Origin of the sequence: Citrobacter sp. MNAZ 1397 (genome assembly GCF_023613995.1) — a bacterium.
GTDB lineage: Bacteria > Pseudomonadota > Gammaproteobacteria > Enterobacterales > Enterobacteriaceae > Phytobacter > Phytobacter ursingii.
Genome location: NZ_JAKIVH010000001.1, coordinates 1,841,544 through 1,956,548, shown reverse-complemented (window position 1 = coordinate 1,956,548; position 115,005 = coordinate 1,841,544). Strand labels below are relative to the sequence as shown.

Below are 115,005 nucleotides of genomic sequence, written 5' to 3'. Positions count from 1 at the left end.
CTGGCGTGTGTGGTTTATAGGATGTCGAATGCCTGGCATGCGCTTATCGCAGCCATTTGTCTGATTCTGCTTCCGGCGTACGTATATACCTTCGGTTTTGCTGCCCATCCTTTTTCGCATTATTCTACTAACTTCTTTGGAATACTGGTTTTTGCGCTGGCCTTCTTCAATATCAAGAAAAAATCGCTGCCTTTAACCTGGCTAACGACGTTTATTGCACTTTTTGCCTCTATCTCCGACCCGTGGTTTTTGGCGACGTATTTTCTGCCGTTACTGCTGACCTGTGGCTATTTTAGCTGGCGGCAGATTCTACCGAGGAAGTTCACTATCATCCTGGGTATCAGTTTTATTATCAGCATGTCCCACATGCTGCAAAGACTGATGGGCCTACCGATTCAACGCTTTAAACTGATGCCAGTGGCGCAATGGCCGGATAATGCCGCATGGGTCGTTCAACTTTTAGGGAAGAGCCTGAACCTCTTTTTTGTTCATACCCCGCTTGCTTATATCGCCTCTTTTGTTATCTGGATGGCCCTGTTTCTGTACGCCGTTATTATTTGTTTAAGGAAAGGTACAGAGGCGGTTTTTGTGTCACTGTTCAGCTTCTTTACCGCCTCTGCCATTATTTCATCATTCATTATCAGCTACGATTTTCCCGCTGATATCAGTGCTCGCTTTTTCGTCGGCGCGGTCTGTTTTGCTATTGTGATGGTCGTTCTGGCCTTTTCCTGCACGAAAAAGGTCGCCATTGCACTGGTATTCCCGCTCTATATTGCCTCTTCGCTCTATTCCTATCAGGTAAATACAACGCCGTTGTACGATCAGGAAAAACAAACCTACGACTACATCGCTTTCCTGAAAAAGAATAATCTCACTTTCGGCTATGGGGATTACTGGAAATTATCTAACAATGTTAACTGGCTTTCGTTTGGTGAAATCCATATTTCCCCGGTGATGTTTGATAAAGTTGATTTCCATATTCAGTTCGATAGTACACGCTCCCAGACGCTGAGATCGTGGTTAACGGATGCCTATGTGCAAACCTCGCCTGAGCGCCAGTTTGTGGCGATCCCGGCAGTTGAGACGGAAACTGCGCCCCATCCGCGGCTGGAAGCGGTGAGGGCACAGCTGGGCAAACCTGACGAAACGCTGCTCTTTGCTGATATGACGATTTTCGTTTATCACCACCGGATACCGTTACGTTAAGCCAAAGCACTTAGCATCCCTTTCTGAGGCTTTCCTGTAGTTACCAGTTTTTGCACTTAATCTTTTGATTATGAAGAATAAGTTTTTCTGGTTCTTTCACTGGATTTTCCTCGTTATCTGTGCGTTGCAATCACCTGTGTATTGCAGCTTGTATTGCTTTTTGGGGGCTAAAAATGGCTGGTGAGAACAAACTGAGTGACAAAACGCTCAAAGGGTATCTGGGAAAATCCAGAGAAAAACAGATTACAGTAGCGGACGGGAAGGGGCTTTCTGTTCGAGTAAGCAAGAATGGGGCTGTCAGTTTTGTTTTCTTCTACAGACTTGCTGGTGGCCTGACGGCTCCTGTCTGGCTTACGTTGGGAAAGTATCCCGATATGTCGCTTAAGCAGGCCAGAGAGAAGCGCGATGAGTGCCGGGGGTGGTTAGCTGAAAAACGCGATCCGCGCATCCAGATTAAGATTCAGTCAGAAGAGCGCTTGAAGCCAGTAACCGTTAAAGATGCTCTTAACTACTGGTACGAGAATTACTGCAAAGTCCGTCGCAAAACCCATGCTGTTACGTTGGGACGATTCAAAAAGCACATATACCCCTATATCGGACATTTACCTGTAAACGATATCCATCTCTATGAATGGCTGGATTGTTTCGACCGGATAAAACGAAACGCACCAGTAATGGCCGCTTACGTATTTTCTGATACCAAGCTGGCATTAAGGTATTGCCGCGTTCGCCAGTACGCAACTTGCGATACGCTCAAAGACCTGCGTATGACAGATGTAGGTCAGCTAGCCGGCAAGCGTGATCGCGTTCTGAATGAGAAGGAATTAGGCCAGCTATGGAAATCTATTTTTATCGAACCTGATATCAAGTTGATGTCTGAATATGTCCGGAAGATGTTTGTCCTCTGTACGGTTTTTGGATGTCGTATGAGTGAGGCCCGGTTATCACAATGGAACGAATGGGATCGTGAAAATTGGATATGGACGGTTCCTAAAGAGCATTCGAAAACGGACGTAGAGATTATCAGGCCAGTCCCTGAAATGCTCAGGCAGTGGATAACCGACTTATATGAGGAAACTAAGCAAAGCGGCTATGTGCTTGGCAGTCTGCGTATAAGGGAAAGTGTAAGTAAGATTGGTGGGAAAATTGGCAAGCGCCTGGGCCATGAAAAACCGTGGTCACTTCATGATTTGAGAAGAACGCTTTCAACCCATCTAACCGATCTGGGCGTTGAATTTCATGTTGTTGAGCAACTGCTGGGACATGCTTTACCGGGTGTTGCTGGTGTATACAACCGAAGTAAGTTTTTGGCAAAAAAGTCTGAGGCGCTTGAGCTTTGGACGACATTCCTTAACGGCATCGCAGGTGCTGAAAATAAACTGACAATACTCAAACAAAAGGCTGGCTAACATGAAAAAAATGGCAGTTGTTGATAAAAAAGGTCTGGAGTACATTCCTAACATTGACCGTATGATTCGTGAAAAAGAATGCCGTGAACTGACTACCCTGGCGAACAGCACGCGCTGGAAGCTCGAGAAGGAAGGTAAATTTCCGAAGCGAATCAAAATCGGTGCATCAGCTGTGGCATACCGCCTTTCCGAGGTGCAAGCTTGGATCAAAGGTAATTGGATAAGTTAGTTTTTATTATATTTAGTACTCAAATTTTAAGAAGGGTAGCTTTATGGAGTACATTCATATGCTTGTAAACTTACTTGGTGGCGTTTCTATTATTTTAACCACTCTAATTGGCTTTATTGGTAAGCTTTATTTTGAGAGATTTAAATCACGTCAAGATGCTTTGAATAAACAATTACAGGCCAGTATTGATGCAGCTAATTCAGCTTTGAAAAGTAAGCATGAAAGCTCTGTGTATGTCACAAAATCACAGTTTGATAAAGAATTTTCTTCTTACAGTTCAATTTGGGGGGCTGCATTTGAGTTAAAGGAGTGTGTTATGGAGCTTCGTCCAATGTTGGATTTTACAGATGAAAATGAATCATTTGAAAAAAGAAAAGAAAGGAGATTACTTAAGTTTAAAGAGGCTTTTAACGCGTTTGTCATTCATTCAGAATCTAATAAGCCATTTTTACCATTAGAGGTTTATGAAAAAATTGAGCTGTTTAGAGTTGAGTGCAGAAAGGAATCTATTTTATACCATTATGGTGATCCTGATCGACCTGTCGAAGAGTACTGGAATGTTGCAGAAAAAAATAGAAAGATTATCAGTGAACTGTTTGATGAGATTTGCGAGGCAATAAGGCAAAGATTACATGGCTTATCAGTAATTGAGTGAAATACAATGTTTTAACGCCTTGAGTTATATCAAGGCATTTGAATTTATAATTTTAGATCTAAAAGACTGTTCTGATAATCAAGCCTGCAGTACATATTATTAAAAATGGAACTGTTTTTTTCTGCATCAATATTTTGAATAATCAAGCGTTGGATTTTGAAGCAATATCTGTCGTGTTCGATGCTGTTTTGTATTCCGTCTTGAAATAAAATAAATGATAAGAATAAACAAGAGATGAAACATATAATAAAAATTAAAAACATAAGTTTTTTACTTATTTTAGGGTTGGCGACACTTGTTACTGCTGCTCTATAGATGCTCACTAATCCTAAGGACATGATAAGTCCATCTATAAAAAGTAATGTTGGATCAATATACTTTAAAAAAGGTTGGCAAAAGAATGCCATACTTATACTTAGTATGACGTATGAATAAAAAAATGAAGAGAAATAAGTTTTTCTTTTCTCCAAAATGGTTATTTCTTGGTTTGATGGTATTTTATTTAACTCATTGTCAAGGTAAGACATAATTTTTTTAATCATCATTTCCCTCGATTAAGTATAATGTTTCAGGGCGATGGTTTGCTTCATCCTTACATGGATAGTCAACATTCAGCATTTTGGTTCAATACCTCTTTGTTGCAGTTCTTTACGAATAATTCGCTTAATCCATGCGGCTAGAGATTCATCTCCGTCTTGCTGCTGAGCAAGCTCCATCAATTGCCTTAACTCAGGATCTAACCTGAATTGGAATGGTGGATTACCACGTCTTTCATTTTTGTGTGTTGACACGTCAATTACACCCGATGTAGTGTGTTTATGTGTAATGACACATTACATACATTGTCAAAAAATAGCAACGCCCCGAAGTGCGGGAACACAGCGGGGCGTTTAACCAAACCGTTAGTTGAGGTAACAGTTATGGCTGATAAACAGCATACCCAAACTCGTCCAAAATTTACATGGCTATTCCTTGCCACGCCAATACACCGCCCTAAGTGCTCTCCGGTTGTCATGCGCATTGATGCAGACAGCGAAGAGGCTGCAAGAGCAGCTCTGCCCGGATGGGTTTTAATTTTTGCAGCCAAAATCAGGACTGAAAGTCCTTTCTTGTTTACATGGTCTGATTATGAGCACGCAACTCTCTGGTCGATTATGGGGAGTGAGATCCAACTCCCTACGGAGGTGCGTCATGTCTAAGTTAACCATGCTAGATATGAGCGATAAATTCCGTTCCCTTGAGGTTCTACTGGCAGCAGCTATGGAAATGGATTGCACCAAAGAGGATGAGAACGATATTGCCTTTGAGCTGATTGATAAGGCGCTGATGCGCTGTCGCAGCCTGCGCCAGCAACTGGACGGCGTGGGGGTGAAGAATGCGTGATATCTACCATCTGCTCACTAAGTCTTCTCCTGAGTTTAAGAGCCACACCAATGATCAGCTATCAGAGGAGATTGATATCTATTCCTCTGGAGCATTTGCCATTAACAGTGCACTCACGCTGATCGGCAATCCGGCATTCGATGCAACTAATGCTGAAGACTATTCCGACGAAGACGCCCGCCGTGATCTGGTTCTGGTTAGTCATGTCCTTCGTCACCTTCCAAGAATGGCTATGGCTCTTAGTCAGAGCAGTGATACCGCGAGTTATGTTCGTGGTGAGCGTAATAAGGGGACACGGTCATGATCAGCAACGTCAAATTTAACGAACTGGAAAAACGCTTCGATCTGCTGGTGGATAAAGTCACTGTGCTGGAAGAGAAGGTAAGAGCGCTCACAGATAGCCAGGGTGGTGAAATACCTCCGGGTATGACTCCTGTCGCAACGCTGGCGGCTGAGTATGGCATTTCTACCAAAAAGGCCGAGGAACTGGCGAAAAACACAGGTGTGATGCTGGTGAAATTGAAATCCGGTGGTTTTGTTGCGCCTGATGAGAAATTCAGGGAAGCGGCCCGACTGGTGCTCCGCAGCGCCAAGCGTAAATACGGTTCGGCGTACTGGTTCCATCCCTTGCTGGGTAAGTTCCAGATGAGCGGAGGCATTCCTAAATGACAGTACAACTGACAGCAGTAGAGACAGTATCGGATGCCCTGTTTACGTGCTCTTATCTCTGGGCACATGGTAAGCACTACAGCCGCACCGATCTGGAAAAGGCAATCCACCAGCATAAAGACCCGACCACGCGCTATGGCAAACTGGCGGTACGCTTAAAACAGATTGTTGAAATGCCATATGAGGCTTTGTGCGATGCCGGTTATCTCGACACTGATCGCAAACAGATGATTATTGCGCGCCGTTCTGTGCTGGTGGATGAAATAGGCGAAGAGGAAATGAATCTCTGGCTGGCCGACACGCAGCGCATTCAGCGAGCATTCCCGGATGCCACCATTGATAAAAAGCGCTCTAAGCTACCACTTACACGTGGCTCAGAGGGCTATAACGTCCGTCAGGACTATGTGATTAAACATATGCTCCCGGCACAGTCACTGTGCAGCATATACGGCCCCAGCGGTTCGTATAAAAGCTTCCTGGCTGTTTCATGGGCCTGTCATATAGCAGCTGGTGCTTCATGGTCAGGTAAGAAGGTTGAGCGCGGCGCTGTGCTGTACGTGGTGGGTGAGGGCGGTGTAGGCGTTCCCCGCCGTATCAAAGCGTGGGAGCAGGTACATGGCCAGCAGGTTGATAACCTCTGGCTGGTTAATCGTCCCGTCTTCCCGGTGCGTGAATCCGAGGTATCAGAGGTCATTCTGGCAGCCAGGCAGATTTCAGCGGAGTGCGCGATGCCTGTGCGGCTGGTGGTTATCGATACGCTGGCGCGTTGCTTTGGCGGTAATGATGAAAATGATGCTCGCGATATGGGGGCATTTATCGAAGGTTGTGACGTTATCAAGCAGAAAACAGGCGCCACGGTGCTGGTGGTTCATCACTCCGGTAAGGATGAGGCTAAGGGCGCGCGTGGTTCCAGTTCGTTCCGGGCCGCGCTTGATGCTGAGTTCAATGTGAAGCGAGAAGGAGAAGGGCAGGCGCTAATCCTGTCATGCACCAAGATGAAGGATGCCGAGGAGCCCGAACGTAAAGCCTATGACCTTCGTACCGCCGAACTGTATACGGATGAAGACGGGGAAATGGTGTGCTCGCTGGTGGTTCGTGATGTACCGCGTGAGGCTAAAGAGGTTGATCCTGAACTGGTTGGGGTGGAGAAACTCACCGATAACCATATGGCGCTGTGGCAGGCAATCAGAAGCCGAATAGCGCGGGGTGAAACCTGTAACAGGGCGGTCATTCGTGACGATCTGAAAGCCACTGGCATTAACACCAAGCATTTTACGCGCTGGCTCCAGAAACTGATTGATGATGGACTGGTTATTCAGGACGGCGATGTGCTGACAGTGAAATCCTTACGAGAAGTGGGTAACTAAGTGGGGCGCTTGTGGGGGAGGTGGGGAGCGGCACCCCAAATTCCCCACTTTGCGCCCATATACACGGAGCAAGTGGGGAAAACTGTCTGAAACCTCGTCATTACTGGTTTTGAGGGTGTTCTGCAAAAATGAGGGTGGGGAGCAAGTGGGAAGGGTATAAAGTGGGGAGTAAATGGGGAATTGTCGAGGGGGGAGCATGAGTGGGAAAAGAAAATATGTGTCTGAATTTTCAGTCACCATAACCTCAAAGGGCTGGTTAATGTTTACTCCAGAGCAGTTGCATGCAGAGGGGGAAATGAGGGCGGAACATAGAGATATAGCCAATAATTGCCATATTTATATGATTTGCAAGAGGCCCAAAGCCACTTGCAGTGTCGAGCCGCCAACACTTGATAACGGTTTTTTGACTGGAAATCTAACCAGCCGCGTCGCTGGAGAGGTTATTACGTCCAATTATAGGATACCTTTTGAGTTTGAGAATTATGAAGAAAAGAAAATCCTTGTAGCGGATTACCCTCACAGAAAAATCTATACCGTCAATAGTGATGGCGAAGGAATAAGATATTGGCCTGGTGATTTACTGGCACTAAGTACAGGAAATAGAATTTTTAGTGATTTGGAAGTCCTTTACGTTGGTCAAGCATATGCAGAAGGCAAGCGAACAGCAATAGATAGACTGAGAAGCCATGCTACTCTTCAAAAAATTCTTGCTGATACAATGTATGATTTTCCCGATGATCAACTTTTTATAATTACTCTTGAATACGATGATTATATTCTGGCATCTACATTCAATGGCATGGATAAAGGCGCAATTAACGGTGATGAGGATGATATCAGACTGAAAAGTGTCTTTAAAAACCCTCTCTCTCAGGAAGAAATTATCTGTCTCTCAGAAGCGGGGTTAATTAGATATTTTCAGCCAGAATATAATAAAATCTATAAAGATAGTTTCCCGACTGCCGATCAAAAAATTTTGGCAGGGTGTTTTGATTTGGATTTCTCTGGTTTATCTGTTGAAGTAGAGCTTTATGATTCTGGATTAAATTTATTCTCGAAAAGTGTACCTGCTCAGCATCATCACATCGCTACATTCAATCTTACGGACGAATCTGAAAGACTCGGTTTTTTTACTTTCAGTGATGGTGTAAATGAGCCCTTCACTATAGATGGTACTATTCCTATGAGAAAATGATGTGGTTTAAAAAAAAAGCGGGCCGCCTCCAGCCCGCCTTTACCACTAACGTAAAACAACTGTTACCTCAGGAGTAACAGAAGCAACAATATCAGATCGTTAGCAGCAGTGAACCAACTGGAAGTTACTTTATACATTATTTCACTTCATTGCATACGGTTGCACTCAATCATATTTTCTTTTCTGGTGATAGCATTATCGCTGTGCTTCATCCTTCTTTATTTTTGAGGTAAAAACATGTCAGATTTATACACGCCAGCAGCACTTGTCCGGGTTGTCAGTGCTGAGGATATTCAGCAAAAGCTGAAAGCCCTTTTTACGGATTTATTCTTCACACGCAGCGCGACCTTTGAAACACGCGATATTATCTTGGATGAAATCGACGATCCCAATATTCCAATGGCTGCATTTTGTGCGCCAATGGTTGGCAGCAAAGTTGCCCGTGACGAAGGGTACGAATCAAGAAACATTCGACCAGGGTATATGAAACCCAAAAGCAGCATTGACCCTAATAAGCTGGCGGTTCGTCCGGCTGGTGTTTCTCCGGAGAATTTCAACTCCGCAGATACCCGCAATCTCAAAGTGAAACAGGCCATTCTCAAACAATCGGTTGCTATTCGTGCCCGTATCGAGTGGCTGGCGGTTCAGGCCATTACTACCGGGAAAAATATCATTGAGGGTGAAGGTATTGCCCGCTATGAGCTGGACTGGAATATCAAGCCGCAAAATATTATTACGCAGGCTGGTGGCGCGGCATGGTCAGGTCAGGACAAAACAACCTTTGATCCTAATGACGATATCGAAACTTACGCCGAACTAAGCGAAGGCGTGACTAATATCATTATCATGGGCGGTAATGTCTGGAAAAAATACCGCTCATTCAAAGCGGTTAAAGATGCTCTTGATACCCGCCGCGGCTCCAATTCCCAGCTCGAAACCGCGCTTAAAGACCTGGGCGATTCCGTGAGCTTCAAAGGGTATATGGGGGACGTTGCCATTGTTGTGTACAGCGGTCGCTATACCGACGAAGACGGTACGGAAAAACACTTCCTTGATCCTGACTTAATGGTCCTGGGCAATACCGCGTTGCAGGGGATTGTTGCTTACGGTGGTATTCAGGACCCTGAACTTATCCGGATAGGGATCACAAAAGCTGAAATGGCGCCCAAAAACTACATCGTGCCGGGTGACCCGGCGATTGAGTATGTTCAGACCCATTCCGCACCGCAGCCTATCCCGGCCCGTATTAACCGCTTTGTCACCGTTCGCGTGGCTTAAGGAGTAAACATGTCTGCACATTACACTGAGCTGGTGGCCGGTACTGAGGCGCTGGTCAGCACACTGGGTATTTTCGTCAGTGGTAAGGGCATTATCCCGGAACTCACCCCGCTAATGCAGGACGCCACCAGCGGCGCTCTTGTGGTATGGGATGGTGCACATTCCGGGCAGGCCGTCTACGTGTCGGCTATCACGGTCAATACAGCGAGCCAGACACAGGCACAGGTCTATAAGGCTGGTGTGTTGAATGTAGATGCCCTGAACTGGCCGGAGGATGTAACCACGCTTTCAGCTAAAGTGGCCGCGTTCGTTGGCTCTGGTATTTCGGTTCAGCCGCTGGCAATCGTCTAAGGGGATAGCAATGCAAGACAAAGATAACAGCCTGATGGCAACCGCCAATGCACTCTGTCCGGATGCTGTTGCCCGGGAGCTGATTGATCTGGCAGACAAGATGAGCATGAGTGAGCGCCTGGTTGATATGAATCAGGTCATGGAAATGACCACGCTGAGCCGCCGTACCCTGATTAACCTTGAAGCACGCGGTGAGTTTCCGGTGCGTGTACAGGTCACTCAGGGCCGTAAGGCCTGGTATCTGAGTGAGGTTATCGAGTGGATCAACAATATCCCTCGCAGCTCTGAAACCTGTCAGGTGCCCGTACCTGCTGACCCTGACGCTTCCCTGTGTCTCAAAGTGGAACGGGTGCGCCGACAGGCGAGAGGCGGGAAAAATCCGCTGATTGGCTGAGAAGTCAGCCGATTGAACCGGAAATGACTCAATTGATAATCATTATCATATCGGGTCCTTTCCGGCAATTCGGTAGGCTACGGGGCGGCAGACTCGCGAAAAAGCGCTATTTATGAGATTTTCTGAGATGCTGGTGGTGGTGTTGTTGTTCCTTTTATCCAACTGATTCCAGTTGTTTTTCTCACTTCAATACACCCACTTGTGCATCAAATAAAACAGTTCAGAGGTGAAAATGGCTCAGCATTTGCTCAACAAAAAGAATATGGCGAAAAGCTGCCAGGTCGGCGTAACCGCTTTCGACAAGTGGGGAATAGTCCCGGTACAACGCGTGGGGCGTGAGGCATTTTATGACGTTGCCAGCGTGGTGCAAAACAGGGTTGAAAATGAGCTGGGTAAAATTGTGGAGCAGGGCGGCGATATTGATGATGCCGAACTCCTCAAGGCCCGAATTCGTCTGACAAACGCCCAGGCGGACGCGCAGGAACTGAAAAACGCGCGGGAAACGGGTGAGGTAATCGATACTGTTTTTGCGGCATACGCTATGGCAAAGTTAGCCGGAGAAGTGGGATCCATCATGGACAGCCTTCCTCTGGTTATCAGTCGAAAATACCCAGGGATGGAAAAACGATATCTTGATGTGATTAAAACCGAAGTGAGTCGGGCCATGAATCGTGCTGCAAACTTAGCCGATTCAATTCCGGATATGGTCGAAAAGTATATCCGAGAAAACCAGAAAGCATGAAACAATCATGGGCTTTGAAATGAATTACTAGTAAGCCTTATTGAGTGGTGAGCTGGCCTGGTTGTCTGAATGGATTCACAAGGTATGACTAAAAACTAATGTGCGGTTTTCGTGCCTATTCTTGTCATAGTTACCTTTTTTCAACTTGAATGAAATCAATCATTGGTTAATTTTTTATCGTTTTGTTATATTTCATCGAAAACAAACAACCTATGGCTGATGATCTAACTATGACACCTGACGCTGTTTTGATTGCCAAAGCTATATTGATGTTAAAAGCAGATGTTGATTATGTAAAAGATTATGTCTTTCCCACTACATTATCTTTTTTTTCTGCACTTCTTGGGGGGGTTACTGCTTATTATGTTAATAGCAGGCAGGAGAAGATAAAAGCAGAGAGTGAGAAGTGTACGGCGGCAAACTCTCTTATGATGCTTTCATTTCAGATGGTTAATACTCTTGTCGCAATTAAGGCTAATTATATTGGTATGCGTTCTCAAAATCCAATCCAAAGAGCGTTGGCTATCAATGAGATTTTATTTATAGCAGGTGATGTTGTCTTTGATATTGGGAGGATTTCGTATATAAAGAAAATCCCCACGCAAAACAAATCTACTTTTGAACGGCTTTATTCATTTTTGCGATATAAGATTTTAAAGTGTGAGGTTGTTGTTCCGACAGATGAGGAAATAGGTAAAACATGGAGAAATTTGGCTCGTATTGATGCATTCTTATTTAATTATAACTTTGTATTGAAAACTTTAATAATTAGAAATCAACTTGATTCGGAAGTGAGGGCACATTTGTCTAAAGTAAATGTTTTAAATGAACCTGTATTTGAATTGGGTTTAGAGGATATAGTTAAAGAAATTGGCGCGGGTGAGTTGTCCAAATATATAGATTTAACTGAAAATTTGGTGGCACTAATCGATTTCTTAATTAAGGAAATTGATTCTTTTATAAATGCTTTTCCTGAAATTGCTGAAAGTAATATCGATTTATCAAAAACCAAAGGGGCAAGGCTAGTCAGGATTGTTCTCAATAAACCAGCATATTTGGCTTCGCTAATACCGATTCGGAAACCTGACTATAAATTAACATCCCAGCTAGTTGGGATGACCCAAGAAGAAGCAGAAAAAAGATACTCATATTCTGATTGGTACTGATTCAGTAAACCATCAAGGTCTTTCATGCTATGTATTGCAGCTTGTATTGCAATAGGGTTTTGTAAGACGTAAGTATGCCTTTTTTCTCTTTTTAAATCATTCACATGCTTTTGGGTTTGACTCATGTAGCCAAAACATGAGCCCTGAGGTGTCTTCTCAGGGCTCACAGAGTTTTCCTCCGTTTGTCATTGACAAGCTTTTCTCTCCTGTACAAGGTTGTTGCTCCTGTGCGTCTTTTACTCAGTTGAAGGAGCCGTCATGAAGACAGCCGTTGTATTTCGTCATGTGCCTTTTGAAGATCTTGATTCCCTTGGCGAAACCTTACTGGCGAAGGGATATCGCTGGCGCTATATCGACACCCCCGTGCAATCCCTCTCAGCACTTGATCCGCTGGCCGACGATGTGCTTATCGTTCTGGGCGGGCCGATTGGCGTTTACGAACAGTCTGTTTATCCTTTCCTCGAGACTGAAATGCGGATCATCCGTGAGCGTCTTACCCACGGTAAACCGGTTTTGGGTATCTGCCTGGGCGCTCAATTGATGGCGGCGGCGCTGGGCGCGAAGGTTGCGTCGATGGGTGTCAAAGAAATTGGCTACTTCCCGATAACCGTCAGTGACGCTGCGCCTGCATACTTTGCGCCGTTGCATCAACTGCCGGTGCTGCACTGGCACGGTGACCGTTTTGAGATACCCGCCGGCGCCGCGCACCTGGCCAGCAGTGCGGTGTGCGATAACCAGGCATTCAGCGTCGGCAATCATGGGCTGGGTTTTCAGTTTCACCTGGAAGTAACCGCGACCGGGCTGGAAGGCTGGCTGGTGGGGCATGCGTGTGAACTCAGCCATGCCGGAATTGATCCACGCACACTGCGTGACGATGCCGCGCGTTATAGCGCCAGGCTTGCCAGCGCGGCCCGCCAGGTGACAGGCAACTGGCTGGATAATCTCACTGCCTGATACTTTGCCTGGGCGAGTCGGAACAGGTCGGGGAGACGAAAGCGGGATTCATGATAATCGCTACCTTTCCGCTAAGCGCAATTCAGGCTCTCCCGACGCTCTGGCGTTTTTCCAGTCGTCGGTAAAGTGTACTGCGTGAAATCCCCAGTTTTTTTGCCGCCAGGCTCATATTGCCCTGCGCCTCACGAATGGCGATTTGCTCATCGGCAGGGGCCGATAGCAGTACGGGTACCGAGGCGGGCGTGGGTTCGCCCGGCAAATCCGCCAGCCGGATCACTGAATGGTCATCCGCCAGCGCCAGCAATACCCGCAACTGGCTTAACAATTGACGCACATTGCCCGGCCAGGGGCGAGCGGCCAGGGCGTGGAGCGCTTCTTCGCTCAGGGTAATATCACGCGAACCGGCGCCCAGCTCTTGCCACAATTTCTGGATAAACTGGCGGGTATCGGGCCATTCGCGCAGAGGCGGGATGCGCAGATGAAATTCCTGAATACGGTACAGCAAGTCTTCGCGAAATGCCCCTGCGGCGACCTGTGCGGCTAGATCCTGATGGGTGGCGCAGATCAGCGCGAAATTAACACTGTAGGCAGTATTCGAGCCGAGCGGCGTCACTTTTTTCTCCTGCAATACGCGTAATAAACGGGTTTGCAGACCCGGCGGCATATCGCCGATTTCATCAAGAAACAGAACGCCGCCGTGGGCTTCGCGGAATTTACCGCTATAGCCTTTCGGATTGGCCCCGGTAAACGCGCCAGGGGCATAGCCAAACAGCTCAGATTCAATCAGGTTCTCGGGCAGGGCCGCGCAGTTAATAGCGATAAAGTTGCCATCACGCCACTGGCTGCGGCTGTGTAATTCGCGGGCGCAGTGTTCTTTACCGCTTCCAGTCTCCCCGGTGATACACAGGGCAATCCCGGCATTGAGAATACGTAGCGCTTTCTCTTTTTCCGGGTCTACCGTCACGGGCGTGCGGGCGACGCCACGGCCAATATAGCGACGCGCTGGCGTGGTCTGGCGGGCGTAATAACGCTGACGATTGCTGGCTTCCAGGGTCGTTTCAGCCGCATTAAGGGTGATGCCGGGAAACAGTGTCTCGATCGCTGTCGCGCCAAAGTGTCCCGGTGTGAGACAGAACTCGTCAATCGCCAGTTTGTTGGCGCCCAGCAAAGTGTTCTGCTCAAAAATCAACAACAGTTCCTGTGCGCTTCCCAGTACACGGGCGTCACTGTGCAAGCTCAGCAGCCAGCGATCTGCACTGACGGCGCTGGCAGCCCAGGCGTGTTCAATCTGGCAGACTGCCCGGCGAATCAGCGCCGCCGCGTCGTGTTTTGGCAGTTGCGCGGGTGTGGAGATGTCCAGTACGCCTGCCACGGTCCCGTCCGGGCGAAACACCGGCGAAGCTGAACAAAACAGCCCGGCATTGCGATTAAGATAGTGTTCACCGCCAGAGACCTCGCAGTGACGCTGCATCGCCAGCGCAGTACCAATGGCGTTAGTTCCCCGCGCATGCTCACCCCATAAATTGCCCGGCGCCAGCGCGTAACGCTGAGCCTTATGCAGGAAATCGGCATTACCGTGAGTCTCCAGTACCAGGCCGGTGGCATCCGACATCACCATAATAGAGGGATGGCTGGACAATTCCGGCTGCAGCCGGGCAAGAAGCGGTGCAACCAGCTGGCTTATCCAGGCATTTTCCGCCCGCGCATCTTTCAGCATCGATCTGGCCACCCACGGTTGGGTGTCGTCGTCACGATGAAGCCCGTAATTAAGGCTACGCTGCCACGAGTCTTCCAGTTGACAGGGAAGGCCGGTGGTCTGCGGGGCGAGAGCAAAAGACGGTACGCGATGCGGCATGGCACACTCCGGAGAACTGAGATGTTACAATTGTGTAGCATAAAAGTGTCCCGCGTGTAGCGATGGACGACACAGTTCGCGAAGGGCGACACGATATTTTTTGGCCTGAGAAACGATGACGGGAAGCGTGTTGATTCATTAATTACTTGTTTTTAAATATAAATAAAAGATTTTCTCTCTTCGGGGCTGGTTTTGGCATAAGAGCTGCTTATGAAGAGGTGTCCGCACAGGGCGCGACGCCTCACCTGTACCCATAAAAATAGAGGAACATCTTATGAAATACATTCACCCTGGCCAGACTGGCGCTAAAGTCTCCTTTAAAAAACGTTATGGCAACTACATTGGCGGTGAATTTGTCGATCCGGTAGAAGGGCGCTGGTTTACCAACACCACGCCGGTAACCGGGGAAGTGATTGCTGAGTTCCCGCGTTCAGGTGCAGCAGACATTGAAAAGGCGCTCGACGCCGCCCATGCAGCCGCAGATGCGTGGGGCAAAACCAGCGCGCAGGATCGTTCCAACGTGCTGTTGGCGATCGCCGATCGCATTGAGCAGAATCTTGAGCTGCTGGCGTTGACGGAAACCTGGGATAACGGTAAACCCATCCGCGAAACCCTGAATGCGGATTTACCGCTGGCGGTGGATCATTTCCGCTACTTTGCCGGCTGTATCCGCGCGCAGGAAGGGACGGCAGCAGAAATTGACAGCAATACCGTCGCCTACCACATTTATGAACCGCTGGGGGTGGTCGGTCAGATTATCCCGTGGAACTTTCCACTATTGATGGCCGCCTGGAAACTGGCGCCGGCGCTGGCGGCAGGTAACTGTATCGTACTGAAACCGGCAGAACAGACCCCGCTCGGCATTTGCGTGCTGATGGAACTGATCGGTGATTTGCTGCCAAAAGGAGTACTGAACGTGGTGCATGGCTACGGTACCGAAGCGGGCGAGCCGCTGGCCCGCAGCAAGCGTATTGAAAAAATCGCCTTTACCGGCTCAACGCCCATTGGCCGCCACATCCTCTCTTGCGCCGCGGACAACATCATTCCGAGCACCGTCGAGCTGGGCGGTAAATCGCCGAACATCTACTTTGAAGATGTGCTCAATGGCGATGAAGAGTATATCGATAAAGCCATTGAAGGGGTGGTGCTGGGCTTCTTTAACCAGGGCGAAGTCTGTACCTGCCCGTCGCGCGTGCTGGTGCAAGAATCTATCTACCCGCAGTTTGTTGAAAAAGTCGTGGCGCGTATGGAAAACATCCGCAAAGGCGACCCCTTTGACACCGACACCATGATCGGCGCGCAGGCCTCCCGCGAGCAGTACGACAAGATCCTCTCTTACATCAATATCGCCCGGGAAGAAGGGGGCGAAATCATCACCGGCGGCGCGCACGTTGCGCATGATAACCATCTACAAAATGGCTTCTATATCCAGCCGACCTTGATCAAAGGCGAGAACCATATGCGCTGTTTCCAGGAGGAGATCTTCGGGCCGGTTATCGGGATCACCACCTTTAAAGATGAAGCGGAAGCGCTGCGTATCGCCAACGACACCGAGTATGGACTGGGGGCCGGGCTGTGGACGCTGGATATCAATCGCGCCTGGCGTATGGGGCGCAATATTAAAGCCGGTCGCGTGTGGACCAACTGCTACCACCTCTATCCGGCCCATGCGGCCTTTGGTGGGTATAAAAACTCCGGCGTAGGTCGTGAGACCCATAAACTCGCGCTGAGCCACTATCAACAGATTAAAAACTTGCTGGTGAGTTACAGCGGTAAGGCAATGGGTTTCTACTAAAACCACGTGTAGTGCATCAACATCGGGGAAAAGCGGGGCAGTCATGCTCCGCTTTTTTTTTTGCCGATTAAGCACAATCCATAACGCACAGGCTTGTACATTTGGTCTCCTTTTCTGCGCATTGCCCGCCTGTTTTCACACTAGAATGGCGTTATGGCGAATAAAACAGCAACCGGCAGACTAAGCCGCAGGCGATATGCAACTTCTTACAATCTGGCACTAAGTAAATAGCCATTGCTGCCGATGAATAGAGTGACCTAACGGAAATATTGCGCAACCAGGGTGAGAATAAGCGGTACTGCGTGCCCGGACCGACACTGCAAGTCGGGTGAATTTATGCCAGTTGAATAAAGAAAAGAGAACGTAAAATTATGTCCAGACATATTCTCATCGTGGATGACAGCCGATTGTCACGCATGATCTCAAAACAGTATGTGCTCAGCCAGCATCCTGAGTGGCAGATTGAAGAGGCGGCGACGGGCGAACAGGCTATTGAGATGGCGGCTATCAAAAAGCCGTATCTGATCCTGCTGGATGTCAATATGCCAGGAATGGGCGGTCTTGCCGCGGCGGCAATCCTGCGTGAGACTCACCCGGATATGCATATCGTTCTGTTGACGGCCAACGTGCAGAACTCCGTGCAGGCCCAGGCCGACCAGCTTGGTCTGGGCTTTTTATCCAAACCGATTAAAGAACCGCAAATTCACGCCATGCTGCAAAACCTGGAGTCGAACTGATGATCGATTTGACGGATATGAGCGAAATCGAAGCAGACAGCCTGATGGAGATCTTCAATATCGGTGTAGGTCACGCGGCTGCCGCGATGAGTGACATCGTTAATGAAGAAGTCCGTATGTCTGTCCCGTCGGTACGCATTACCACGCGCTCGGAAGCGGCCGATGAACTCGGTGCCGGCCTCTCGTTGTGTGGTATCAGCCAACAATACAAAGGGGCGTATGCCACCGAAGCTATTCTGATGTTTCCGGAGACCGCCAGCTTTGAAATCGTCCGCATGATGGTGGGCGATTTGATCCCTGCCCATGAGCTGGGCGAGATGGAGCGCGAAGCGATGAGCGAAATTGGCAACATCGTGCTCAATGCCTGTGTGGGTACGCTGGCGAATATGTTTCAGAAAGAGTTACAGGGTTCATTGCCCGTGTTTCGTGTGGGAACCAGTGAGCAGATCCTGAACCCGTCGCACGACCCCAGTGACCCATCGGTGCTGATGTTGCGTATCGATTTTTCGCTGGAACGTCAGGAAATTGAAGGGTATCTGGCTTTTATCCTGGACATGTCGGCGTTGCGTGATTTGCGCGAACAAATCAGCCTCTATATTGAACGCGTTGAATCTGGTTTTGCTTCCGACGGGCTCTGATAACCATGAATGACAAGCTGCTACTGGATGCATTTTCCGCCCTGAGTCTGGGCGTGATTGTTGTTGATGCGAACTACAGGATTACCTTGTGGAACGCGTGGTTAGAAGCACATACAGGTCGTGCGGCAAGCGAAGCCAAAGGTCAGGATTTTTTCGCCATTTTCCCGGATCTACGTAACCATCGGGTTGGCGTAGCGATTAAACAAGCGATATGTCACAACTTACCGGCACTGTTGTCGCAATCTCTGCATCGCTCGCCGTTCCCACTGTTTGCGGAACCCGCGCAGCCCGGTGAGCGTTTAAGTCAGGCGATCACTATCGTCCCGTTGGGCGATGTGGAACGCTACTGCCTCATTCAGATAGTGGATGTCAGTATGGCCGTTCGCCGGGAGTCGCTGTTACGCGAACAGGCACATGTGCTGCTCTCGCAATCGCTCTCTGATGGGCTGACGGGGGTGGGCAATCGTCGCTATTTCGATTTATGCATTGCGAAAGAGTGGCGTGCCAGTAAGCGTAATAACAAACCGCTGGCGCTGTTGTTGATTGATGTGGATTACTTCAAGCGCTACAACGATCGTTATGGTCATCAGCAGGGTGATTTGTGCCTGCAACAGATAGCGGCAGCCATGCGGGGGTCGCTGTTGCGCCCTTATGACATGCTTTTCCGTTACGGCGGGGAAGAGTTTTGTGCGCTTTTACCGGAAACGCGCTCGGCCGACGCGGTCGTCGTGGCGGAAAGATTGCGCGCCAGTGTGCAGGCGCTGGGGCTGCCGCATTCTGGTTCGCCGGGTGACGTCGTGAGCGTCAGCGTCGGTGTTGCCAGCCTCAACCAACGTGTGCATACAGACTATGGCAGTTTAATTCAGGCGGCGGATGACGCGCTGTACGAGGCAAAGCGTTCCGGGCGTAATATTGTTCGCGCCAGCACCGCGACCAGGAACGAGTCGTAATCCCCGCCAAACCTTCGTAGCCGGATTGAGCGGGGATGAGCATTTACCACAGGGCCTGCAACGCAGGCTCTGGTTTACTGGCAACGCGTTTTTTTACGCAGTCCCATGCTGCGTAAAAGCGTCACCGCAACACGCAGCAACGTAAAGCGACAAAACAGGGGTTGCTGGTAATGGAGCAGGGTCAGAAACATCGCCATCCTCGGTGCTAACACCCGTTAACGAAACACGGGAAGCAGGCCAAAAACTTCAAGAATAACGGTCAAATAGACGATCCCGCCGCAGACGATAACGGTATTGAGCACGGCATTATTGCAGGGCGCTCGGTAAGCGGCTGTGGCGAAGCGCTGGCGGGCGCTTTTTACCAGGAAGGGAGGCAGGATCACGCTCCAGATGGTAAACGCCAGCCCGGCATAACCGATAGCGTGGACAAAACCATTGGGGAAAAACAGGCATACCGCCGCCGGAGGCAGGTAGGTTACCACGGCGGTTTTGCAGCGCCCGATGCCGTTATTGGGAAAATGGAACAGGTCGGCAATGTAATCAAACAGTCCGAGCGTGGCAGCCAGCAGCGAACTGGCAACGGCAAAGTTACCGAAGAACGTCAAAATCAATTCCATATAGCGGCTGGTAAAAATCCCGCCAATCGCCTCAACAAACACATCGATATTACCGCCTTTGGCGATAATCGGCGAGAAGTCCGCACGACTGATATTGCCCATGGTCACTGCCAGCCAAAAGATATAGAGAATCAGCGCAAATAACGTTCCGACGATAATGGAATTTTTAATGTGATGAATATTCTCTTTACCGTAAAGCTTCACCAGGCTTGGCACATTGCCATGAAAGCCGAAAGAGATAATACAAAACGGCAGGGTCATTAACACATAGGGCAGATAGCGGGTTTGCGGCAAAGCGACGCTGGCGCTATCGACCAGGTTATCAAGATTAATCGTGCCAATCATGCCGGAAAAGGTGGCGAAGAAAGCGATAAATTTACCGAAGATCAGAACGGTGGTGATGCGGCCAACCAGCAACGAGCTATACCACGCAATCAGGCTGACAATCACACTCACCAGAATAATCGACACGGGGGAAGGCAAGGTCATCCCGCTGTATTTAGCAATCGTGTTCGATAATACCGCCGACGAGCCAGAAATATAGGCGTAGGTCAGGATATATAAAACAAAACCGAAAGCGAGGCCGACAACAAAATTCCAGCGTTTGCCGAGCAGTTCCAGGGTAAACGTATTAAAACTGGCGCCGACATCAAAATGCAGATTCACTTCCACCAGCATTAATCCGGTCATCAGCATCATCAGCGAAATGGCAATAAGGACCAGGGTGGCGCCCGGAAACCAGACGCCCGCCATTGCGATAGGCAGTGAAAACATACCACCACCCACTACGGTGGCAATAACAAGCATGGCGCCGCTGGTCAGCCCGGCGTCACGAATCGGTTCGGATAAAGAGAGAGCCATAATAGATATTCCTGAATAAGTCTCTTACCCGTCATTATTCAGGTTGCAGAAGTATTGGCTGCAACGGGAATATTCCGGGTAGCGTTATATAAGTTTGAACATCATTTTTTATCGGCGAGAAACAAAACTGCCCCATCAGGTCATGGGGCAGGAAAACACATTAAATGTATTCAAAGCGTGCGGTAAAGAAACGCAGCTGTTTGGGTTCGTAAGTGAAACGTAAGCCGCGAATATCCTCTTTGTGTTTATACAGTTGAATAATCCCATCGGCTACGACATCCATATGCGCATAGGTGTATACGCGGCGCGGAATGGTCAGACGCACGGTCTCCAGTTTCGGTTTATGATGCTCGCCAGTCTCTTTATTGCGTCCGGCGGAGATAATGCCACGCTCCATGCTGCGCACTCCGGTTTCCACATAGATACTGGCTGCCAGGCTTTGTGCCGGGAATGCTTCCTGACTCAGATGCGGGCAGAAACGGCGGGCATCCAGGAATACCGCGTGGCCACCAACCGGCTCGACAATGGGCACGCCTGCTGCTTTCAGTTTATCGCCGAGGTAGCGTACCTGCTTAATGCGGTGCTCGATGTATTCGAACTGCATGGCTTCACGAAGGCCAATTGCCATGGCTTCCATGTCGCGTCCGGCCAGACCGCCGTAAGAGGGCATCCCTTCGTAAACCACCACCAGCTCGCGCGCCTGAGAGAACAGGTCGTCATCGTTCATGCACAGGAAGCCGCCAATGTTCACCAGACAGTCTTTTTTACCGCTCATGGTGCAGCCGTCGGCATAGCTGAACATCTCATGCACGATCTCTTTGATGCTCTTGTTCTCAAAGCCTTTTTCCTGCTCTTTGATGTAATAAGCATTCTCCACGCAGCGCGTCGCATCGTAATAGACCTTGATGCCATGTGCGCTGGTGAGTTCACGCACCGCGCGCATGTTTTCCATCGAAACTGGCTGTCCACCCGCCAGGTTAACCGTCACCGCCAGGCAGATGTAAGCAATGTTTTTGGCTCCCTTTTCATCGATCAATTTCTGTAATTTATTCAGATCGATATTGCCCTTAAACGGTACATTCAGGGTGGCGTCATGTGCTTCATCACGTACGATATCAACAAAAGAGGCACCATTTTTTTCCTGATGATAACGGGTCGTCGTGAAGTACATATTGCCCGCTACATACTGCCCCGGTTTTATCGCCAGCTGTGATAACAGGTTTTCCGCACCACGGCCCTGGTGGGTCGGCACGATATGTTTAAAGCCGAACAACTCACGAACGGTGGCTTCCAGATGATAAAAGTTGACGCTGCCTGCGTAGGCTTCATCACCCATCATCATACCCGCCCACTGTTTGTCGCTCATGGCGTTGGTGCCGCTATCCGTCAGCAGGTCGATATACACATCTTTGGAGTTCAATAAGAAGGTGTTAAGACCTGCTTCTTCCATTTTTTTAAGACGCTCGTCACGGGGAATCATTGAAACGGTTTCAACACTTTTAATACGGAATGGTTCTGCCGGATAGAACATTTTATATCTCCAGTGAGTTCTGTAATTTAAAAAGGTATAGCGAATCGAATTCCTCCAGTTAATTCTGGAGGCGTCTTATGGTGTTTCACTTTCCCGGGAATCATTTGGCAAACGCATCATGCGATAAAGTCATGGCAAAGTGAATAACAGAGGTTAAATTCGATTTGAGCATTTCCTTAAGTAATGTAAAACGGGTGATAAAGTTCACAATAAAAATAAAATACACTCTATTTTCAAGTGATTGCATTGGCTGGGAGGCATGCCGAAATAAACAGGAAGGCAATCATCCCATTTATTCTGGAACATTCAATGAACGACGCTTGTTTGCCGCTGTTTTGAAATGTGAACCAGCGGAGTGAAATTGAGAAATAAATCCCGTTTTAGCGTTCATTCATTTCATAAAGATCACTTGTTGTCGTAAATTTTGGTTTACGGTCTGGTTGTGTTGCAATGTTAAAGGACTGTTTTTCAGTAGGTTATAGTGGTCGTGGTGCGTGGAGGATTTTGTTTTCCGTTCACAAAGTACACTGTGACAGATATCGGCACTGAAGCGAAAAAGGAGCAGGGCGCAGCCATGATGGCCGCGCAACGACAGGCATTATGCCTGGTGGGACTTACGTTCACGCAGATACTTGTAGATGGCATAGCGGGTGATACCAAGACGGGCAGCGACAATTTTAACCGCGTCTTTTAGTTCGAAAATCCCGTTATTATACAGCTGATTAACCACCTCTTTGTTTTTGAATTTGCGGGTTATCATGACGTCTTTTTGTACGCTGGCAATGACCTTATCTGCCGCTTCCATTACAACCTCATGCGGGCTGGCAGCGAAATGTTCGGTAAAAGGCATGGGGGCCTCACTGTCCGGGATCAGGGTTTCGAGCATCTGGTGAAAGGGAACCGAGAGATTGATATTGACGCAAAATAGCCCAATCGCTTTCCCTTCTTCGCCAAATAACACCGATGTCGCTGATTTAAACAATTCGCCTTTCTTATTTCGCGTAAAATAGCTCAGCGTATTATTGATGCCCGTTTTGTTGAACAATTGCAGGGTCTTAAGTCCCATATCAGTAATAGGCGAGCCGACTGTTCTGCCGGTGTGGTGGCCATTAATAATTTTATTCACCGAGGCATTGTGATCTTCAAATGAATGCAGCACCACTTCGCAGTGTGGGCCTATCAGTCCTGCGATCATTTCTGCAAGATGGGAAAATGATTTCATGCATTCTGTATCCGCATCGGTAAATAAGCCGATATCCTTGATTGATTCATCTTTATTCATTGTTATCTCCATTGTTGATATTTTTCGCATCATATCGGGCAGCAGAAAAGGCTTAATGGGGGAAAATAAATAATATGAAGCAGATCACTTAAATAAAGTGATCTCTTTTTAATCAATGGGTTGGATTGAGCGGGGTAAATATATATTTACTGCGTGGAGGATTATTTGCAGCCGTCTTTTGAGAAAATATAAGCACGGTGGTGAAAAAAGGGATTAAGGTACCACGGTGCTGTTTGTCTCTGATATTTATTGATGCGCGAGCATCCAATATTGATGGCTCGCACATTCCCTGAGAGCTAATTGTTTTTCTTTTCCACATGCCCAAGATCTTTATCCGGGAAGCAGTAATCCCGCACGCGGCGTTTCAGCTCAGCCGCATCCGGAAAACCGCCATCCACTTTACGGTCCCAGATAACCTTACCGTCAATATCAATGACAAAAATACCGCCCGTACCTGGCGCCAGGGTAACGGAACCTAAGTCGGTACTAAAGCTGTGAAGGAGTTCCTGCGCCATCCAGCTGGCGCGAAGCATCCAGTTGCACTGGGAGCAGTACTGTAAGGTGATGGCGGGTTTGGTTTGCATAATCGTGTTAACCAGCAAGTGTAAACGTTGGCTTAGTGTAGACAAAAGAATGCGCAAAGCGTGAAGAAATTGCGAAGTTGTTGCAACTGATAATAGTTATCATTATGATTCCGATCAAGAAAAAGAGCGAAGCTGTGTGTCCTGTGCTGACATCACCCGCTCAATAAAAAGACTGGAAGCACGGTGGGCCTGATACTAATAAATTCTAAGGCTTGCAAAATTATGGGTACATCGCAACTTTCCCGGGCACCGTTTCGTAAGAGCGCCCTGGTGACTTCACTGCTCGCAGCACTGTATCAGACCACGGTTATGGCGGCTGATACTCACGTCAAACAGACCACCCCGGACGATACCCGGCAGGACAATGCCGAGGAGATGGTTGTTACCGCCCCTGTACCGATACTGAAAGCGGGCAGCAGCCATAGGGTGAGCGCCGAGGATCTGCAAAACAAAGGCGCCAACGATTTTGGCTCAGTCATGCGCTATGAACCGCTTATTAGCGCCACCGGCGCAAGCGGAGGGTCCGGCAATGGCAAAAGCGGCTTCGACCGTGGCGGTTATACCGGATACAACATTCGCGGGCTGGAAAGTAACCGTGTCGGTATCGACGTTGACGGCATTGCGCAACCCGATGCCACCGGGCGTAGCTATGTCAGCCGCGCGGGCCTGAACACCTTTGGTATTGGCCGCGATTATATCGACCCGTATATGTACGGTGGGATTGATATTCAGTCTGGCGCCACCTCCACCGAAACCGCCAATACCTCTATCGGCGGCAACGTCTCGTTCCAGCCGAAGTCGGCAGACACTTACCTGCACCCGGGTAAGCAGACTTACTTCGGTTACCAGTCTGATTATGATTCAGCGGACCGTAGCTGGCACAATGGCCTGACGGCGGCGGGCGGCGATGAAACCCTGCGCGGTATCTTTGTTTACAGCCGCCGCGATGGTCAGCAGACCCGTAATAACAGCGGCACTATTGACGCCTACCCGGCAAACTGGCACTCAGATGCGATGCTGGCTTCCGGTATCTGGCAGCCGAATGAGACACATAAATTTACCGGCACGTTCGATTACTACCACAAAACCAACCACACCCATTACGATGCGTGGAACAGCGCGGGCAGTTCCATTATCGGCAATGCCAACCAGACCAGCCAGACGCGTCGCTGGGGCGTCAGCCTGAAAGATGACTGGACGCCGGTGAATGCGTGGCTGGACAGCATGTCCACCAAAGTGTACTACCAGCATACCGAAGCTCACGACTGGACATACATGCCGGACAGCACCACGCTGTCGATGGAAACCGTTAATTCCAACTACGATACCGATACCTGGGGCATCACCAACGCGCTGACGAAAACCCTTGGGCGGCACGATTTAAGCGCCGGTTTCAACGCCAGTACCACCAAAACGCAGCGTCCGTTTAGCCAGTCGCCCATTCCGAGTGTTTTTAGCGAAATTATGCAGCCGGAAGCAGACAGCCGTGGCTACACGCTGGGGGCGTTCGCCCAGGATCAGATTAATTTCGATCTTGCCGACCATAACTTTGCGATTATCCCAGGCGTGCGCGTTGTCCATCAGTCGATGAAACCAGACAACCTCGCCAGCCTGACCAGCAACAGCCCGGTACTGGATGAGTCCGATGTTGCCACGCTGTATGGTAAAAACTCAGATACCCAGTGGCTGCCGTCGCTGACCTTCCAGTACGATCTGACCCCGCGTCTGATGACCTATCTGCAATACAAGCGTGGGGCGGAATTCCCTAACGCCAGCCAGTTGTACGGCTCCTGGAACCTGGGCTCAAACTATGCCGGGCGCGGGCAGTATGCGCTGATCGGCAATACCGACCTTAAAACCGAAACCAGCGATAACCTTGAGTGGGGGATGAAAGGTGAGGTGGTGGAAGGCGTCACCCTGCGCACCGCGCTGTTCTACAACAGCTATAAGAACTTTATCGCCTATACGCGTTACACCCGCACCGGCAACCCGGACAAGTTCACCCGCATACCGTCCAATATCTACACCACTTATCAGGCGGAAAACCGCGATAAAGCCTTTATCTATGGCGGTGAAATCAGCGCCAAATTCAATTTCGGCACCTGGTTTGAAGAGGTCAATGGCCTGAGCGCGACCCTGGCGTACGGCTATACGCAGGGCCAGTCGAAATCGAGCTATATGGGCGACAAATATATCGACCTTGATAGCGTCGCGCCGATGAAAGCCATCGCAGGCGTAGCCTGGGATGACCCGGCTAAACGTTACGGCACCGCGCTGACCGCCACCTTCGTGAAAGGCAAACAGGCCACCGCGACAACCCGCGAATCCTTCAGCAATAACGGCTCGCCCCTTGGCGATGCCAGCACCGAGTATATGCGCGTGCCGGGCTATGGCCTGCTGGACTGGACCGCGTACTGGCAGGTGGCGAAGAACGTCAAATTGCGCGGCGGCGTTTATAACATCACCGATCGCAAATACTGGGATTACCTCAACAGCCGTACCCAGGAAGAGACCACCCATCAGGATGCTTACGACAAAGCGCTGGCCGTGATGCCAGGCCGAACATGGCAACTGGGCGTCAACGTCGATTTCTGATTTTTATTCCATTTAACCTGCACCTCCGGCCTGTGCGCCGGAGCTGAATATCATAAAGGAAGCACACCCATGATCTCTTCATCGCAAGATTACGCGGCTACCTGGCAGCAGTATCAGGTATTGAAAACCGCCACGCCGGGCAAATACGCGCGCGACATCGCCACTGAGATGGGAATAAGCGAAGCGCAACTCACGTTTGCCCGCACAGGGCATGACGCCACCGCGCTGACGCATGACGCACGCGAGATCCTGAGCGCCCTCGAGTTGGTGGGGGAAACGAAGTGCATTTGTCGCAATGAATATGCGGTGCACGAACATCTCGGGCGTTTTACCAACCAGCATATCAGTGAACGTGCCGGTTTAGTGCTGAACCCACGGGCGCTCGATTTGCGCCTGTTTATCAGCCAGTGGGCCAGCGCCTTTTTTGTGCGTGACGCGAGTGCGCGCGGGGAACGCCAGAGCATCCAGTTCTTTGACCATCAGGGTGATGCGGTGCTGAAGGTCTATGCCACGGAACAGACCGATCGCGCCGCATGGAACGACGTGGTCGGTCGTTTTAGCGCTCCTCACGCGCAGCCGCTCGCACTGCAACCGGTCGATGCACCTAACTACGCCCGGAATGCGGATGGCGTAGCGCTGGACAAAGCCTGGCGCGCAATGACCGATGTGCATCAGTTCTTCGGCCTGCTGAAACAACACAATATTTCACGCCAGCAGGCCTTCCGCCTGGTGGGGGATGATCTCGCCCTGCGTGTGGCGAACGATGCCCTGCCGCAACTGCTGGAAACCGTGGTGCGTGAGGGCAACGAAATCATGATTTTCGTCGGCAACCGTGGCTGCGTGCAGATCTTCACCGGCGCGCTGGAAAAGGTGACGCCGATGGCAAGCTGGATCAATATTTTCAACCCGGCCTTCACCCTGCATCTGCGCGAAGAGGCCATCGCCGAAAGCTGGGTAACCCGCAAGCCGACAGCCGACGGGCATGTTACCAGTCTCGAACTGTTTGCCGCCGATGGCACGCAGATCGCCCAGTTTTACGGCCAGCGCAGTGAAGGCCAGCCGGAACAGAGCCTGTGGCGCGCACAAATTGACACGCTGGCAGAGAAAGGAAAAGCGGCATGAAAAAACTTCTCTTGCTGCTGGCAGCGCTGCCGCTGATGGCCAACGCTGCCGTCGAACGGATTATCACGCTTGGCGGCGATGTCACGGAAATTGCCTGGGCGCTGGGGGCGGGGCCGCAGATGGTCGCGCGCGACAGCACCAGCACCTGGCCTGCTGAGGTACAAAAGCTTCCCGACGTGGGGTATGTGCGCCAGTTGAATGCCGAAGGCATCCTCTCGCTGCGCCCGACACTCGTACTGGCAAGCGCCCAGGCGCAGCCCTCGCTGGTGCTGAAAAAAGTGGAAGAGAACAACGTCAAGCTGGTGAGCGTGCCCGGCGGTTATGACGTGGCGGCTATTGATAAGAAAGTGGAGGTTGTCGCCGCGGCGATCGGGAAAACTGACGAAGGGGCCGTACTGCGCAAAAAACTGGATGCTGAAATCGCTGCACTACCAACGCAGCCGCTTAACAAACGCGTGCTGTTTATTCTCAGCCACGGCGGAATGGGATCGATGGTCGCAGGGCAGGAGACCGCCGCCGACGGGGCGATTCGCGCCGCAGGCTTAACCAATGCCATGCAGGGCTTTAGCCACTATCGCAACCTCTCGCAAGAGGGCGTTATCGCCAGCAAACCGGACCTGGTAGTGATTTCCGCTGACGGCGTCAAAAGCATGGGCGGGGAAGAGAATTTGTGGAAACTGCCCGGTCTTGCACAAACGCCCGCCGGGCGCAGTAAGCACCTGCTGATCGTTGATGATATCGCGCTGCTCGGTTTTGGCGTTCGCACCCCACAGGCGTTAAAAGCGCTACGCGCGAAAGCAGAGCAATTGCCGTAATGCGCCCTGTGAATCGCTATTTGTGGGGGTTGATGGCGCTGCTGGCAGGGGTAACGCTGATGGCCAGTACGGTCGGGGCGATGCAGCTCCCGCTTGCCAGCCTCTGGCACAGCGGTGATGACGCGTTGCGCCAGATTTGGCTGACCATCCGTCTGCCGCGCGTGCTGCTGGCGCTGGTGGTCGGCGCATCGCTGGCGCTTTCCGGCTGCGTGATGCAGGGGCTGTTTCGTAATCCGCTGGCCGATCCCGGCCTGTTGGGGGTCAGCAGTGGCGCGGCGCTGGCGGTCGCCTGCTGGCTGGTATTGCCGCTGACGGTTCCCGCCATTGTCGCCCTGTATGCGCCGATGCTGGCGGCATTTGTCGGTAGCGCCGGGGTGATGATGGTTATCTTTATCCTCAGCAAAACCCGCGACAGCTCGCTCTCACAACTGCTGCTGGTAGGGATTGCCATTAACGCCCTGTGCGGTGCGCTGGTGGGGGTGCTGTCATGGATCAGTAGCGATGCCCAGTTGCGCCAGCTCTCCCTGTGGGGGATGGGCGGGCTTGGGCAGGCGCAGTGGTCAACGCTTGCCGTCGCCGCTACGCTGATGGCGCCGTCTGTCGCCGTGGTCTGGCGCGTAGCCGGACAGCTCAACCTGCTGCAACTGGGCGATGAAGAAGCGCATTACCTCGGGGTGAATGTGCCTGTGTTGCAGCGTTTGTTACTGCTGTGCAGCGCGCTACTGGTGGCCACCAGCGTCGCCATCAGCGGCATTATCAGCTTTATTGGACTGGTGGTGCCGCACCTGATGCGCCTGTGGCTGGGGGCGGACCACCGGGCGCTGGTGCCCGGTTCGGTGCTGGCCGGAGCCATGCTCCTGCTGATTGCCGATACGGTTGCCCGCACAGTGGTGGTACCCGCAGAAATGCCGGTAGGGTTACTCACCAGCGTGCTGGGCGCGCCGTGGTTCCTGTGGCTTATCTTCCGTCAGGGGAGGGGCGCTCATGGTTAAGTGTTTAACGGCAGAGCACCTCAGCCTGTGGGTGGGGGCGCGCCGGTTGATTAACGATGTTTCCGTCACCCTTGACGCGGGCGAACTGGTGGCGCTGATCGGTCCCAATGGCGCCGGGAAATCGACATTGCTGCGCCTGCTGACCGGGTTTTTGGCTGCCAACGAAGGCCGATGTTGCCTGGAGGGGCGCCCGTTACATGACTGGCCGCCGGAGGCGCTCTCCCGTCACCGGGCGGTGATGCTACAACAAACCCGGATGCACTTTGACTGGCCGGTTGAAGGCGTTATCGCCATGGGGCGTGCACCCTGGGGGCCTGGCCGCGAAAGTGAGATTGTGCGCAACGTGATGGCGCTGACCGGTTGTCGCGAACTGGCGGGCCGCCGCTACAGCACCCTGTCCGGTGGGGAGCAGCAGCGTGTGCAACTGGCGCGCAGTCTGGCGCAGCTCTGGCAGGACGATGGCCCAGAGGGTTGGCTGTTTCTTGATGAACCGACCTCAGCGCTGGATCTCTACCATCAGCAGCAGTTGCTACGCCTGATGAAAAGCCTGACCCGGCGCGAAAAACTGCACGTTTGCGCGGTGCTCCACGATCTGAATCTGGCGGCGCTATGGGCAGACCGGATTTTACTGTTGCATCAGGGGAAACTGGTGGCGCAGGGTACGCCGCGGTCGGTGATTCAGAAATCGATCATCGAAAAATGGTATCAGGCGGATGTGCGGGTGGAACAGCATCCACAAAGTGAAAAACCGTATCTCTTTTTGAGCGAGTAAACACCCGGCGAGGGAACTCGCCGGGTGATGTCGGTTATAGCAGGTCGAAACGGTCGAGGTTCATCACTTTCGTCCATGCGGCGACGAAGTCAGCGACAAACTTCTCTTTGGCATCATCGCTGGCGTACACCTCGGCAAGGGCACGCAGAATCGAGTTAGAACCAAAGATCAGGTCGGCACGGGTGGCGGTGTATTTCACTTCGCCGCTGGCCCGGTCACGGCCTTCAAACAGCTCCGCTTTCTCATCAACCGGTTTCCACGCGGTACGCATATCCAGCAGGTTGACGAAGAAATCGGTGCTGAGTACGCCAACGCGGTCGGTGAAGACGCCATGCTGGCTGCCGTCGTAGTTGGCGCCGAGCGCGCGCAGGCCACCCACCAGAACGGTCATCTCCGGCGCGGTCAGCGTCAGCTGTTGCGCTTTATCAATCAGCAGCGTTTCGGTCGGCATCTCATCTGCCACGCGACGGTAGTTGCGGAAACCGTCGGCCAACGGCTCCATCCATTTGAACGACTCCACGTCGGTCTGATCCTGACTGGCGTCAACGCGACCCGGCGTGAACGGCACGCTGATTTTCACGCCGGCATCGGCAGCCGCAAGCTCGATACCCACGCAACCTGCCAGCACAATAATGTCGGCCAGTGACGCTTTACCGGACGTCTGCTGAATACCCTGCAGTACCGGCAGTACTTTGACCGCGATGGCGTTTACTTCCCAGTCTTTCTGCGGCGCTAATGCCAGACGCGCGCCGTTGGCGCCGCCACGTTTGTCGCCGCCACGGAAAGTGGACGCTGACGCCCAGGCTACGGAAACCAGCTCGCTCACCGACAGACCCGATTCGGCAATTGCCGTTTTCAGGCTGGCAATGTCCAGATCGCTCGGTTTGTGAACGGCTGCAGGCAGCGGATCCTGCCAAATGAGGTCTTTGCTCGGCACTTCCGGACCAATGTAGCGAGATTTCGGCCCCATATCGCGGTGAGTCAGTTTGAACCAGGCGCGGGCGAAGGCTTCATTAAAGGCCTGCGGGTCGTTGAGGAAGCGACGGGAAATTTTCTCGAATTCAGGATCAAAACGCAGCGTCAGGTCCGTCACCAGCATCGTGGGTTTGCGTTTTTTCTCCGGGTGGAACGGGTCAGGAATGATGTCCGGCGCATCTTTCGCTTCAAACTGAATTGCCCCGGCCGGGCTGCGGGTCTGCACCCATTCGTATTTGAACAGGTTCTCGAAGAAGTAGTTGCTCCACTGGGTCGGCGTTTGTGTCCACACCACTTCAAGGCCTGAGGTGATGGCGTCAGCACCCGCACCGCTACCGTAGCTGCTGTGCCAGCCTAAGCCCTGAGATTCAATAGACGCCGCTTCCGGCTCGGCGCCAACGTGGTCGGCGGAGGCTGCGCCGTGGGTTTTACCCAGCGTATGACCGCCAGCAATCAGGGCGACAATCTCTTCATCGTTCATACCCATATTGCCAAAGGTGGCGCGAATCGCCGCACCGGCAGAAGTCGGTTCGCCGCTGGCGTTAGGGCCTTCCGGATTAACGTAAATTAACCCCATTTCGGTGGCGCCGATCGCCTGTTGGGCAAGGCTTTCCGGGTGGCGGTGCTCAAGCCAGTTTTTTTCATTCCCCCAGTTTACGTCGAGATCCGGTTCCCAGACATCTTCACGGCCTGCGCCGAAACCAAAGGTACGGAACCCGGCATTTTCCAGCGCCACGTTACCGGCAAGGATGATCAAATCACCCCAGGAGATCTTCTGCCCATATTTTTGTTTCACTGGCCACAGCAGGCGGCGCGCTTTGTCGAGACTCACGTTATCCGGCCAGGAGTTGAGCGGGGCGAAACGCTGTTGTCCGCGTCCTGAACCGCCACGTCCGTCAATGGTGCGATAGGTCCCGGCACTGTGCCAGGCCATACGAATGAACAGCCCGATATAGCTACCCCAGTCAGCAGGCCACCACTCCTGAGAGTCGGTCAGCACTTTTCTGATATCGGCTTTTAGCGCGGAGTAGTCGAGTTTTTTAAACTCTTCACGATAATTGAAGCTTTCACCCAGGGGATTGGAACGGTTGGAATGTTGATTAAGCAGGTCCACACGCAATTGCTCTGGCCACCAGTCACGGTTGGTGGTGACACTGCTTTTCTTCGCGGGTTTTGCGCCGCCTTCATGAAAAGGGCATTTGCCTGCGGAGGATTCCGGGGACGTATCTTCTGACATGCTCATATCTGGCTCCATTTGCATTAGTGAGTCTCGTTACGATATACACTGCTTCCAGTTAGAGGTATTTGAATGAATCTACAGATTTGATAGCCAATTCCTTTCTTATAAGCAACACAGTTTGTGGGTAATGAATAGAAAAACGGATCTTATTAACTCATCATTGATCAAGACCGTTACAAAGCGGTATTGCCCCGATCACAAGCGTGTGCCTGTTTTCGTAAAACCGCCATTTTTCAATGAATGAAATGTGCGGCGATCAACATCGGGGTGTCATATTTTTTTGTCAGGCTGTTGCGTCCAAAACGGACAAAAAAGGAAACCACGATGTCGCAAGCACTTTACGTGTTCGATCTGGACAATACGTTGATAGATGGCGATAGCAGCACCCTCTTTAGTCGTTTTCTGGTCCGCGAAGGGTATGTCAGCGACCCGGACTATTTGCAGCATGAAGAACGCCTGATGCTCGACTACGCGCGGGGGGAGATGGATCTCCACGAATATGTTGCGCTGATCATGTCTGCGCTCGTCGAACTCAGTCGTGATGATGTTGACCAACTGGTGGCGCGCTGCGTGCAGGCAGACATCCGCCCGCGTATTTATCCGCAGGCGCTTGCGCTTATCCGCGCATTGCAGGCGCAACATCAACCGATACTGATTATCTCGGCCTCCGTCAGCCTTCTGGTGAAGGCTATCGCGCCGGTGCTGGGTATCGAGCACGCCATTGGCATCGAGGTCAAAATGGATAATGACCGCTATACCGGCATCATTGACGGCACACCCAGCTATCAGGAGGGCAAAATTACCTGCCTTCACCATTGGCTGGCGGCGCAACCGCAGTACGCGGGTCCGCTGACGTTTTACACCGATTCAATCAATGATCTACCCCTGTGCCTGCGTGCCGACGAGGTCTTTCTGGTCAATCCATGTCCCCAACTGGCCGCGCAGGGAGAACAGCGCCGCTGGCCGGTATTGAACTGGCGACTGGACTAAACCGCTACGGCGCTTTATAGAGCGGAACCGGTTTGCCAGTGATATAGCGGCGTCGCAGCCAGGCGGATGCCGCATCCATCGCCATTACGACAGCCACCAGAATCAGGGTGATGAACATCACCACATCCCAGTTCCACAGGCGCATATTTTCGGCATAAATCAGGCCGATGCCGCCCGCGCCGACAAAGCCCAGTACCGCCGCCGACCGGGTATTCGATTCAATTTGATAGAGGCTGAGCGACAGAAAGGTCGGAAATGACTGAGTGAAGGTGCTAAAGCGGTGTTTTTGTAAACCGCTGGCGCCCACCGCCGTCAGCCCGCGCCCCGGTGAGCGGTCCACCGCCTCGTGGTTTTCCGCATACAAACGCCCCAGCAATCCCGTGTCCTGCATGATGATCGCCAGCACCCCGGCCAGAGGGCCAAGTCCCACCGCTCTGACAAAGATAAGTCCCCAGATAGCCATATCAATACCGCGCAGCACGTCGAACAGACGACGCATCAAAAATGCCACTGCCCCGGCAACACCGCCTCGCATAATGTTACGTGCGGCAAAGAAAGAGAGGAGTAGCGCGATAAAGGTGGCCGTCAGCGTGCCGGCAAATACAATGGCGAGCGTAAGGGCAATCTGGGTGAAGTAGTAGCGAAACGGCCAGTGCATAAAGTCCTGCCAGACAAACATCCGCAGAATGTAACGGCCAATTTGCCTCATGCCGTCCAGTGCCTGATCGAGCGGGATGCCAAAGCGGGTAAAAAACCAGAGGTAATAAAGCACTCCCGCCAGGGCAATCAGACCCAGACGGCGTAAATAACGCCCCTGTGCCTGGAACAACGCCTTATGCTGCTGACGACTGAGTGCCACATCGGGTACGGCCTGCCAGTGACTCATTTTCCCCCCTCCAGAACCCACTGGCGCAGACGGCCAGACAGGGTATCCAGTGCCGCGACGACAATAATAATCAGCAGTAGCGTGATGCTGACCTGATCGTAGCGGTCGAGTTTGATATTGGTCATCAGCTCCTGGCCGATGCCCCCTGCGCCCACCAGACCGAGAATCGTGGAGGAGCGGAAGTTGATCTCAAGGCGCATAAACCCATAGGAGAGAAAAAGGGGTTTTACCTGTGGCCACAGGGCGAAGCGGATACGCTGAAAATGGCTCGCACCACAGGCGGCCAGACCACGCACAGGCCGGTCGTTTGCGCTTTCAATCGCTTCGTAGAAGAGCTTGGTCAGACTACCGACGGTATGCAGCATGAGCGCCAGAAAACCGGGGATCGCGCCAATGCCAAAGGCCATCACAAAAATAACCGCCCACGCCAGTTCTGGCATAGTCCTTAAAAAGGCCACCAGCGCACGGATACCAAAACGCACCAGCGGCGGCGACCAGGTGTTTCCTGCCGCCAGAAAGGCGAGTGCCGTTGCCGCGACAAACGATACCAGCGTGGCCGCCAGCGCCAGTTGCAGGGTTTCCCAGATAAGCGGGAGCTGTATAGGCAGACGATAGCCCCAGTAAGCCAGTGACCCACTGGTGTGGCTGTCGGCAAAGAGTGTGGATACATGCAGCGTCGGCACGGTTTCCAGCATGTAGTCGAAGAAATTCGGCAGTGAATGCCAGATGGTATTCAGGTTAAATTCGGCGGCGTTTCCGGCGGCAAAATAGAGTATAAGTAACACCAGCGACCAGGCGACCGTGTCACGTTTCTGGCGCATTCTGATGTTCTGGTAATACTGCTCAAACGACGTATTCGTGTTCATGGCTAACCGGTCTTAGGCGGATACAACACTCGAACAAAAGCCCCGGGCGTTCAGCCTGGGGCTATTTTTTCAAAGCAAGTGGTCGTGAATTAACGTGCTGTCACCAGCTCACGTTTCATATCAATAATCTGTTTAAAATCGTCCACGCTGCCAGGACCGATATGCTGTGTGCCGCCCATCGCTTTGACGAAGCAGGCGTGGTTATCGGTATCGAGTTTTTTGATGGCGCTAACGACTTTGGTTTTGAAGTCAGCCGGCAGGCTGTTGCTGACCAGAATAGGGCCGTTTGGGATCAGCGGTGATTTCCAGATAATGCGGATCTGCTTCATCAGATCCGGATGATCCATACGAATCAGACGGTTAAATGCGCCCACGGTGTAGCCAGCGTTATAGTCGCCGACCATAGAAGTCCAGGTCACTGCGCCCGCAAACTGGTTGTTCAGCACGCCCAGGATGTCCTGCTCGTGGCCGCCGGAGAAGGTGACGCTGGAGAAGAAGTTGTTGTATTTGTTATCAGCATTACCGCCGAACTGCTGTTTGAACGTCTGGTTCGGGATCAGGAAGCCCGAAGTGGAATCCGGATCTGCAAAGCCGAACGGTTTGCCTTTCAGGTCTTCCAGTTTTTGATAAGGGCTGTCTGCTTTGACGATAACCACTGAATAATAACCGCGCGACTGGTCTTTATCGTCCACGGCGAGACCCACAATATCTACCGCTTTCGGGTTGTTGATATAGACCGAAGCATACGATGAAGGCGACATGCTCAGCACCACGTCGACTTTGCCGCCCAACAAGCCCTGAATAACGCCAGAGTAGTCCGACGAGTTACGCAATTTGGTGTCGACGCCCAGTTCCTTGTCCAGAAAATCTTTAACGCACTGGTTATCGCCAATTTGCTGGGTGGCGTTCTGCCCGCCGAGGATACCCAGATTTAATTCCTTCGGTTGTTCAGCCGCGCTTACCTGCCACGCCAGCAGAAGACCTGTCATCAATGCCGATAAACGGAATGCGCCTGCAATATGCTTTTTCATTGTCATTGCCTGTGTCGTCTCAATTGAAGGAAGAATTAATGCAACTGACTTATTTCATCACCATAAAGAACGAGCAAAACGTCCTGCGTCAACGCAGAAGGGTGATCATCAAAAACAATCCGTCCCTGCGAAATGCCGATAACGCGCGTGCAGTATTCCTTGACCAGTTCCACGGAATGCAGGTTTACCATCACGCTGATGCCTTGCTCACTCACTTCTCGTAACACGCGCATAATGCGCTGCGTATTTTTGGGATCCAGCGAGGCGACGGGTTCATCCGCCAGTAAAATCGAGGGGTTCTGAATTAACGCCCGACAAATTGCCACGCGTTGCATTTGGCCGCCGGAAAGGGTTTCAGCACGTTGCAGCGCGTGCGGCAGCATGTTGAGCCACTCCAGCAGCGCAATCGCTTTTGCCCTGTCTTCGGCGGTGAAAACTTTGAACAACGACTTGAAGGTTGAGGTCTGGCTGAGCCTGCCCAGCAGCACATTGGTCAGCACGTCGAGGCGCGGCACCAGACAAAAGTCCTGAAAAATCATCCCGCACTGGCTGCGCCACTGACTGAGTTCGCGGCCCTTAAGGCGGGAAACGTCACGTGGCGTGCCCACGTCCGGGAAGCTCAGGATCTCGCCGGATGTGGCGCTGTGTGTTCCGTTAAGCACGTGCAGCAGGGTGGATTTACCGGCACCGGAACGGCCAATCACGCCGACCATCTCACCGCTGTGCAGATCAAAGCTGATGTCCTGCAGCACGGTCTGATGGCTGTTGTAGGATTTGCTTAAATTTTTGACGCTCAACACCTTGTGCAGCGGGGCGCTGTGTAAGTGATGCGACGAGGGGGCGAGGGTGTCCGGAAGTTCTGCCAGTGCACTGTTCATGTGTCATCCAGATTTATCACGAGAATGCCCAACATTAAGGGTATCGCGTGTGATCGTTTTATGATGAAACAGAGAACAAATAATGAACGGGAGAAAAAACGTCCTGGGTGTAAAGCTATTGAAAAAGCATAAAAACGATAAGGTCGTTATGGGTGAGGGGATGACATTTTGCATCTGTTGACGAAGTAATCATTATGAGTTGAATATACCATCCCCGTGACACAATTCCTGAAAGGGGTCTGATAGTGCTCATCTACAACGTTTTTGGACGACATATTGGGGTCAAGCGTGAAGGTGGTCGCTGGCTGGTATTCCGCGCAGACCTGACGGAACGAAAATTCTCCCGGCTTTACGACATTGCTATTCCGGACAATATGACAGAAGGCGAGATAATGGGCTGGCTGGGCGACATTTTCCATGAAGCAGCAACAGAGCGTCATCCTGATGTGAAACGTATCGAATAAGGAACTGTCAGTTACACGCTCCTCACTACAATGGAGTGTATCACTAGTCCATCAATATCCGTTCCTGGCACACAGGGAACGTTCTGAACTTTCCGCCCACAGTCTGACGGGGCGCCAATTCAATCCATTGACCACTTTTCAGGAATACGGAACCAGAGATGGCCATACCGTAACCAGTCAGCTCCACTTTCTTCCGGAACAGGGCCATTTTGGTCATTTGCCGTGCCCCCGGACAGCCCTGTTATTCTGCCCATCAGCGATGATGATTATCGCCTCTCGTGCTGAATGCGAGATATTTGAACGGCAGCTATGAGTGGGAAGTGGAAATTAGCTCAGCTTTGGCATTCAAAATGGATATTTTTCCGATAAAAATCTCATTATTGCTGAGACGTTTTTTAAATTATGACTAACCAGACTGTGCTGCGAATGAGCAAGCCTTAATATTTCGTAGTCTTCTGCCAGTTGACCTATATCTAATTGATTCGGCTCATTATGTAGGTCAAAAAGGGATTCCGATGGGATATTCCAATAAAAATCTTCATCTAGCGTAACACTATCCATGCCACGCCGTTTCATTTCAAGGAATATTGTATTGACGATTTTTTCAAGAAAACTGAGTTCAATTTGCATATTTAGTCCTTAAAATTTTGGTTTTTATTTATTTTCTGGGGGACAGTCTTAGCCTCACAACCAAATTTGTATTCATCGCTTTTATAATTTTGACTTACTGTTTTGCGCTGTGCCCCATTGATACGAATGTAATAATATCAGCAATGTCCGCCTCTGGCACAAACCTGCCCCAACGCAGGGGTTAAAGGGCAGCTCTGAGCAAGAATCGGGCGCATGTCAGGTATTACATATATCGTGTTGATTTAATCAGCGAGGAAGTAAATCGTTGCTCTGTATGCCGGTTAATTGATGTCGTAAATCCAGGCATAGTGCCCAGTGTTCTTCAACAGGCACAGTAACCCGCGAACGCTGTTCTATAGACAACTGCGGTTCGGTCCAGAGAAAGGGATAGAAGGAGTAAACTACGTCACAATTAATTGAAGTCGTTTCTTCGCGCCAACCTGTCCAGCGTACGTTTTTATAGAATAACCCCAAATCTCCACAAAGTGCCCAATGCAGAAAACCTGAATAGTTGGTATTGAGACTCTCCCATTCGAGAGTATCCGGTGCGAGATAATATACCCCGCCGGGGTCTTTACCTAATCCTCCCCCGTTAAGTGCAAAAAAACCTCCGGATGCATCATCGGCAATTAACAATGCCTGAAATGTCAGATCAGCTGTTACCAACTGCGTCCATGAAGCTAGAGCCCGCGGCAATCTGGTGTGACCAGAGCCTAAAATCCGCAACCAACCATTATCAATGAGTATTCCTCCCGTTTCATATGCAATAGCACCAAGCGGAGAGAAAGTAGTTATCTGAAGCTGATGTAAATCAGCGCGTGCTTGCGCCAGGTTACAAGGGAGCACTTCATAGTTATTGATTGCTTCTTGCAGCCATTCTTTAACTGTATGCCAGCCAGATCTCTGCTGATCGATTAATTCTGCTAGTTCCCTCATCCTTTATCCTCATTCACACTACGCTGCTTTACTTCATTAATCGGACGCTCAACCGATAACATGAGCATGAAATCAGAGCATCTGGTCGGCAACGTCCGCACTGAGCGAAGAGCAGACATTGATATGTGGTCTGTGCTTCGTGGATTGCTCTTGCTTTACTGGCGGGAGAGATATCCTCGCCTCCGAAATCAGTTTTTCCACTGCTTCCAGAGGGATATTCTCTTCGTAGCAGGTCAAAAAGAATTCGTGAGAAACGTCAGAATAGAAAACCTCAGCAATTTGCCGTAAAGGAGATGTCTCGCTGACAGATAATTCCAGAAACATGCCATCACGTAATACGTCGCTTCCACGACTCAGTTCAAATTTAATTTTAGACATATTATCCGAATTCCTTCTTTTCAACGACGCAAAACATTTTGCATTGATGATATCAAAACAATTTGGTCAGGATACAGCGGGATAATATTTCGATCACGTTAGTCTCAACTGACCCTGACAAATTTTATGTCCCACGCGTCAAGGGCAATTATTCCGGTCAGTTCACCTGTAGCTGCCCCTGCAAAATACAGCGCCGCAGCCCCGGCCAGCACAGTGTATCGCGGCAGTTGCGGTGGTGATCATTCATGTCGATGCAATTGCCATGAAGGCAATAACATTTAAGTCCACTCCAGTGAACCATCCTCGAGTACCCAAACTGCTCCCCCCGGACATGCCTCATCAAAGAACCAGATACCATCCTCCATCTCGGATTCTGTCAGGGGGAACGCCCGTCTGAAACGTTCAACCTGCTCCTCAACACTTCCTTCAAGGAACTTACCGTGCTTGGCAAGTCTAATTCGTCCATCATTCAAAAGCCGTTTTAATACCAAAAAAAATAATTCTCTTCGTTCACTAAAACTAAAGCCAGGTGGGCAGGGATCTGGTTCTGCATAACATAAAACTGCATCAAGAGTTTGGCCCTCAGCCGCATCTGCAAGTTCCTTATATTCCTTTTCACTTAGCTCACTAATCATTTAAATTTAATCTCCACACGCGTATACTTATTCCCTAATTCATTGAATTTTTCACTATTCCGTATATCAATAGTCCAACTGACCTGTTCCCCTTTATTTAACAAAGGATGATTTTGGTCACGTCCGCCCTTGGCACTGAGCTGACTGCCAGATTAAGTCTGGCCCTGCGCCACACCTATGTCAGGCCAAATCTGAGCTAATACAAATAAAGTTATCGTCTGACGTTCGCTGAAAGAGTCTCATCCTGTGCCAGTAAAGTAATCACATCACCGGCTATTTCTGGTCTGATACCAGGCGTTTTATTAGTCGCATACGCTGCAACGGATAATGGGCTCCAGTCATGCACTACAGCGATGCGTTTAACCTCCTCGATAACCTTAAACGCATCGTTTTCTAAAGCCAGTCCTAAACGAGCTGTATCCAGATAAATACGCTGAACTCCAGAGATATGCGCGAACTTTTTAAGTTCTGCGGTAATAATTCGCTGCGCTTCCACACCGATTGACGAGCCTCCTTCAACGACCCCTGTCAACCCAACAAGCTTACCCCCATCACTACGAGTATTGTCATCTTTGACTCTGGGAAGCGGCACTAAGACCTTCAACTCTACATCCTGCTGAAGTAACTCAAGCAGTTCGGGCAAAAGCTCAGTTTTTATGACACCTTTTAAAGCAACTGCTCTTTTAGCTAGAGTGACAGGGGACTGTCCCAACCGCGCCGACATAGAAATAAGGCAACTCGCGATTATGAAAATATCGCTTTCCCCTATCAAAGGGGCACACTCGGCCCGGAAAGATTGCTCGTCACGAAGTGTAGGATTTACTTTTTCAGGCTTCCTAATTTTTGAATTCGGCTGCTTCTTGCTATATCCACGCAAAGTATCCTGTGCATTTCGGGTTAGTATGCTGATGCTATTAAGCAGATCCTCACCGCCCTCAAGGTTGGCAACCATTTTCTGCATATTTTCGAGCCTGCCAAGCATCTCGGGATTAGCATTACCCGAAGCTATCTTCTCGCTGATGTCATTAAGATTCCTCAGAACACCAGTAACAATCTGCGATGGAGCAGGATCTGAGGCTTTCAGTTCATGGCTTTTTTTGATTTCTTTCTCCATAAACTGGAGCACCTGCTTCCAGTCGGTTTGTACACCGGCTTTAAGGGTCTGAAGATTAAGAATAACGATGCGAAGACTTTCACATTTAGCTAATGGAATAGGTTCACCATTCTGTTTACCTACTTTCAGCCAATGAACTAAGGAGACGAAGTCAGCTTTAGCCGTCGTAGCAAGTCCATTGATAACGCGCTGCCGTGCTTCAGGTGTAGAGAGGTTTGTTCTCTGCGCTGGCAGACGATCATTTTTGTGCACTATTGGCCTCTTCATATCGTATATCTCAACTCGGCTCCATCATCAATACACCCACGTCCGGATTCCAGAATTCAATCAATCCCTTTTACATATCATCTTTTAAGGTAGTGATGCCCGCTGCGCCATCAAAGTATTGTTATATTTTACTCGCAAAGATGATTCTTCAACTTCTGCTCCTGGCACAAACCTGCCATTGATAGCGCCATTAGAGGCAAAAGTTATAAATTGCCTCTATTAATGACCGTGATGCCAAAAATACGGCACGAAGGCTGGCTTTTGGGCACCAAATTTAATTAAGCCAACCATCCTGTAGCGGAAAGGTAGTCTCTTGATTGGGAGTTTGTGAAGTCCATCATTTTACTCAATATAATGACAGGGTCGGTACCTTTTGCTTTCTCCGTATTGTAAATCTGCATCCGCTGCGCATCGATTTTCGATGCGTTCAAGTAAAACTGACTCTTGTAATCATCTCCAACTTTTTCTCCGGTGGAAGCCAGTTTGACGTCTTCCATCCTGTTGGTTTTTATCGAGTCACTCAGGTCATAGCAGATATCGCTGCGACTGTAAGCCATATCATACGCGAGTCTTTCTGCATCCTGTGAGCTGGCTTGTGCATAGCGTAAAATGTCTTCCTGTACCGTAGTCCTCGATTGTGTTGCGCCATTGCTCATGGTTGAAGCTTGCGCCTTGTCTGACAACATAGCGTTTAGGTTATCGGTCGCTTTTGCCATCAGATTTTTGAAATCCTGTTGCTGCTCTGTTTTTCTGCCGATGGTGTTCAATAGCGAAGCCGTACTTCCAATTCCTTGAATTGCCATTTTCTCTTCCTTCAGTTAGTAAGCCCTCCCATTTTAGTAATTACAATGTGCAGCCATGTGACGAATAGCGGGTGAATTAGCATCCATTTCTTCTGTGTGGGTACTGCGGGGTTGTTGATATTTAGGGGGTGACAAGAATCAGATATGACCCGCTCCAGACGATTCAACTTACCGGCGGGCATACAGTTATTGCTCTTGCACTGCTACCCGCATTAAACAGGTTAAGTACCATGTTATCCGCAGGCATTGCCCCACCCATTTGGTCCTTGTCGTTATCCTCTCCATCAACCTCCAATAATATTTTCAGTTGTCCTGGCTCACGTAGTTAACCCATACCATTATCATTTCAGCACGTTATGCTAATCTTCCCATTAGATACTGCGAAATGAATATTTATGGGGTGGCTGGTGATTGATGTTATTTATCTGGGTGAAGCGAGTCGCTATATGCTCATTCTTCATGCCGGAACATTAAAAATGATGTCTGAGGTCACCTCTAAATCCCTCATACAGCCAGGCGATATTCTTTACACCGTCAGTGATGCCATGTATCTGATAAATAAAAATGAGAATCAGCGTCTGAAGATCACCAGTGCCTCTGCATTTTCGGCCACACAGTGGTGTTTTTTGAAAAAATCATGCAAAAGCACTCCGCTCAAAGCAAAAATTACAGGGTAAAACCACCATCACCCACTTGCGCCAGTGCATACCATTTCATCAACTCAGCCGTTCCCGGCTCGTTTTCGGCGGGTGCCCATGGGGCCATATCTTGCTCAGCTACTGGCTGGTAACCCCCGTGTTTGACCTCAAAAATAACGCCTCCTTTATCCATCGACAACACTGCATGCCAGGTCCCAGCATCCATTTCCAGCACCTTGCAGTCTTCACCTAACACAACGCGGTGGGTCACGTTGCCTTCGTCATCAAAATTCAAAACCAAAAAGCGTCCGATGAGGGAGGTCAGCAGCTCAAACGTGTGCGGGTGGCGGTGAGGGCGAACATAGGTACCCGGTTCCATAGCGATAGCCAGGCGCTGAACAGGATCGCTTAATTCAGGGTGGAGATTACGATGAGCACGTAAGCGAGGGGAATTTTCAGCCTGTTCGCTTTGTTCTTGTAGATCACTGAACGTAATTTGTTTCATATTAGCCTTTGTGAATGTAGGTCGCTCACAGGAACCCGGATGCCGTGAGGTTTTATGCTATCAATATCTTTTTAATCATTAGCGTTTCAACTTTCCAAAGCAGAAACAGGATTTGTTACTTTTACTGAAAATAGTTTATCAATTTTTCGCCTGTGTATCAGATCATTCATTGCATGGTGTCAACGGGGTATGTTCTGCTCTTCGGTGAAAATTACATATTATCGATAGTAATGCCCGCTTTTGGCACGAAAGAGTCGATCAAGGGGCAGACATGTCTGCTCAGAGCAAGGAGCAGACGTAGAAGATACTTTTTGTTCCCACGTTACAATTCACGGGGCGAGTATCGTTGGTTAAATTTTGACTTACGGGTTCGTACGAGGTCTTTTCCATGGCCGGAGATCTTCATGAGAACCATGTCATATTTTCTCTAACAGATACATTAATGCATTCGAATTGGCGTATGTATTATTGATTTTATCCTGCCGGAGACTACCATGTGCCTAAATGAGAAGGAGGAATAATGTCTCTGACTGCCCTGCAGCTTTTCAAAAACCTGTCCGATGAAACTCGTTTGAGTATCGTCCTGCTGCTCAGTGAAATGGGCGAACTTTGCGTATGCGATCTTTGCACGGCGCTGGAACAGTCACAACCCAAGATCTCCCGTCACCTGGCAATGCTTCGAGAAAGTGGTCTATTGCTGGATCGCAAGCAGGGAAAATGGGTTCACTATCGCCTGTCTCCGCATATTCCTTCCTGGGCCGCCCGGGTGATTGAGCAGGCCTGGTTAAGCCAACAGTACGAGATACAGGCCATCGCCCGTAAGCTGGCATCGGCAAACTGCTCTGGTAGCGGTAAAGCTGTTTGTATCTAAAAAATTTGCCTGAACATATATGATTTTTCAAATGTGAGGTATTCAGAATGAAAACGTTAACGGTGTTTGACCCGGCAATGTGCTGCAGTACCGGCGTATGTGGCTCAGATGTCGATCAGGTTCTGGTTGATTTCTCTGCTGACGTGCAGTGGCTGAAAGGTCGCGGCGTACAGGTTGAACGTTACAACCTGGCGCAGCAGCCCATGAGCTTTGTTCAGAACGAGAAAGCGAAAGCATTCCTCGAAGCATCCGGAGCAGAAGGGCTTCCGCTACTGCTGCTGGACGGCGAAACGGTGATGGCAGGGCGATACCCAAAACGCGCTGAGCTGGCTCGCTGGTTCGGTATTCCGCTGGAGAAGGTAGGGTTGGCTACCACCAGATGCTGTGGTGGTAATACTTCCTGTTGCTGAATATGTCAGGAGGACACATGAAATTCTTACAGAACATCCCGACTTACCTGTTTTTTACCGGCAAGGGAGGCGTAGGAAAAACGTCTATTTCCTGCGCGACAGCTATCCACTTTGCCGAACAGGGTAAGCGGGTTTTGCTGGTTAGTACCGATCCAGCCTCCAATGTCGGCCAGGTATTCGATCAGGCTATCGGTAACACGATACGTCCTGTGGCAGCAGTTCCCGGACTTTCGGCACTGGAGATCGACCCACAGGAAGCCGCGCAGCAATACCGCGCCAGAATCGTTGATCCTGTCAAAGGTCTTCTGCCTGATGACGTTGTTAACGGTATTATCGAGCAGCTTTCAGGGGCCTGTACGACTGAGATTGCGGCGTTCGATGAGTTCACCGGCTTATTGACAGACGCCTCTCTGCTGACCCGCTTTGATCACATTATTTTTGATACAGCGCCCACGGGCCACACGATTCGCCTTCTCCAGCTTCCCGGTGCCTGGAGTAGCTTCATTGAGAGTAACCCGGATGGTGCTTCCTGCCTTGGCCCAATGGCCGGGCTGGAAAAGCAGCGTGAGCAGTATGCTCATGCAGTAGAGGTGTTATCCGATCCTGAACGTACCCGCCTGGTTCTGGTTGCACGACTGCAAAAATCAACGCTGCAGGAAGTTTCCCGCACTCATGAAGAACTGGCTGCAATTGGCCTGAAAAACCAGTACCTGATTATTAATGGTGTGCTGCCTGCAGTCGAAGCTGAACATGACGCCCTGGCCGCTGTGATATGGCAACGGGAGCAGGAAGCACAGGCAAATCTTCCCGCCGGTTTATCTGAGCTACCGACAGATACCTTATTACTGCAACCAATCAACATGGTTGGCGTGTCTGCATTGAAGGGACTACTGGACACCCGTTCTGGGGCATTACCGCTCCCTGCAACGAACGTCCTGTACACGTCTGAAAACTTATCGCTTTCTGATCTGGTCGATGACATCGCTCGCAGTGAACACGGCCTGATTATGCTGATGGGCAAAGGTGGCGTAGGGAAAACCACGATGGCTGCTGCCATCGCCGTAAGGCTGGCGGATAGGGGATTTGATGTCCATCTCACCACCTCAGATCCCGCTGCACATCTCAGTACCACACTGAATGGTTGTCTGAATAACCTGCAAGTCAGCAGGATTAATCCACACGAAGAAACCGAACGCTATCGCCAGCATGTCCTTGAGACGAAGGGGAGAGGGCTGGACGAAGCAGGAAAACGGCTACTGGAAGAGGATTTACGCTCTCCCTGTACTGAGGAAATTGCCGTGTTTCAGGCTTTTTCCCGGGTGATTCGTGAAGCAGGTAAGCGGTTTGTTGTTATGGATACGGCCCCTACGGGACACACGCTGTTGCTGCTGGATGCGACCGGGGCTTACCACCGCGAAATTGCAAAAAAAATGGGGAATAAAGGTCATTTCACTACCCCAATGATGCAGCTTCAGGACCCGGATAGGACCAAAGTTCTGCTGGTTACGCTTCCTGAAACCACACCGGTGCTGGAAGCGGCAAACCTGCAGGCTGACCTTGAAAGAGCGGGGATTCACCCGTGGGGCTGGATTATCAATAACAGCCTTTCCATTGCGGATACGCGTTCTCCGTTGCTTTGCCAGCGCGCCCGGCAGGAACTGTCTCAGATTGAAGCTGTTAAGCATCAGCATGCTGACCGTATAGCGCTTGTTCCGTTACTGGCATCAGAGCCTGCCGGTATTGAAAAGCTCAGAGCGTTGATGCGTTAATTTTTGGGTATATACAGGGCGGCGGTACCGCTCTGTCAGGAGGTTTTATGTTACTGGCAGGCGCTATTTTTGTCCTGACCATCGTGTTGGTTATCTGGCAGCCGAAGGGGTTAGGGATCGGCTGGAGCGCGACGCTGGGCGCAGCCCTGGTTTTGATTTCAGGCGTTGTGCATGTGGGTGATATTCCGGTGGTGTGGAATATCGTCTGGAACGCGACAGCGACCTTTATTGCCGTGATTATTATCAGCCTGCTGCTCGATGAATCTGGCTTTTTCGAATGGGCAGCGCTGCATGTATCGCGTTGGGGCAATGGTCATGGCCGTTTGCTCTTTACCTGGATAATCCTGCTGGGCGCAGCGGTAGCGGCACTGTTTGCCAACGATGGTGCGGCACTTATTCTGACGCCGATCGTGATTGCCATGCTGCTGGCATTAGGGTTCAGCAAAGGCACCACGCTGGCATTCGTTATGGCCGCCGGGTTCATTGCCGATACCGCCAGTCTGCCGCTTATCGTGTCGAACCTGGTGAATATTGTTTCGGCAGACTTCTTCGGTCTGGGCTTCACTGGGTATGCGTCGGTAATGGTGCCGGTTGATATTGCAGCCATTGTTGCCACTCTGGTTATGCTACATCTTTTCTTCCGCAAAGATATTCCGCCGACTTACGACCTGGCTCTCCTGAAAGCACCAGCAAAGGCGATTAAAGATCTGGCAACCTTCAGAACCGGCTGGATAGTGTTGATCCTTCTTCTGGTTGGCTTTTTCGTCCTTGAGCCGTTGGGTATCCCGGTCAGCGCGATTGCTGCTGTAGGGGCTGTCATTCTGTTTGCTGTGGCGAAACGAGGCCATGCCATTAACACTGGCAAAGTGCTGCGCGGTGCACCCTGGCAGATCGTCATCTTCTCACTGGGGATGTACCTGGTGGTCTACGGTCTGCGCAACGCCGGGCTAACCGAATACCTTTCAGGTGTGCTGAACGCGCTGGCGGATAAAGGACTCTGGGCCGCAACGCTGGGTACTGGCTTCCTGACGGCTTTCCTGTCTTCCATCATGAACAATATGCCTACTGTGCTGGTTGGCGCTCTCTCTATTGATGGCAGCACCGCCAGCGGCGTTATTAAAGAGGCGATGATCTACGCCAACGTGATTGGCTGCGATCTGGGGCCGAAAATTACCCCTATTGGTAGCCTGGCAACGCTGCTCTGGCTGCATGTACTTTCACAGAAGAATATGACTATTACTTGGGGCGATTATTTCCGAACCGGGATCATCATGACTCTGCCTGTGCTGTTTGTAACGCTGGCTGCGCTGGCGCTACGTCTCTCTTTCACTTTGTAATGAGATACCGATATGAGCAACATCACTATTTATCACAACCCGGCATGCGGCACGTCGCGTAATACGCTGGAAATGATCCGCAACAGTGGTAATGAACCGATCATTATTCATTACCTTGAAAATCCACCGTCACGCGATGAGCTGGTCAAACTTATTGCGGATATGGGGATTACGGTACGGGCGCTGCTGCGTAAAAACGTCGAGCCTTATGAAGAACTGGGGCTTGCGGAAGATAAATTTACTGACGATCAGTTAATCGACTTTATGCTGCAGCATCCGATCCTGATTAACCGCCCAATCGTCGTGACGCCACGGGGAACACGCCTGTGTCGTCCGTCTGAGGTTGTGCTGGATATCCTTCCGGATGCGCAACAAGGCGCTTTCGCTAAGGAAGACGGAGAGAAAGTCGTTGATGAAACAGGTAAGCGATTGAAATAAATATAAAGGGGGGCGAATGCCCCCTTAGGATAATTTTGGCATTCATTCCCGCTGCTCTATCCAGAATGGTCCATTATTCTATAAAGATGTTTTGGCAACGTTCGCTCCTGGCACCGAGCGGATGAATTTACTGGGTTCAAGGTCCGCTGTGAGCGAGGAACGGAAGTTCGCATTTGTCATAACCGCAGGGATGTAGGACTAACATTTGCGTGTGATGATCAACCGGGAGCATGCCAGTACGCTGTACTCCCTAGAATCCTGATGCTTACATTTGAGACTGATTCTCATCGTGGCGTAGCTTAGGGTAAGTACGACAACATGTAATTTTTATATTTTTTCCGCATGAAATTCACGACCAAATGGGGGGCTGGTTTTCGTACTATCGTAAAAATTATATTTATTGATGATATTCCCGGCACTATCAACTTCCGAAATTAGATATGTGTCTGTATCATACCCACCTTTTACACCCCATTTAATATGATTGATTATTAGACCATGATCATTAGGTATATTAAGGTATTTACGATAGTCATCATCGGGATCAAAAGAAGCTTTTGCTTGTTTCTGTGAATGTTTTATTTCTAACTCGGTAGTAGATTTGACCTCTTCTTCCGTAATTTTCACAGATTTAACCACTTCAGAATCTGTATCAAAGATCTCTAATAAAGCTGAAAGGCTGACGATATGAAATGATTTTCCTTTTGTTGCCTCTCTAAATTCATCAACTAACTCAAACCTAGGATAAAGTGGAGTTTTTCCACTTTGATGCCACCAATCCGTTTTCTCATCTACAGAAACAAAGATAAGATGCTTATCTTTATTTTTTGCCAGATTAAGAATCTCGTGCCAAATTACTAAATCTCCTGCCTGATTCTGATCCTTACTCCTATCTTTATAACCGGGCGGGATGTTTAGCTCATTTCTTCTTTTTAGATCTTTTTCTATAATTGTGAAATCTAGTGCGTCATCATCCAAAATTCTATCAGCTAATACCTCATGGTACATTTTGCTTACAGGGTCATTCCAGCCCCATGCCTGAACCGCTGAAAGTGTATCTCGAATCTTAGCTTGATAATTCTTTATGGCAATTTTTAGTGATTTTTCTAGCTCAATTAGTTCTTTATATTCGGTCAAGCTCTCAAGTAGTGGATGAACACCAACATAGTTGAAATTTTGATTCGATTTTTTTTGAAGAGCTTCATTTATGTCACTGATTTTTGTAGCTCTATTATCCAAATATTCTCTTACTGCTTGTGCAGGAAGAAACAACTGATCACTTTTAGATAGTTTAGTATAAAGTTCTTTGATTGCTTGTACATTCTTAATATTAGTTGTAAAAGGCAATAGAAGTACATTTGCATCCAACACCACTAGTGCCTCATCTTTCATCTCAGATATGGGCTGTAATACAAAGCTAAACGAGTCCTTTGGAGAGGGGTAAATCTCTTTTTTGTTAAATTCTTTACTCATATCGTATTCATACTCAATCGTTTGAATTGTTCACTGAAAATATAGCAAGAATTATGTTTCTTTGTCAGTATAATCTGAGTTATTACTGCAAAAACCTGACCCAACCGATAACATAAAAAAATACGCCTAATCAAGATTTTTTATATCGGGAAATTATTAAAAATTCTCAGTAACACACTAGTTGCTCCCAATGTGTGGAGCAATGAGGATTGATCTGTTCCTATATAGCTTGTTGGAAGGTCCGTTTTTGGCACTGAGCGGACCGACCCGGCCCGAAGATCGATGTCCGCTGTAAGCGAGGAGCTGACGTTGCGTACTATCTTTTATGGTCATAGTAGTGTAAGCATCCCGTTGAATATGGCATATTCATGTGTAGGAAACGTTTGAAAGGAGATAGAGCCAATGTTTCGTGTAGATATAATAAATAAGACACTAATCAAACTAAAACCAACAAACTTCTCGGAACATGGGCTGAAGGAACGTTTCGATATTCAAGAATGGATCGAAAAAAGCCCGACTATTTTAGGTGAGGAACTACTTGTCATTGGCAAAGAGGTCATTCTTGCCTCTGGTAAGCGCCTTGATTTGCTTTGCGTAAATAAATCGGCAGCACTTGTTGTGGTTGAGTTGAAACGGGATGATTCTGGCTCGTCCGTTGAATGGCAGGCAATAAAGTATGCATCGTATTGCTCAAGTCTCTTGCCCGGTGAGATTTTTAAGCTATACGCGTCCTATTTAAACAAGTCTGAATTTGATGCGACTAAAAAAATTGAGGAATTTATTGATACTGACATTGAGTTACTTAACGCGAAACAGCATATTATTTTGGCCTCAAAAGAGTTTAACTCTGAAGTCATCTCCGCAGTATTATGGTTGCGAGAATATGGCATAGATATTCAATGCACTCGGATTGCTCCATTTATCGATTCTGATGGTGAGCTATTTATCAAACCGGAAACAATTATTCCGTTGCCGGAGGCTAAAGATTATATTGAACGAAAAGAAGTTAAGCAAAGAACAATTGCTTCTAATCAAGATGAATGGACTGGTAGTTGGTTCGTGAATGTGGGCGAATGCGAATATCGAACCTGGGACGATAACAGACAATTTGGCTTTATTGGAGCAGGTCAAGGGAAGGTGTATTCATCTGCACTTAATCGTCTTGCAGTTGGTGACAAAATTTATGCTTACATGAAGGGATGCGGTTACGTCGGCTTTGGGGAAGTGACCAAACCAGCGGTTATGATTCGCGATTTCATAACTGATTCGAATATTCCTCTACTCTCCGCAGGATTGAAAGCGGAACACCCAAACGCAAACTCTGACAATGAAGAGCTTTCCGAATGGGTTGTTGGTGTTCGTTGGATCAAGTCTCTTCCGAGAGAGCAGGCGAAAACATTTTCTGGCATCTTCGCGAACCAAAATATCGTCTGTAAATTGCGGCATGGGCAGACATTAAAATTTGTGCAATCTGAACTCGGTCAGTAAGCACTGATTTCAGCGAAGTTCGCTGTTGGCATTAAGCGGACGAGTTGGCTGAGCTAAAGATCCGCTTTGAGCGAGAAGCTGACATTTCTAACAGCATTCTGTATGAATAAGCGGGGAACAGCTCAAACCACCATACAAAGCGCAGGCGTTACGGGATATGAGCGCGCTAACAGAATTGTTTAAATGTATATTTTACATTATCTTAAAAAATTTAGGAGGATGTTGATTTTGGATAAGCGATATCAGGTCTTTGTTAGCTCGACCTTTTCAGATTTAGAAGAAGAGCGGCAAGAAGTAATGCAAGCCCTTTTAGAGCTTGATTGTATGCCAGCTGGGATGGAGTTGTTTCCTGCTACTAGCAGTGATCAATGGAGTTTAATAAAAAAAGTAATAGATGATAGTGATTATTACATTGTCATATTGGCCGGGCGCTATGGATCTATTGGACCAGACGGGCTGAGCTATACAGAAATGGAGTATCGTTACGCAATAGAAACAGGAAAGCCTGTCATTGGTTTTATCCATAAAGACAAGACCAAGCTTCCTTCAGGCCGCTGCGAGTCTAGTCAAGATGGCAAAGATAAATTACAAAGTTTCGAGGAATTAGTTAAAACCAAACTTTGTAGATTCTGGGAGTCGCCAGCTGATCTTGGTAGCCAAGTTAGTCGAAGTCTTATCCGTTTGATAAAGGAACATCCAGCGGTGGGATGGGTAAGAGGTGATTTAGTAACTAGCGAAAGTGAAGCAAAAGAAATCTTACAACTAAAAAGAATGATTGAGGATTTAGAAGGACAGTTAGCCTCAAGCAAAACTACTGCACCTAAGGGGGCTGAGTCTTTATCTCAAGGTATTGATTTATTCGAGTTTGGTTTTACATTCTATGCTTCACCTTCACTAAAGTTATATGAAGGCGCTCAATATCAAGCAACGAGTTCAGTAAGTTGGAATGATATTTTTTCGTATGTTTCACCTTTAATGATTGACGAGATTTCCGATGTGGACTTACGTTCAGGGATAAATAGATCGATAGCAAAAAGCGCTCGGTTAGCACTTGAAAATAATGAGGAATTAGAAGGGCTTAATCTGCTTGAAATTAAGATGTTGCCATCAGACTTTCAAACAGTGAAAGTTCAATTTAGAGCGCTTGGTTTGATAGTGAAAAGCGAGAAAAATAGAAGTGTTAAAGATAAAGATACATATTGGACTCTTACACCGTATGGTGAAAACCTTATGACTACGCTTCGTGCAATAAAGAAATAAAAAAATGGCGAGCAATACTCGGCGTTTGCTATTGAAAACATTACTAGCATCGCGGTGTATTAATCAACGGGGAGCAGATCAGCTACATTCGCTCCCGGCACTGAGCGGACAATCTAACTGAGCTGAAAGTCCGCTGTGAGCGAAAAGCGGACGTTGAGTTGCACGCTGTACAAAAAAATGAATATGCTAACTTAAAATGGGAATTTATTGCTCATAGGAAAGCGGCGTTAGAAATCATTCAGTGTGATTTTCATCTTTTGATTTTTCAACAAGGCTTTTTACCTGCCTTACTTTCTCTCTTAAAACCTTGTTTTGACTATAGCTTTCGAGCTGATTAAATTTGTAGAAACTATATTTTCTCAATGCTGGTTCAGCACACATTTTCATCAACATTAAGGCCTCAGGGTAATCTACAAGTTTTTCGTTTTCGATGTAGTAACGTCGGTAGCTTAATATATCGAAAATTTCATCCTCATCCTCATCATTGACTACAACCCTACTGAATAGCGAAAAATTCCTGTTAAAATTCATCATGAATTTAAAATCAAGGTCATTATTTAAAAATATTTTTTGTGCACAATAATTGACAAAATTATTGATGTCACGTTCGAAATCCACCTTATTTTTCTGCTTCTCAGTCTCTTCCCTGATTATGTCTATTTCGATTTGTTCTAATGATTTTTGATTTTTTTTATCTTTCTGTTTTTCATATGCTGATTGGATGCGTTCATCCGTAATCCCCAACCCTCCTAAAATTACATTACGCTCTTTATAATGTCTTCTGTCTGGAGTAAAAACATACTCATCTGCTTTTTCGATTCGTTGATAATGGTACTCATAAACAGGCTTGCCATCATAACTATCACTTAATAATATATAATACTGAAAGGTTGAAAATAACTCAATATAACACCATAATGAAGAAGGATCTTTTTTCGAAGTAAATAGAATTAAATTATGCGAAGGATAATTAGCTAAACTTACTTTATCATTTTCAATGATTTTATCAATTATACTCAAAGGAGCATATTGAACTAAAGTTATTTTTTCATCGATATATCCGTGATTGTCTTCTGAGATTTTTAACGCTAAATTTAAAGTCTCTCTCGAAATTCCGTGTGTGCAGGCAAAACCAATGGCAATTTTAGCAACCCCCCTTTTAAAAGCAATATTATCCATAGGAAACTGATATTGCACATTGCAATCAATGTCGTCGCACATAATTATTTCAGGAGGGGTATCCAATTCCATGCTCTGGATTTCTTTTTGAACTATTGATTTATGGTTCTCAAAATTTTTCTTTTGGGAGTAGATAATAACTTTTTTATAATCCTCAGTAAACCTGTGAAAGGGTTTGATGGGAGAGACTTTAAAATTTTTCCAAAAAACCTTAGTATCTTTAAGGTTCATGCCATAAGCATCTTTTTCGCTTATTATCGTACCGAGTATGGACGGACTTTTGTTTGCCTTCCTGTCTGTTTTTATATCAAGCCGTGTTGCTATTCCTTCAAATATAGCATTAAAAGGATTATCTATTTTACGACTGAGATCGCCACCACATTTTTTGCAAAGGATGCCCTTGCTGACTAAATTTCCACCTATGGCCTGTTGTATAACATGCTCTCCATGGTCCACTGTAGAATTTTCATTAAAATCATTTCCGCAAAGATAACATACGTCCATCACTTATCCTTAAGGTAAAAAATTTTTAGCATTAGTCATTATATGTGATTAGGGAATTTTTAGAAATGTAATTTTTAACAGTTTTCTGGCGATTTAATGATAAACCGCATCCGCTTATTTATTTATGCGTTAATCAAATGACATGACTCAACGGTAACTTGCATAACAAGCTCTTTGAGAGTAATGCGCAAACGACTACGACTACCTATGCTTGATTTGTTTCCATCGGTTAACAGTAAATCATTTTAATGAATTCCGCTTCTGGCACGAAGCAGTTGATCTGGAGGCTGGCTTACCAGTTAAGAGGGAGCGAACATTAATGGTTAAGTTAACGGACGTCTAAAAGCACAGCTTTTAGACGTCAAGCGAACGGAAAAAGCAGCAGTTGTGCACATTTTAGAGTGATCTTGCTGCGCGCCCCGGGGTCATGAACTCTTGGCCAGTAATTTCAGAGGATATTTCATCAATAAATTGAGTTGGGGCTATCTGGATGAATTCACTTAAAAGCCAGTTATGCTGACTAACGAAATGCTTGGCTAAATAATCTGGGTTATATCTTGCCAACTCGCTTAGCCGATGCATTGCTCCAAACATTAGTGGGACTGTATGTCGTTCTATAAATGCTGGCAGGTTGCGTTTGTCTCGTTTTAAATACCAAAGACGCATAGGGCCGTGGATATAGAATACATATTTTCTAGTGTCTTGATGGTATTTTGTTAGTTGCTGTAGATTTGTTGTTTGGTTTCCATTTCCTCTCTGCCACTTAAATCTTTTCTTTCTTCTTACTCGATAGCAAGTGTTGTCACCGACATCTTTTTCAAAAGTAGGCGGCAGAATTCTTAAAGTCTGCCCGTGAACATAGTGAGGGTCGAGAATTGCAGTAAACCACGACTTTGTGGATGCTGGCGCATGTACGTACTCAGGTTCTTTTATCGGCAAGAATAGTTCTTGCTCGCTTATATATGTCAGGTGGTAAGCCCTGTGAATAAATGGAAGGTTATAGAATATATTTTTAATGCTGTAGGTATTCTTATTAATGGTCTCTCCATAGTAACGACAAAGTTCAGAAAGTATTCCCTTGTTTTGTAATTTTACAATCTCTTTTGATAGGCTAACTCTTCCCGGCTTACTCCATCCAGAAACGCCGTGCCGTTTATCAAAGGGGATTCCCTTTACCATCAGTAGGCATTTTGCTGCGTTAAGAAAACAGTAGTAAGCGGTGAGCGGTGCAGAAGTCTTGGGAAGTGATTGCGTTGCCTCAAAAAAAGATTTTGCTTGTTCCCAATAGAACTGAGCTTCAGGTTTATTCTCTCTTTTTAGCCAAAGAGATACATAGTCCCAAGTGTCAGTTACGAGAACAGTGTCTTTACCCCATGATGGTGTTTTATAAGCCTTATGAAGCTTGAGATATTTTCCGTTATAAGTGTGTTTTATTGCCATGCAAAAAAATTATCTCCCTAACAATTTTATCATAAAGGATTTCCATGCTTAAAGCAGAAATAATCCTTCTGAGTTTTAACACCTAGCAACGTTAGCTTAAAACCTCATTAATCTCAAGCTATATCAGCGGTTAGAAAAAGAGGTCATAAATGTATACTGGAGTTAATCATTATAAAATTCACTTTTAGTGAAACAAAAATTCGATATATTGGAAGTTTACAAACTAGTCGTGATGTCTGCTATTGGCACGAAGCGGACTAATTGTCCAAGCCGAAGGTCTGCTGCGAGCGAAAAGCAGACGTTATGGTATGTCAATCAAACAAGAGGAAGTGACCTGCTCCCCGTTGTTGGTATGAACCTCAGAGGGCATTCAACCTTTCAGTGCTTCAATCGTGTTATTAAGTCGACGCAACAGGTCGTCGTACGTCAGTATGTCTATCATGTTGGCGTACTTACGTTTGATTATCTCAAAATCAAGCAACTGGCCGTCGGTCATGTTACCGTTTGCTATCTGATCGCGCCCGACAATGATGATGGCTTTTGGGTTAGATATACGAATACACATTCCCGCTGGCAGAGAGTTCTTGTAGGCATTCGTAAGCTCTTTTTCGCCCTTAACACCCCATTTAGATAAATGAAAAATATACTTTTCAGCCTGCATGATGCCGCCGCTAAGTTCTGATGTAGGAATATAGTTGTCGCGGTAGGGCGTCTTGCGAAGGATCTTATCATCAAACGGCTTTTTGACTTCGATGATATCAAGGTTGCCGTTTGCATCCACCAGTGCAATGTCTATAAACCGATTGGTTTTATCCGGAGGATTAGAGTAGTAGTCGAAAATTTTAACCTTCTCGAGCACCTTGATATATTTTGGAAAAAGTAATGTGATGAAGGGTATCATCAGGCTCTGCCAGTCATTTTCAGACAAATTAGTTTTGTTATTCAATGCATCCTGGATGACGTCTCGTATGAGTGCATATTTTTCAATTTCGAGCTTATTTAAAACGTCTAAATCCAATTTGTCGGTTTTTCTGATCACTGTTTTTCTGTTTAAGTAATTTTCATACCTTTCGCGAGCATCTTTCATACCATCAAGATAACCTGCGAGAATAGCGTGAACCCTTGCATTAGCATAGCGATCCAGTTCCCCTGTGTTGGGGAATTTACTTTGCAACTCCCGGAATACGCTTGTTGGTATAGCCTCCGGCTTGTCTCCGCCGATGATGATGGGATTAGTGTGATCGAGTAGTTTTGAAAGCCGGCCAAAAATGGAGACGTTGCGTTCTGACGCAAATACTTTCCTTTCAAGTTTGATGGACTTATGTATAAGGATATCCCGATTAATGCTTAAAATCCGTCCTGGAACTGTTATGTATTCATTATTAAGCGTGCCAAAATTAAAGGAATATTCGTAATCATTAAAATCCTGATCGCTTGACGGTGGGTTTCTCAAGTCCTGGGGTTGGAAGTTAAAAATGCGTGAAATGCATACTGTTTGAAGATCATTCAGACTCTCCCAAACCCAAATTATTTGTTCTCCTTGATCACCGCCGTAAGTCATAACAACGTCATTTGATACAAAACTGAACTGTGGCATATTTCCTCTGATTGATAAAACGTCCCAATATTTGCCTGATAATTGCATTAGAGGTCCGGCATGAACTGATGCCCGCCTATAATGACTAACTCTGCAATCACTGTCTCGATATTATGTTCATCCCTCCACTTTATCTAGGTTCTAAAATAGCAATCACGTAGATAATGACCTGCTCCCAGCAAACTAACATAGCACGATGTAAGCAAGTTCCGCTTTTGGCACTCAGCGGACATTTACCTACAAAGAGCGCGGTCGTACCCCGCCGGGAAACAACAGTGACTCCATTATTCTGTCCAACGATGTCGCCTCTGACGTGGATAAGCATTGCGTTCTTTGCCAAAGGCTTCGGCAATAACGGCTGGTGCATTCTCAGCGATACGTCACCGAAAGAGATCCCGGGCGTCTCCGTCGAAGTGTTCAACTCCTCTGGCAACATTGCCTGTATCGTTACGCCGCTGTGCATCGGCTACATCCCGGCGGTTAACCTCGCCATTCTTGACGTTGGTGCGATGGGTATCCTTAGCGGGGTCTCATATTTGCCTGTCATTGTGTCCCTGAAACGTCTGCAAATCGACCCGCCGACTCGCCGTACCGCCGAAAACGGCGCAACAGTATCCGGTTATAAGCGCAGCAGCGCGAAACGCACCATTCAGAATGTATAGATTTGTGCTCTTTTCCTGACACTACATTGACAAACATTTGCCCCGTCAGTAATTTCATTTGTAATTATTGACCAGGCAAATAACATGAAAGACGTAGCAGATACCCCTAATCCCAAACTCCATCTTGGCTTGCTGATTCATCTGGCGAACCAGTTTAAAGATCAGCTTATCAGCCACTGTTTTGCTGACACCGATATTACCGCTGCGCAATTTAAAGTCCTGATCAGCATTTACAAAGGATTCAATAGCCCGCTTGAAGTCAGCAAAAATTTGTTGATGGATGCCGGAGCCATGAGCCGGATGCTCGAGCGGATGGTAAAGCGGGATCTGATCCTGCGAAATCCCAATCCCGAAGACAAACGCCAGGTCATCCTGGCGCTGACCGAGAAAGGGCAGGCTCTCTGTGATCGTTTTCAGAATGAGGCGCTGACCTCGATTTTGAGTTCGCTCACTGCACGTCTGACCCCGGAAGAATCACGCCTGCTGGTACAGCTGTTGATCAAAATGCTGCCAGACGAGGCCACCAGGCCCCATCGTTAAGCTGTCCTGAATAAGGTTACGATAAAGATGCAAAATTCATCTGCACAGTCATCTGCACAACCAGAACGCGCGCCCAGTAAACGTAAGCGCAACTTCGCCATTCTGCTGGTTCTCCTGGTGCTTATTGCCGCAGGGTGCCTGGCATGGTACTTCCTGTATGCCCGTTATTACGAAACCACTGACGATGCCTACGTTAATGCCAACCTCGTGACACTGACCCCGCAAATTGCCGGAACGGTCACCCAGGTCGCCGTTGATGAAGGGGATTACGTCGCCAAAGGCCAGCCGCTGGTATTGCTTGACCCAAGCGACACGCAAATTGCCCTGCAACAGGCGGAAGCCAACCTGGCCAGCACCGTGCGTCAGGTCCGTGGTCTGTATAGCACCGCAGACAATTACCGCGCTCAGGTCGCGGCGAAAAAAGTGGCCCTGCAAACCGCCCAGAATGACTTCGCCCGTCGACAGAAGATTTTTGCTACCGGGGCGATTGCGGCAGAAGATATGTCGCACTATCGCGATGCCGTGGCCACGGCCCAGAGCGATTTAGCGGCGGCGCAACAGGCGTTGAGTACCAACCTGGCGATGGTTGATGACACGGTCATTGATAGCCATCCGGAAATCAAAAGTGCGGTGGCGACATTGCGTCAGCGCTATCTGGATAATGCCCGCAGCACCATTGTGGCGCCGGTAAGCGGCTTTGTGGCGAAACGCGCGGTCCAACTGGGGATGCGCGTTGATTCCGGCACGACCTTGATGTCAATCGTGCCGCTGGATCAGGTGTGGGTGGATGCCAACTTCAAAGAGAGTCAGATGAATACCATGCGTCTGGGGCAGAAGGTGGTTCTGACCGCTGACCTCTACGGCGACAAAGTGGAATACCAGGGCACCATTGAGAGCTTAGGTATCGGTACTGGTAGCGCGTTCTCGTTGCTGCCAGCACAGAACGCCAGCGGTAACTGGATCAAAATTGTTCAGCGTCTGCCGGTACGTATTGCCCTTGACCCGCATGATATGGAGAAACATCCCCTGCGGGTAGGACTGTCGATGTTTGCTAAAGTGGATATCCGCGACACCGAGGGTCATCTGCTGCCGCAAAAAACGGTCGATGCGCCACGCTTTACCACCGATGTGTACCAGAACGCGCTGGATAAGGCCGATCAGATGGTGGCAAAAATCCTTCATGACAACAGTCAGGCCGTAGCGGCAAACAGCCGCTAAGAGGGGCGTTATGCAAGATAAGGCGGCGTTTACGCCACCCAGCCTGCTGCTCGCCACCATTGCGCTGTCGCTGGCGACCTTCATGCAGGTGCTCGATACCACCATCGCCAACGTGGCATTGCCGACCATCGCCGGCAACCTCGGCGTGAGCTCGGACCAGGGCACCTGGGTTATCACCTCGTTTGCGGTCTGCAATGCTATCGCGTTGCCGCTGACCGGGTGGTTTACCCGGCGTTTTGGGCAACTGAAGCTGTTTGTCGGTTCGGTCACATTGTTTACCCTGACCTCGTTCCTGTGTGGCTTTGCCCACAGCATGACCGAGCTGATTATCTTCCGCGCTCTGCAGGGGTTTTTCGCCGGGCCCATGTTCCCGATGTGTCAGACGCTGCTGTTGGTTATTTTCCCGACCACCAAACGCAGTATGGCCCTGGCGCTGTTATCGATGGTGACGGTGGTGGCACCTATCGTCGGGCCGATTACCGGCGGCTGGATCACCGATAACTACTCCTGGCCGTGGATTTTCTATATCAACGTGCCGATCGGTATTTTTGCGGCCATCGTTGTATGGACGCAACTGCGTGAACGAGAAGAGACCACCACGCACGCGCCCATTGATTACATCGGTATTATGCTGCTGGTGCTCGGCGTCGGCCTGCTGCAGGTGGTGCTGGATAAAGGCAATGATCTCGACTGGTTCTCGTCGACAGAGATCATTGTGATGTCGGTGATATCCGCTATCGCGCTGGTCTCCTTTGTGATTTGGGAGCTGGGTGAGCGCCACCCGATTGTGAATCTGCGGCTGTTTGCCGATCGCAACTTCGCCATCGGCACCACCGCGTTGATGCTCGGCTATGCGGCGTTCTTTGCCATCAACATTATTCTGCCGCAGTGGCTGCAAACGCAGATGGGGTATACCGCGATCTGGGCGGGGCTGGCGGCGGCCCCGATGGGCTTCCTGCCGCTGTTGCTCACCCCTATCGTAGGGCGTTATGCCAACCGGGTCGATCTGCGTATTCTGGCGTCGCTGTCGTTCCTGACCATGGGAGTGTCGTGCCTGCTGCGGGCGCAGTTCAACACCAGCGTTGATTTTCGCACTATTGCCGAAGTGCAGATGTTTATGGGTATCGGTGTGGCGCTGTTCTTTATGCCGATCACCACCATCGTGTTGTCGAATCTGCACGGTAATGAAGTGGCGGAAGGCTCCGGTCTGGCGACCTTCTTCCGCGTGCTGGGGGGCTCTTTTGCTTCGTCACTGACTACCTGGCTGTGGTCGCGGCGTGAAGTGTTTCACCATGCGAATCTGACGGAGAGTGTCTCTGTTTATCACCCGCCCGCTATGGATTATCTCAACAGGATGGGGGGCATCACGCAGCAGCATCTGGCCGCGGTGGATAAAACCATCGAACAGCAAGCCTATATGATGTCGACCATCGACTATTTCTGGTTGTTGGGGTGGGGGTTTATGGCGCTGGTGGTGATTATCTGGTTTGCGAAACCGCCCTTTATTCGCGCCGGTGCGCCGGGTGCTCCGCCTGCGGCGGGGCATTAATGTGAGTGGGATGATGAGTGGGGGACGCAGTCTTTCACTGCGCGAGTGAGGAAGGAGGGTTCCGTTCACTAACGCACCTGAATTCCCTGAAAGGCCCAGGCACGTGAACGTGTTAAGGGGGCCACCGTGGCCTGTTTAACAATCCCGGTGGCCCCGCAGGGAAATCGGTGCTTCGCACTGTGTTCGCCTCCTGACCTTCTGGCTGCGGATGATTTTGTCTTGTCTCGACAAACCTCAGTCCGCCATCCCAGGTGGCCTGGCCTTGCCATCCGGTCTTCGCCTCACCGATTTCAGCGGGGACTCAACCCCATCGCTGTGAGGCCCCGGTTATTTGGCAACCACAGGATCGCGATAATAAAAAGAGAACAACGCTGTTCAGCCTGTCAGCAAACGGAACCTGGTCCATCTGACTAACATGTACTGAATAATCTATGCGTACCCCAGGCGCGACAGCATTTACTGAACGAGAACCAGGATCCCCGCCGGGCACGCTTCCTGTCTGACGGCTTACCACTTTTATAGGATTTTCTATGGCACCACTGTTGTCCGGTAACGATGGACGTTTATTGCAACATCGCTCATTTGTCTCTTTCTGGCTGGCGCGCACCAGTTCAAGCTTCGGCTTTCAAATGCTCTCTATCATCGTTGGCTGGCAAATCTACTCGCAAACCCACAGTGCATTCTGGCTTGGCATGATAGGCCTGGTGCAGTTTTTCCCTTCCGTTATTCTCGCACTGCCCGCCGGACATATCGCCGACCAGTTTGATCGCCGTCGGGTGGTGATGTTTGGTCAGGTGCTGGAGTGGGCAGCGATTGCCCTGTTGGCCTGGCTGACCTGGAAGGGGGATGCCAGCGTGGGCGTGATCCTGTCGCTGATCTTTATTATCTCTTCGGCGAAAACACTTGAATCCCCGGCGATGATTTCGATGTTGCCCGCGCTGGTCCCCACGTCGATTTTGCCACGTGCCACCGCCGCCAACGCGGTATCCGGCCAGGCGGCGCAAATTGTCGGGCCTGCGCTGGGCGGCTTCCTGTATGCGGCGGGGGCGGAGGTGGTTTATGCGGTGACGGCGGGGCTGTATCTGCTTTCTCTGATACTGGTGCTGACGTTGCGCTATGAACAGGCGTTGCCGCCGCGCACGCCGCCGACGCTTTCCTCACTGTTTGCCGGCGTCGATTTTATTCGCAAGCGTCCGGATGTCTTAGGGGTTATCTCCCTCGATCTCTTCGCCGTCCTGCTGGGCGGGGCGACGGCGCTACTGCCGATTTTTGCTCACGATGTGCTGCACACGGGGCCTGTTGGACTGGGCGTGTTGCGCAGTGCGCCTGCCGTGGGGGCGTTGCTGATGGGCTTCTGGTTAAGCCATCGTGCGCTTAAGCGTAATGTCGGGATGATCATGTTTATGAGTGTGGCGGGGTTCGGTGTCGCCACGCTGGTCTTTGCGCTCTCAAGCTGGATGTGGCTGTCGCTGTTGGCGCTTTTTGCGCTGGGCGGCTGTGATATGGTCAGCATGGTCATTCGCGGTTCGCTGGTACAACTCGACACGCCGGATGAGATGCGCGGCCGTGTGAACGCGGTCAACTCGATTTTTATCAACACCTCAAATCAATTGGGTGAGTTCGAGTCCGGAATGCTTGCCGCCTGGCTGGGTGCCGTGCCTGCCGCGGCTATCGGCGGTATCGGCACGCTGGTGGTGGTTGCGCTGTGGATGAAGTGGTTCCCCAATCTGCGTAAGCGCCAGCGGCTGGAAAGCGGAACGTAAGCGACAAGGCGTGGGCAACGCATTGGCAGATTGCCGCGCATGTTGTGATGCCCGTTGCTATCTTTTCTGACGGGAGAACCGATCACGCCGAGTTGCGCACAGGAGAAGCTCATGTCAGATGAAACGTTACCCACCCTGCGTTTTGCCATCAATTTAGGGAATGCTGTATTGGCCTCGCTGACGCCGGAAGGTCAGCCAGCAGGTATCACTGTCGAACTGGCAAAAGATATTGCCCGTTATCTGCATTGTCGTCCTCTGTTCATCACTTATCCTGCCGCGGGGAAGGTGGTTGAGGACGCAGGTCAGGGCATCTGGGATATAGCCTTTCTGGCAATAGACCCAAAACGGGAAGATCGCCTGCGCTTTACGGCGCCTTATATCACCATTCAGGGCACCTTGCTGGTACGTGACCCGAGCAACTGGCGAAGCGTCAGGGAAATGGATAAGCCGGGTGTGGTCATCAATGTGGGTAAGAATGCGGCCTATGACCTCTGGCTTTCTCGTGAGTTACGTTATGCGACGCTGAATCGCCTTGCATCCTCTCAGGCGGCAATTGATGCTTTTTTAGCGGGTGAGGGCGATATGGCCGCCGGGATTCGCCAGCCGCTTGAGGCGGCGGCCCAAAACAATCCAGGGTTTCGCGTGTTGCCTGATGATTTCACCGAAATTCAACAGGCCGTCTGCGTGGCCAAAGCCGATGATCGCTATTTTGAGGTTATTTCAGAACGGCTGGTCCGATTACGCGAAGATCACACCTTGTCCACAATGATTGCCGGGCATATTCGCCAATAGTTTTCAACCCGGGCAAACCATCACGGCTCTGGCTGTGATTGCGCTATCTCGCGAAGGGCGCCTGGCGGGTGTCCGACAATACGCTTAAAGGCCCGGCTAAATGCCGCGAGCGAACCGTAGCCAAGTCGTAGCGCTACGGTTTCGATAGCCTGGTTTTCGTGGCTGATGTACTGAATAGCCAGACGCATGCGCAGCTCACTCAGGTATTTTGCCGGGGTGCTGCCGGTGGCAGAGAGGAAACGCTCGGCAAACACGGAGCGGGAGGTGCCCGCTTCTTTTGCCAGATCCGCGACGCTCCAGTTAATGCCCGGCTGCTGGTGCATGGCGTAAATTGCCTGGCTCAGCCGGGGGTCGCGCAGCACCTGCACCCAGCCGGTGGCTTTGCCGCAACCGGCCTCCACCCAACCGCGCACAATCAGCGCCGCCACCACGTCCGCCAGTCGCGCCAGGATACCGGCAAATCCCACCTGACGGGTCAGCGATTCACGCTCCATGGCGGCAAGTAGCGGGTGGATTTCCGGCCAGGTCGACATCAGTTTACTGACCATCATCACTTCCGGCATCGCTTTAATCAGCGGCTGCATTCCGCCCAGTTCGAAGTCCATACATCCGCTGAATATCACCACGTTCTCGCTCCCTTTACAGGGTTCGCAGGTTATCTGGCAGACCGAACTGCAAATGGCTTCGCCCTGAAAGGCGGAGATCGGCGTCGCCGTCGCATTGTCATCCGAGAGCAAGGCATGGGCGTTGCCGTTGGGAATAAACAGCGCATCGCCGTTGTTGAGGTTAAAACGGGCGCCGCTCTCCATACGCAACACCGCCGGACCACGGCTGACGAAATGAAACTGCGCTCTGCCGGGCGCGGCATCGAAGCCGAAGCCGAACGGCGCGCTGGCCTCAAAGCGGCGGTATTTCACGCCGGAAAGGCGCATGCCGCGCAGCAACTCGCTGATGAGATCGGGCGTCTGAATCGCCATGGCAACAACTCCGGACGAATTATCAATAAATGAAGATTATATGTCATAGATCGTCCGTGGGGAACTTTCTATGCTTTGCGATATTGGTCACATTTTTAGGGCAGGAGAAACACAGATGAATTCACATGTCACGGCGAGAGAGGTCATTGCGCCCGTTAAACCCGCCTGGAGAGCCGTCTACTCGCTGGGGCTTGGGGTGTTTGGTTTGATTACCGCAGAGTTTTTACCTGCCAGTTTACTGACGCCCATGGCGGCGAGTCTGGGAGTCAGTGAAGGGATGGCCGGACAGGCGGTGACCGCCACGGCACTGGTGGCACTATTGAGTGGATTGTTGATTGCCGCCGCGACCAAAAATATCGACCGTCGCTGGGTGCTGATCGTCTTCTCATTGTTACAAATCGTCTCCAGCTTATTGGTAGCATTTGCCCCTTCGCTGCATGTCTTGTTGCTGGGGCGTCTGCTGTTGGGTGTGGCTATTGGCGGCTTCTGGGCGATGGCTACCGCCACCGCGTTAAGGTTGGTGCCAACGGCACAGGTACCCAAAGCCCTGGCCATTATCTTTTCCAGCGTGTCGATTGCAACCGTGGTCGCCGCACCGCTCGGCAGCTACCTGGGCAGCATTATTGGCTGGCGGAATGTCTTTATTCTTTGTACCGCACCGAGCGCGCTGGCGCTGCTGTGGCAATTATGGGTACTGCCATCGATGAAGCCGGAAAGCAGCGGCAGCCTGGGCGCACTGTTTCGCGTACTTCGCCGACCGGGCATGGTGGGCGGTATGCTGGCGACTATCCTGATTTTCAGCGGCCATTTCGCCTTCTTTACCTATCTGCGGCCTTTTCTGGAAACCGTAGGGCAGGTGAGTGTGGAGAGCATTTCGTTGATCCTGCTGGGTTTTGGACTGGCGAACTTTGTCGGCACCTCTATCGCCGGACATCTGCTGTCGCGCAATCTACATTTGACCCTGGCGCTGGTGCCGTTTGTGATGGGATTGATGGCCGTTGCGCTGGTGCTGTTTGGCCATCTGGCCGGTCTGGATGGAGTGCTGGTCACTCTGTGGGGCTTTGCGTTTGGCATGGTGCCGGTAGGCTGGACCACCTGGCTTGCGACAACCGTACCGGATGAAGCGGAAAGCGCGGGCGGGCTGATGGTTGCATCCGTGCAGCTTGCGATTGGCGCGGGAGCGGCAGGCGGTGGAGCCGTATTCGATGTCAGCGGGGCCAGTGGCGTCTTTACCGGTAGCGGGTTACTGCTACTGACGGCGATGTTCATTGTGTTTATCGGTGTGCGGACAAAACCGGCTGTCGCATAACCCGCAACATTTTTATCAGCTGACGGCTTTTCAGGCGCCCCTATCTGTGGAATGATTTAGGAATCGATCATTTCCTAAATGGAGGGCAGCATGCCAGAAACATCACCCGGCGTTCGCGAACGTGGGCGCCCGAGACAATTTGATCTTGATGCTGCACTCGATCTCGCCATGCCCGTATTCCGTGAAAAAGGCTACCACAGCGCATCGATAAACGATCTGAGCGAAGCGATGCAGCTCACGGCAGGCAGCATCTACAAAGCCTTTCACGATAAACGCAGCCTCTTTCTGCTCGTATTTGCGCGGTATACCTCGCTGCGTAATCAAACGCTGCGCCAGCGCCTGGCGCAGCAAGCTGATGGTCGGGCAAAAATAGCCGAACTCCTGCGTTTCTACCTTGAATCTGCCAGTGAGATAGAAGGGCGACGCGGTTGTCTGGTTGTCGGCAGCGCGATTGAATTGGGGCAACTTGATGCTGAGCTTTCCGGGCTGGTACGCACCGCACTTGAGCGCAATCAACAGTCGATCCTCCAGTTGCTTGAAGAGGGGAAGCAAGATGGTTCTGTGCATCCACGGCATGATGTGCACGCGCTGAGTAGCGTGCTGCTGTGTCTGGTGCTGGGCATGCGTGTTGTAGGAAAAGCCGGTGAGTTACCGGCCCACGATCGCCTCGTGGCAACGGTGATGACCCTGCTCGAATAAAAATTTTAACCATAAAGGAAATGATCATTTCCTAAATAACCGGAGATACGTATGACTGAAAAACCCGTTACTCAACCCTGGTCACAACCCGTCGACACACTGCCCGATTTTGCCCATTTCTACGCGACTGTTGACGGTCTCCGTTTGCACTATGTGAGAGGCGGAAACCCGCACGGTGAAGTATTACTCCTGCTGGCCGGTTTTCCGCAAAGTTGGTATGCCTGGCGCAAGGTGATGGCGCTGATGGGCGATCGTTACGATATTATCGCCCTTGATCTGCCCGGCCAGGGCGACTCGGATAAACCGCAAACTGGTTACGATACACAGACACTGGCAGGGAAAGTCTTCGGGCTGATGCAAAAGCTTGAGATTGAGCGACATTACCTCGCCGCCCATGATGTAGGGGCCTGGGTGGCATGGCCTTATGCGATGCGTTACAGCCAGCAGGTGGTTAAACTGGCGCTGCTTGATGCCGGTATACCGGGTATCACGATGCCGGACGCTTTACCCGTCACGCCTGATAAGGCATGGAAAACCTGGCACTTTGCTTTTCATCTGCTTCCCGATCTGCCGGAGGCCTTAATCCGTGGGCGTGAGGATATCTACCTTGAATGGTTCCTGCGACGCAAAGCCGCGAGCCCGATGGTGTTTAGCGATGAGGATATTGCTGAGTATGTCCGGTTAATGCGTCAAAGCGGCGCGCTGCGTACCGGCCTGGCGCCGTATCGTGAGGTGACCGTATCAGCCGCGCAAAATGTGATGCTGTGCGCGCAGGGTAAATTGACGTTGCCGCTGCTGGCAATTAGCGCCGACGAGGGGTCCATTGCGGATATGGCAACCCCGTTACGTCAGTTTGCCGGGGAGGTAACGGGTATCACCATCGCGCACTGCGGTCATTTCATCCCGGATGAACAGCCCAAAGCGCTGAGCGAGGCGATGGCCACGTTTTTCCGTTAAGGATAAATGGATGCCGTTCAGGTAGCCGTTTCTTCTGGCACGTTGGTGCCCATGCCTTCGGGCAGAAACGGCGCGATTTCCGCCAGTTCGTCCTCGCTCAGGCTGAACTCCGCGGCCCCCAGGAGTCCATCGACTTGTAGCGGGCGGCGTGCGCCGACAATCGCACCAGATATCGCAGGCTGTCTGAGTACCCAGGCGATCGCCACTGCCGCCGCTGTTAGCCCATGGCGTTCACCTATCCGACGGAAGGTCTCAACCAGGGCAAGGTTTCGGGTCAGGCGCGGCTCCCTGAAATCCGGACTGCGGGTTTTGCGCCAGTCATCATCGGGGAGACGGGCGATGCGTTCACGCGTCATCGCGCCGCTCAGCAGACCCGATTGCAGGGTAGAATAGGCGATCACGCCGATACCCGTTTGCTGGCAGAATGGCAGGATGTCGGACTCAACCTCGCGCATGAGCGCCGAGTAAGGCGGCTGGAGCGCGGCAATCTCCGTAACGGCCTGGGCTCGCCTGAGTTGCGCGACGTTAAAATTGGAGACGCCGATGGCGCGGATCTTTCCTTGCTGACGCGCCTTCTCCAGCACGGAGATCGCTGCCTCAATGCCCTCATCCGGGCCGTCTGCCGGGAAAGCCGGCCAGTGGATCTGATACAGATCGATGGCCTCCGTCTGCAGGCGGCGCAGGCTTTCGTCAATCTCACGCGCCAACGAATCCGGCGCCAGGGAATGCGAAATCTGCCGGCTTGTCGGATCCCAGACCAGACTGCCTTTTGTGAACACCAGCGGACGGCGCGAAGCAGGCACGCGGCGCAGGAGTCTTCCGACAATTTCCTCGGCATGGCCAAGGCCGTAAACAGCAGCGGTATCGATCCAGTTCACTCCGCGTTCCACGGCGTATTCCAGCGCGGCCAGACTTTCTTCGTCATCCTGCGCTCCCCAGCCAAATTCCCAGCCCGCCCCCGCGATGGCCCAGGTTCCCAGACCGATAGGTGAGATAGTGAAATCGGCATTCCCCAGTTTTTTGTGCTGCATGGTTTAACTCCTTACTCAATTTGACGGCGCCAGTGTGGCACGCTAGATAGCAGGCGATAAGCTATGTTATGTTTGATGAACTACTGAATAATTCTCATCAATATGACTATCGATCTGCATGAACTTGACGCCTTTGAAGCCGTTGCCCGGCATCGAAGTTTTCGCAAAGCTGCCGCCGAGCGAGGTGTATCTGCCTCGGCTCTGAGCCATGCCATGCGTGGACTGGAAGAGCGGCTGGGGGTTCGTTTGCTCCACCGCACGACCCGCAGTGTTACGCCAACCGAGGCGGGGAATCGCCTTTTGGCCCGGCTTGCTCCTGCTTTGCGCGAGGTAGCTGATGCGCTCGTTGACGTGACGGCGTTACAGGCTGTACCCACAGGTACGCTGCGTCTGAACGTGCCGCGCCCGGCAGCCTGGCTGGTGCTGGCTCCTTTACTGGCGCGTTTTGTGGCGAAGTATCCGTGCGTGAAAGTCGAGGTTGTCACTGACGACGGCCTGGCTGATATCGTGGACAGCGGCTTTGACGCGGGTATCCGTTTTGGCGAGAGCCTGGCCGGCGACATGGTTGCTGTCCCTGTTGGTCCGCCCCAGCGTTTCGTATGCGTTGCTGCGCCGTCTTACCTGAAACTGCATGGCGAACCAAAATCGCCTGACGAGCTGCTGGACCACGCCTGTATTTGCCGCCGTTTTCCAGGTGGTCGCCATTATCACTGGGAATTTCTGGTCTCAGGAAAACCGCTGGCCGTCACCGCCTCCGGCCCGCTGGTATTCGACGACGATATGCTAATGATTCAGGCTGCACGCGATGGCGCTGGCATTGCTTACGTCTACGAGGCGATGGTGAGCGAAGAGGTAAACGCGGGTCGGTTAGTGTCTGTCCTGGATGGCTTTAGCGCGCTGCCGGGGCGTTTTTTTCTCTACTACGCCGGACGGCGGAATTTGCCGACCGCATTGCGGGCATTCGTCGATTTTATTCGCCAATAAACTCCCCCGCTATGCGCCAGAAGAGGGCAGGGAGGAGATTGCCAGTTGAAGCTACACTCAAATGCCTGAAGAAAAGGCCATCGGACAATCTTAAAGGAAGGATGTATGTCAGTTGAGAATCTATCCCGGATGGGGGTAGCCAGAGTGGAGCTGCTTGTTGATGAAACGGGTCATCAGATCATCGAGAAATGTCCCGTTGGTGAGGTGGAGTATCATTTTTATCAACAGGCTGCCCGTGAACTCACCCAGGCGGGTGTGAGCGTGCCAACATTGTTATCTGCCGATCCTGACCTGCGCAGGCTAAGACTGGAATATATCCCCTGTGAGGTTAACCAGGACGACGTGTCCGGCGATGAAATACTCGCTACCTTGAATTGCCTGCACCGTTACGCTGCCAGTCCGCAATGGATTTACCACAGCCATGCATGGTCAGAATATGCACTCGAACACTCTCTCCGGCTGTTGGCACTGCCCGACAAAAATGCACAGCAGCTTCGGCGTTTTCGACAATGCAGTGATGTTTTGTTTGGTTATCAGAGTTTGATTTCTGGCGATAGCAATGCCGGTAATTGGGGAAGAAGAGCAAATGGCGAGGTTGTGCTTTTCGACTGGGAAAGGTTTGGAACCGGGAGTCCGGCTATCGATCTGGCTCCCCTCATAAAGGGAATGGGAACGAAACAGACATTTATTGATCTTGCTGAACGCTATTGCCAACTATCTGGTCAGCAGAATTTCAAGGCGCTGGCGAGAGAAATTGCCATTGCTAAAGCATGGATCGTCACCGAAGTAATTACGTTGCTTAATGAGCGGAAAAAAACAATCTTTCCAATATATCTTAACTGGTACAAGGAATACCTTCCCGACTGGTTAGATAACACAGAGAAAATGCTTTGAATAAACAGGGGCATTAAAAAAGCCGTCTGCTGACGGCTCACCTTCAGTATGTTAACTGTATTCAATAATCGTGAACCCTTCGTCTGCGAGCGGTTCTGCGAAATAACGCGTTATTATTTCAAACTCTTCATCCGTCGCGGAAAAATCGTGCGCGCCTTCTGCGTTACGGGCGCGTAAACGGGCTTTACATATATCGTCAGAGACCCGCAGATAATGCAGGCAATTATTGGCGCCCGACGCCGTAATGATACCCATCATCCATTCACGATTCGCCGGTGTATTTGCCGGAAAGTCCAGAACAACCGATAAGCCAGCGTTGAGTAAGGATATCAGGTGTGGCTTCATGGCGTTTTTGAGCCTGGATGCGCACTGCACATAATCCGCGACTGAGTGTATTTCATCTTTATAGAGCGCAGCCAGCCAGGTGTCCTCGCTGACAATAATCGTGCCTGGCGCGGCTCCCAATTTTGCCGATAATGTGGATTTACCCGAAGCGATTTTTCCACATAAAAGGTGAAGTGTTGGTCTTACTGCTTCTACAGGGGTATTCGTATTCATGGTTTGCCTCACTGGATGATACCGGTAAGGCCCGCCTTACCGGCGGGAAAATGACGAACGCTATCCCACCTGACAGATGCAGGTGATAATAATTAATGCATGAGCGGGTGCTGAACAGATTTTTATCATCAGATGAAGCTAGCAGGGGGAGGGTGAAAAGTCACCTGATTTGAGGACGGTTTATTACGATCTTCTTTGGCATAGCCTTTCCGGGAGCGATTTTTATATATAATGAGCAGGTTTGAATCCCCGATATCCAGAGAATATTCTCATACGCAAGGCAATTAAGATGAAATCCGAGAGTTCGTCAGTTTTAGAAGATCTCAGGTCCGCATTGCGCCCCGCATCGGTGGCGCAGGTAGGTGGTTTTCGCCCGGGTGTAGATCCTCTTACCTCCTGGTTTTTAAAAGGGGTATCGCTTGCAGGTGAAGGATTGCCTGTCTGGAAGGGGAAGCCGATGTTTCCGCTTCTTCAGATTCGTATCGATGAGCTCCCGGTTATACCTGAACAACTCAAGGAGATAGCCCTGCTGGTTCTCTTTCACAACATGGAAAGCCATCCTTTTGACCAACCCCATGGCGAAGGCTGGCTGATTCGTGAATATGCCACGCTTGAGGGGCTTGAACTATTGCCGGAAGTGGCCACGCCGTATCGCGAATTTCCTGTACGATGGTTAAGTGTTAATGATGACGCTCCGGGCTGGGAGGATGCCTGGGATATTCTCGACCTTTCTGCCGTAAACGATGATGAACCAGCCAGTGACAGTTTCTTTGAGGACTTTAACCGATACGGGGGAACCAAAGTTGGCGGATACCCTATGGAAATCCAACATGGTGTCGGGCTTCAGGATTTCGTCTTTCAGGTGGGATCGGAAGAAAAAGTTAACTGGATGTGGGCGGACAACGGCATTGGCTATTTTCACAAATCACCAGACGGCGTCTGGCGGTTTTCATGTCAGTTCTACTGATAAATTGACCTGTTATCCGCTGTTAAGGGGCGTTGGAGTCACTAGCTTTTTATCAATCATGTAAACATGTGCGCATTTCTGCTTTTTCGTATCGCTGCTGTCATGCCTTCCGTGGCCGGTCACGCCGCGCCGTAAGCGGAGATCACACTTAATCTGTCGTTTCAAAACAGGGCGGAGGACAGCAAAACGAGTCCCGGTGGCTTGCACCGGAACGCTTCAGGCCGGGATGTTGCTGGCTATCGTTGAGGCTACGCTTTTATCTCATAGTCCAGCAGAGGATAGTGTCTGATAAATTCATTCAGGGTCTTACTATCAGGTAGGGCTGTCAGCGCGCCTTTCCGGGTTGTTGCCAGTGCGCCGCAGGCGCTGGCCTGCGTCATGGCGTCTTTGATTTGTTCAATGTTCTGCGGCATTCCAGCTTGAGCGATATAGGCAAGTAAGCCCGCCAGGAACGCATCACCTGCTCCCGTTGTATCAACGCTGTTTACGGTGTAGCCATTAAAATGAATAATCATGTCGTTCTGCAGAATCATTGCGCCTTGCGCGCCATAGGTTACGACCTTCAGGCGTGCTGGTAGGGTTTTAAGAAAATCCAGCGCCTGGTTAAAATCCTGTGTCTCTGCCAGCCAGTACCATTCTTCCTCAGATAATTTAAGTATGTCAGCCTGTAGGGCGAAATGGTGCACAGTGTCATGCATCTCCTGCCGATCGCTCCACATTTGCTCACGTAAATTCACATCAAAACTCAGCAAACCGCTACTCTGTTTTATTTTTTCGATAGCCGTAACTAACGTATTGCGACAGGTTTTGGCGACGAGCGCCAGAGAACAGAAATGCAATATTCCGGTACTTAAATCGGGGAGAGCGTCAGGTGTTAAAAACTGATCTGCCGAAGGATTGGTAAGAAACGTAAATCCACGCTCCCCGTGATTATTCAGGGAGACCAGTACGGTACTGGTTCGGTGATGAGGGTCCATCTGCATACTCTGGACAGAGACTCCTGATGCGCAGAGGGTTTTCTTTAAAAAAAGACCGAAATCGTCGTCACCGACCCGACCAATAAATCCACTCAGACAGTTCAAACGTGCAGTTCCTACCGCTACATTGAAGGGCGCGCCACCGGCACAGGCCTGATACTGCATATCCGAAAGCGGTAAGAGATCGACTACCGCATCGCCAAGAGTCCAAATGTTCATGACATCACCTCAAAGTTAATTATTCTTACCCTGGAATGACCAGCGGTACGGAAGCGGATATCCCGGCAGGGCGATATACGCTTCCTTCATTCCGCTGAAGTTATATAAAAATGATTTTAAAAATTGTAATCCAGCATGAGTTTATAGTCGGTGGTAATGGCATCACCATGCGTTACCCAACTCCCACTCTGATTAATTAATGAACCTGTTATCTCTCCGGAGAGTGTAAATCGGGAAGTCAGAGGGTAATTAGCCGATACTTTGAGGAAGCGGTTTCTGGTATTCTGGAAGACTTCACCATCTTCGCGCTGGGCATTATTTTTCTTATAATGTCCATACCCCCCGCTGAACGTCGTTGATAATTTTCCCCAGTTGTGCCAAATACCCATTGAGGTGGTCCAGGTCTTGTCATCGATATCACCCCATTGCGCTCTGTCTAATACTGCAGAAGCAAATTTCTGACGTAACCAGACACCGGTGGTGTTGTTGATAATATATTGAATACCGGGCTCAATCTGGAATGAGCGCACGTCACGATCATTTTGAGAACCTCCGCTACGGCGATGATCAATCTGTTGATAGAGATAATTGAAGAACGAAAAATTATCTGTCACGCGCAGATCGGTAAAGAATTTGACGCGTGCCTGCCAGCGATCTTCAATTGACGCACTTCCTCCCATAACGTCCCAGCCATAGCGCAGGCGTTTGTAGAAATATTCATGGCCGACAATAAGTTGAGTCCATTGATTCTGGCTGAGATAGGTCTGGTTTTCCCATGTGCCATTATAATTCGTGGTTCTGCCTTCCGAAAATGCCAGATACCAACCGGGTAAAGCATCATTGCGCATAACCCCTTGAACAAAAGTCAGCGAATCATTACCGTTGTGAAAATGGCTGTTTCGCCAGTTATTATCTTCAATGGCATATTTCATTTTAAGTTGACCATGAACGCGCCCACCCGCAGGATTGGAAGAGCGTGCTGATGTCCACATGACGTCTTCATCCAGATAGGACCACGGATCGACGGCAATGACATTGCCCGATAAATCTTTCATTATGCTCATGCTTGCATTTGCCAGAGTCGGAAGCATAAGAGAAAAAATAACAGCCAGGGCATGATGGTTTTTCATAATAATATCCCTTTAGATCATTTCTTTAAATTGCAACGTTGCATGGAGGCTATCGTGTTGAGGCAGACTGATACTCCAGTGATTTTCCGGCATGGAATACATACGGGTGCTAAATGCCGCTTTGTCGTTAATATAAAAAACGGCTATTGAGTTCTGTATTAGCACACGAAGATTAATTTTCTCACCGAGCGGAACATCAACCCAGGATTCAGCATTACTCTGATTGATGGACGCCAATGGAGAATTAAAGAAATAAACTTTGCCTTTGCTCCTGTTGAATACAACGTTAAGCGTCGCGTCACTCACGCGGTCATCTTTCAGCCCGAAGCTCATGACCATTCCCGAGGAGGGAATATCCACTGTTGCGGACAGTTCTCCACGCCTGGGTAAAGCCGGATAAATAGTTGACTGTAAGAGGCCAAATTGTGTTGAGGTCTTGAGCGTTTTAACCGGCTGTATCATCTGAACCGGACCACGGTTATCTTTGATCGCCTTCTGAAGTTCTTGTGGAATTATGCTGTTGAGCTGACCTTTTATACCTGCGGTCAATTCATGGACGACGAGGTTTCCTGCCCAGTCGATATTGCCACTGTCGCTGTTTCCTGCCTTTGTCGGGATCCATCCAAACACAAATAACCGCCCATCCTTGATGGTCAATTTACCGGCATACAAACCTGAGCCATCCACAACATAATTATCCATCTTATGCCATGGCCCTTCTGGATTGTCCGCAACGCGGTACTGCGTCAACCGTAGTGGCCACTGATCGCTAAAGCTCAGATACCAGCGCCCGTTAAAGAAGACCAGTGTCGGGCATTCAAGGTTTGAATTACTGGTGATGGTGTCGTTGTCAAAAAATACTCCACGGTCTTCCCAGTTTTTTAAATCCGTTGAGCTGTAGCGCGCGATAATCCCGCGCCCCTTGCTGCGGGTCGTGATCAGCATCCAGTATTCTTTCTTTTCATCAACCCAGACAACATGCGGATCGCGGAAGTCATTGCCTCGATAGTTAGCGCCCGGCAGGATGGTGTCCTGCGGATGTTTGACCCAGTGAAAACGATCTTTACTGGTGGCGTGCATGATTGACTCAACCGGAAATACGTTTTCATTGTGTGCGGTATACCATGCGTGCCAGGTATCGCCCACTTTGATAATGGAGCCAGTCCCTAAAAGCAGCTCTGGATCATTGACATCATTAACGTAAGGAATAACCTCAGAATGGTTCTGATAATTATATAAGTTGGCGCTGGAGAGCAGGTGAATCGCATGTACGCCTAAATCGCTGCCGCCGCGCACATCATTGAGATAAAAAATATTAAATACACCTTCGTTATAGACAGGCATTGGATCGCCAATAAATGACCCTTCAATGCGCGGGAAAAAGTCATTAACCTGGCTGATGCTTTTGTTCTGTAATGTTTCTTTGGACATCTGTGAATACGCGGGGGTATTTCCAACAGAAAGCGCCAGCAGAGCGACGAACGTCGCCGTAATAAATGTTCTCATGCTACACCCTGAGTATCAAAAGTTATAAGTCACACCAACGACAGTGAAAGGATTCCAGGAGTGACCTGTGTACGTCCAGAGTCCTGTTTCTTTCGTGAATGACGCTTTGAATTCACCATACAGACGAACTTCACCAAAGACGGGATAACTGATAGTGCCGCCAATAAATTTGTAGCGACCATCATAAAACAGCTCTTTTGCGTTACTGGCGTTCTCAATTTTGTCCTGTCCGAAGCCGATATACATTGACGTTAGTAATGGATACCAGTTTCGCCAGAATCCGGCCGTTACTTTCCATTCCTGTTCAACAATATCACCCCAGTTTTCACGCACCTGCCGGTTATAATAATAATATGGGCGTAAATACAGACCGAGATCTGGATTTACCCGGTACTGGATTGCCGGTTCAGTTTCAAAAATATATTGTTCGAGATCGCCATTACCAGGTTGATTCCCCTGAGGTTGGTATTCACCATAAGCGTATCCGGCAATGCTCCATTTATTCGTTAAGCGTAAGTCCTGCCAGACTTTAACGCGGTTTTTCCAGCGTTTCGTTGCCGTTTCTGAACCAACCATAACTTCTGTGCCGATATTCCCGCGCCAGGTCTCGAAAATATGACCGACGAAAAGCTCATTAATGGTGTTCGTTCCTTTGTAGTCCTGATTACTGAATTGTCCTTTATAGCTGTCTTCCCTGGCATTCCAGAAGCCAAAGTACCAGTTCGGTAATTCATCATGCCTTAAAAAAGCTTGAATGGTTGCAAGCTTGAATTTACCGCTATTTTTATTTTTATTATTCCAGCGGACGTCATCAATTTCTATCTGGCTGCCGATGTTTCCATGCAAACCGCCAGCTTCCATATTGCGTCCGATACTGTCCCAGTGAACCGGCGGAGCTTCCTGCCTCAAGCGTAACAGACTTACATCGTCAGAATTGTTTGCTGCAAGAGTCTGATTTGCTGCCGATGTCGTGCTGCTGGCCTCAGAAGGAAGTGCCGCAGGTACTGACGGAGACGGCTGTACCGTTGCTGTTCCTTCCTTAACTGGGGACGAAGGGATGCGCGTTGCTGAATGTTGAGCATCGGTTTTTGTTGTTGAAAGACTGTGTTGAAGGTTGGCATCCTCATCGTGAAAATAGCTTTGATAGTTCCCGGTATAAGTATCCGATATCTCTGTATTGTTTTCGGCGAAGGCTGGAAAAGAAGCAAAGGATAAAAATAGCGCCAGTGCTTTTTTCTTTGAAGATGATTTTGTCCTGCTTTTAATTAGGGCGTTATGTTGTGCTAATTTCTCATCCATTTTTCTATCTCGTTATTTCAGACAATATAATGCCAGCCAGAGACTGGCACAAAAAATACACAATATGGAAAGTAATATGAGATCGAGCGTAATTATTTATCCAGTGACCAGTATCCTGCTTCTTTCAACACAGCGGTTCCGCTATTTGCAAATAATACTATATCGCGTTGCCCTGGCAGCGGATAAATTCGGCTGCTTAAACAGGCTTCGCCTTCATTGACAAAAACTTCGACGGACGAACGATCAATAAACATTCGCAGTGAAAGTCTATTACCCTCGGGCAGGGGAACGCTGCGCGTTCCAGCCAGCGAGAAATCAGGATAATTACGCTCTAACACCAGACGCTGAGCCTGGTTATCAACGTAAACACGTAATCCCTCTCCCAGCGTAACGCCATACTGTTCCGCCGCAGACTCGTTACAGTTCCATTGCAGGATTAATTCTACTGCTTCGGCATCTGCAGCGACAAATACCTGTTGATTCTTCAGGCAATGGACAGGGACAGGAAAATAACTCCCTCGCATGGCTGACACTTCTTCGACGGGCTTCATAATCAGGCGATTATTATCACCTAAAGTTAATTCGCGCGGCAGGGAGAGCATACCCGCCCAGCCATCCTGCTGCTCCGGCATCGGTGATTCCCACATATCCAGCCATCCTATGACGATTCGACGTCCGTCGGGACTCAGGAAACTTTGCGGGGCATAAAAATCGTGACCGCTGTCTATCTCAATGAATTGTCCGTCATGGGTAAACGGCTGGCCTGGTTGCCATTCACCAAGCAAATATCCACTCTGGAAGAGGTTACGGTTTTGATAACCTTTAGCCGCCACGCCCTGGGGAGAGAACATCAGTACACGCCTGCCGTTCAGGGTAAAGAAATCAGGGCATTCCCACATATAGCCCATGCCTTGTTCAGCCTCGGCAAAAATGCCCTCGTCATACCATTTATGAAGATCGACTGAACGGTAAAGGCGAACCTGGCCGGTGTCTCCGACGCGTGAGCCCACAACCATGTACCAGAATTCCCCTTCACGCCATACCTTCGGATCGCGGAAATGATGGAGTCCTGGGGGAGTATCAATGACCATTCCATGACGTTCGAAATGGATACCATCACCACTGGTTGCCAGACATTGCACCTGATAGAGATTGTCATCCGTATCAGCCGGGCCGTGGAATTTATGTCCGGTGTAAATCAATGCCAGCGTATCGCCAACCACTACGGCGGAGCCGGAAAAACAGCCGTCTTTATCTGCCGGACCTTCCGGAGCAAGGGCAACAGGCAGATGTTCCCAGTGAATTAAATCTTTACTGCGGGCATGCCCCCAGTGCATCGGCCCCCATTTTGTTGAATAGGGATGATGTTGATAGAATGCATGGTACCAACCGTCAAACCATACCAGCCCGTTAGGATCGTTCATCCAGCCCGCCCGTGCGGCGAGGTGATAGCGTGGATACCAACGGGGGTTAATTCCGGCATGTGCTTTTTCAAGCGTCTCTTCGGCCTTTTTTAACAAGGATGTCATTGTCGTTTCTCCCGATAAATTACACAGCGCCTGGCTGTAAAAAGGATTGCTCAGTTGAGGGCTTATTTGGACGCAAAAGGAAGATGGAAATAAATGTGGTGCAGAACACCATTATGCCCATGATCAGATAAGACTGGGCAAAGCCAAATTTTTCGTAGCTAAAGCCCGCCAGTGGTGATAACACGGTGCCAATAACTGAGCTGGTGCAGGCAAATCCCACCAGATATATGGTGGAAGACAAACGCTTGTCGAAATTCAGGCTGTTATATTTAAATATTGCAACCAACAATATCGGCAACTCAACGGCATGCAGCAGTTTTGTAATTGAAATGAGCAACGGTCCTTCAACCAGTCCTGAGGCGATCATACGAAGCGCCATCACCATACCTGCGAAAATAAGGCCATTTTTGGCACCAATCCGGTTAACCAGCCACGGTGCACAAAACATCCCTGCCGCTTCCAGAAAAACCTGAAATGAATTTAAATAACCAAACATGGCATTTCCTTCCTTCAGGGTAGGAAACTGCGAGGAAAAATAGACCGGGAATTGCTGATCGTAAACGCCATAAATACAGGTTCCGACCACGAAGAAAATAAGTGCCCAGAAACGAGGTAACATAAGTAGGCGCAAGGCATCTTCAAGGGAGACCTTTTTAGCCCCAATTTCCAGTTTCTCCATGCTCGCCGGTGCGGCAACTTTTAACCGGGCCAGCAGGCAGAAGAAGACCATGCCAGAACATGACGCCACTATAAAGTTAAGGTCAGGATTAATATTAAACAGCAGCCCGGCAAAAAACGTTGCGACGGCCCAACCCAGAGAGCCCCACATGCGAGCCCGTCCAAATTCAAAATTGCTTTGACGTGCAACACGCTCGGTATATGACTCCAGCACGCCGATTCCGCCGTTAAATGTCATGCCAATAAACAGACCACCAAAAATACTGCCCAGTAAGATATTGAGCTTGAGCAAATAGCTAAAACAGAGATAAGCGGGGGCGGAGAGGATCAGTAGTGCCGTAATAAACCACAGCAGGTTTTTACGCAGGCCAAGACGGTCCTGAATAAAACCGTAGAAAACCTGAGCGAACAGGGCAGAGACCGATAAGACGGAAAAGATAATACCTGTTTCAGACGCTTTTAATCCCACTTCCTGATGAAGCCATATAGAAAGAAGCGAGCTGGATGACGACCAGGTGACGAAGAAAAAGAACAGCAGGGCGCTGAGTAGCAAATAGTTGCGAGAAGATCGTTTTTTCATCTGAGCAATCTCATAGCGGATTATATGCGTTGATGGTAACGTTAACATATGCCGTCCACACCGCTTTTTGGGTCGATATACGATGTTAATCACAAAAGTTAACGTTAACATTATTCTTTTGAGATCTGTGTCAAATTTTTGTTCCAAATTCGCAAAATCACAGGCTCAATGCTTAGAATAATGAGTTCATTTTTATGGATAATCTTTATTGTGAAGGTTCGCTTACGCAACGAGGATTGAGGCGTGCTTATGCTAAACGGAAGGTTATGGCGTCTTTAAAAGATGTGGCCAAAATGGCCAATGTATCGTTAATGACCGTTTCTCGGGCACTGAATAACCCTGAACGCGTAAAGCCTGAGACGCTTGCGCGGGTACAGGCGGCGATTGTGCATCTGAACTACGTCCCCGATCTGTCAGCAAAACAGATCCGTAATGTCGGAACGAAAAATAAAACGATTGGCGTTCTCGCACTGGATACGGTAACCACACCCTTTTCGGTAGAAATTACGCTGTCAATTGAGGAGACTGCCCGCGCACACGGCTGGAACAGCTTCGTGGTGAATATGTTCTCTGATGATAATCCTGACGATATTGTCGATCTTCTCCTTGCGCACCGACCCGGGGGTATCATTTTCACTACCATGGGGCTGCGAGAAGTGCGCGTCCCGCCAAAATTGCTTACGCATCCCTGCGTGCTGGCAAACTGTGAAAATAAAGGGGAGCCGGTTGCCTGTTATATCCCTGACGATGAAAAGGGGCAATATACTGCAGTACAGGCATTGCTGGCTGCAGGGTATCGTCGGCCAATTTGTCTGCATCTGCCCGCCAATCACCTGGCAACTTCCCGTCGCAGAAAAGGGCTGGAGCGCGCCTGTCGCGAGGCAGGCATTGATCCCGATACGCTGGATCATTGTTATATGCAATTTGGCGATGAACACTATCGTGATATTCCTGACATTCTGTTAGCGCATATTCATGAGGGGAAACCCCAGTTTGATTCGGTTATTTGCGGTAACGACCGTATTGCCTTTATGGTGTATCAGACCCTTTTGGCAAAAGGGATACGTATCCCGCAAGATATCGGGGTTATTGGCTACGATAACCTTGTAGGGATTGGCAACCTGTTTTTGCCTCCTTTATCAACGGTACAATTACCGCATTATGAAATTGGTCGGCTGAGTACATTGCACATCATTAATGGTGATGACAGCAACGAAAGGGTACTGGTTGATAGTCCCTGGTTAGCACGAGAGTCCTTTTGAGAAGTAATGAACAGGAAATCCTCATTCCTCACACGCTGCCTTTTCGTCAGAGAGGGCGTTGTGTGGGAATGAATATCGTGAGTTCAGGGGGGCAACGCAATGCTATTCTCGCTCAAGGGGGACGCGGCTCCTTTTATAGAGCTGTAGTACGATTGCGAGCCTGAATCTCACTTACGGCTGTTTTTTATCTATTGATGTTCACCGTAAATATTTGCTTACCTTAATATTCTTCATCACATCTGGTGGATTAAGAAACATAAGTCATAAATACATAGGTGCTGTCAGTATTCGCGTTTTTACCTGCCAGTACACAACTGCAAAGCGGTATATCTCAGGTCAATTAAGGATATCTTTTGATGTTCAGCCGTTTTATAACCCACCCGGCCTCTCTCTTTTTGTCATTGGTCGTGTCCCTTATAAGTTTCCCCGGGCACACTGAATCTTTCACGGACACCGCTGAACACCAGCAAATTGACGGGCTTATCAGGGAACCTCTGACGCTATCCGTCACATTAAGCAATGGTCAGCCTGCGGTACTTGATGCGTTTGTTACCCGGCCCGTGGGTAATAAGCCTTTGCCGGTGGTGTTAATCACGAATGGAACGACAGGGACAGCCGAGTTCGATCGCTGGGCGCTGAACCCAAACCGATACGCCTCAACAGCTATTGCATTTGCGCGCCACGGATATGCTGCTGTGGTTGTGTTGCGACAGGGATATGGCCAGTCCAGTGGCGCGGCAGAATATACAGGGCATTCGTGCATGCAACCCTTTCATCTGCAAGCCGGAGAACAGGACGTCCAAAATATGGTTGCGGCGCTTGGCGCTGTGCGTCGCAATTCATGGGCATCCGTTGATAACGCGATGCTGGTCGGCATGTCGGCGGGTGGATTTGCCGTTATCGCAACTGGCGCAACCAACCCGCCCGGCGTGAAGGCAATTATCAATTTTGATGGCGGCAGAGGCGCGATAGACGGGAAATCCCTTTGTGATAAGACGGGGCTGATGAAAGCGTACGCACAATACGGAAAAACCGCGACGATCCCTTCGTTGTGGCTGTACGCGCAAAATGATAAATCGTTTTCTCCCGAGATGGGCAAAGCGATGTTTGACGCCTATCAGCAGGGCAAAAAAAACGCTCAATTTGTCGTCATGCCTCCTATGGAAAGGATGGACATGTTTTCATGGATTCCGCGCCGGAAAGTTTCTGGTGGCATACCGTCGCCGCTTTTCTTGAACAGCACCATCAACCATTCCAGGAAATAGCCGCGCTGCCGGTTGTTCACCTCGTTGATCCGCCCGCGTTGAATGCGGCCGGGAAAAAAGCCTTCGCCGACTACCAAACCACGCAGCGATATGAAAAAGCATTTGCCAGCGACCCGCAAGGGGACTGGGGGGCGGCTTATTGGGCCAGAAATAGCGACGAAGCGGCCGCAACAGCCCTTAAGATCTGCTCAAGCCAACAACGCAGCGGCGCGCCGACATGTACGCTCTACGCAATAAACAATCATTATGCGTCGAAGGTCAGCCCCTGAAAGAGGCGCGTGCAGCGGGCAGGGCATTGTATTGCCGGGCTGAGGGTATCCGCTTCGTATCCCGTGAGATAGCAAGGAACAATCGCGGGGGAAGGTAAATGTAACGCACCCGCTCCCGCATATGGCTTCCCGGCATCAGAAGCGGTCGTCGCTCTGTTTCCTCTGGTTATGACTGATGAGCAGGAATTCGGGCAATCACTTTAATTTCAAAATCGAATCCTGCAAGCCAGTTGACGCCAACAGCAGTCCAGTTTGGATAAGGGGGATGCGGAAAAACAGACTGCTTAACCTGCATAATGGCGGGAAATTGATGTTCGGGATCGGTATGAAAGGTCGTGACATCAATCAAATCATCAAAGGTACATCCAGCAGCATCAAGCACCGCTTTCAGGTTATCGAAGGCAAGACGGACTTGAGCGGCAAAATCGGGTTCTGGCGTGCCATCTGCCCGGCTTCCGACCTGACCAGAAACAAACAGCAAGTCGCCAGAACGGATCGCGGCGGAATAACCGTGCTCATGATAGAGAGCATGGCGATGAGCAGGAAAAACAGGTTCGCGTTGAATCACAGGGTTTCCTCTTTTCAAATAGAGAGCACAGGTGGAGCAATCAAGGACGGAATGATTTAACATACGTGATGTATGTGTAATAGTTATCACATACATCGCGTATGTCAAGTGAGATACGCGATGTATGTCAAAAAGGAGAGGGTATGGCTGTTAACCGCCGAATCGAGGCGATGGAAGAAAATCGCGCAAAAATGATTTCAGCCGCGCGTAAGGCTTTTGCAGAAAAAGGTTTTGCTAATGCATCAATGGATGAGTTGACCGCAAGTGTGGGTCTGACACGCGGTGCGCTTTATCACACCTTTGGTGATAAAAAGGGGTTACTTGCCGCGGTCGTCACCCAGATAGATAGCGAAATGGCTCAGCGCGCGAAAGCGGCCGCCGAAACAGCCAGCGATGACTGGGAGAGATTGCTGGCCGAAGGTATTGCCTACATTAAGATGGCGCTGGACCCCGAAGTGAGGCGTATTGTCCTGCTTGACGGCCCGGCTTTTCTGGGAGATCCCGCTCAATGGCCCAGCCAGAATAGCTGCCTTGAATCTACCCGACAAACCCTGACAAGCATGATTGAACGCCAGGTCGTCAAAGAGATGGATGCAGCGGCCGCGGCGCATTTGTTGAACGGCGCGGCGCTCAATGCTGCACTGTTGATAGCCGCGAGCGACGCGCCGCAAAAGAGACTGCCAGAGGTTATTAAGGTATTCACACTGCTTGCCAGTGGGTTACGTAATCATTCAGGCGAATCGCAGTAAGATCGCTGCGGGATGCGGCTGGCCGGATCTGAGGCGCGCCGGATGAGAAGGAGACTTAATCCGGCACCCGTGGCGAGACATGCCGCCATCGCCAGAAGCGCGACAATAAAGGCATGGGTGATATTTGCGCTGCTTTTATCGTTATCGAGCATGCTGTAAAAAATGCCGCCGATGACGGCGACGCTCAGCGCAGTGCTGATTTGTAATGTCGAGCTGGTCACGCCGGCAATCATACCTGAAAATGACGGGGCAACGCGGCCTGTCACCATCCGCACCAGCGTTGGCATCGCCAGCCCCTGGCCAAGGCCGGTAGCAAAAAGCAGTATTGCGAGCGGCAGCATGGGGGGAGGGTTGCCCGTCAGCGTAGTGGCAATCAACCCTGCAAGGCCTGCTAAGCCTGAGGTCTCGCATCCCATCCCGATTGCACTCAGGTAATTTCCGACAAAACGCCTCAGATAAGGCGTCAGCAATGGTCCAATCAGAAAGCCGACGCCGAATGGCAGAAAAAGCAGGCCTGCATTGAGGGCATTTAAATGCAGGGCGTCTTGCAGATAAACAGAAAACAGAAGAAAGAAGGCACCGATGGAATAAAACAGCAAAATGATGGTCAGTCCCTGGCCCAACCCCGGAGCACGTAGCACCGCCGGATCAAGCAGCGGCGAACCGCCATAGTGGCGAAGACGTCGTTCATAACGCCATAACAGCGAAGCCAGCAGGGGAACAGCAAGAAGAGACAGCCACGTCCACCAGGGCCATCCCGCCTCACGGCCTTCCGTCAACGGAATAATCAGCGCGCTCAGCGTGGTTGTCGCCAGTAACATGCCGACGGGGTCCAGTCGCTGTGCAGATCGCGCCCGCGTCTCTTTTAGCAACGGCAGACCAAAGAGAATGACCAGCAGCGCCACCGGCAGGTTAACGAGAAAAATGGTCCGCCAACCAAGGTGAAACAGATCCGCTGAAATCAGTATCCCGCCCAATACCTGTCCGATAACGGAAGCCAGGCCAAACACAGCGCCATATATACTCAGCGCTAACGGCTTCTCCGCTTCCGGAAAAATAACCTGAACGGAGGCCAGCGCCTGCGGCGCCATAATGGCGGCTGTGGCACCCTGTAACATGCGCCCGGTAATCAGTACCCACGGAGACCAGGCCAAACCGCACAGCATCGATGCAGCAGCAAAACCGATAAGCCCAAGAAAAAACATCTTCCCACGACCATAAATATCACCCAGACGACCGCCGGTAATTAATGTCACCGCATAGACGGCAGCATAGGATGAGATGACCAGTTGTTCAGCAGAAGAAGAGGTGCCCAGCTCGCTTTGCATGGCAGGCAGCGCGACATTGACGATAAAAAAATCGAGCGGCGGTAAAAATGCACCAACCAGTAAAATGACAAACATTGCCCAGCGACGCGGCTCAGCTTGCGTGATGGTATAGGTCGACATAGAACACTCCACAGGTAACGGTTCAGTCCCCGGTAAGAGACGTTTCTGTAATGGCAAAATGGGCAGTTAGCCTGTCTGGACATGCTGGTTCGGGACGCACACTCCGCTGTCGCGGCAGCCACCGGTCTTGATGGCAACGTAGTCTTGTAATGTATTCATGCCGTAATCCTCTGAAATCACCGCCCAAGGGGGGTTGTTGAGGAGACTATGGTGATATCTACATAATTGTTTTGGAACTGACACTTTTGTATATTCGATGTTCATTTTTGAACGGTAAGGCAATGGCATGGAATGGGGCGACGTTCGGGTGTTTCTTGCTGTCATGCGTAAAGGGTCTTTTGGGGAAGCGGCCCGAAGCCTTGGCGTGAGCCATCCAACGGTGGGGCGGCGGATAAAGGCGCTTGAGGATGAGGCGCAGCAGGCGCTATTTCGCCGAACAAGTGATGGTCTGGTACTGACGGATGCTGGCGACAGGGTAATGACGCTGGCAGAAGCGATGGAAGATTCTGCGCTGGCGATGGAGCGGCGCCTGGCAGGTAATCACGAACGTCTGGAGGGGATCTTGCGCATCTCCTCAGCAGAGTGGTTTGCTAACTATGTTCTGGCACCTGTTCTGGTCGAACTGACACGCCGCCATCCGGCAATTGTGCCAGAAATTATCGCAAGCTACCGCTTACTCAATCTGTCGCGCCGTGATGCTGACATCGCCTTTCGCATCGTCCCTTTTACCGAACCGGATATTGTCCAGCGCCGCCTGATGAGCATGCCTTATGCGCTGTATGGAACGCCGGAAACCGCGTATATCGCGCAGCGTGATCCGGCCGCAGTGGGGCTTATCCTCATGAATACGGCACAATCCCACTTTTCCGATGTTGCCTGGCTGCTCGACAGGTTCCCTCAATCACGGCGCGTGTTCACCAGTACTAGCCGGGCCGTTCAGGCGCAGATGTGTCAGCGTGGAATGGGGATTGCCGTGCTGCCACGGCCAATTGGCGATGCCATATCCGGATTGCAGCGCATTCCCATGCCGGAGCCGCCGCCGTCCAAAGATATATGGGTGGGGTATCACTATGACCTCCGGCATATGGATCGCCTGCGGGTCATGCTGGATATCGCCGATATGATGCTTACCAATCCCGTGGCGACCGCAAAGTGATCTATACGGTTACCGGAATATTGGAGGGTGGAGATTGCAAGCCAGGTTGAGCAGGTCCGGTGAAATACTGCAACAGGCAGTGTAAAAAAGGTCTGTCCGGGTCATGCTATTAAAGTACGCTGTTCGCTCATGACAGACCTGACGGCTCTCCTTACTGCCTGCTCTGTACAAAAGGCGGCTGACACATCAGTTTTTGAGCCTTTCTGAATATTGCGATATGTCATCGCACAATTCTTGTAACTCGTTGATCAGCCTTGCAACATGGAAACCATCACACACGGCATGGTGTACCTGGACAGCGAGAGGCAACAGCACTTTTTCCCCTTGTTTATCGTATTTTCCAAGGGTGAACATCGGGGCAAAAAAATTATCCATGTGCGCAATGTTGATATTAAAACTGGTAAAACTTACCCAGGGGTTAGCTGAGACGAAAAATATATTTTCCCGCGATTCTTCCTTAGGGAGATAGGAAAGGTTATGACGATACTGTGCGACGTCTTCTGAAAAAACCTTCAGGAAGTGTTGAATATTACCATCGTAGTGACTCCACAATGACGAAAAAGTCTCCGTTTCATCATGGAAAATCGTATAGGCGGGATGACTATCATTCCATATGACAAGCTCATTGTTCTTTATGGCCATACGGAATTCTGCATGCCTGTTGACTATTTTAGCAAGAAGGAAAATTATCGTAGGGTAGAATTTCCAGCCGACACCCTGTATATGTTTTAGTAGCGCGGTAATATCTATTTGTACCGTTTGGCTAAATGTACACTGCGCGAAGCCCTGAAATGCCTCGTAATGTTCTTTCCTTGCCCACCGTGATAAGTCGACAGTTGTATATTCTGGGGTTGTGTTTTTCATTTTTATCCTTTGATTACCCATTATATTTCAAAGGCTAGCCTAAGATTTTTTCATGCATTAATCAAGCTTGCCGGTCTCTGAGAGTGAGTTAGCACACGCATGTATTGTGGGTCGTGTATTCTCATCCAAGGAAAAAGAATATTAAGTTTTCAATATGCCCGATAATGAAAATAGATTATGGATTTGCAGATATTTTTCTTTATACGACAGTGTCGCAGAATATCCGCCGATCGCTCAATACTGACGCCCCCGGTATATTCAGCCATGCCGACATTCTTAATGCGAAGAAACAAAAACCGATGCTTGTTGCGCTGGCGGCACGGCGAAATGACGCTGCATGCGTTTTATCTCCTCAGCCGGTGGCAGACCAAACAGGCGTTTAAATTCGCGATTGAATTGTGACGGACTTTCGTAGCCGACGGCATAACTCGCGGCCGCGGCGGTAATATGTTGACGCACCATTAACATACGCGCCTGGTGCAGGCGTACCGATTTTACATATTGCATTGGCGGCATACGGGTTATCGTTTTGAAATGGCTATGGAATGTTGGCACACTCATTCCGGCTTCCGTCGCCAGTTGTGCCAGCGTTAACGGCTCGGCGTAAGTGGCATGAATGCGCCGTAGCACTTTGCCGATTTTGCCGAACTGTCCTTGTAAGGCCAGGGCGGCGCGCATTGCATTGCCCTGTGCACCCGTCAACACGCGGAAATAGAGCTCACGTAGCCGCCCGGGCCCGATGATCTCAGCCTCAAATGGATTATTCAGGACCTCAAGCAGACGCAGAACGGCCGTTTTTACCGCGTCGTCCATCGGGCTCGACATCATACTTTGCGGCGCAGCGGGAGGATGCGGGTTGTCATGCTGTTCGATCTGCAACATCAGTTCAGCCGCAAGTTGAAAATCCAGATGTATATAAATCGCCAGCAACGGATGTGCTGGCGAAGCGTCGGTTTCCATGACAAACGGGACCGGCACCGAAACTGCCAGGTAATGTTGCTCATCATATAAATAGGTCTGTTGCCCGAAAAAACCGCGCTTGCTGCCCTGACAGACAATCACAATCCCCGGATCGTAAAGCACGGGCGTTCTGGAAAGCGGGCGATCGGCGCGCAAAATTCGCACATCAGGCAACGCAGTCAGGTTGTAACCCTCCTGTACTGCAAGGGCGTTCATTAAGGTGAGCATCCTGGACATCATCGTCCCTCATAAGATCAGGCAAGGAAAAGAGAAAATATGGCCTAAAAATGCCGCATGACAGAGAATACCATGCAAACTCCACTGTTCATGGAGTTCTTTTTATGACATTTGCAAAAACCATTTTAATCACTGGCGTCAGCAGCGGCTTTGGTCGTGCGCTGGCGCAGGAAGCCCTCGCCGCAGGCCATCGGGTTATTGGGACTGTGCGCAACCGTGAAGCAAAGCAGACTTTCGAAGCATGTGATGCCGAGCGGGCTTTTGGGCGCCTGCTTGATGTCACGGACTTTGCGCGTATTGATGAGGTGGTTGCGGAGATCGAAGCCACCGTTGGTCCGGTTGATATCCTTGTGAACAACGCGGGGTATGGTCATGAAGGGATACTGGAAGAGTCCTCTCTTGAAGAGATGCGCCGGCAGTTTGACGTGAATGTGTTCGGCGCAGTGGCGATGATCAAAGCGGTGCTACCCGGCATGCGCCAGAGACGTCGCGGTCATATTATTAATATCACCTCGATGGGCGGTTTTATTACCATGCCCGGCATCAGTTATTACTGCGGCAGCAAATTTGCGCTGGAAGGGATATCAGAAACGTTAAGCAAGGAGCTTGCCCCGTTCAATGTATATGTCACCGCTGTAGCGCCGGGCTCGTTTCGTACCGACTGGGCCGGCCGCTCAATGGTCCGCAGCGCTCGCTGCATTGCGGACTATGATGCCTCATTCAAGCCAATTCGTCAGGCCCGTCAGGAAAAAAGCGGTAAGCAACCAGGCGACCCTGTGAAAGCCGCACACGCCATTCTGGCATTAATTGAGAGTGAAACCCCGCCCACGCATTTGTTATTAGGCAGTGATGCATTACGTTTAGTGCGGCAAAAACTCGCGGCCCTGGATAAAGAAATAGAACAATGGGAAAAAGTCACTCGCTCAACAGATGGTTGATGAAGATCTGCTACAGCGTACAGTAGTTGGACAATGATGGCCGGTTATATAACCGGCCATTTCGCGTGGGTAGGGCGCGTTGATCTTACCTTTACTCCTGACTACAGTGGTGAGCGCGCAATTATCCTAAAGAATGTTCACATTTAGCCGTTAATTAACCCTGGAATGAAGCAAGTTCGTTAAGAACAGACACAAAAAGGATGAATAATGACGGCGACCCCTTTCAAATGGACGTGCTTAACCTGTGATAAGGAAATTGCGCAACATCTTGAATATTGTGAAGAATGTGAGGAAAAACGATACAGGAAAATTGGCGGTCTGTTGTTCCTGCCACTCCTCAATATGTTGCTAATGGCCTGGGATTATTTCACTTCTCTGGTTGTAACGTTAAAACTTGCTATGAATTCGCTCGGTCATATACCTGTTTATCAGACGTCCTGGCTTTTTATTGCCGTGGGGATTAACCTGATTTTACTGCTGCTGGTTATCTATGTTGTGTCTCTTTTTCTGCGTAAAAAGAAAGCGTTACCAATGGCGTATAGTGTATTGCTAATCACCAGTATCGCGATCATGCTGATTGACCGGGTCATCGCTTCATACTTATTTGCGCCTCTTGCGCTGAACTTCGCCCTTATTATGCCTATCGTCAGGTATATAATTTACGCTTGCATCTGGATACCTTATTTCCGTTGTTCTGTTCGGGTTAAAAAGACGTTCGTTTGGTAGCATCATATATCCTTCATGTCCGGGCACATATATTGCGCATGAAATGAACGTTTCGTGCTTCAAATACCTCAGGTCAGGGATGGAAAGTTTTTGCTCTGTAACAGTTGCGCGCAAGATACCTTCGGGGACTCCCGGCGGATCAGGGAGTTAGCTGACGTTGGACAGCGTTTGCGACACCCGGTGGAAACTCTTTTTTACGAGTCAGGTCACTCGTTGATTGCTTCAAAAAAATTGCTGTATTTGTTATATTATTGCTCATTGGTTATTCACCTCTGCGGTGCCAAAAAGAACAAGATTCACCGCGACCCAGGACAATAAAATGTTAGATTACCGCTTCCCGACAGCTTTGCAGATGGTTCTCAGCGTAGCGATGGCGGAGCAATCAGGTGAACGTTCGACGAGTGCGATTCTGGCCTACGGTCTGGAAGCGAATCCGAGCTTTATCCGCAAATTGATGGTGCCTCTCACGCGTGACGGCATTATCGTCTCAACCCTTGGCCGCAACGGCTCTATTCATCTTGGTCGTCCGCCCGAACAGATAACCCTACGCGATATCTACCTGTCTGTGATAGAAGATAAAAAACTTTGGGCGTCGAGACCTGATGTGCCAGCGCGCTGCGTGGTCAGCGCCAATGCGTGCTGGTACTTTAAATCTATCGCCGATGAAGCAGAACAGGCCTCATTAGAGGTGTTAGCTCGCCATACCGTGGCAAGCGCGCTGGAAAAGGTCAAAAAAGCGGATACCAGTGGGTGTGACCCGGTGCCTGAAATTGAGGTCCGGTGTAAAAAAGCGCTTTAACGCTTTTCTTATTGCGAAAAAAAACCGCCTTCACTGTGAAGGCGGTTTTTTGTTATCTGCAACAACCTACGCAGGCAACACGTCGTTTACCGGTTTGCCGCGCGTAACCAGTTTACGTAGCGTAACGTAAAATACCGGCGTCAGGAACAGACCAAACAGCGTCACGCCCAGCATACCGGAGAACACGGTGATCCCGGTGACGCCGCGAACTTCTGCTCCCGCGCCATGGCCGAGGATCAGTGGAATGGTCCCGGCGATAAAGGCGATGGAGGTCATGACAATCGGGCGTAAACGCAGGCGGCAGGCCTCAAGCGCGGCTTCCATGATCCCTTTGCCCTGAATTTCCAGTTCGCGGGCAAACTCGACGATAAGAATCGCGTTTTTACACGCCAGCCCCATGAGAACCACCAGACCCACCTGTACGAACACGTTGTTATCGCCGCCGGTCAGCCAGACGCCAAACAGCGCGGAGAGCATCGTCATCGGCACAATAAGGATCACCGCCAGCGGCAGCGTCCAGCTTTCATACAGCGCCGCCAGCACCAGGAAGGCCAGCAGAACCGCGACCGGGAAGACAATCAGCGCCGTATTCCCCTGAGTGGCCTGCTGGAAGCTCAGATCCGTCCATTCAATATTCATCCCGTTCGGCAGGATCTGCTTAGACATCGCATCCAGCTGCGTCATCGCCTGCGCGGAGGAGAGGACGCGAGGATCGGCATCGCCAATGAGATCCGCCGCCGGATAACCATTGTAACGAATCACCGGGTCCGGCCCGTAGGTGGTATGGATATTCACCATACTGCCGATGGGCACCATTTCGCCCTGATTATTACGGGTGCGCAGATTAGCAATATCCTCCACGCTTTCACGGTATGGCCCATCGGCCTGCGCCATCACGCGCCAGGTACGCCCGAACTGGTTGAAGTCATTCACATAAGACGAGCCCAGATAGGTTTGCAGCGTACCGAACAGATCGGTCAGCGACACGCCCTGCGCTTTCGCCTTGTCACGGTCAACCTGCACATCCAGTTGCGGAACGTTCGCCTGGTAGGTAGAGATCGGGAAATGCATCCCTGGCGTCTGCATAATCGCACCTGACATCGTATTCACCGCATTTTGCAGTGCGCCATAGCCAAGACCTGCGCGATCCTGAATATACAGTGAATAGCCTGAACCCTGACCCAGCCCTAAAATCGGCGGCGGCAAAATGGAGAAGCCGAAGCCTTGCTGGATTTGGGCGATTTTCGCATTGATCTCAGCGTTAATTTCCGCCGCAGAGTGTTTACGTTGATCGAATGGTTTCAGACCAAAAAAGACCGTCCCGGTATTTGGTGTATTGGTGAACTGCAACGCATTAAGCCCCGGGAAAGCGACCGCATAATCCACGCCTTCGGTATTCATCCCGATTTCGCTCATTTTGCGGATCACCGCATCGGTACGTTCCAGCGAAGAACCTTCCGGCATTTTCACGCCGCCAATTAAATAGAGCTTGTCCTGGGTCGGAATAAATCCGCCGGGGACGGCTTTAAACATGACACCAGCGGCACAGAGCAACAGCACGTAGACCAAAAACACTGCACCGCGTCGTCCGAGCGTTTTCCCCACCAGTCCCTGATAACCGTCAGAGCTACGGTGGAAAAAGCGGTTGAACGGACGGAAAAGCCAGCCGAACAGGCGATCAATAAGCCGGGTTGGGAAGTCTTTCGGGGCACCGTGCGGTTTTAACAGCAGGGCAGCCAGAGCAGGGGAGAGCGTCAGTGAGTTGATGGCGGAGATCACCGTCGAAATCGCGATCGTCACCGCAAACTGTTTGTAGAACTGACCGGTAACCCCGGAGAGGAACGCCATCGGCACAAACACCGCGCACAGCACCAGCGCAATCGCGATAATCGGCCCGGACACCTCACGCATCGCCTGATGCGCTGCCGCAAGCGGAGCGAGTCCCTCTTCGATATTTCGCTCAACGTTTTCCACCACTACGATGGCGTCATCCACCACAATACCGATAGCCAGCACCAGCCCGAATAAACTCAGGGTATTTAGCGAGAAGCCAAGCAGGTAGAGAATGCTGAAGGTGCCCACGACCGATACCGGCACCGCGATCAGTGGAATGATCGACGCGCGCCAGGTTTGCAGGAACAGAATCACCACCAGCACCACCAGTACCACTGCTTCCAGCAGGGTTTGTACGACCGCGCGAATGGAATCGCGAACGAAAACCGTCGGATCGTAAGGTGCCGCCCATTGCATATCTTCCGGGAAGCGCTTAGACAGCTCGTCCATTTTGGCGCGCACCGCGTTAGACAAATCAATCGCGTTTGCCCCCGGCGACTGGAAGATACCAATCCCGACCGCGTCTTTATTGTTAAGCTGGGAGCGCAGCGCATAGCTGCCGGAGCCCATTTCGATACGCGCCACGTCGCGCAGGCGTACCAGCGAGCCGTCTTGCGCCGTTTTCAGAATTATATTGCCAAACTCTTCTTCCGTATGCAGACGCCCCTGGGCGTTAATGGAGATCAGGAAATCACTCTCTTTCGGCAGCGGCTCGGCGCCAAGCTGGCCAGCGGAGACCTGGACGTTTTGCTCCTGCATCGCCGTCACCACATCCGAAGCCGTTAACCCGCGTGCCGCCACTTTATTCGGATCCAGCCATATACGCATCGCGTATTCGCCCGAACCAAAAATCTGGATCTGGCCGACGCCGGGCAGACGCGCCAGTTCATCCTTCACTTTGAGGGTGGCGTAGTTACGCATATACAGTGAGTCGTATTTACCGTTGGGCGAAAACAGATGCACCACCAACGTCAACGTCGGCGACTGTTTCTGGGTAGTGATACCCAGACGCCGCACATCTTCCGGCAGACGCGCTTCGGCCTGCGATACGCGGTTTTGTACCTGAACCTGCGCTTGATCCGGATCGGTACCCGGACGGAAAGTGACGGTCGTCACCAGTACGCCATCGGAGCCGGCGACAGATTTCATGTACATCATGTTTTCAACGCCGTTGATGGCTTCTTCCAGCGGCGTTGCCACAGTCTCGGCAATGACTTTCGGGTTGGCACCGGGATACTCCGCGCGCACCTGCACGCTCGGCGGCACGACGTCAGGATATTCGCTGACCGGCAAAAGCGGGATAGCGATTAACCCAGTGATGAAAATCAGAATCGACAGCACTGCGGCAAAAATCGGCCTGTCGATGAAAAAACGGGAAAAGTCCATGTGTCGGATTCTCAGATAAGGGATCAGTTGAGGGCAGTGCTGGTGGTCATGGCAACGGTTTTCGCGTTAACCGGCATCCCCGGCATAAACACTTTTTGTAAACCGTCGACGATGACTTTATCGCCAGGCTTGAGCCCCTGCTGCACGATGCGTAGACCCTCTGCCAGACGCCCGGGAGTAATATCGCGACGCTGCGCCTTTCCTTCTTTATCAACGATATAAACATATTTACGATCCTGATCGGTCAGCACCGCTTTGTCGTCGATAAGGGTGGCCTGGAATTCAGCGCTGCCCGGCAGGCGGACGCGGGCAAAAAGACCTGGCGTGAACTGACGCTGTGCGTTATCCAGCAGCGCGCGCATACGGATAGTGCCGGTACTCGGCGTTAACTGATTATCCAGGAAATCCACTTTGCCCTGATGGGGGTAGCCATCCTCGCCGGTAAGGCCAATCTCAACCGGTAGAGCCAGGTGATTATTTGACGCGCTTTGCCCGCTGCGGGCGAGATTTTGATAGTGGAGATAGGTCGACTCATCGACATCAAAATAGACGTAAACCGTTTTTTGCGAGACCAGCGTAGTAAGTACGCTGGCGCTGTCGCCCGCGGTGACCAGGTTACCGCTGGTGATCAACGCCCGACTGGCGCGGCCATCGATCGGCGCAGTCACTTTGGTGAAATCAAGATTAAGTTGTGCGGTGTCAACCGCCGCCTGCGCTGCGCGAATGTCGGCCTGCGCCTGGGAGGCGGCCGAACGACGCTGCTCCCATTCTTCACGGGATACGAGGTTGGTATTGATGAGTTTATCGGTACGGTTAGCCTCACTTTGCGCCAGGCTCGCCTGCGTTTTAGCCCTTGCCAGCGTCGCTTGCGCCTGTTCCAGCGCAGCGCGATAGGTTCTGTCATCAATAGTGAACAGCACCTCACCCTTTTTCACTTCCTGGCCCTCGGTGTAATTCACTTTGTCAATGTAACCCGAGACGCGGGGGCGTAACTGAACGCTTTCCACCGCTTCAATCCGACCGTTAAAGCTATCCCACTGGCTAATGGATTTTACCACCACATCCGCAGCGCTGACGGCGGGTGCCTGTGGCGCCGCGTTTTGCGCGACGCTGTTATCGCACCCAACGAGCAGTACGGAGAGCATCATCGCGCCCAGCGCGTTCAGATGAAAGTTACCCCAATGTTTTTGCAGGCTCATTATTTTTATTCCGGTAATTGTAGCCGCCGGGCAAGACGCAGCGGGAGACGCTGCGCCACTTCCTTTGTCCGGGCTGGCTTAAGGCCATTTGTGCCGTTCATCGCCACAAAACTGTAACAGTTGCGAATACACTATCGCGGCGATTGTAGGGAGGTGCTAAATTAAGTGCAAGAATAATTGTTGCACTTTATGTGCTATTCCTGGCACATCAACACGACGCGTTTCTGCCAGAGATTTAAATGCAATAATAAAACTTGCATTTAAGGCAAAAGCAGGCCACCTTTAAATGCAACAAACAAAGATGCTTTTTTTGGTGAGCTGAGCGGGGGGGGAAACAAAGTGAACAGTGAAGGCTTTATTCACGATTTACTCGACTGGATCGACAACAACATTGAAAGCCGTCTCGACATTGACACTGTCTCCAGACGAGCCGGTTATTCGAAGTGGCACCTGCAGCGGATATTCAAAGAACATACCGGCTATCGTCTCGCCGAGTATATTCGCGCGCAAAAGCTGCAAAAATCGGTTGAGCGCTTAGCCCACAGTGACGAACCGATTTTAAATGTGGCGATCGCCCTGGGTTTTGACTCTCAGCAGTCCTTCAACCGCAGCTTTAAGCGCCATTATGGGCAGGCTCCCGGGGCATGGCGCCGCAGTATTGCTCGCCCTGAAACCCAGCTATTACGCCAGCAATCAACATAGGATCCCGTGGTTTTCGCGCTACTCGTTCAGGATGACATTGCCCGCCTGTCAGCCGCAGGCGCAATGAGTCAGTCGGCTTTACGGGTTGACAGGCATAAGCCTCAGAGACGGCGAAAAAGGGCCGCAAGTTTTCCTACCGCGTCTTCCATTTCCTTCTCCGTATAAGCCGCAAATCCCAGCAAAAAACCTGGGGATGCCGGTTTGCTGGCATACAGTCCGGTCAGCCCGAGCATATCAATACCTGCCCGGCGAGCAGCGGCGGCGACGGCAGTCTCTGACAGGCCGTCTTTGAGATAGCAGGGCATCTGCATTCCCCCCGCAGGCGTTATGCCAACGACAAAATCAGCAAGATACTGTTCTAACAGGCTGGCGAGTTTGTCGCGCCGCGCGACATAGACCCCCCGCATCATCCGGACATAGGCGCTAAAATGGCCGCCCTCCAGAAATTTGGCCACTGTCAGTTGGGTCATTGAGGCGGTATGACCGTCCATTAATGTTCTTGCCATCGTCAGCGGCTCAACCAATTCTGCGGGAACGACCATCCAGGCAATGCGTAGCCCCGGAAAAAGAGATTTGGTAAACGTCCCGATATAGATGGTCCGGTTAAAGGCATCCAGACCCTGTACACAGGCCATCGGTTTCCCTTCATAGTGAAATTCACTGTCATAGTCATCCTCAATGATCCAGGCCTTGTGATGGTTTGCCCAGTTGATGACCGCCAGTCGTCGCTCGAGGGAGAGGGTGACACCGGTAGGATACTGGTGGGAAGGCGTGAGATAGAGAGCTTTCGCAGGCTCTGTCAGAGCATTTAGCGACGCAATGCATAAACCTTTCTCATCAAGAGGCACCGGAAGGCTGTTCAGTCCGGCAGTATCAAACGCTTTTTGTGCCCCCTGATAGGCAGGATCTTCAACCGCGATGGCATCCCCGCCGTCCATCAGGACATGCGAACAGAGCGCAAGTGCCTGCTGGGAACTGGTGAGAATAATGATACGTTCTGGCGTGGCATGCGCGCCGCGCTCCAGATTGACATATTCAGCGATTGCCTGGCGTAAGCGTTCTGTCCCCTGCGGAGGGCTTTGTTCCAGCGCATGGTGGCGATATTCTTTCAATACCTGTCGCGCAAGTCGCTCCCAGGTTTGAAGCGGAAACAGACGTGTTTCGGGGATCCCCGGCGCCAGCGGGCGGGGCAAGGAAAATTCGCGTATACCGCCGCTTCCATAAACCCGTTTTCCCCGCTCGCTGAGCGTTGGTTCACGTACCGCAGCAGCTGACTGCCGTTGCCGGGAATGTGATTTCAGAAAGCGGGCGCTGGCAGAAACGAAACTCCCTTTCCCCGTGTGCCTTTCAATAAACCCTTCAGCGTGCAGGCGCGTATAGGCAGTTTCAATGGTATCCCGGGAGACATTGAGTGATGTGGCTAATGCTCGTGAGGCGGGAAGGGCTTTGCCGTGAGATAAAATCCCTTCCAGTATCAGCGCCCGTATGGCTCTTTGAATCCTTTCATGAAGAGGCAGCGATCCGTTTGCGGGATCACTTATCCAGGCTTTTACCGTTTCAAGTTGTGCATGCTTAAACATCCTTTTCTCCGTATGGCTTCCCTTATTACCCAGTCTATAACAGGTTTGCCTGATGCCAGAAGATAAATTGGTCTGCTTCATTGGGCAAAATTGGTGGGGCTAAACGTGCCATTTCAACCATATGATCGTTCCCGAAGATTAAATGACGGGCAGGGTGGAGTGGGCTGCGATAAGAGTCGCGACAGAGGGATAATATGCCGCCCTATCACGATAGCGAAAATAAGAGGTGCTGTAACCGCAGGTCATTTTTAGGCGCGAGCGTTACGCCTCCCTGTATCGGCGTGCTAATCGCAAAAATGCCCTGTGCTTTCTTTTATTAAAACGTTAAGCCTATCAATATGCCTGCGCGTTTAATTAATGACTATCCCCATTCAGTGAACAACGAGGTTATTATTATGAATACAGTATCTATCGCAATCGAAGCTGCCAGTGAAATGGATTATGAAAGCTGGTTACCATTGTGGAAAAATTATCAAATTTTTTACAACGTTGATATTCCCGACGCGATCACAAAGCGCACCTGGGAGCGCTTTGCCAATCCAATCGAGCCGATATTCTGTGCCGTCGCGAAAAGTAATGGAGAGGTGGTGGGTTTTGCACATTATCTTTTTCACCGTTCCACCTGGGCGGAGAGCGATTATTGTTATCTGGAAGATTTATATGTCAGCGAAAATATTCGCGGCAAACACATTGGCAAACTGTTAATTGAATATGTTCAGAAAGAAGCCAGAAAACGTCATGCCAGCCATCTTTACTGGCACACCCATGAAGCAAACTATCGTGCGCAAAGATTATATGACTGGATTGCAAAAAAAAGCGGCATGATTGAATACCGGATGCAGGTAAGATAATTCGCCGTTAACTTATCATCGCCCCCCTTAAACAGATGCCGGAAAGCCTCTTTTATTTACGGGAGAGTCATCGGTCGAAAAGAGAAGGCCAGTGATTTCTGACAGAACGCATGTACAACACTGGCTTTTCATCCGTGTGGCGACGCCACATGGGCATCATGGGATTTCTGACGTCGAAATACCCCAGGCGGCATGCCCACATATTTCGTGAAGGCGACATTGAATGCACTCGCTGACTGGTAACCAATCCGGAATGCGATCTGTTCTATTTTATCTGTACTACTCAACAGTGCTTTTCTCGCTAACGACATTCGCCAGAAGAGCAGATATTGCATCGGCGGCATCCCGACCGTCTCGTTGAATATGGCAAAGAAAGAGGAACGGGACATTGCGCAGTGGCTGGCGAGGTGCGCTATTTGCCAGTCAATGTCGGGTTTTTCATGGATGAGATGGAGCGCAATGGCGATCTTTTCGTGCTGTAACCCTTGCAGGATACCTGCCGTTTTCGACAAATCATGATGACTTCGCAACGATTCAACCAGTAATAGCTGTAAAAGGCGCATCAATACCACCTCACGTCCTGGTCGCCGGGCCTGGCTTTCGTCCAGCAGAAGTTCAAGCAACGTGACAAACCTGCGTTGTCCTTTAATCAGGATCTCATTGGGAAGTAGGGCAACGATAAGCTGTTTGTCCGGCGTGTCGAATTCACAGTGCCCCACATTCATCAGAAATTCAGCCGGCCCCGTTGTTGAGCCAATTCTTACGTGCCCATCGCCAATAAGGGTCGGCGTCGTAATGCCAACGGGTGTTAACGCACCCGCACTGGTGTTTTCAAAGGTATAGGTAGCGGGGATCAGAACGAAATCGCCGGAAACGAGTAATTTCGGCGCTTTGCCGTTAATACTCATCAGACATTCGCCTTGTAACACTGCGCAATAAAAAGCCTCTCCGGAAGACTCCCGAACAATACGCCACTGGCCGGCCCCTTCAACGAGTTTGGTATGGGTTGGCCTGGGATTGAGCAGGGTAACAATATCGGTTAACGGATCTGACATTGGACGCTCTCTAAATTTAACTGGATTTTTGATTATATATTGTCCAGGCAGAGGCGGCTATGATCCTGGCTCTTGCCAACGAAGAGGTTTAACTATGTCTACTGCACTGATTACCGGATGTTCATCGGGTTTTGGGCTTGCAACAGCAAAACTCTTTTTAGAGAAAGGCTGGAAGGTAGTTGCCACCATGAGAACGCCTGATCCCACGCTATTCCCTGAAAGCGACAGACTGACTATTCTGCCGCTGGATATCACGTCCGCTGACAGCATTGATAATGTGGTAAAAAAGGCCGGGGCGATTGACCTGCTGGTGAATAATGCCGGGTTGGGCGCACCGGTACCTGTTGAGCTCACGCCCATGGCAACCGCACAGCAATTAATGCATACCAATGTTTTGGGAACACTGGCATTAACCCAGGCTTTACTCCCGCAGATGAGAGAGAAAAAATCAGGAATTATCATCAATGTTTCATCGTCAGTAACAACCAAAGCGATGCCGCTGATTGGGCTTTATCGCGCCAGTAAAGCGGCGCTGAATGCCTGGAGCGAGTCATTAGCCATCGAAGTCAGGCCATTTGGTATTCGAGTTCATGTTGTCTTACCAGGGCGCTCGCCAGAGACGAAGTTTGGCGAAAATGCGCGGGCGTATTTTGGCGGACAAGACGATCCGGCGTATGGAGAAATGGTGGATGCATTTATTCAGATGGCGCGCGATACCAACTCGCCAGTGACGCACGCCGACGATGTCGCGAAGGCCATTCTTGCCGTTGTGAGCGATCAAAACGCACCGCTGTATACCGCCGCCGGTGAAGATGCCAGGCATTATTTACACGAGGCGCAGCAACGTTCCCCCTTTTCTTATTGATTTCCTGAGGCGAAAACCGTAATAACGCTGCGAGACGATCGCGTTGGTGATAAGTATGAAACAAGAGAGGCTGTTATTATTTCTTGCCGTTAAGGGTGGCTGAAAGGCCATACTCCTGCTTATTGCCAACAGGCAACAAATGACGCTGGGATAAAAAAGCAGTTACTGTCCCTGGTGCCCGAAAAAAGGAACATAAAGATGTCTGCTGAACGGGAATATTATGCCGATGACGAAGGCACCGCAGTTGATTTGCTTTTACCGGCATTCGGCTCTCAATCGGTCCAGTGCATAAATCTGGACGCACATTCGCCTGATGACAAAATGAGGGCCGATATCCAGTTTCTTATTGAGAAGCAGAACGCTTTTTCGCAGAAAATCACTGCACAAACGCAGGCATACTGCAAACGCGTGTATGGCGCCGAGGCAACAGAACTTATTCTGGTGAAAATCTATCTTTCCCCGGATGAGAAAGGTCATTTCGGATTTATGTTTACAACCGACAGAGATCATGAGCACGGAATAGGACTCAAATTTATGGGGCTTGAGCTAAAAAGCGTGGGGAGCAGCGAAACTGCGTTTTTATAACACCCGCCTTCCGGGCTGCATACTCCCCTCACTTAAATCCTCCTCACAAGGGAGACTCTGACTCACCCTGCGATGATCTCGCTTTCTGCGAATGACTTATAAGCCATACGCACTGAGATCCGGCCCTCGCGGGACAATCCCGTTCGGGTTGAGCGCTTTGATGGAATAGTAGCCCTGCTTGATATGGTCAATATTCACCGTTTCCCGGATGCCCGGTACCGCCAGCATTGTCCGCAGATAGCGGTCCAGATTCGGGTACTGCGCAAGCTTACGCAAATTACATTTGAACACCCCATGGTAGGCGGCATCAAAACGCACCAGGGTCACAAACAGGCGAATATCGGCTTCGGTTAGCTGCCCACCGCAGAGAAAATCCCGCGTTGCAAGGCGCGCTTCCAGCGTATCGAGCATAGCGAACACATCGCTGACCGCCTCTTCATAACTCACCTGGGTAGTGGCAAAACCAGCGCGATACACCCCGTTATTCAGCGTTGGGTAAATCGCGGCGTTGAGCTGGTCAATCTCTTCGCGCAGGGCGGCGGGGTAGAGATCAATGTTGCCACGCGCCAGTTCGCCAAAGCCGCTATTAAGCATCCGCACGATATCCGCAGACTCGTTATTGACGATGGTGTGGGTTTTCTTATCCCACAGTACCGGAACCGTCGCGCGACCCGTAAACATCGGATCTGCATGGGTATAAAGCTGATGCAGCCACTCGACATTATTTAGCGTATCTCTGTCAGCGCCGGGGTAATCGCCGAAATGCCAGCCTTCCTCCAGTAACCAGGGTTCTACCACGGATACACTGATAACCTCTTCCAGCCCCTTGAGTTTGCGGGCAATCAGCGTGCGGGAGGCCCACGGGCAAATCAGTGCGACATACAGATGGTAGCGATCCGGTTCGGCGATAAAACCGCCTTCGCCCGTGATACCGGGCGATCCGTCAGGCGTCACCCAGTGGCGAAAACTGGAGGTCTGGCGGACAAATCCACCTTTTTCATCGGTGGCCTGCACCGGGTGCCAGTCCGCCGTCCATTTTCCGTCAATCAGCATGCGTGATCCTTAACCTTTAAAAGGGGTCGGTTTGAGCGCGTATTTTCCGTCACCGGTCAGCGCCAGAGCAAGCAGGCCAACTATCCAGAATGCCGGGAATTCCCAGCCACCGTTCGGGTTAGTGAAGAAAAAGCCCGCCGGACCGTGCACGGTAAAGATAGCCCCCAACAGAATCGGAATCAGCACGATGGCAACGATACGGCTATAGATCCCGAGGATTAGCGCAATTGCTCCCACCAGCTCAACCGCCATGGTGAGATACGCCAGACCGCCGGGCAGACCCAGGGAGGCAAAAAATTTCGCTGTGCCCGCCGGAGTAAAAACGAAGAATTTCAGGCTAAAGTGCGCCAGAAACAGAATGCCGAGCGTCAGGCGCAGTAGCAGAGATGCATAGGGAGCCGTGCGTGAATCAGTCATGGTGGTGTCCTCTCGAATAGGTTGATGAGAGGACTATAGAGTGTTTCCAGCCCAATGATTATTGGGTCGAAAAGAGGATGTTTATTTCCACAATGGAAATAATACTACCTATGAAACTGAGGCGTAGGTCGTCGCCAGAAAATCTATTAACACCCGGGATTTCTGCGCCAGGTAGCGGGCAGGGGGATAGACCGCGTATAGCGCCAGCGGCGGCGCTTCAAAGGCTGCCAGAACGGGCATGACACGCTGTTCATTCAGGGCTTTTTCAGCGATAAACATCGGTACTCTGGCAATTCCAAGCCCGGCACAGGCGGCCTCAATACAGGCCTCCGCGTTGGAAAATTTGATTCGTCCGCGAACCGGTTGCAAATGCATCTGCTGCCCGGCATCGCGAAACGGCCAGTGCCAGGGATCGCGAAAATTGGTATCGACGATCAGGGCATGCTGCTCCAGTTCTGCCCAGTGTTGAGGTTCGCCGTGGCGCTCAAGATAACTTCTGGCGGCGACGACCACATTGCGAATCGGGCATAAACGGCGGGCAATAAGACTGCTGTCGGTCAGGCTGCCGATACGCAGGGCCAGATCAAAACCTTCATCCACCACGTTAACCAGCCTGTCGGAAAAGCTGACATCCAGCTCGATATCCGGATAGCGGCGGGCAAATTCCACCAGATAGGGCGCCAGTTGCGAAACGCCAAATGTGACCGGCGCAGAGATGCGCAGTAGCCCGGAAGGGGCGTTGGCGCTGTTGCGAACGGAATCATTAAGCGCGTCATAATCGACCAGGAGCTGACGGATACGTTCGTAGTAGGCCAGTCCTACCTCCGTGGGAGTCAGAGATCGGGTGCTACGGCGCAGTAGGTTAACGCCCAGTTCACTTTCCAGCCGGGAGATCAATTTCGATGCCTGACCGTGGCTGGTGCCGCACCGCTGCGCCGCCGCCGTAAAACTCCCCGTTTCCATCACTGCGACAAACATACGATCGCAATCCAGCCGCTCCATTCGTTCTACCCGCTTATCATCAGCAAAAAAATACCATAGCAAAACCCAGGGACTGCCGCTGACGTTTTCAGTGTGTCAGCGCGCAGGTTGTACACTCATTTGTGACAATGTCACGTCATTAAAAGCATGGATAAGCCACTGTTTGAACTGTTGTACATTACGGCGGGTGGCCTTTTCCGCGCTGGTGACAAAATAATAATTGCCGCCAGGGAGCGCGCCCGGCAGGGCGATATGGAGTAACCCTTGTGCCAGCGGATACTGGATAAGCAGCTCGCTCGCCAGCAAGACGCCCTGTCCGGCAATCGCCGCCTGAATCGCATGCGTCTCATCATCAAAACGAATACCTGCCTGCACGGCTAACTCTGCCGGGCCAAAGGTCTCCTTCCAGTACTGCCAGTCTGGCTCGGGTGTCGGCACATGGCGGTTTTCGATGTGAAACAGCGTCAGTCCTGCCAAATCCTCCGGGCTTTGCAGCCTCAGCGCAGGGCTGGCAACCAGAACAAAACGGTCACGCCAGAGCAAGGTGCTTTCCAGCGATTCGTCCGCCTGCATGCTATAGCGAATGGCGCAGTCGGCCATCGCGCCGCGCACATCCACCAGGCTGGTGCTGCTGTGAAAGCGTAGCTCCAGGTCCGGGAGCTGACGGTGCAAAAGCGGCAGGCGCGGTACCAGCCAGTTCGTCAGGAAATTCGAGGTGGTGCTGAGCGTCAGTGCATCGGGCGGTGCGCCGGCCTCGATAAGTGTTACCGCTTCACGCAGGGTGGTGAACATATTTTCCGATGCGCGAAACAGGATTTCGCCGCTTGCTGTCAGCGTCACCGCGCGGGCAGAACGGATGAACAGGCGTTGACCGAGGGTCTCTTCCAGTTGGCGAATCTGGTGGCTGATAGCCGTGGAGGTGACGCCAATTTCCTCAGCGGCCAGTTTAAAACTGGCGTGGCGGGCAACGGCATCAAAAGCGCGGATAGCGCCCAGGTGGGGAAGGCGGCGTAATTTCATGGATGAATTTAACTCATCTTTGGCTGAAAACTATGACATTGATTGCCTGACATAATGACGGTTAGCCTGTGTAAAGAACAAGTAATCCATGAGGATTATTCATCATTACTTAACAAACAGGAAGCCTGATGACGCACATTAATCTGACGACGACGCCACACGCTTCGCGCGCATTTTCTCTGCTGGTGCCGGGCATTGCACAAGCGCTGATTGCGCTCGATTACGCCATTGTTTACGTGGCGCTGCCCACCCTGGCGCAGGATTTAGCGCTCTCGCCCGGTGAAATGCAATGGGTTGTTTCCCTCTACGGGCTGATCTTTGCCGGGTTGCTGCTGCTGGGGGGAAGCCTTTGCGATCGTCTGGGCGCCCGGCCGATATTTATTCTCGGGATGGGGCTGTTTTTATTCTCATCAGTCATAGGCGGGTTGGCGCACAGCGCCGTGCTGTTGTTAATCGCCCGTGGCGGCCAGGGTAGTGCGGCGGCGCTGATGCAACCGGCGATACTGGCGCTGATGGCGCAGCATTTCCAGGGGGAAGCGCATCGCCGGGCGCTGGCTATCTGGAGCGCGACTGGCGCCCTCGGGCTGGTAGCCGGGGTGATGCTGGGCGGCTTGTTGGCGGAGTTAAGCTGGCGGGCTATCTTCTTTATCAATCTGCCGCCAGGGCTGCTGGCGCTCTGGCGGGTTAGCCGGGACTTTCCGCTGTTGCGCACCGAAAGGGAGAAACCGCGTGCAGGGCTGGGGGCGCTGGCAGGCTGTGCCTCCGCCGGGGCGATAGTCTGGGCGCTGATGCGCTATGCCGAAACCGGGCAGCCTGATTTTCTGGCAAACCGTCTGGCGCTGGGCATGCTTGTGCTCTTTATCGTGCATGAACGCTTTGCCGCAAGACCGCTGCTGTCAGAACAGCTTCGCACGTTACCGGGTTTGCAAAGCGGCTGGATCAGTAGCGCCTGCTATATGGCAAGCGTTGGTAGCCAGTTCTATTCCATGACGCTGCTCTGGCAGCAGACATACGGGCTGGGGGCGGTCGTGACGGGGCTACTATTTACCCCGCTGGCATTATTGATTGTGGCTGGCAATGGTCTCTATACCCGCCTGAGCGCACGCTTTTCCAGTGCAGGTGTGTTAACCGTTGGGTTTGGTGCTGCGGCGCTGGGGCTGTGGCTGCTGTCGACGACGCTCAATTTGCCGTTTTCGATCGCCTTCATGCTGGGCATTGCGCTGAGTGGTCTGGGGCACGGGCTGATTTATCCGGCGATGTTTGCCATCGGGCTGACGGCGACGCCGATGATGCTACAGGGGCGGGCCAGTGCGCTGATGGTCACCAGCCAGTACGCCGCCGGGGCGATGATGCTGGCTATTATCACCGTGCTGTTGGGGGCGCATCCGTCACTGGAGGCGTGGCGTAATGTCTTTCAATGGCTGACCGGGGCCGCGCTGGTGGGGATGTGTGTGGCGTTCTGCGCCCGACCGTCATCGTAATGTCCGGCTCATGACCTCTATTTCGCCTGTCATGAAAGGCAGGCGAACCCGGTTACCCCAGCAAACCCAGTTTTCTTGCCCGGTTTACCGCCTGAATACGTCCGTTCACCGCCAGCTTTTCATATAACTGCTTATGGTGCCATTTCACCGTTTCGACCGAAATCCCAAGTGTGCGTGCGATGCCTTTATTGGAATGTCCTTCGGCGATCAACTGTAAAGTCTGCCGCTCGCGCTCGGTCAACCGTAGCCCGTCCGTCACGGCTTCGCATGGAGTCCACGGAGAAAGCCCCTGGGGCATCAATATCTCTTGCGCGGCGGCGATAATGGCGGTAAATGCCGTATCGGAATGGGGCTGCTCACGCAAGCGGCTAAGCAGCGCCAGCAGCTCTGGCCCGCCGTTGAGCAGTGTGCGCTGTATTTTTTGCGCGACGGCCTGCGGGAGCGCCGGAACGCAGGCGCCGATGGCCTGTTTCTCTTCTCCGGCTCGCCAGAAGGCCACGGCCTGCTGGATGCGTGAGCGTGTTGCCGCCAGCCATTCGCCACAGCGCTCCTGTTCGTTTATCAGGGAGGTCAGCCTTTTTGCCGCCGTCAGCGCATCGCCTTCGGCAAGTAACAGGCGGCTCTCGCAGATCCCCCTGTGCCAGCCGACGACCTCATTTTCCGCCGCCCTCGGCTCGCTCGCCAGTTGCTGTAGTAAAGCGAACTGCCTGAGAGCATGATCCTTATTGCCGGTATCAAGGTGGAGTGTGATTTCTTCGGCAATCAGCGCAATACGCGCACGCCACCAGCCGCGCTGCATGCATAACTGCCCGGCATGGCGCAAAAGTGCCAGTGCCTCATCAGGCTGCGCATTCAACTGCGCCTGACGTGCAAGGACCACGTAACACAGACTAAGACCATCCGGTGGGCAAAAATCATCAATCATGCCGAGACGCGGGTTCAGCAAACTGTTGACCTGTCCGATGTCGCCGCGCTCCCAGGCAATATCAGCCAGTAACGGGGCAAGCGTTGCACCACTACTGGAATTTTGCCCGGTATGTTGTTCTGCGTGGTGCAGCGCCCGGGTGGCCTGGCATTCGGCTTCTTGCAGATTCCCCTGACGCAGTTGGCCGAGCGCCAGCACAAAGACCCGGTAGACCTCAACAAACAGGTTGCGGTTGCTGACCTGGTTTCCGGAAACGTGCTGCTGAACGTCCAGCGCCCGCTGCGGACGGGCAAGGGCGAGATGGCAATAACTGAGGATGTTACAGACCAACCCATCCACCCAGATATCGCCACAGGGGACCTCATTGAGCAACGGTTCAACAAGAAGCAGACTGGCAGAGATGTTATCGGCGAAGGCCTCACAGATGGCCCGCACCACGCGCTGTTTTACCCCCGTGGAGCGCGTCAGATATTCTGAGCCATTCGCCATCATCGCATCAATGGCATCAAGCAACTGACGGGCGTCTGAAAAGCGGAAATGGTGCGCCAGCGCCCAGGCCAGATTGAGCTGTAATTCAATGCGCGACGGATCCGGTGTGGCAGGCAGATAGTGGATCCAACGCACCATGGTGTCGATATCGCCTTCTTCGGCCAGCGACTGTGCCCCGGCTTCTGCATGGCGAGTGAGCGACTTTCCGGCCGCCAGTGCATGACGTATCGCTTCCGCCCAGAGCTGCTGGGCGGCGAACCAGTTACCCGCACGCTCATGAAGCTGACTGATATCAATAGTTGGATCCTGTTGCAGGCGATGGGAGAGGGCGTCGCGCATCAGGGGGTGGTAGCGAAACCAGAATCCGGCATCATCCAGCGCGCTAAGAAACAGGTTGTGTTGCTCAATCCATGTGAGCATCGCTCTGCCATTATTCAATCCCGTTACCGCATCACACAGCGCCGGATGCAGGCGATTAAGCACAGAGGTCAACACCAGGAAGTGGAGCGTGCCTGGGGGCAGCGGTGCGAATATGACCTCTTCAAGATAGCGGTTGATAGAGCGCGAACCGCCACTGAGTGCCCCCATACTGCCTGGCGTCACGTCATGTTTGCGTGAAGAGAGGGCGGCAATTTTCATCCCCGCGACCCAGCCTTCTGTCAGGGTCATCAGTTGCGGAATATCGTGCTTGTTGACCGGCGGCGTGATCGAACGGGCGAAGTAGGCCTGGGCTTCTGCATCGTTAAAGCGCAGTTCGCTGTCTTCGATTTCCGTGTACTGATCCCAAAGGTGCAGGCGGCTGAGTACCAGAGGCAGACGGTTGCGACTGCCGATAATCAGATGTAACGACGCCGGGGCGTGGTGGAGCAGCCATGTCAGCCCGTCATGGATCTCGCGGCTTCGGATGCTCTGGTAATCATCGAGGATCAGATAGAGCGGGTGTGAACAGTGGTGAAGCTGATTGACCAGTTCTGCCAGGAACAGCGAAAAATCGCCAGGATGCGCCCCTTCCGGATAACGCGCGAAGGTGTCGCTCCAGCACGGATAGAGCGGACTCAGTGCTGCCAGCAGGTAGCGCATAAAGAGCAACGGCGTGCTGTCTTCTTCTTCCAGACTAAGCCATGCCACCGAATCGCCCTGCGCCTGACGGTGCTGGTACCACTGGGAAAGCAGCGTGGTTTTGCCGAACCCGGCTGCCGCGCAGACCAGCGTCAGGCTTCCGGAGGCGGCGTTATCCAGTCGCGTAAGCAGGCGGTCGCGTTGCAGCAACAGGCCTGGGGTACGCGGCGGCGTAAGTTTTGTGCGGATCAGCGGGAGTTTACGTGTAAAGCGAAAAGGTTCTTCGTCAACGTTCTCTGTGGGCAGGTGACCTGTGGGGGACAAAAATGCCATACAACCGCGACCTCGTTCTGTTCTCTTTCCGACGAGTGTACTCAAGGAGGCAGAGCGGAACCAGCGTTACGCCCGTACGACACTTGGCCTGGCGTGCTCACCCCCCCATCAGAGGGGGTAGGCCGCGTTTCGGGCGGGCGGTAGTGTAAGGCCTGTCTGCTGCCGTGACTAAGGCAGTGTTTTTCCTGTCAGGATGAGGTGAAGAAAAGTATGGCTATCGAAAATAAAGTCGCGCTGGTAACCGGTGCCGGTCAAGGGATTGGGCGAGGCATTGCGTTGCGTCTGGCCAAAGATGGCGCGGCAATTATGCTGGTGGATATGAAGGCAGAGGCGCTCGAGGCAGTCGCCGCTGAGGTTCGGGCATTAGGGCGCAAAGCCGCCACCTTTGTGGCTGATATCTCCGATCGCGACCAGGTTTACGCGGCTATCGCTCAGGCGGAACGCGAATTGGGCGGTTTTGACATCATCGTTAACAACGCCGGTATCGCGCAGGTACAACCGCTCTCCGATGTCACCCCGGAAGAGGTGGATCGCATTATGCGGATTAACGTGCAGGGCACCCTGTGGGGAATTCAGGCTGCGGCGAAAAAATTCGAAGAGCGTAAGCAGAAAGGCAAAATTATTAACGCCTGTTCCATTGCCGGTCACGATGGTTTTGCGATGCTGGGCATTTACTCTGCGACAAAATTTGCCGTCCGTGCGCTGACGCAGGCGGCGGCGAAAGAGTATGCCAGCCGGGGTATTACGGTGAATGCCTATTGTCCGGGTATCGTGGGCACCGGGATGTGGACCGAAATCGACCAGCGTTTCGCGGAGATCACGGGTGCGCCGGTGGGTGAAACGTATAAGAAATATGTGGAAGGGATTGCGTTGGGCCGTGCCGAAACCCCGGACGATGTGGCAAGCCTGGTCTCTTACCTGGCAGGCCCGGATTCGGATTATGTCACCGGCCAGTCGATTCTGATTGATGGCGGTATTGTTTACCGTTAAGCGTGTTCTTACACGTAAAAAGGGTCAGCGTGGCTGACCCTTTTTCATACGTGCAGTAAATCAGTTGAAGCGTGCGGTAATGGCCGCAACACGTTCACCGAATTTGGTCGCGGTGGCGAGGTCGCCAGAAGGAATCTTATCAGCGCCCGCATCGGAAGGAGACTGCACCAACAGGCCGACAGAACCGCCCAGGTTGTTCAGATCTTCACGCGATGCAGCCAGCGTGTTCGCCGGAGGCAAACCAAGACTCACCCACACACCGCCGTGCTGAGACGCCAGGGTTTGCAGGTACTGTAACGTCACTTGTTTGTCACCGTTGAGGCTCGCGCTATTACTGAAACCGGCGAAAATTTTATCCTGCCAGCTACGGGTAAACCACGCCTTAGAAGTGGCATCGGCAAACTTTTTAAATTGCCACGGTACACCGCCCATGTAAGTCGGCGCGCCAAAAATAATCGCCTTCGCGTTGTTTAACTTTTGCCAGTCGCTCTCGGTGATTTCGCCATTTTCATTAATCGCAATCAGCTCAGCGTTGGCGCCGGCAGCGACATTTTCCGCAACCAGGGAAGTGTGGCCGTAGCCAGAAAAATAGACAACAACGATACTCATAGGTAATCCCTCAATGGTGAATGATTATTCTTTATTACCAGACAAACTGTATTTCCCGGCGCCAAGAAACATAATGCACAGGCCTCCGAGGAAATAGAGTGCTTCACTTTCAAGTCCCCATGCCCCGACGTTGGTCAGGGTAAAGAATTTATCGGTACCCACCAGCAAGGTTGCCACCACAATGTTAAAGGCATAAATAAAAGCGGCAGGGCGGGTTAACCAGCCAATAATGATCAGGACGGGTGCAACAATTTCTCCAATATATACACCCTGGGCGATAAAACCGGGTAATCCTTTAGCTTCAAGCATTGCGGAAATCCAGCCTGTGCCGTGGTTCACTTTGGCAACGCCATGAAAAAGCATTAAAATGCCGAACGTCAACCGAAGCAGTAATCGACCAAAATCAGGATGCCTGGTGTACCGGGTAAACGTTTCATCAAATTTATTCAACACGATGTCATCTCTTATTTCGTCGCGCCACTGACTGCCGCGTTATTGTGCGAAAGGTGGTCGAATGTTCTCAGGTTTATTTTATCGACACTGGATTGCGCAAGGTATGTATAAATACTTTGTCATTCAGAGTGCCTTAGTATCCAATAGATACCTGAAGCGATTTATACACATTATCCTGTGGTCATGAAAGAAGGCACCTGAAGGCCACTAAGTTTCCCTGAGGAAACCTTGTAAGAGAAACTATCGTTATGAATAAACTGCAATTACCTTACGATGTTTACGATGATCGCTGTCCGACGCGCGATGTGCTCTCAAGACTGGCAGATAAATGGGCATTGCTGGTACTGGGTTGTCTCGAAAAAGAGCCGCAGCGTTTTAACAGTTTGCGACGACATATTCGCGGGATCACGCAGAAAATGTTGACGCAGACATTGAGAAAGCTGGAGCGTGACGGGCTGGTCTCACGGAAAATTTTCCCCACGGTTCCCGTCACGGTGGAATACAGTTTGTCGCCGTTAGGTAAAACGCTCACACACACCATGTCATTTCTGACCCTGTGGGTAGAAGACAATATGGATGCCATGCTGGCGGCCCAGGCGGCGTTTGATAAGGCTAATCCCCCCAGCTAGCGAGAGAGTGCCCGGACAGGGGAGCAGTCTGCATGCAGTTAAGCGCGATGGCCGGTGAGTGTGCCGGGATGAGTCCCGTCGCAAGCGGTATCGTGAGAACGCCTGCGCATTATTGCGTTACAAAAAACACTCCCGGCAAGGGGAGTGTCGTCAGTTTATTCAGGGCGGGCGGCGTCGAGGGTAAGTGTTTCACCGTTGCGCACGTTTGCCAGTGCGTTACTTTGTTGATACAGCACGGAGATCCCGGCTTCTCTGGCGATAATCGCGCTATGAGAGTGCGGACTCCCCTGCAACAGGGCAATGCCGGCGATGTTTTTCTTATCCAGTTGCAACATGACGGACGGATAAAGATCGCTGGCGATAAGGATACTCGGGCGCAGCGGCGTCGGGATGTTTTCCAGCGCCTGCGCCAGATGCAGATGCGTGCGGTGCAGTAAATCTTCAATATCGATATAGCGAGCCTGCAAATAGGCATCATCAAGGTGGCGATACTGGCTGCTGAGTTCCATCAATATCTTATGCCACGCCCATTCCGCCGTGCATTTTCGCTGGCGCAGCATCTCCCAGGCACTGTCCATCAGGTCCTGATCATCAAGCAGAGTCTGGTGACCGGCAAAAATAGCGGCGATATCGGGTGAAAACTTCTCTTCCGCCAGGCGAATCAGATCACTCAGATCGTCCAGCGTATCTTTTACGGCACTGTGCAAACGGGCCATTTCCTCTTGCGGTGTTCGGACAGTGGCCTGGGCCAGCGGCAGTTCGCCTGGAGTATAGCGCAATGCCTGGCCTGTCATCTGTAACGGAACGTCTGGCGTCGCCTCAGGCTGTTGCGCCGTGAGCGTTTCGCCGAAATTCTCTTGTGCCAGACGTTCAAAGGCGGCCAGCGCCAGTTCCGCCTGCGGACCTCGGGCAATCAGACGCAGGGTGTCATGACAGCGTACCTGCAAAAGCGCTATCTGGTTAATGCTGTCCGGCTTGACACATTTTCCCTCCTTTTCCAGCAAAAGCCGGGCGTCAAACCCGGCCAGCGCAGCCACCAGGCGGGAAGCCGGGCGAACGTGCAGGCCGTTAGGGTTGTGCACGGTCACCGTGACAGTACGCGCGTCTTCTTGCAGATCATCGTCTGTTTGCGGTAGTGGGGGGGGCTCCTGCTGTGCGTCGAGTCCGAGCTGAACACGCTTTGCCTGGAGGGCGTTTTGCGCATCGGCAATCACTTTGTCAATGTCAGAACCGGTGGCGGCGCTAACCGTTGCAGCCAGAGTGCCTTCTACCAGTGGCGCAGCGCAGAGACGAACTTTCCCGGCAATATCCGGGTCAAGCAATTCCAGCGCGGTTTCCGCGCTTAACAGGGCGCTACCGATATCCATCATCACCAGCACATGATCGGTGTCGGCCACCGACTCAATGGCCTCCATCACTTTAATCGGATCGGTGCCGATCGGATTCTCGGGATCGTCAATTCCAGCGGCGATGGCTAACTTGCAGCCATCTCCCGTTAACATCTGCCGGGCCAGTTCCCCGACACCCTGGCCCAGTTGGGCGCTATGAGAAACAATTACCAGGTTAACCATCGCCGTTTCCTTCATTTATGCTTTTGCGGCTGCCGCCAGCATCTGCACCATAAACATCACCGAGGTTGCGCCTGGGTCCTGATGACCAATACTGCGCTCACCCAGATAGCTGGCGCGGCCTTTGCGGGCCTGCATGGTGATCGTCGACTGAACCGCCTGTTCCGCCACCTGGCTTGCGGCTTCCAGCGCTGCGGGAATCGACAGGTTTTGCGCGATCGCCTGTTCCAGCGATTCCGCGACAGGTAGCCAGACATCACACATCGTTTTGTCGCCGGGCTCTGCTTTACCACGGCTGATGACCCCTTCGGCGCCTTCACGGATCATCTGCTGCAGCTCAACCAGCGTCAGGCTTTGGTGGGCCTGTGTCGCCTGCGCCGCACGCAGAAAAAAGGTGCCGAATAACGGACCGCTGGCTCCACCGACATTTGAGAGCAGCACCATGCCGGTGTTTTTGAGAATAAAGCCGATGTCTTTGTCCGCGATGGCGGGCAGCTTTTCCACCACTTTGCTAAAACCGCGGTGCATATTCAGGCCGTGGTCCGCATCACCAATGGCCCTGTCCAGGCCGGTGAGGAAATCACTCTCTTTGGTGAAGACCTCGCCGCAACGGTAGAGCCAGTCAACAATTTGGTTTCTGTTCAGCGACATAACATTTCCTTAGTTACCCCAGGTCATAGCGGGTGTGTGGACAGGCGCATCCCACAGCGCGAGGATCTCGTCGTCGGCTTTGAGCAAGGTAATGGAGAAGCCGCCCATATCCAGTGACGTACACCAGCTACCAACCAGATTACGTTCGATGACAATACCGGCTTCCTGGCAGCGCGTTTCCAGTCGGTTGTAGACGCCGTACAGTTCAGACAGCGGCGTTGCACCCAGATTGTTGACCATCGCAATGACGCGATCGCCTCGCTTCAGGGCCTGTTTGCTCTGTTTGACTTCCTGCCAGCTACCGCTGGTGTGATCCCATTCGCGCAGGGTGCGGCTGTAGTTGCCGTTTTCCAGCAGAACCTTAAACATCTCATCGACAGTGGTATCAAGAGAGCTAAACGGGCGGCGGTCAATACCCGGTTCACCGTGGATACCGACGCCAAACTCCATCTCGTTATCCGCAAGCGTAAACGAAGGCTGGCCGGCCGCAGGCACGGTACAGGCGCTCAGGGCGATACCGATGGAGTGCCCCTGATTGTTGAGTTTGCGGCCCAACTGCGCGCAGGCATCCAGTGAATCTCCGCGCTCGGCGGCGGCACCGACCAGTTTTTCAATCAGTACGGTATTCGCCACTCCACGGCGTCCGGCGGTATAGAGACTGTCTTTCACCGCCACGTCGTCATCCACCACGACAGTGGTGACCTTCACACCGCTGTCGTGCAGCAATTCAGCGGCGGTTTCGAAATTGAGGATATCGCCCGTGTAGTTTTTGATGATCAGCAGTACGCCTTCACCGCCATCAATGGTCATGGCGCATTCGAACATTTTGTCCGGCGTGGGAGAGGTGAAAATCTCCCCCGGACAGGCGCCGCTTAACATGCCTTTGCCGATATAGCCGCAGTGCATCGGTTCGTGACCGCTTCCGCCGCCGGATAACAGCGCCACTTTCCCGGCGACAGGGGCATCGGCGCGGGTCATATACACCGGGTCCTGGTGCAGCGTCAGCTCAGGGTGCGCTTTAGCCAGGCCAGCTAATTGTTCGCTTAATACATCTTCCACACGGTTAATCAGTTTTTTCATTATTCC

110 protein-coding genes and 1 pseudogene (1 of these 111 cut by a window edge) are annotated in these 115,005 nt (G+C 50.9%); 61 read left to right on the top strand and 50 right to left on the bottom strand.

Going from position 1 to position 115,005, the window contains the following annotated elements; all coding sequences use genetic code 11:
• From L2097_RS09035 to L2097_RS09020, 4 genes are all read left to right on the top strand, one after another.
• Nucleotides 1-1,206 carry the 3' portion of a hypothetical protein gene (locus L2097_RS09035; protein ID WP_052958836.1) on the top strand. It extends 306 nt beyond the left edge of the window, so only the last 1,206 of its 1,512 coding nucleotides appear in the window; its start codon lies off the left edge, out of view; it ends in the stop codon at nt 1,204-1,206.
• 173 nt (nt 1,207-1,379) lie between these two features.
• Nucleotides 1,380-2,615, top strand: a complete 1,236-nt coding sequence (locus L2097_RS09030) for a tyrosine-type recombinase/integrase (RefSeq protein ID WP_250352660.1) — start codon at nt 1,380-1,382, stop codon at nt 2,613-2,615.
• Nucleotide 2,616: 1 nt separating this feature from the next.
• Complete coding sequence (locus tag L2097_RS09025) at nt 2,617-2,844, top strand: helix-turn-helix transcriptional regulator (protein WP_090089163.1); 228 nt, start codon at nt 2,617-2,619, stop codon at nt 2,842-2,844.
• Nucleotides 2,845-2,887: 43 nt separating this feature from the next.
• Nucleotides 2,888-3,499 carry a hypothetical protein gene (locus L2097_RS09020; RefSeq protein WP_250352659.1) on the top strand — a complete coding sequence of 204 codons (612 nt, stop codon included), beginning with the start codon at nt 2,888-2,890 and terminating at the stop codon, nt 3,497-3,499.
• Between the two features lie 44 nt (nt 3,500-3,543).
• Here L2097_RS09020 and L2097_RS09015 read toward each other — a convergent pair whose 3' ends face one another.
• Together L2097_RS09015 and L2097_RS09010 are read right to left on the bottom strand one after the other, a co-directional pair.
• Nucleotides 3,544-4,044: a hypothetical protein gene (locus L2097_RS09015; RefSeq protein WP_250352658.1), complete on the bottom strand. Its 501-nt coding sequence runs from the start codon at nt 4,042-4,044 to the stop codon at nt 3,544-3,546.
• Between the two features lie 66 nt (nt 4,045-4,110).
• The gene (locus tag L2097_RS09010; RefSeq protein WP_090089169.1) at nt 4,111-4,290 is read right to left on the bottom strand and encodes a YlcI/YnfO family protein; all 180 of its coding nucleotides are present in this window, start codon (nt 4,288-4,290) and stop codon (nt 4,111-4,113) included.
• A 129-nt stretch (nt 4,291-4,419) separates the two neighbouring features.
• On the opposite strand from L2097_RS09010, the gene L2097_RS09005 reads away from it, so the two are divergent.
• From L2097_RS09005 to L2097_RS08950, 12 genes are all read left to right on the top strand, one after another.
• Nucleotides 4,420-4,698 (top strand): host cell division inhibitor Icd-like protein, encoded by a 279-nt coding sequence (locus L2097_RS09005; RefSeq protein WP_090089171.1) that lies wholly within the window; start codon nt 4,420-4,422, stop codon nt 4,696-4,698.
• A complete protein-coding gene (locus L2097_RS09000; protein WP_250352657.1) occupies nt 4,691-4,882 on the top strand; it encodes a hypothetical protein in 192 nt (63 codons plus the stop codon). Before L2097_RS09005 ends, L2097_RS09000 begins: the two co-directional genes overlap by 8 nt.
• Nucleotides 4,875-5,186: a hypothetical protein gene (locus L2097_RS08995; RefSeq protein ID WP_250352656.1), complete on the top strand. Its 312-nt coding sequence runs from the start codon at nt 4,875-4,877 to the stop codon at nt 5,184-5,186. The genes L2097_RS09000 and L2097_RS08995 overlap by 8 nt, the downstream gene beginning before the upstream one ends.
• Entirely contained in the window at nt 5,183-5,551 is a 369-nt protein-coding gene (locus L2097_RS08990; protein ID WP_090089179.1) for a hypothetical protein, read from the top strand. Before L2097_RS08995 ends, L2097_RS08990 begins: the two co-directional genes overlap by 4 nt.
• A complete protein-coding gene (locus L2097_RS08985; protein ID WP_250352655.1) occupies nt 5,548-6,918 on the top strand; it encodes a helicase RepA family protein in 1,371 nt (456 codons plus the stop codon). Before L2097_RS08990 ends, L2097_RS08985 begins: the two co-directional genes overlap by 4 nt.
• A gap of 196 nt (nt 6,919-7,114) precedes the next feature.
• Nucleotides 7,115-8,113, top strand: coding sequence for a hypothetical protein (locus tag L2097_RS08980; RefSeq protein WP_250352654.1), 999 nt, complete (start codon nt 7,115-7,117; stop codon nt 8,111-8,113).
• A gap of 237 nt (nt 8,114-8,350) precedes the next feature.
• Nucleotides 8,351-9,391 carry a major capsid protein gene (locus tag L2097_RS08975; protein WP_250352653.1) on the top strand — a complete coding sequence of 347 codons (1,041 nt, stop codon included), beginning with the start codon at nt 8,351-8,353 and terminating at the stop codon, nt 9,389-9,391.
• Nucleotides 9,392-9,400: 9 nt separating this feature from the next.
• Entirely contained in the window at nt 9,401-9,742 is a 342-nt protein-coding gene (locus L2097_RS08970; protein ID WP_250352652.1) for a head decoration protein, read from the top strand.
• A gap of 10 nt (nt 9,743-9,752) precedes the next feature.
• Complete coding sequence (locus L2097_RS08965) at nt 9,753-10,136, top strand: helix-turn-helix transcriptional regulator (RefSeq protein WP_502799294.1); 384 nt, start codon at nt 9,753-9,755, stop codon at nt 10,134-10,136.
• Between the two features lie 232 nt (nt 10,137-10,368).
• A complete protein-coding gene (locus L2097_RS08960; protein WP_250352651.1) occupies nt 10,369-10,878 on the top strand; it encodes a terminase small subunit in 510 nt (169 codons plus the stop codon).
• 212 nt (nt 10,879-11,090) lie between these two features.
• A complete protein-coding gene (locus L2097_RS08955; RefSeq protein ID WP_250352650.1) occupies nt 11,091-12,044 on the top strand; it encodes a hypothetical protein in 954 nt (317 codons plus the stop codon).
• Between the two features lie 258 nt (nt 12,045-12,302).
• A complete protein-coding gene (locus L2097_RS08950; RefSeq protein ID WP_047370785.1) occupies nt 12,303-12,998 on the top strand; it encodes a glutamine amidotransferase in 696 nt (231 codons plus the stop codon).
• Nucleotides 12,999-13,080: 82 nt separating this feature from the next.
• On the opposite strand, the gene L2097_RS08945 is transcribed toward L2097_RS08950, so the two are convergent.
• The gene (locus tag L2097_RS08945) at nt 13,081-14,853 is read right to left on the bottom strand and encodes a sigma-54-dependent Fis family transcriptional regulator (protein ID WP_250352649.1); all 1,773 of its coding nucleotides are present in this window, start codon (nt 14,851-14,853) and stop codon (nt 13,081-13,083) included.
• A 274-nt stretch (nt 14,854-15,127) separates the two neighbouring features.
• Between L2097_RS08945 and exaC the strand changes: the two genes are divergently transcribed.
• The 4 genes from exaC to L2097_RS08925 all read left to right on the top strand — a co-directional run bounded on the left by exaC (nt 15,128) and on the right by L2097_RS08925 (nt 18,973).
• Nucleotides 15,128-16,648, top strand: coding sequence for an acetaldehyde dehydrogenase ExaC (exaC, locus tag L2097_RS08940; protein WP_039079421.1), 1,521 nt, complete (start codon nt 15,128-15,130; stop codon nt 16,646-16,648).
• A gap of 371 nt (nt 16,649-17,019) precedes the next feature.
• Nucleotides 17,020-17,385 (top strand): response regulator, encoded by a 366-nt coding sequence (locus tag L2097_RS08935; protein WP_223883607.1) that lies wholly within the window; start codon nt 17,020-17,022, stop codon nt 17,383-17,385.
• Nucleotides 17,385-18,023 carry a chemotaxis protein CheC gene (locus L2097_RS08930; protein ID WP_039079419.1) on the top strand — a complete coding sequence of 213 codons (639 nt, stop codon included), beginning with the start codon at nt 17,385-17,387 and terminating at the stop codon, nt 18,021-18,023. The genes L2097_RS08935 and L2097_RS08930 overlap by 1 nt, the downstream gene beginning before the upstream one ends.
• Nucleotides 18,024-18,028: 5 nt before the next feature.
• Complete coding sequence (locus tag L2097_RS08925; RefSeq protein WP_047370781.1) at nt 18,029-18,973, top strand: diguanylate cyclase; 945 nt, start codon at nt 18,029-18,031, stop codon at nt 18,971-18,973.
• A 215-nt stretch (nt 18,974-19,188) separates the two neighbouring features.
• On the opposite strand, the gene L2097_RS08920 is transcribed toward L2097_RS08925, so the two are convergent.
• From L2097_RS08920 to L2097_RS08905, 4 genes are all read right to left on the bottom strand, one after another.
• Nucleotides 19,189-20,451, bottom strand: coding sequence for an aromatic amino acid transporter (locus tag L2097_RS08920; RefSeq protein WP_250352648.1), 1,263 nt, complete (start codon nt 20,449-20,451; stop codon nt 19,189-19,191).
• A gap of 160 nt (nt 20,452-20,611) precedes the next feature.
• Nucleotides 20,612-21,982: a tyrosine phenol-lyase gene (locus tag L2097_RS08915; RefSeq protein WP_250352647.1), complete on the bottom strand. Its 1,371-nt coding sequence runs from the start codon at nt 21,980-21,982 to the stop codon at nt 20,612-20,614.
• Nucleotides 21,983-22,580: 598 nt separating this feature from the next.
• The gene (locus L2097_RS08910) at nt 22,581-23,264 is read right to left on the bottom strand and encodes a helix-turn-helix transcriptional regulator (RefSeq protein WP_250352646.1); all 684 of its coding nucleotides are present in this window, start codon (nt 23,262-23,264) and stop codon (nt 22,581-22,583) included.
• A gap of 296 nt (nt 23,265-23,560) precedes the next feature.
• Nucleotides 23,561-23,848, bottom strand: a complete 288-nt coding sequence (locus L2097_RS08905) for an Rdx family protein (protein WP_250352645.1) — start codon at nt 23,846-23,848, stop codon at nt 23,561-23,563.
• Between the two features lie 222 nt (nt 23,849-24,070).
• On the opposite strand from L2097_RS08905, the gene L2097_RS08900 reads away from it, so the two are divergent.
• The 5 genes from L2097_RS08900 to L2097_RS08880 all read left to right on the top strand — a co-directional run bounded on the left by L2097_RS08900 (nt 24,071) and on the right by L2097_RS08880 (nt 30,144).
• Nucleotides 24,071-26,443, top strand: coding sequence for a TonB-dependent receptor domain-containing protein (locus L2097_RS08900; protein WP_250352644.1), 2,373 nt, complete (start codon nt 24,071-24,073; stop codon nt 26,441-26,443).
• Nucleotides 26,444-26,512: 69 nt separating this feature from the next.
• The gene (locus L2097_RS08895) at nt 26,513-27,565 is read left to right on the top strand and encodes a hemin-degrading factor (RefSeq protein ID WP_250352643.1); all 1,053 of its coding nucleotides are present in this window, start codon (nt 26,513-26,515) and stop codon (nt 27,563-27,565) included.
• Complete coding sequence (locus L2097_RS08890; protein WP_250352642.1) at nt 27,562-28,380, top strand: heme/hemin ABC transporter substrate-binding protein; 819 nt, start codon at nt 27,562-27,564, stop codon at nt 28,378-28,380. Before L2097_RS08895 ends, L2097_RS08890 begins: the two co-directional genes overlap by 4 nt.
• Complete coding sequence (locus L2097_RS08885) at nt 28,380-29,372, top strand: FecCD family ABC transporter permease (protein ID WP_284453924.1); 993 nt, start codon at nt 28,380-28,382, stop codon at nt 29,370-29,372. The genes L2097_RS08890 and L2097_RS08885 overlap by 1 nt, the downstream gene beginning before the upstream one ends.
• Complete coding sequence (locus tag L2097_RS08880) at nt 29,365-30,144, top strand: heme ABC transporter ATP-binding protein (protein WP_250352641.1); 780 nt, start codon at nt 29,365-29,367, stop codon at nt 30,142-30,144. Before L2097_RS08885 ends, L2097_RS08880 begins: the two co-directional genes overlap by 8 nt.
• Before the next feature lie 34 nt (nt 30,145-30,178).
• On the opposite strand, the gene katG is transcribed toward L2097_RS08880, so the two are convergent.
• Nucleotides 30,179-32,362: a catalase/peroxidase HPI gene (katG, locus tag L2097_RS08875; protein WP_250352640.1), complete on the bottom strand. Its 2,184-nt coding sequence runs from the start codon at nt 32,360-32,362 to the stop codon at nt 30,179-30,181.
• 321 nt (nt 32,363-32,683) lie between these two features.
• On the opposite strand from katG, the gene L2097_RS08870 reads away from it, so the two are divergent.
• On the top strand, nt 32,684-33,349 hold the full coding sequence (locus tag L2097_RS08870; protein ID WP_250352639.1) for an HAD family hydrolase: 666 nt from the start codon (nt 32,684-32,686) through the stop codon (nt 33,347-33,349).
• 4 nt (nt 33,350-33,353) lie between these two features.
• On the opposite strand, the gene phnE (L2097_RS08865) is transcribed toward L2097_RS08870, so the two are convergent.
• The 4 genes from phnE (L2097_RS08865) to phnC form a co-directional block, all read right to left on the bottom strand.
• Complete coding sequence (gene phnE / locus L2097_RS08865; RefSeq protein WP_142518852.1) at nt 33,354-34,235, bottom strand: phosphonate ABC transporter, permease protein PhnE; 882 nt, start codon at nt 34,233-34,235, stop codon at nt 33,354-33,356.
• Nucleotides 34,232-35,101 carry a phosphonate ABC transporter, permease protein PhnE gene (phnE, locus tag L2097_RS08860; protein ID WP_250352638.1) on the bottom strand — a complete coding sequence of 290 codons (870 nt, stop codon included), beginning with the start codon at nt 35,099-35,101 and terminating at the stop codon, nt 34,232-34,234. The genes phnE (L2097_RS08865) and phnE (L2097_RS08860) overlap by 4 nt, the downstream gene beginning before the upstream one ends.
• Before the next feature lie 89 nt (nt 35,102-35,190).
• Nucleotides 35,191-36,132: a phosphonate ABC transporter substrate-binding protein gene (gene phnD / locus L2097_RS08855; protein WP_085007358.1), complete on the bottom strand. Its 942-nt coding sequence runs from the start codon at nt 36,130-36,132 to the stop codon at nt 35,191-35,193.
• A 35-nt stretch (nt 36,133-36,167) separates the two neighbouring features.
• A complete protein-coding gene (phnC, locus tag L2097_RS08850) occupies nt 36,168-37,010 on the bottom strand; it encodes a phosphonate ABC transporter ATP-binding protein (protein WP_229222393.1) in 843 nt (280 codons plus the stop codon).
• Nucleotides 37,011-37,255: 245 nt separating this feature from the next.
• On the opposite strand from phnC, the gene L2097_RS08845 reads away from it, so the two are divergent.
• Entirely contained in the window at nt 37,256-37,474 is a 219-nt protein-coding gene (locus L2097_RS08845; RefSeq protein WP_250352637.1) for a DUF7661 family protein, read from the top strand.
• A gap of 345 nt (nt 37,475-37,819) precedes the next feature.
• On the opposite strand, the gene L2097_RS08840 is transcribed toward L2097_RS08845, so the two are convergent.
• From L2097_RS08840 to L2097_RS08815, 6 genes are all read right to left on the bottom strand, one after another.
• The gene (locus L2097_RS08840) at nt 37,820-38,104 is read right to left on the bottom strand and encodes a hypothetical protein (protein WP_250352636.1); all 285 of its coding nucleotides are present in this window, start codon (nt 38,102-38,104) and stop codon (nt 37,820-37,822) included.
• Nucleotides 38,105-38,350: 246 nt separating this feature from the next.
• On the bottom strand, nt 38,351-39,040 hold the full coding sequence (locus L2097_RS08835) for a DUF2625 family protein (RefSeq protein ID WP_250352635.1): 690 nt from the start codon (nt 39,038-39,040) through the stop codon (nt 38,351-38,353).
• A gap of 72 nt (nt 39,041-39,112) precedes the next feature.
• Nucleotides 39,113-39,418: a hypothetical protein gene (locus L2097_RS08830; RefSeq protein WP_250352634.1), complete on the bottom strand. Its 306-nt coding sequence runs from the start codon at nt 39,416-39,418 to the stop codon at nt 39,113-39,115.
• A 278-nt stretch (nt 39,419-39,696) separates the two neighbouring features.
• Nucleotides 39,697-40,053 (bottom strand): DUF596 domain-containing protein, encoded by a 357-nt coding sequence (locus L2097_RS08825; RefSeq protein ID WP_250352633.1) that lies wholly within the window; start codon nt 40,051-40,053, stop codon nt 39,697-39,699.
• A 211-nt stretch (nt 40,054-40,264) separates the two neighbouring features.
• Nucleotides 40,265-41,419 carry a hypothetical protein gene (locus tag L2097_RS08820; protein ID WP_250352632.1) on the bottom strand — a complete coding sequence of 385 codons (1,155 nt, stop codon included), beginning with the start codon at nt 41,417-41,419 and terminating at the stop codon, nt 40,265-40,267.
• 293 nt (nt 41,420-41,712) lie between these two features.
• Nucleotides 41,713-42,237, bottom strand: a complete 525-nt coding sequence (locus L2097_RS08815) for a hypothetical protein (RefSeq protein WP_250352631.1) — start codon at nt 42,235-42,237, stop codon at nt 41,713-41,715.
• A 395-nt stretch (nt 42,238-42,632) separates the two neighbouring features.
• On the opposite strand from L2097_RS08815, the gene L2097_RS08810 reads away from it, so the two are divergent.
• Nucleotides 42,633-42,914, top strand: a complete 282-nt coding sequence (locus L2097_RS08810; protein WP_250352630.1) for a polymyxin B resistance protein pmrD — start codon at nt 42,633-42,635, stop codon at nt 42,912-42,914.
• Here L2097_RS08810 and L2097_RS08805 read toward each other — a convergent pair.
• The gene (locus L2097_RS08805; RefSeq protein ID WP_012884037.1) at nt 42,904-43,380 is read right to left on the bottom strand and encodes a WbuC family cupin fold metalloprotein; all 477 of its coding nucleotides are present in this window, start codon (nt 43,378-43,380) and stop codon (nt 42,904-42,906) included. The genes L2097_RS08810 and L2097_RS08805 overlap by 11 nt on opposite strands.
• 520 nt (nt 43,381-43,900) lie before the next feature.
• On the opposite strand from L2097_RS08805, the gene arsR reads away from it, so the two are divergent.
• Genes arsR through arsC form a run of 5 tightly spaced genes read left to right on the top strand, consistent with a single transcriptional unit; the run spans nt 43,901 to nt 48,205 of the window.
• Complete coding sequence (arsR, locus tag L2097_RS08800; protein ID WP_047370763.1) at nt 43,901-44,251, top strand: As(III)-sensing metalloregulatory transcriptional repressor ArsR; 351 nt, start codon at nt 43,901-43,903, stop codon at nt 44,249-44,251.
• Nucleotides 44,252-44,298: 47 nt separating this feature from the next.
• Nucleotides 44,299-44,661, top strand: coding sequence for an arsenite efflux transporter metallochaperone ArsD (arsD, locus tag L2097_RS08795; RefSeq protein ID WP_047370762.1), 363 nt, complete (start codon nt 44,299-44,301; stop codon nt 44,659-44,661).
• A 17-nt stretch (nt 44,662-44,678) separates the two neighbouring features.
• Entirely contained in the window at nt 44,679-46,430 is a 1,752-nt protein-coding gene (arsA, locus tag L2097_RS08790; RefSeq protein WP_250352629.1) for an arsenite efflux transporter ATPase subunit ArsA, read from the top strand.
• A 47-nt stretch (nt 46,431-46,477) separates the two neighbouring features.
• The gene (gene arsB, locus L2097_RS08785; RefSeq protein ID WP_250352628.1) at nt 46,478-47,767 is read left to right on the top strand and encodes an arsenite efflux transporter membrane subunit ArsB; all 1,290 of its coding nucleotides are present in this window, start codon (nt 46,478-46,480) and stop codon (nt 47,765-47,767) included.
• Nucleotides 47,768-47,779: 12 nt separating this feature from the next.
• Nucleotides 47,780-48,205 (top strand): glutaredoxin-dependent arsenate reductase, encoded by a 426-nt coding sequence (gene arsC, locus L2097_RS08780; RefSeq protein WP_250352627.1) that lies wholly within the window; start codon nt 47,780-47,782, stop codon nt 48,203-48,205.
• Nucleotides 48,206-48,532: 327 nt separating this feature from the next.
• Here arsC and L2097_RS08775 read toward each other — a convergent pair whose 3' ends face one another.
• Nucleotides 48,533-49,678 carry a PIN domain-containing protein gene (locus L2097_RS08775; protein ID WP_250352626.1) on the bottom strand — a complete coding sequence of 382 codons (1,146 nt, stop codon included), beginning with the start codon at nt 49,676-49,678 and terminating at the stop codon, nt 48,533-48,535.
• Nucleotides 49,679-50,080: 402 nt separating this feature from the next.
• Between L2097_RS08775 and L2097_RS08770 the strand changes: the two genes are divergently transcribed.
• Nucleotides 50,081-51,166 carry a DUF8606 domain-containing protein gene (locus L2097_RS08770; RefSeq protein ID WP_250352625.1) on the top strand — a complete coding sequence of 362 codons (1,086 nt, stop codon included), beginning with the start codon at nt 50,081-50,083 and terminating at the stop codon, nt 51,164-51,166.
• A 183-nt stretch (nt 51,167-51,349) separates the two neighbouring features.
• Nucleotides 51,350-52,426, top strand: coding sequence for a DUF4062 domain-containing protein (locus L2097_RS08765; protein WP_250352624.1), 1,077 nt, complete (start codon nt 51,350-51,352; stop codon nt 52,424-52,426).
• Between the two features lie 234 nt (nt 52,427-52,660).
• On the opposite strand, the gene L2097_RS08760 is transcribed toward L2097_RS08765, so the two are convergent.
• From L2097_RS08760 to L2097_RS08750, 3 genes are all read right to left on the bottom strand, one after another.
• Nucleotides 52,661-54,109 carry an HNH endonuclease gene (locus L2097_RS08760; protein WP_250352623.1) on the bottom strand — a complete coding sequence of 483 codons (1,449 nt, stop codon included), beginning with the start codon at nt 54,107-54,109 and terminating at the stop codon, nt 52,661-52,663.
• Between the two features lie 396 nt (nt 54,110-54,505).
• Complete coding sequence (locus tag L2097_RS08755; protein ID WP_250352622.1) at nt 54,506-55,549, bottom strand: YaaC family protein; 1,044 nt, start codon at nt 55,547-55,549, stop codon at nt 54,506-54,508.
• A gap of 370 nt (nt 55,550-55,919) precedes the next feature.
• Nucleotides 55,920-57,194: a Shedu immune nuclease family protein gene (locus L2097_RS08750; RefSeq protein ID WP_250352621.1), complete on the bottom strand. Its 1,275-nt coding sequence runs from the start codon at nt 57,192-57,194 to the stop codon at nt 55,920-55,922.
• A gap of 227 nt (nt 57,195-57,421) precedes the next feature.
• On the opposite strand from L2097_RS08750, the gene L2097_RS08745 reads away from it, so the two are divergent.
• The 6 genes from L2097_RS08745 to L2097_RS08720 all read left to right on the top strand — a co-directional run bounded on the left by L2097_RS08745 (nt 57,422) and on the right by L2097_RS08720 (nt 63,670).
• Nucleotides 57,422-57,808: an MFS transporter gene (locus tag L2097_RS08745; RefSeq protein WP_250352620.1), complete on the top strand. Its 387-nt coding sequence runs from the start codon at nt 57,422-57,424 to the stop codon at nt 57,806-57,808.
• Nucleotides 57,809-57,892: 84 nt separating this feature from the next.
• Nucleotides 57,893-58,348 (top strand): MarR family transcriptional regulator, encoded by a 456-nt coding sequence (locus tag L2097_RS08740; protein WP_250352619.1) that lies wholly within the window; start codon nt 57,893-57,895, stop codon nt 58,346-58,348.
• A 27-nt stretch (nt 58,349-58,375) separates the two neighbouring features.
• Nucleotides 58,376-59,566, top strand: coding sequence for an HlyD family secretion protein (locus tag L2097_RS08735; protein WP_047370754.1), 1,191 nt, complete (start codon nt 58,376-58,378; stop codon nt 59,564-59,566).
• A gap of 10 nt (nt 59,567-59,576) precedes the next feature.
• Nucleotides 59,577-61,115: a DHA2 family efflux MFS transporter permease subunit gene (locus tag L2097_RS08730; protein ID WP_047370753.1), complete on the top strand. Its 1,539-nt coding sequence runs from the start codon at nt 59,577-59,579 to the stop codon at nt 61,113-61,115.
• A 530-nt stretch (nt 61,116-61,645) separates the two neighbouring features.
• On the top strand, nt 61,646-62,878 hold the full coding sequence (locus L2097_RS08725; RefSeq protein WP_250352618.1) for an MFS transporter: 1,233 nt from the start codon (nt 61,646-61,648) through the stop codon (nt 62,876-62,878).
• Between the two features lie 111 nt (nt 62,879-62,989).
• Entirely contained in the window at nt 62,990-63,670 is a 681-nt protein-coding gene (locus L2097_RS08720; RefSeq protein WP_250352617.1) for a transporter substrate-binding domain-containing protein, read from the top strand.
• A 20-nt stretch (nt 63,671-63,690) separates the two neighbouring features.
• Here the strand turns inward: L2097_RS08720 and L2097_RS08715 are convergent, their stop codons facing one another.
• The gene (locus L2097_RS08715) at nt 63,691-64,647 is read right to left on the bottom strand and encodes an AraC family transcriptional regulator (protein WP_250352616.1); all 957 of its coding nucleotides are present in this window, start codon (nt 64,645-64,647) and stop codon (nt 63,691-63,693) included.
• A 115-nt stretch (nt 64,648-64,762) separates the two neighbouring features.
• On the opposite strand from L2097_RS08715, the gene L2097_RS08710 reads away from it, so the two are divergent.
• From L2097_RS08710 to L2097_RS08700, 3 genes are all read left to right on the top strand, one after another.
• The gene (locus L2097_RS08710) at nt 64,763-65,956 is read left to right on the top strand and encodes an MFS transporter (RefSeq protein WP_250352615.1); all 1,194 of its coding nucleotides are present in this window, start codon (nt 64,763-64,765) and stop codon (nt 65,954-65,956) included.
• A gap of 90 nt (nt 65,957-66,046) precedes the next feature.
• Nucleotides 66,047-66,655 carry a TetR/AcrR family transcriptional regulator gene (locus L2097_RS08705; RefSeq protein WP_250352614.1) on the top strand — a complete coding sequence of 203 codons (609 nt, stop codon included), beginning with the start codon at nt 66,047-66,049 and terminating at the stop codon, nt 66,653-66,655.
• A 51-nt stretch (nt 66,656-66,706) separates the two neighbouring features.
• On the top strand, nt 66,707-67,612 hold the full coding sequence (locus L2097_RS08700; RefSeq protein WP_250352613.1) for an alpha/beta fold hydrolase: 906 nt from the start codon (nt 66,707-66,709) through the stop codon (nt 67,610-67,612).
• A 17-nt stretch (nt 67,613-67,629) separates the two neighbouring features.
• Here the strand turns inward: L2097_RS08700 and L2097_RS08695 are convergent, their stop codons facing one another.
• Complete coding sequence (locus L2097_RS08695) at nt 67,630-68,643, bottom strand: aldo/keto reductase (protein ID WP_047370746.1); 1,014 nt, start codon at nt 68,641-68,643, stop codon at nt 67,630-67,632.
• A gap of 102 nt (nt 68,644-68,745) precedes the next feature.
• Here L2097_RS08695 and L2097_RS08690 point away from each other — a divergent pair, with 102 nt between their 5' ends.
• Complete coding sequence (locus tag L2097_RS08690; RefSeq protein ID WP_222708283.1) at nt 68,746-69,627, top strand: LysR family transcriptional regulator; 882 nt, start codon at nt 68,746-68,748, stop codon at nt 69,625-69,627.
• A 105-nt stretch (nt 69,628-69,732) separates the two neighbouring features.
• Nucleotides 69,733-70,521, top strand: coding sequence for a phosphotransferase family protein (locus tag L2097_RS08685; RefSeq protein WP_250352612.1), 789 nt, complete (start codon nt 69,733-69,735; stop codon nt 70,519-70,521).
• Nucleotides 70,522-70,572: 51 nt separating this feature from the next.
• Here L2097_RS08685 and L2097_RS08680 read toward each other — a convergent pair whose 3' ends face one another.
• Nucleotides 70,573-71,079, bottom strand: a complete 507-nt coding sequence (locus L2097_RS08680) for a P-loop nucleotide/nucleoside kinase family protein (RefSeq protein ID WP_250352611.1) — start codon at nt 71,077-71,079, stop codon at nt 70,573-70,575.
• A 289-nt stretch (nt 71,080-71,368) separates the two neighbouring features.
• On the opposite strand from L2097_RS08680, the gene L2097_RS08675 reads away from it, so the two are divergent.
• Entirely contained in the window at nt 71,369-72,046 is a 678-nt protein-coding gene (locus L2097_RS08675; protein WP_250352610.1) for a DUF1963 domain-containing protein, read from the top strand.
• A 248-nt stretch (nt 72,047-72,294) separates the two neighbouring features.
• Here L2097_RS08675 and L2097_RS08670 read toward each other — a convergent pair whose 3' ends face one another.
• The 6 genes from L2097_RS08670 to L2097_RS08645 all read right to left on the bottom strand — a co-directional run bounded on the left by L2097_RS08670 (nt 72,295) and on the right by L2097_RS08645 (nt 79,964).
• A complete protein-coding gene (locus L2097_RS08670) occupies nt 72,295-73,242 on the bottom strand; it encodes a PfkB family carbohydrate kinase (RefSeq protein WP_250352609.1) in 948 nt (315 codons plus the stop codon).
• Nucleotides 73,243-73,358: 116 nt separating this feature from the next.
• Complete coding sequence (locus L2097_RS08665) at nt 73,359-74,372, bottom strand: OmpG porin family protein (RefSeq protein ID WP_250352608.1); 1,014 nt, start codon at nt 74,370-74,372, stop codon at nt 73,359-73,361.
• 12 nt (nt 74,373-74,384) lie between these two features.
• Nucleotides 74,385-75,878 carry a family 43 glycosylhydrolase gene (locus L2097_RS08660; protein ID WP_250352607.1) on the bottom strand — a complete coding sequence of 498 codons (1,494 nt, stop codon included), beginning with the start codon at nt 75,876-75,878 and terminating at the stop codon, nt 74,385-74,387.
• A gap of 15 nt (nt 75,879-75,893) precedes the next feature.
• Nucleotides 75,894-77,177, bottom strand: coding sequence for an OmpG porin family protein (locus L2097_RS08655; RefSeq protein WP_250352606.1), 1,284 nt, complete (start codon nt 77,175-77,177; stop codon nt 75,894-75,896).
• Nucleotides 77,178-77,269: 92 nt separating this feature from the next.
• Nucleotides 77,270-78,706 (bottom strand): glycoside hydrolase family 32 protein, encoded by a 1,437-nt coding sequence (locus L2097_RS08650; protein WP_250352605.1) that lies wholly within the window; start codon nt 78,704-78,706, stop codon nt 77,270-77,272.
• 19 nt (nt 78,707-78,725) lie between these two features.
• Nucleotides 78,726-79,964 (bottom strand): MFS transporter, encoded by a 1,239-nt coding sequence (locus L2097_RS08645; RefSeq protein ID WP_047373308.1) that lies wholly within the window; start codon nt 79,962-79,964, stop codon nt 78,726-78,728.
• Between the two features lie 266 nt (nt 79,965-80,230).
• On the opposite strand from L2097_RS08645, the gene L2097_RS08640 reads away from it, so the two are divergent.
• A complete protein-coding gene (locus L2097_RS08640) occupies nt 80,231-81,226 on the top strand; it encodes a LacI family DNA-binding transcriptional regulator (RefSeq protein ID WP_047370736.1) in 996 nt (331 codons plus the stop codon).
• 356 nt (nt 81,227-81,582) lie between these two features.
• Nucleotides 81,583-82,760 (top strand): annotated as a pseudogene (locus tag L2097_RS08635) (dienelactone hydrolase family protein).
• A 166-nt stretch (nt 82,761-82,926) separates the two neighbouring features.
• Here L2097_RS08635 and L2097_RS08630 read toward each other — a convergent pair.
• Nucleotides 82,927-83,328: a RidA family protein gene (locus tag L2097_RS08630; protein ID WP_047370734.1), complete on the bottom strand. Its 402-nt coding sequence runs from the start codon at nt 83,326-83,328 to the stop codon at nt 82,927-82,929.
• 143 nt (nt 83,329-83,471) lie between these two features.
• Here L2097_RS08630 and L2097_RS08625 point away from each other — a divergent pair, with 143 nt between their 5' ends.
• On the top strand, nt 83,472-84,077 hold the full coding sequence (locus L2097_RS08625) for a TetR/AcrR family transcriptional regulator (protein WP_142518808.1): 606 nt from the start codon (nt 83,472-83,474) through the stop codon (nt 84,075-84,077).
• On the opposite strand, the gene L2097_RS08620 is transcribed toward L2097_RS08625, so the two are convergent.
• The gene (locus L2097_RS08620; RefSeq protein ID WP_250352604.1) at nt 84,056-85,525 is read right to left on the bottom strand and encodes an MFS transporter; all 1,470 of its coding nucleotides are present in this window, start codon (nt 85,523-85,525) and stop codon (nt 84,056-84,058) included. The two genes, L2097_RS08625 and L2097_RS08620, sit on opposite strands and share 22 nt — an antisense overlap.
• Nucleotides 85,526-85,811: 286 nt before the next feature.
• On the opposite strand from L2097_RS08620, the gene L2097_RS08615 reads away from it, so the two are divergent.
• Nucleotides 85,812-86,681 (top strand): LysR family transcriptional regulator, encoded by an 870-nt coding sequence (locus tag L2097_RS08615; protein ID WP_250352603.1) that lies wholly within the window; start codon nt 85,812-85,814, stop codon nt 86,679-86,681.
• A gap of 186 nt (nt 86,682-86,867) precedes the next feature.
• Here the strand turns inward: L2097_RS08615 and catA are convergent, their stop codons facing one another.
• Both catA and L2097_RS08605 read right to left on the bottom strand, forming a co-directional pair.
• Nucleotides 86,868-87,545 carry a type A chloramphenicol O-acetyltransferase gene (gene catA, locus L2097_RS08610; RefSeq protein WP_047370731.1) on the bottom strand — a complete coding sequence of 226 codons (678 nt, stop codon included), beginning with the start codon at nt 87,543-87,545 and terminating at the stop codon, nt 86,868-86,870.
• Nucleotides 87,546-87,821: 276 nt separating this feature from the next.
• Nucleotides 87,822-88,742, bottom strand: a complete 921-nt coding sequence (locus L2097_RS08605) for an AraC family transcriptional regulator (protein ID WP_250352602.1) — start codon at nt 88,740-88,742, stop codon at nt 87,822-87,824.
• Nucleotides 88,743-88,846: 104 nt separating this feature from the next.
• Here L2097_RS08605 and L2097_RS08600 point away from each other — a divergent pair, with 104 nt between their 5' ends.
• The 3 genes from L2097_RS08600 (at nt 88,847) to oqxR (ending at nt 91,205) form a co-directional block, all read left to right on the top strand.
• Nucleotides 88,847-89,680, top strand: coding sequence for an oxidoreductase (locus L2097_RS08600; RefSeq protein WP_250352601.1), 834 nt, complete (start codon nt 88,847-88,849; stop codon nt 89,678-89,680).
• Between the two features lie 207 nt (nt 89,681-89,887).
• On the top strand, nt 89,888-90,406 hold the full coding sequence (locus L2097_RS08595; protein ID WP_250352600.1) for a DUF2569 family protein: 519 nt from the start codon (nt 89,888-89,890) through the stop codon (nt 90,404-90,406).
• Nucleotides 90,407-90,725: 319 nt separating this feature from the next.
• The gene (gene oqxR, locus L2097_RS08590) at nt 90,726-91,205 is read left to right on the top strand and encodes an efflux pump transcriptional repressor OqxR (protein WP_047370726.1); all 480 of its coding nucleotides are present in this window, start codon (nt 90,726-90,728) and stop codon (nt 91,203-91,205) included.
• Between the two features lie 66 nt (nt 91,206-91,271).
• On the opposite strand, the gene oqxB is transcribed toward oqxR, so the two are convergent.
• Both oqxB and oqxA read right to left on the bottom strand, forming a co-directional pair.
• On the bottom strand, nt 91,272-94,424 hold the full coding sequence (gene oqxB, locus L2097_RS08585) for a multidrug efflux RND transporter permease subunit OqxB (protein ID WP_250352599.1): 3,153 nt from the start codon (nt 94,422-94,424) through the stop codon (nt 91,272-91,274).
• A 23-nt stretch (nt 94,425-94,447) separates the two neighbouring features.
• Nucleotides 94,448-95,623: a multidrug efflux RND transporter periplasmic adaptor subunit OqxA gene (gene oqxA, locus L2097_RS08580; protein WP_250352598.1), complete on the bottom strand. Its 1,176-nt coding sequence runs from the start codon at nt 95,621-95,623 to the stop codon at nt 94,448-94,450.
• A 339-nt stretch (nt 95,624-95,962) separates the two neighbouring features.
• Here oqxA and L2097_RS08575 point away from each other — a divergent pair, with 339 nt between their 5' ends.
• Nucleotides 95,963-96,325: a helix-turn-helix domain-containing protein gene (locus tag L2097_RS08575; protein ID WP_047370723.1), complete on the top strand. Its 363-nt coding sequence runs from the start codon at nt 95,963-95,965 to the stop codon at nt 96,323-96,325.
• A gap of 101 nt (nt 96,326-96,426) precedes the next feature.
• On the opposite strand, the gene pdxR is transcribed toward L2097_RS08575, so the two are convergent.
• Entirely contained in the window at nt 96,427-97,905 is a 1,479-nt protein-coding gene (gene pdxR, locus L2097_RS08570) for a MocR-like pyridoxine biosynthesis transcription factor PdxR (protein WP_250352597.1), read from the bottom strand.
• 395 nt (nt 97,906-98,300) lie between these two features.
• On the opposite strand from pdxR, the gene L2097_RS08565 reads away from it, so the two are divergent.
• The gene (locus tag L2097_RS08565) at nt 98,301-98,756 is read left to right on the top strand and encodes a GNAT family N-acetyltransferase (protein WP_177328618.1); all 456 of its coding nucleotides are present in this window, start codon (nt 98,301-98,303) and stop codon (nt 98,754-98,756) included.
• A 128-nt stretch (nt 98,757-98,884) separates the two neighbouring features.
• On the opposite strand, the gene L2097_RS08560 is transcribed toward L2097_RS08565, so the two are convergent.
• Nucleotides 98,885-99,811 carry an AraC family transcriptional regulator gene (locus L2097_RS08560; RefSeq protein ID WP_047370721.1) on the bottom strand — a complete coding sequence of 309 codons (927 nt, stop codon included), beginning with the start codon at nt 99,809-99,811 and terminating at the stop codon, nt 98,885-98,887.
• A 94-nt stretch (nt 99,812-99,905) separates the two neighbouring features.
• Here L2097_RS08560 and L2097_RS08555 point away from each other — a divergent pair, with 94 nt between their 5' ends.
• Together L2097_RS08555 and L2097_RS08550 are read left to right on the top strand one after the other, a co-directional pair.
• Nucleotides 99,906-100,676 (top strand): SDR family oxidoreductase, encoded by a 771-nt coding sequence (locus tag L2097_RS08555; RefSeq protein ID WP_250352596.1) that lies wholly within the window; start codon nt 99,906-99,908, stop codon nt 100,674-100,676.
• A 198-nt stretch (nt 100,677-100,874) separates the two neighbouring features.
• Nucleotides 100,875-101,261 (top strand): hypothetical protein, encoded by a 387-nt coding sequence (locus L2097_RS08550; protein ID WP_250352595.1) that lies wholly within the window; start codon nt 100,875-100,877, stop codon nt 101,259-101,261.
• A gap of 96 nt (nt 101,262-101,357) precedes the next feature.
• Here L2097_RS08550 and L2097_RS08545 read toward each other — a convergent pair whose 3' ends face one another.
• From L2097_RS08545 to L2097_RS08530, 4 genes are all read right to left on the bottom strand, one after another.
• Entirely contained in the window at nt 101,358-102,314 is a 957-nt protein-coding gene (locus L2097_RS08545; protein WP_047370718.1) for a glutathione S-transferase family protein, read from the bottom strand.
• Between the two features lie 9 nt (nt 102,315-102,323).
• Complete coding sequence (locus L2097_RS08540) at nt 102,324-102,731, bottom strand: DoxX family protein (protein WP_047370717.1); 408 nt, start codon at nt 102,729-102,731, stop codon at nt 102,324-102,326.
• A gap of 108 nt (nt 102,732-102,839) precedes the next feature.
• Nucleotides 102,840-103,733: a LysR family transcriptional regulator gene (locus L2097_RS08535; protein ID WP_142518795.1), complete on the bottom strand. Its 894-nt coding sequence runs from the start codon at nt 103,731-103,733 to the stop codon at nt 102,840-102,842.
• A gap of 75 nt (nt 103,734-103,808) precedes the next feature.
• Entirely contained in the window at nt 103,809-104,732 is a 924-nt protein-coding gene (locus tag L2097_RS08530; RefSeq protein WP_250352594.1) for a LysR substrate-binding domain-containing protein, read from the bottom strand.
• A 128-nt stretch (nt 104,733-104,860) separates the two neighbouring features.
• Here L2097_RS08530 and L2097_RS08525 point away from each other — a divergent pair, with 128 nt between their 5' ends.
• Nucleotides 104,861-106,213 (top strand): MFS transporter, encoded by a 1,353-nt coding sequence (locus L2097_RS08525; protein ID WP_250352593.1) that lies wholly within the window; start codon nt 104,861-104,863, stop codon nt 106,211-106,213.
• Between the two features lie 52 nt (nt 106,214-106,265).
• Here the strand turns inward: L2097_RS08525 and L2097_RS08520 are convergent, their stop codons facing one another.
• Complete coding sequence (locus L2097_RS08520) at nt 106,266-109,019, bottom strand: winged helix-turn-helix domain-containing protein (protein ID WP_250352592.1); 2,754 nt, start codon at nt 109,017-109,019, stop codon at nt 106,266-106,268.
• Between the two features lie 210 nt (nt 109,020-109,229).
• On the opposite strand from L2097_RS08520, the gene L2097_RS08515 reads away from it, so the two are divergent.
• A complete protein-coding gene (locus tag L2097_RS08515; protein ID WP_047370712.1) occupies nt 109,230-110,009 on the top strand; it encodes an acetoin reductase in 780 nt (259 codons plus the stop codon).
• 60 nt (nt 110,010-110,069) lie between these two features.
• Here the strand turns inward: L2097_RS08515 and L2097_RS08510 are convergent, their stop codons facing one another.
• Nucleotides 110,070-110,618, bottom strand: coding sequence for a flavodoxin family protein (locus tag L2097_RS08510; RefSeq protein ID WP_047370711.1), 549 nt, complete (start codon nt 110,616-110,618; stop codon nt 110,070-110,072).
• A gap of 24 nt (nt 110,619-110,642) precedes the next feature.
• The gene (locus tag L2097_RS08505) at nt 110,643-111,071 is read right to left on the bottom strand and encodes a DoxX family protein (RefSeq protein WP_047370710.1); all 429 of its coding nucleotides are present in this window, start codon (nt 111,069-111,071) and stop codon (nt 110,643-110,645) included.
• 248 nt (nt 111,072-111,319) lie between these two features.
• Between L2097_RS08505 and L2097_RS08500 the strand changes: the two genes are divergently transcribed.
• Nucleotides 111,320-111,700 carry a winged helix-turn-helix transcriptional regulator gene (locus L2097_RS08500; RefSeq protein ID WP_047370709.1) on the top strand — a complete coding sequence of 127 codons (381 nt, stop codon included), beginning with the start codon at nt 111,320-111,322 and terminating at the stop codon, nt 111,698-111,700.
• A gap of 155 nt (nt 111,701-111,855) precedes the next feature.
• Here L2097_RS08500 and dhaM read toward each other — a convergent pair whose 3' ends face one another.
• Genes dhaM through dhaK form a run of 3 tightly spaced genes read right to left on the bottom strand, consistent with a single transcriptional unit; the run spans nt 111,856 to nt 114,999 of the window.
• Complete coding sequence (gene dhaM / locus L2097_RS08495; RefSeq protein ID WP_250352591.1) at nt 111,856-113,271, bottom strand: dihydroxyacetone kinase phosphoryl donor subunit DhaM; 1,416 nt, start codon at nt 113,269-113,271, stop codon at nt 111,856-111,858.
• Nucleotides 113,272-113,286: 15 nt separating this feature from the next.
• Entirely contained in the window at nt 113,287-113,919 is a 633-nt protein-coding gene (gene dhaL, locus L2097_RS08490) for a dihydroxyacetone kinase subunit DhaL (protein WP_047370707.1), read from the bottom strand.
• 9 nt (nt 113,920-113,928) lie between these two features.
• A complete protein-coding gene (gene dhaK, locus L2097_RS08485) occupies nt 113,929-114,999 on the bottom strand; it encodes a dihydroxyacetone kinase subunit DhaK (RefSeq protein WP_250352590.1) in 1,071 nt (356 codons plus the stop codon).
• Nucleotides 115,000-115,005 lie beyond the last annotated feature (6 nt).

Excerpts from the sequence above, each read along its gene's own strand:
- L2097_RS09030 (WP_250352660.1), top strand. The coding sequence starts at position 1,380 with ATGGCTGGTGAGAACAAACTGAGTGACAAAACGCTCAAAGGGTATCTG.
- L2097_RS09025 (WP_090089163.1), top strand. The coding sequence starts at position 2,617 with ATGAAAAAAATGGCAGTTGTTGATAAAAAAGGTCTGGAGTACATTCCT.
- L2097_RS09020 (WP_250352659.1), top strand. The coding sequence starts at position 2,888 with ATGGAGTACATTCATATGCTTGTAAACTTACTTGGTGGCGTTTCTATT.
- L2097_RS09015 (WP_250352658.1), bottom strand. The coding sequence starts at position 4,044 with ATGATGATTAAAAAAATTATGTCTTACCTTGACAATGAGTTAAATAAA.
- L2097_RS09005 (WP_090089171.1), top strand. The coding sequence starts at position 4,420 with ATGGCTGATAAACAGCATACCCAAACTCGTCCAAAATTTACATGGCTA.
- L2097_RS09000 (WP_250352657.1), top strand. The coding sequence starts at position 4,691 with ATGTCTAAGTTAACCATGCTAGATATGAGCGATAAATTCCGTTCCCTT.
- L2097_RS08995 (WP_250352656.1), top strand. The coding sequence starts at position 4,875 with ATGCGTGATATCTACCATCTGCTCACTAAGTCTTCTCCTGAGTTTAAG.
- L2097_RS08990 (WP_090089179.1), top strand. The coding sequence starts at position 5,183 with ATGATCAGCAACGTCAAATTTAACGAACTGGAAAAACGCTTCGATCTG.
- L2097_RS08985 (WP_250352655.1), top strand. The coding sequence starts at position 5,548 with ATGACAGTACAACTGACAGCAGTAGAGACAGTATCGGATGCCCTGTTT.
- L2097_RS08980 (WP_250352654.1), top strand. The coding sequence starts at position 7,115 with ATGAGTGGGAAAAGAAAATATGTGTCTGAATTTTCAGTCACCATAACC.
- L2097_RS08975 (WP_250352653.1), top strand. The coding sequence starts at position 8,351 with ATGTCAGATTTATACACGCCAGCAGCACTTGTCCGGGTTGTCAGTGCT.
- L2097_RS08970 (WP_250352652.1), top strand. The coding sequence starts at position 9,401 with ATGTCTGCACATTACACTGAGCTGGTGGCCGGTACTGAGGCGCTGGTC.
- L2097_RS08965 (WP_502799294.1), top strand. The coding sequence starts at position 9,753 with ATGCAAGACAAAGATAACAGCCTGATGGCAACCGCCAATGCACTCTGT.
- L2097_RS08960 (WP_250352651.1), top strand. The coding sequence starts at position 10,369 with ATGGCTCAGCATTTGCTCAACAAAAAGAATATGGCGAAAAGCTGCCAG.
- L2097_RS08955 (WP_250352650.1), top strand. The coding sequence starts at position 11,091 with ATGGCTGATGATCTAACTATGACACCTGACGCTGTTTTGATTGCCAAA.
- L2097_RS08950 (WP_047370785.1), top strand. The coding sequence starts at position 12,303 with ATGAAGACAGCCGTTGTATTTCGTCATGTGCCTTTTGAAGATCTTGAT.
- L2097_RS08945 (WP_250352649.1), bottom strand. The coding sequence starts at position 14,853 with ATGCCGCATCGCGTACCGTCTTTTGCTCTCGCCCCGCAGACCACCGGC.
- exaC (WP_039079421.1), top strand. The coding sequence starts at position 15,128 with ATGAAATACATTCACCCTGGCCAGACTGGCGCTAAAGTCTCCTTTAAA.
- L2097_RS08935 (WP_223883607.1), top strand. The coding sequence starts at position 17,020 with ATGTCCAGACATATTCTCATCGTGGATGACAGCCGATTGTCACGCATG.
- L2097_RS08930 (WP_039079419.1), top strand. The coding sequence starts at position 17,385 with ATGATCGATTTGACGGATATGAGCGAAATCGAAGCAGACAGCCTGATG.
- L2097_RS08925 (WP_047370781.1), top strand. The coding sequence starts at position 18,029 with ATGAATGACAAGCTGCTACTGGATGCATTTTCCGCCCTGAGTCTGGGC.
- L2097_RS08920 (WP_250352648.1), bottom strand. The coding sequence starts at position 20,451 with ATGGCTCTCTCTTTATCCGAACCGATTCGTGACGCCGGGCTGACCAGC.
- L2097_RS08915 (WP_250352647.1), bottom strand. The coding sequence starts at position 21,982 with ATGTTCTATCCGGCAGAACCATTCCGTATTAAAAGTGTTGAAACCGTT.
- L2097_RS08910 (WP_250352646.1), bottom strand. The coding sequence starts at position 23,264 with ATGAATAAAGATGAATCAATCAAGGATATCGGCTTATTTACCGATGCG.
- L2097_RS08905 (WP_250352645.1), bottom strand. The coding sequence starts at position 23,848 with ATGCAAACCAAACCCGCCATCACCTTACAGTACTGCTCCCAGTGCAAC.
- L2097_RS08900 (WP_250352644.1), top strand. The coding sequence starts at position 24,071 with ATGGGTACATCGCAACTTTCCCGGGCACCGTTTCGTAAGAGCGCCCTG.
- L2097_RS08895 (WP_250352643.1), top strand. The coding sequence starts at position 26,513 with ATGATCTCTTCATCGCAAGATTACGCGGCTACCTGGCAGCAGTATCAG.
- L2097_RS08890 (WP_250352642.1), top strand. The coding sequence starts at position 27,562 with ATGAAAAAACTTCTCTTGCTGCTGGCAGCGCTGCCGCTGATGGCCAAC.
- L2097_RS08885 (WP_284453924.1), top strand. The coding sequence starts at position 28,380 with ATGCGCCCTGTGAATCGCTATTTGTGGGGGTTGATGGCGCTGCTGGCA.
- L2097_RS08880 (WP_250352641.1), top strand. The coding sequence starts at position 29,365 with ATGGTTAAGTGTTTAACGGCAGAGCACCTCAGCCTGTGGGTGGGGGCG.
- katG (WP_250352640.1), bottom strand. The coding sequence starts at position 32,362 with ATGAGCATGTCAGAAGATACGTCCCCGGAATCCTCCGCAGGCAAATGC.
- L2097_RS08870 (WP_250352639.1), top strand. The coding sequence starts at position 32,684 with ATGTCGCAAGCACTTTACGTGTTCGATCTGGACAATACGTTGATAGAT.
- phnE (WP_142518852.1), bottom strand. The coding sequence starts at position 34,235 with ATGAGTCACTGGCAGGCCGTACCCGATGTGGCACTCAGTCGTCAGCAG.
- phnE (WP_250352638.1), bottom strand. The coding sequence starts at position 35,101 with ATGAACACGAATACGTCGTTTGAGCAGTATTACCAGAACATCAGAATG.
- phnD (WP_085007358.1), bottom strand. The coding sequence starts at position 36,132 with ATGAAAAAGCATATTGCAGGCGCATTCCGTTTATCGGCATTGATGACA.
- phnC (WP_229222393.1), bottom strand. The coding sequence starts at position 37,010 with ATGAACAGTGCACTGGCAGAACTTCCGGACACCCTCGCCCCCTCGTCG.
- L2097_RS08840 (WP_250352636.1), bottom strand. The coding sequence starts at position 38,104 with ATGCAAATTGAACTCAGTTTTCTTGAAAAAATCGTCAATACAATATTC.
- L2097_RS08835 (WP_250352635.1), bottom strand. The coding sequence starts at position 39,040 with ATGAGGGAACTAGCAGAATTAATCGATCAGCAGAGATCTGGCTGGCAT.
- L2097_RS08830 (WP_250352634.1), bottom strand. The coding sequence starts at position 39,418 with ATGTCTAAAATTAAATTTGAACTGAGTCGTGGAAGCGACGTATTACGT.
- L2097_RS08825 (WP_250352633.1), bottom strand. The coding sequence starts at position 40,053 with ATGATTAGTGAGCTAAGTGAAAAGGAATATAAGGAACTTGCAGATGCG.
- L2097_RS08815 (WP_250352631.1), bottom strand. The coding sequence starts at position 42,237 with ATGGCAATTCAAGGAATTGGAAGTACGGCTTCGCTATTGAACACCATC.
- L2097_RS08810 (WP_250352630.1), top strand. The coding sequence starts at position 42,633 with ATGGGGTGGCTGGTGATTGATGTTATTTATCTGGGTGAAGCGAGTCGC.
- L2097_RS08805 (WP_012884037.1), bottom strand. The coding sequence starts at position 43,380 with ATGAAACAAATTACGTTCAGTGATCTACAAGAACAAAGCGAACAGGCT.
- arsR (WP_047370763.1), top strand. The coding sequence starts at position 43,901 with ATGTCTCTGACTGCCCTGCAGCTTTTCAAAAACCTGTCCGATGAAACT.
- arsD (WP_047370762.1), top strand. The coding sequence starts at position 44,299 with ATGAAAACGTTAACGGTGTTTGACCCGGCAATGTGCTGCAGTACCGGC.
- arsA (WP_250352629.1), top strand. The coding sequence starts at position 44,679 with ATGAAATTCTTACAGAACATCCCGACTTACCTGTTTTTTACCGGCAAG.
- arsB (WP_250352628.1), top strand. The coding sequence starts at position 46,478 with ATGTTACTGGCAGGCGCTATTTTTGTCCTGACCATCGTGTTGGTTATC.
- arsC (WP_250352627.1), top strand. The coding sequence starts at position 47,780 with ATGAGCAACATCACTATTTATCACAACCCGGCATGCGGCACGTCGCGT.
- L2097_RS08775 (WP_250352626.1), bottom strand. The coding sequence starts at position 49,678 with ATGAGTAAAGAATTTAACAAAAAAGAGATTTACCCCTCTCCAAAGGAC.
- L2097_RS08770 (WP_250352625.1), top strand. The coding sequence starts at position 50,081 with ATGTTTCGTGTAGATATAATAAATAAGACACTAATCAAACTAAAACCA.
- L2097_RS08765 (WP_250352624.1), top strand. The coding sequence starts at position 51,350 with ATGTATATTTTACATTATCTTAAAAAATTTAGGAGGATGTTGATTTTG.
- L2097_RS08760 (WP_250352623.1), bottom strand. The coding sequence starts at position 54,109 with ATGGACGTATGTTATCTTTGCGGAAATGATTTTAATGAAAATTCTACA.
- L2097_RS08755 (WP_250352622.1), bottom strand. The coding sequence starts at position 55,549 with ATGGCAATAAAACACACTTATAACGGAAAATATCTCAAGCTTCATAAG.
- L2097_RS08750 (WP_250352621.1), bottom strand. The coding sequence starts at position 57,194 with ATGCAATTATCAGGCAAATATTGGGACGTTTTATCAATCAGAGGAAAT.
- L2097_RS08740 (WP_250352619.1), top strand. The coding sequence starts at position 57,893 with ATGAAAGACGTAGCAGATACCCCTAATCCCAAACTCCATCTTGGCTTG.
- L2097_RS08735 (WP_047370754.1), top strand. The coding sequence starts at position 58,376 with ATGCAAAATTCATCTGCACAGTCATCTGCACAACCAGAACGCGCGCCC.
- L2097_RS08730 (WP_047370753.1), top strand. The coding sequence starts at position 59,577 with ATGCAAGATAAGGCGGCGTTTACGCCACCCAGCCTGCTGCTCGCCACC.
- L2097_RS08725 (WP_250352618.1), top strand. The coding sequence starts at position 61,646 with ATGGCACCACTGTTGTCCGGTAACGATGGACGTTTATTGCAACATCGC.
- L2097_RS08720 (WP_250352617.1), top strand. The coding sequence starts at position 62,990 with ATGTCAGATGAAACGTTACCCACCCTGCGTTTTGCCATCAATTTAGGG.
- L2097_RS08715 (WP_250352616.1), bottom strand. The coding sequence starts at position 64,647 with ATGGCGATTCAGACGCCCGATCTCATCAGCGAGTTGCTGCGCGGCATG.
- L2097_RS08710 (WP_250352615.1), top strand. The coding sequence starts at position 64,763 with ATGAATTCACATGTCACGGCGAGAGAGGTCATTGCGCCCGTTAAACCC.
- L2097_RS08705 (WP_250352614.1), top strand. The coding sequence starts at position 66,047 with ATGCCAGAAACATCACCCGGCGTTCGCGAACGTGGGCGCCCGAGACAA.
- L2097_RS08700 (WP_250352613.1), top strand. The coding sequence starts at position 66,707 with ATGACTGAAAAACCCGTTACTCAACCCTGGTCACAACCCGTCGACACA.
- L2097_RS08695 (WP_047370746.1), bottom strand. The coding sequence starts at position 68,643 with ATGCAGCACAAAAAACTGGGGAATGCCGATTTCACTATCTCACCTATC.
- L2097_RS08690 (WP_222708283.1), top strand. The coding sequence starts at position 68,746 with ATGACTATCGATCTGCATGAACTTGACGCCTTTGAAGCCGTTGCCCGG.
- L2097_RS08685 (WP_250352612.1), top strand. The coding sequence starts at position 69,733 with ATGTCAGTTGAGAATCTATCCCGGATGGGGGTAGCCAGAGTGGAGCTG.
- L2097_RS08680 (WP_250352611.1), bottom strand. The coding sequence starts at position 71,079 with ATGAATACGAATACCCCTGTAGAAGCAGTAAGACCAACACTTCACCTT.
- L2097_RS08675 (WP_250352610.1), top strand. The coding sequence starts at position 71,369 with ATGAAATCCGAGAGTTCGTCAGTTTTAGAAGATCTCAGGTCCGCATTG.
- L2097_RS08670 (WP_250352609.1), bottom strand. The coding sequence starts at position 73,242 with ATGAACATTTGGACTCTTGGCGATGCGGTAGTCGATCTCTTACCGCTT.
- L2097_RS08665 (WP_250352608.1), bottom strand. The coding sequence starts at position 74,372 with ATGAAAAACCATCATGCCCTGGCTGTTATTTTTTCTCTTATGCTTCCG.
- L2097_RS08660 (WP_250352607.1), bottom strand. The coding sequence starts at position 75,878 with ATGAGAACATTTATTACGGCGACGTTCGTCGCTCTGCTGGCGCTTTCT.
- L2097_RS08655 (WP_250352606.1), bottom strand. The coding sequence starts at position 77,177 with ATGGATGAGAAATTAGCACAACATAACGCCCTAATTAAAAGCAGGACA.
- L2097_RS08650 (WP_250352605.1), bottom strand. The coding sequence starts at position 78,706 with ATGACATCCTTGTTAAAAAAGGCCGAAGAGACGCTTGAAAAAGCACAT.
- L2097_RS08645 (WP_047373308.1), bottom strand. The coding sequence starts at position 79,964 with ATGAAAAAACGATCTTCTCGCAACTATTTGCTACTCAGCGCCCTGCTG.
- L2097_RS08640 (WP_047370736.1), top strand. The coding sequence starts at position 80,231 with ATGGCGTCTTTAAAAGATGTGGCCAAAATGGCCAATGTATCGTTAATG.
- L2097_RS08625 (WP_142518808.1), top strand. The coding sequence starts at position 83,472 with ATGGCTGTTAACCGCCGAATCGAGGCGATGGAAGAAAATCGCGCAAAA.
- L2097_RS08620 (WP_250352604.1), bottom strand. The coding sequence starts at position 85,525 with ATGTCGACCTATACCATCACGCAAGCTGAGCCGCGTCGCTGGGCAATG.
- L2097_RS08615 (WP_250352603.1), top strand. The coding sequence starts at position 85,812 with ATGGAATGGGGCGACGTTCGGGTGTTTCTTGCTGTCATGCGTAAAGGG.
- catA (WP_047370731.1), bottom strand. The coding sequence starts at position 87,545 with ATGAAAAACACAACCCCAGAATATACAACTGTCGACTTATCACGGTGG.
- L2097_RS08605 (WP_250352602.1), bottom strand. The coding sequence starts at position 88,742 with ATGTCCAGGATGCTCACCTTAATGAACGCCCTTGCAGTACAGGAGGGT.
- L2097_RS08600 (WP_250352601.1), top strand. The coding sequence starts at position 88,847 with ATGACATTTGCAAAAACCATTTTAATCACTGGCGTCAGCAGCGGCTTT.
- L2097_RS08595 (WP_250352600.1), top strand. The coding sequence starts at position 89,888 with ATGACGGCGACCCCTTTCAAATGGACGTGCTTAACCTGTGATAAGGAA.
- oqxR (WP_047370726.1), top strand. The coding sequence starts at position 90,726 with ATGTTAGATTACCGCTTCCCGACAGCTTTGCAGATGGTTCTCAGCGTA.
- oqxB (WP_250352599.1), bottom strand. The coding sequence starts at position 94,424 with ATGGACTTTTCCCGTTTTTTCATCGACAGGCCGATTTTTGCCGCAGTG.
- oqxA (WP_250352598.1), bottom strand. The coding sequence starts at position 95,623 with ATGAGCCTGCAAAAACATTGGGGTAACTTTCATCTGAACGCGCTGGGC.
- pdxR (WP_250352597.1), bottom strand. The coding sequence starts at position 97,905 with ATGTTTAAGCATGCACAACTTGAAACGGTAAAAGCCTGGATAAGTGAT.
- L2097_RS08565 (WP_177328618.1), top strand. The coding sequence starts at position 98,301 with ATGAATACAGTATCTATCGCAATCGAAGCTGCCAGTGAAATGGATTAT.
- L2097_RS08560 (WP_047370721.1), bottom strand. The coding sequence starts at position 99,811 with ATGTCAGATCCGTTAACCGATATTGTTACCCTGCTCAATCCCAGGCCA.
- L2097_RS08555 (WP_250352596.1), top strand. The coding sequence starts at position 99,906 with ATGTCTACTGCACTGATTACCGGATGTTCATCGGGTTTTGGGCTTGCA.
- L2097_RS08550 (WP_250352595.1), top strand. The coding sequence starts at position 100,875 with ATGTCTGCTGAACGGGAATATTATGCCGATGACGAAGGCACCGCAGTT.
- L2097_RS08545 (WP_047370718.1), bottom strand. The coding sequence starts at position 102,314 with ATGCTGATTGACGGAAAATGGACGGCGGACTGGCACCCGGTGCAGGCC.
- L2097_RS08540 (WP_047370717.1), bottom strand. The coding sequence starts at position 102,731 with ATGACTGATTCACGCACGGCTCCCTATGCATCTCTGCTACTGCGCCTG.
- L2097_RS08535 (WP_142518795.1), bottom strand. The coding sequence starts at position 103,733 with ATGGAGCGGCTGGATTGCGATCGTATGTTTGTCGCAGTGATGGAAACG.
- L2097_RS08530 (WP_250352594.1), bottom strand. The coding sequence starts at position 104,732 with ATGAAATTACGCCGCCTTCCCCACCTGGGCGCTATCCGCGCTTTTGAT.
- L2097_RS08525 (WP_250352593.1), top strand. The coding sequence starts at position 104,861 with ATGACGCACATTAATCTGACGACGACGCCACACGCTTCGCGCGCATTT.
- L2097_RS08520 (WP_250352592.1), bottom strand. The coding sequence starts at position 109,019 with ATGGCATTTTTGTCCCCCACAGGTCACCTGCCCACAGAGAACGTTGAC.
- L2097_RS08515 (WP_047370712.1), top strand. The coding sequence starts at position 109,230 with ATGGCTATCGAAAATAAAGTCGCGCTGGTAACCGGTGCCGGTCAAGGG.
- L2097_RS08510 (WP_047370711.1), bottom strand. The coding sequence starts at position 110,618 with ATGAGTATCGTTGTTGTCTATTTTTCTGGCTACGGCCACACTTCCCTG.
- L2097_RS08500 (WP_047370709.1), top strand. The coding sequence starts at position 111,320 with ATGAATAAACTGCAATTACCTTACGATGTTTACGATGATCGCTGTCCG.
- dhaM (WP_250352591.1), bottom strand. The coding sequence starts at position 113,271 with ATGGTTAACCTGGTAATTGTTTCTCATAGCGCCCAACTGGGCCAGGGT.
- dhaL (WP_047370707.1), bottom strand. The coding sequence starts at position 113,919 with ATGTCGCTGAACAGAAACCAAATTGTTGACTGGCTCTACCGTTGCGGC.
- dhaK (WP_250352590.1), bottom strand. The coding sequence starts at position 114,999 with ATGAAAAAACTGATTAACCGTGTGGAAGATGTATTAAGCGAACAATTA.